Annotated in this window: 108 protein-coding genes and 10 pseudogenes (2 of these 118 running past the window's edge); 99 read left to right on the forward strand and 19 right to left on the reverse strand. The window is 38.5% G+C overall.

Annotated features, from left to right (window positions below):
• On the forward strand, nucleotides 1-527 hold the final stretch of the coding sequence (locus tag LRP84_RS06110) for a sensor histidine kinase (protein WP_230574264.1). It extends 601 nt beyond the left edge of the window; only the last 527 of its 1128 coding nucleotides appear in the window; its start codon lies off the left edge, out of view; the stop codon is at nucleotides 525-527.
• Complete coding sequence (locus LRP84_RS06115; protein WP_230574265.1) at nucleotides 524-1126, forward strand: response regulator transcription factor; 603 nt, start codon at nucleotides 524-526, stop codon at nucleotides 1124-1126. Before LRP84_RS06110 ends, LRP84_RS06115 begins: the two co-directional genes overlap by 4 nt.
• Before the next feature lie 400 nt (nucleotides 1127-1526).
• On the opposite strand, the pseudogene uvsE reads toward LRP84_RS06115, so the two are convergent.
• Together uvsE and cls are read right to left on the reverse strand one after the other, a co-directional pair.
• Nucleotides 1527-1661: pseudogene (uvsE, locus tag LRP84_RS06120) on the reverse strand (UV DNA damage repair endonuclease UvsE); the annotation flags it as partial.
• 22 nt (nucleotides 1662-1683) lie between these two features.
• Complete coding sequence (gene cls, locus LRP84_RS06125; protein WP_230574266.1) at nucleotides 1684-2877, reverse strand: cardiolipin synthase; 1194 nt, start codon at nucleotides 2875-2877, stop codon at nucleotides 1684-1686.
• A gap of 352 nt (nucleotides 2878-3229) precedes the next feature.
• Between cls and LRP84_RS06130 the strand changes: the two genes are divergently transcribed.
• The 8 genes from LRP84_RS06130 to pyrG all read left to right on the forward strand — a co-directional run bounded on the left by LRP84_RS06130 (nucleotide 3230) and on the right by pyrG (nucleotide 13138).
• The gene (locus LRP84_RS06130; protein WP_230574267.1) at nucleotides 3230-5338 is read left to right on the forward strand and encodes a (Fe-S)-binding protein; all 2109 of its coding nucleotides are present in this window, start codon (nucleotides 3230-3232) and stop codon (nucleotides 5336-5338) included.
• A 108-nt stretch (nucleotides 5339-5446) separates the two neighbouring features.
• Entirely contained in the window at nucleotides 5447-6643 is a 1197-nt protein-coding gene (locus LRP84_RS06135; RefSeq protein ID WP_230574268.1) for an acetyl-CoA C-acetyltransferase, read from the forward strand.
• A 17-nt stretch (nucleotides 6644-6660) separates the two neighbouring features.
• A complete protein-coding gene (locus tag LRP84_RS06140; RefSeq protein ID WP_230574269.1) occupies nucleotides 6661-7512 on the forward strand; it encodes a 3-hydroxybutyryl-CoA dehydrogenase in 852 nt (283 codons plus the stop codon).
• 90 nt (nucleotides 7513-7602) lie between these two features.
• Nucleotides 7603-8733: an acyl-CoA dehydrogenase gene (locus tag LRP84_RS06145; RefSeq protein ID WP_230574270.1), complete on the forward strand. Its 1131-nt coding sequence runs from the start codon at nucleotides 7603-7605 to the stop codon at nucleotides 8731-8733.
• Between the two features lie 13 nt (nucleotides 8734-8746).
• Nucleotides 8747-9886, forward strand: coding sequence for an acyl-CoA dehydrogenase AcdA (gene acdA, locus LRP84_RS06150; protein ID WP_230574271.1), 1140 nt, complete (start codon nucleotides 8747-8749; stop codon nucleotides 9884-9886).
• Nucleotides 9887-9955: 69 nt separating this feature from the next.
• On the forward strand, nucleotides 9956-10585 hold the full coding sequence (locus LRP84_RS06155) for a TetR/AcrR family transcriptional regulator (RefSeq protein ID WP_230574272.1): 630 nt from the start codon (nucleotides 9956-9958) through the stop codon (nucleotides 10583-10585).
• 161 nt (nucleotides 10586-10746) lie between these two features.
• Entirely contained in the window at nucleotides 10747-11274 is a 528-nt protein-coding gene (gene rpoE / locus LRP84_RS06160) for a DNA-directed RNA polymerase subunit delta (RefSeq protein WP_230574273.1), read from the forward strand.
• A gap of 256 nt (nucleotides 11275-11530) precedes the next feature.
• On the forward strand, nucleotides 11531-13138 hold the full coding sequence (pyrG, locus tag LRP84_RS06165) for a CTP synthase (protein WP_230574274.1): 1608 nt from the start codon (nucleotides 11531-11533) through the stop codon (nucleotides 13136-13138).
• 38 nt (nucleotides 13139-13176) lie between these two features.
• Here pyrG and LRP84_RS06170 read toward each other — a convergent pair whose 3' ends face one another.
• Nucleotides 13177-13704, reverse strand: a complete 528-nt coding sequence (locus LRP84_RS06170; protein WP_230574275.1) for a DUF2529 domain-containing protein — start codon at nucleotides 13702-13704, stop codon at nucleotides 13177-13179.
• A gap of 190 nt (nucleotides 13705-13894) precedes the next feature.
• On the opposite strand from LRP84_RS06170, the gene LRP84_RS06175 reads away from it, so the two are divergent.
• The 13 genes from LRP84_RS06175 (at nucleotide 13895) to LRP84_RS06235 (ending at nucleotide 26480) form a co-directional block, all read left to right on the forward strand.
• Nucleotides 13895-14263 carry a response regulator gene (locus LRP84_RS06175; protein WP_098310044.1) on the forward strand — a complete coding sequence of 123 codons (369 nt, stop codon included), beginning with the start codon at nucleotides 13895-13897 and terminating at the stop codon, nucleotides 14261-14263.
• Nucleotides 14264-14473: 210 nt separating this feature from the next.
• A complete protein-coding gene (locus LRP84_RS06180) occupies nucleotides 14474-15331 on the forward strand; it encodes a class II fructose-bisphosphate aldolase (protein ID WP_230574276.1) in 858 nt (285 codons plus the stop codon).
• A gap of 261 nt (nucleotides 15332-15592) precedes the next feature.
• The gene (gene murA, locus LRP84_RS06185; RefSeq protein ID WP_230574277.1) at nucleotides 15593-16882 is read left to right on the forward strand and encodes a UDP-N-acetylglucosamine 1-carboxyvinyltransferase; all 1290 of its coding nucleotides are present in this window, start codon (nucleotides 15593-15595) and stop codon (nucleotides 16880-16882) included.
• A gap of 271 nt (nucleotides 16883-17153) precedes the next feature.
• Complete coding sequence (gene glpX, locus LRP84_RS06190) at nucleotides 17154-18119, forward strand: class II fructose-bisphosphatase (RefSeq protein ID WP_230574278.1); 966 nt, start codon at nucleotides 17154-17156, stop codon at nucleotides 18117-18119.
• Between the two features lie 279 nt (nucleotides 18120-18398).
• Nucleotides 18399-19670: a transcription termination factor Rho gene (gene rho / locus LRP84_RS06195; protein ID WP_230574279.1), complete on the forward strand. Its 1272-nt coding sequence runs from the start codon at nucleotides 18399-18401 to the stop codon at nucleotides 19668-19670.
• A 140-nt stretch (nucleotides 19671-19810) separates the two neighbouring features.
• Nucleotides 19811-20056, forward strand: coding sequence for a type B 50S ribosomal protein L31 (locus LRP84_RS06200; protein ID WP_020059787.1), 246 nt, complete (start codon nucleotides 19811-19813; stop codon nucleotides 20054-20056).
• Between the two features lie 111 nt (nucleotides 20057-20167).
• A complete protein-coding gene (locus tag LRP84_RS06205; protein ID WP_230574280.1) occupies nucleotides 20168-20752 on the forward strand; it encodes a thymidine kinase in 585 nt (194 codons plus the stop codon).
• Nucleotides 20753-20894: 142 nt separating this feature from the next.
• The gene (gene prfA, locus LRP84_RS06210) at nucleotides 20895-21962 is read left to right on the forward strand and encodes a peptide chain release factor 1 (protein WP_230574402.1); all 1068 of its coding nucleotides are present in this window, start codon (nucleotides 20895-20897) and stop codon (nucleotides 21960-21962) included.
• Nucleotides 21962-22810, forward strand: coding sequence for a peptide chain release factor N(5)-glutamine methyltransferase (gene prmC / locus LRP84_RS06215; RefSeq protein ID WP_230574281.1), 849 nt, complete (start codon nucleotides 21962-21964; stop codon nucleotides 22808-22810). Before prfA ends, prmC begins: the two co-directional genes overlap by 1 nt.
• Before the next feature lie 556 nt (nucleotides 22811-23366).
• Nucleotides 23367-24200, forward strand: a complete 834-nt coding sequence (spoIIR, locus tag LRP84_RS06220) for a stage II sporulation protein R (RefSeq protein ID WP_230574282.1) — start codon at nucleotides 23367-23369, stop codon at nucleotides 24198-24200.
• A 52-nt stretch (nucleotides 24201-24252) separates the two neighbouring features.
• The gene (locus LRP84_RS06225) at nucleotides 24253-24711 is read left to right on the forward strand and encodes a GNAT family N-acetyltransferase (protein ID WP_230574283.1); all 459 of its coding nucleotides are present in this window, start codon (nucleotides 24253-24255) and stop codon (nucleotides 24709-24711) included.
• Between the two features lie 107 nt (nucleotides 24712-24818).
• Nucleotides 24819-25862: an L-threonylcarbamoyladenylate synthase gene (locus tag LRP84_RS06230; RefSeq protein WP_230574284.1), complete on the forward strand. Its 1044-nt coding sequence runs from the start codon at nucleotides 24819-24821 to the stop codon at nucleotides 25860-25862.
• 57 nt (nucleotides 25863-25919) lie between these two features.
• Nucleotides 25920-26480, forward strand: coding sequence for a manganese efflux pump MntP (locus LRP84_RS06235; protein WP_230574285.1), 561 nt, complete (start codon nucleotides 25920-25922; stop codon nucleotides 26478-26480).
• 182 nt (nucleotides 26481-26662) lie between these two features.
• Here LRP84_RS06235 and LRP84_RS06240 read toward each other — a convergent pair whose 3' ends face one another.
• From LRP84_RS06240 to LRP84_RS06250, 3 genes and pseudogenes are all read right to left on the reverse strand, one after another.
• Nucleotides 26663-27271 (reverse strand): flavin reductase family protein, encoded by a 609-nt coding sequence (locus tag LRP84_RS06240; protein ID WP_230574286.1) that lies wholly within the window; start codon nucleotides 27269-27271, stop codon nucleotides 26663-26665.
• Between the two features lie 314 nt (nucleotides 27272-27585).
• Nucleotides 27586-28311, reverse strand: a pseudogene (locus LRP84_RS06245) (N-acetylmuramoyl-L-alanine amidase); the annotation flags it as partial.
• 210 nt (nucleotides 28312-28521) lie between these two features.
• Nucleotides 28522-31344 (reverse strand): annotated as a pseudogene (locus LRP84_RS06250) (PA14 domain-containing protein); the annotation flags it as partial.
• Nucleotides 31345-31831: 487 nt separating this feature from the next.
• Between LRP84_RS06250 and LRP84_RS06255 the strand changes: the two are divergent.
• Nucleotides 31832-32005, forward strand: a complete 174-nt coding sequence (locus LRP84_RS06255) for a hypothetical protein (RefSeq protein ID WP_230574287.1) — start codon at nucleotides 31832-31834, stop codon at nucleotides 32003-32005.
• A gap of 89 nt (nucleotides 32006-32094) precedes the next feature.
• On the opposite strand, the gene LRP84_RS06260 is transcribed toward LRP84_RS06255, so the two are convergent.
• Nucleotides 32095-32481: a DoxX family protein gene (locus LRP84_RS06260; RefSeq protein ID WP_230574288.1), complete on the reverse strand. Its 387-nt coding sequence runs from the start codon at nucleotides 32479-32481 to the stop codon at nucleotides 32095-32097.
• Nucleotides 32482-32852: 371 nt separating this feature from the next.
• On the opposite strand from LRP84_RS06260, the gene LRP84_RS06265 reads away from it, so the two are divergent.
• From LRP84_RS06265 to LRP84_RS06340, 17 genes and pseudogenes are all read left to right on the forward strand, one after another.
• Nucleotides 32853-33350 (forward strand): PTS sugar transporter subunit IIA, encoded by a 498-nt coding sequence (locus tag LRP84_RS06265; RefSeq protein WP_230574289.1) that lies wholly within the window; start codon nucleotides 32853-32855, stop codon nucleotides 33348-33350.
• A 250-nt stretch (nucleotides 33351-33600) separates the two neighbouring features.
• Nucleotides 33601-34041 carry a low molecular weight protein arginine phosphatase gene (locus LRP84_RS06270; protein ID WP_230574290.1) on the forward strand — a complete coding sequence of 147 codons (441 nt, stop codon included), beginning with the start codon at nucleotides 33601-33603 and terminating at the stop codon, nucleotides 34039-34041.
• 206 nt (nucleotides 34042-34247) lie between these two features.
• Nucleotides 34248-34691, forward strand: coding sequence for a ribose 5-phosphate isomerase B (gene rpiB / locus LRP84_RS06275; RefSeq protein WP_230574291.1), 444 nt, complete (start codon nucleotides 34248-34250; stop codon nucleotides 34689-34691).
• 66 nt (nucleotides 34692-34757) lie between these two features.
• Nucleotides 34758-35330, forward strand: a complete 573-nt coding sequence (locus LRP84_RS06280) for a TIGR01440 family protein (protein WP_230574292.1) — start codon at nucleotides 34758-34760, stop codon at nucleotides 35328-35330.
• 190 nt (nucleotides 35331-35520) lie between these two features.
• Nucleotides 35521-36762 carry a serine hydroxymethyltransferase gene (gene glyA / locus LRP84_RS06285; protein WP_230574293.1) on the forward strand — a complete coding sequence of 414 codons (1242 nt, stop codon included), beginning with the start codon at nucleotides 35521-35523 and terminating at the stop codon, nucleotides 36760-36762.
• 362 nt (nucleotides 36763-37124) lie between these two features.
• Nucleotides 37125-37754 carry a uracil phosphoribosyltransferase gene (gene upp / locus LRP84_RS06290; protein ID WP_230574294.1) on the forward strand — a complete coding sequence of 210 codons (630 nt, stop codon included), beginning with the start codon at nucleotides 37125-37127 and terminating at the stop codon, nucleotides 37752-37754.
• 330 nt (nucleotides 37755-38084) lie between these two features.
• A pseudogene (locus LRP84_RS22535) lies at nucleotides 38085-38198 on the forward strand (DUF4024 domain-containing protein).
• A 26-nt stretch (nucleotides 38199-38224) separates the two neighbouring features.
• A complete protein-coding gene (locus LRP84_RS06295; protein ID WP_230574295.1) occupies nucleotides 38225-38449 on the forward strand; it encodes an AtpZ/AtpI family protein in 225 nt (74 codons plus the stop codon).
• Complete coding sequence (locus LRP84_RS06300; RefSeq protein WP_098307121.1) at nucleotides 38449-38841, forward strand: ATP synthase subunit I; 393 nt, start codon at nucleotides 38449-38451, stop codon at nucleotides 38839-38841. The genes LRP84_RS06295 and LRP84_RS06300 overlap by 1 nt, the downstream gene beginning before the upstream one ends.
• Nucleotides 38842-38848: 7 nt before the next feature.
• Nucleotides 38849-39568: a F0F1 ATP synthase subunit A gene (atpB, locus tag LRP84_RS06305; RefSeq protein WP_230574296.1), complete on the forward strand. Its 720-nt coding sequence runs from the start codon at nucleotides 38849-38851 to the stop codon at nucleotides 39566-39568.
• 57 nt (nucleotides 39569-39625) lie between these two features.
• Entirely contained in the window at nucleotides 39626-39844 is a 219-nt protein-coding gene (gene atpE, locus LRP84_RS06310) for a F0F1 ATP synthase subunit C (RefSeq protein ID WP_098307126.1), read from the forward strand.
• Between the two features lie 126 nt (nucleotides 39845-39970).
• Nucleotides 39971-40480 (forward strand): F0F1 ATP synthase subunit B, encoded by a 510-nt coding sequence (atpF, locus tag LRP84_RS06315; RefSeq protein WP_230574297.1) that lies wholly within the window; start codon nucleotides 39971-39973, stop codon nucleotides 40478-40480.
• Nucleotides 40477-41019 carry a F0F1 ATP synthase subunit delta gene (locus tag LRP84_RS06320; protein ID WP_098307130.1) on the forward strand — a complete coding sequence of 181 codons (543 nt, stop codon included), beginning with the start codon at nucleotides 40477-40479 and terminating at the stop codon, nucleotides 41017-41019. The genes atpF and LRP84_RS06320 overlap by 4 nt, the downstream gene beginning before the upstream one ends.
• Nucleotides 41020-41030: 11 nt before the next feature.
• Complete coding sequence (gene atpA, locus LRP84_RS06325; protein ID WP_230574298.1) at nucleotides 41031-42539, forward strand: F0F1 ATP synthase subunit alpha; 1509 nt, start codon at nucleotides 41031-41033, stop codon at nucleotides 42537-42539.
• Between the two features lie 221 nt (nucleotides 42540-42760).
• Nucleotides 42761-43618: an ATP synthase F1 subunit gamma gene (gene atpG, locus LRP84_RS06330; protein ID WP_230574299.1), complete on the forward strand. Its 858-nt coding sequence runs from the start codon at nucleotides 42761-42763 to the stop codon at nucleotides 43616-43618.
• Nucleotides 43619-43725: 107 nt separating this feature from the next.
• Nucleotides 43726-45120: a F0F1 ATP synthase subunit beta gene (atpD, locus tag LRP84_RS06335; protein ID WP_230574300.1), complete on the forward strand. Its 1395-nt coding sequence runs from the start codon at nucleotides 43726-43728 to the stop codon at nucleotides 45118-45120.
• Nucleotides 45121-45140: 20 nt separating this feature from the next.
• Nucleotides 45141-45542 carry a F0F1 ATP synthase subunit epsilon gene (locus LRP84_RS06340; protein ID WP_230574301.1) on the forward strand — a complete coding sequence of 134 codons (402 nt, stop codon included), beginning with the start codon at nucleotides 45141-45143 and terminating at the stop codon, nucleotides 45540-45542.
• Between the two features lie 116 nt (nucleotides 45543-45658).
• Here the strand turns inward: LRP84_RS06340 and LRP84_RS06345 are convergent.
• Nucleotides 45659-45988: pseudogene (locus LRP84_RS06345) on the reverse strand (EAL domain-containing protein); the annotation flags it as partial.
• Between the two features lie 156 nt (nucleotides 45989-46144).
• On the opposite strand from LRP84_RS06345, the gene LRP84_RS06350 reads away from it, so the two are divergent.
• The 53 genes and pseudogenes from LRP84_RS06350 (at nucleotide 46145) to LRP84_RS06600 (ending at nucleotide 98986) form a co-directional block, all read left to right on the forward strand.
• A complete protein-coding gene (locus LRP84_RS06350; RefSeq protein ID WP_230574302.1) occupies nucleotides 46145-46513 on the forward strand; it encodes an NADH-quinone oxidoreductase subunit A in 369 nt (122 codons plus the stop codon).
• A complete protein-coding gene (nuoB, locus tag LRP84_RS06355) occupies nucleotides 46504-47022 on the forward strand; it encodes an NADH-quinone oxidoreductase subunit NuoB (protein ID WP_020061447.1) in 519 nt (172 codons plus the stop codon). The genes LRP84_RS06350 and nuoB overlap by 10 nt, the downstream gene beginning before the upstream one ends.
• On the forward strand, nucleotides 47019-48251 hold the full coding sequence (locus tag LRP84_RS06360) for an NADH-quinone oxidoreductase subunit C (RefSeq protein ID WP_230574303.1): 1233 nt from the start codon (nucleotides 47019-47021) through the stop codon (nucleotides 48249-48251). The genes nuoB and LRP84_RS06360 overlap by 4 nt, the downstream gene beginning before the upstream one ends.
• A 5-nt stretch (nucleotides 48252-48256) precedes the next feature.
• On the forward strand, nucleotides 48257-49357 hold the full coding sequence (gene nuoD, locus LRP84_RS06365; RefSeq protein WP_230574304.1) for an NADH-quinone oxidoreductase subunit NuoD: 1101 nt from the start codon (nucleotides 48257-48259) through the stop codon (nucleotides 49355-49357).
• The gene (nuoH, locus tag LRP84_RS06370; protein ID WP_230574403.1) at nucleotides 49357-50358 is read left to right on the forward strand and encodes an NADH-quinone oxidoreductase subunit NuoH; all 1002 of its coding nucleotides are present in this window, start codon (nucleotides 49357-49359) and stop codon (nucleotides 50356-50358) included. The genes nuoD and nuoH overlap by 1 nt, the downstream gene beginning before the upstream one ends.
• Nucleotides 50359-50381: 23 nt before the next feature.
• Nucleotides 50382-50801 (forward strand): NADH-quinone oxidoreductase subunit NuoI, encoded by a 420-nt coding sequence (gene nuoI / locus LRP84_RS06375; RefSeq protein ID WP_230574305.1) that lies wholly within the window; start codon nucleotides 50382-50384, stop codon nucleotides 50799-50801.
• Complete coding sequence (locus LRP84_RS06380; RefSeq protein ID WP_230574306.1) at nucleotides 50798-51322, forward strand: NADH-quinone oxidoreductase subunit J; 525 nt, start codon at nucleotides 50798-50800, stop codon at nucleotides 51320-51322. Before nuoI ends, LRP84_RS06380 begins: the two co-directional genes overlap by 4 nt.
• On the forward strand, nucleotides 51315-51629 hold the full coding sequence (gene nuoK, locus LRP84_RS06385; protein ID WP_098307154.1) for an NADH-quinone oxidoreductase subunit NuoK: 315 nt from the start codon (nucleotides 51315-51317) through the stop codon (nucleotides 51627-51629). Before LRP84_RS06380 ends, nuoK begins: the two co-directional genes overlap by 8 nt.
• A 29-nt stretch (nucleotides 51630-51658) precedes the next feature.
• On the forward strand, nucleotides 51659-53524 hold the full coding sequence (gene nuoL, locus LRP84_RS06390; protein ID WP_230574307.1) for an NADH-quinone oxidoreductase subunit L: 1866 nt from the start codon (nucleotides 51659-51661) through the stop codon (nucleotides 53522-53524).
• Complete coding sequence (locus LRP84_RS06395; protein WP_230574308.1) at nucleotides 53521-55023, forward strand: NADH-quinone oxidoreductase subunit M; 1503 nt, start codon at nucleotides 53521-53523, stop codon at nucleotides 55021-55023. Before nuoL ends, LRP84_RS06395 begins: the two co-directional genes overlap by 4 nt.
• 9 nt (nucleotides 55024-55032) lie before the next feature.
• Complete coding sequence (gene nuoN / locus LRP84_RS06400; RefSeq protein WP_302850579.1) at nucleotides 55033-56553, forward strand: NADH-quinone oxidoreductase subunit NuoN; 1521 nt, start codon at nucleotides 55033-55035, stop codon at nucleotides 56551-56553.
• Nucleotides 56554-56839: 286 nt separating this feature from the next.
• Nucleotides 56840-57076 (forward strand): DUF1146 family protein, encoded by a 237-nt coding sequence (locus LRP84_RS06405; protein ID WP_098307162.1) that lies wholly within the window; start codon nucleotides 56840-56842, stop codon nucleotides 57074-57076.
• Nucleotides 57077-57146: 70 nt separating this feature from the next.
• Nucleotides 57147-57845, forward strand: coding sequence for a YwmB family TATA-box binding protein (locus LRP84_RS06410; protein ID WP_335379653.1), 699 nt, complete (start codon nucleotides 57147-57149; stop codon nucleotides 57843-57845).
• A gap of 34 nt (nucleotides 57846-57879) precedes the next feature.
• Nucleotides 57880-59184 carry a UDP-N-acetylglucosamine 1-carboxyvinyltransferase gene (gene murA / locus LRP84_RS06415; RefSeq protein WP_230574311.1) on the forward strand — a complete coding sequence of 435 codons (1305 nt, stop codon included), beginning with the start codon at nucleotides 57880-57882 and terminating at the stop codon, nucleotides 59182-59184.
• 209 nt (nucleotides 59185-59393) lie between these two features.
• Nucleotides 59394-60416, forward strand: coding sequence for a stage II sporulation protein D (spoIID, locus tag LRP84_RS06420; RefSeq protein ID WP_230574312.1), 1023 nt, complete (start codon nucleotides 59394-59396; stop codon nucleotides 60414-60416).
• A 252-nt stretch (nucleotides 60417-60668) separates the two neighbouring features.
• The gene (locus tag LRP84_RS06425; protein ID WP_230574313.1) at nucleotides 60669-62279 is read left to right on the forward strand and encodes a long-chain fatty acid--CoA ligase; all 1611 of its coding nucleotides are present in this window, start codon (nucleotides 60669-60671) and stop codon (nucleotides 62277-62279) included.
• A gap of 364 nt (nucleotides 62280-62643) precedes the next feature.
• A pseudogene (gene tnpA / locus LRP84_RS06430) lies at nucleotides 62644-63029 on the forward strand (IS200/IS605 family transposase); the annotation flags it as partial.
• Between the two features lie 15 nt (nucleotides 63030-63044).
• Nucleotides 63045-64169, forward strand: a complete 1125-nt coding sequence (locus tag LRP84_RS06435) for an RNA-guided endonuclease InsQ/TnpB family protein (RefSeq protein WP_230574404.1) — start codon at nucleotides 63045-63047, stop codon at nucleotides 64167-64169.
• A 143-nt stretch (nucleotides 64170-64312) separates the two neighbouring features.
• Nucleotides 64313-64393, forward strand: a pseudogene (locus tag LRP84_RS22655) (ABC transporter ATP-binding protein); the annotation flags it as partial.
• 333 nt (nucleotides 64394-64726) lie between these two features.
• Nucleotides 64727-65656, forward strand: coding sequence for a stage II sporulation protein SpoIIQ (gene spoIIQ / locus LRP84_RS06440; protein ID WP_230574314.1), 930 nt, complete (start codon nucleotides 64727-64729; stop codon nucleotides 65654-65656).
• A gap of 141 nt (nucleotides 65657-65797) precedes the next feature.
• Entirely contained in the window at nucleotides 65798-65932 is a 135-nt protein-coding gene (locus LRP84_RS06445; protein WP_230574315.1) for an ABC transporter ATP-binding protein, read from the forward strand.
• Between the two features lie 328 nt (nucleotides 65933-66260).
• On the forward strand, nucleotides 66261-66533 hold the full coding sequence (gene spoIIID, locus LRP84_RS06450) for a sporulation transcriptional regulator SpoIIID (RefSeq protein ID WP_020061467.1): 273 nt from the start codon (nucleotides 66261-66263) through the stop codon (nucleotides 66531-66533).
• Nucleotides 66534-66693: 160 nt separating this feature from the next.
• Nucleotides 66694-67695, forward strand: coding sequence for a rod shape-determining protein (locus LRP84_RS06455; RefSeq protein WP_230574316.1), 1002 nt, complete (start codon nucleotides 66694-66696; stop codon nucleotides 67693-67695).
• 444 nt (nucleotides 67696-68139) lie between these two features.
• Entirely contained in the window at nucleotides 68140-68574 is a 435-nt protein-coding gene (fabZ, locus tag LRP84_RS06460; protein ID WP_035430592.1) for a 3-hydroxyacyl-ACP dehydratase FabZ, read from the forward strand.
• Nucleotides 68575-69135: 561 nt separating this feature from the next.
• On the forward strand, nucleotides 69136-69879 hold the full coding sequence (locus tag LRP84_RS06465) for a YveK family protein (RefSeq protein WP_230574317.1): 744 nt from the start codon (nucleotides 69136-69138) through the stop codon (nucleotides 69877-69879).
• Complete coding sequence (locus LRP84_RS06470) at nucleotides 69869-70570, forward strand: CpsD/CapB family tyrosine-protein kinase (RefSeq protein ID WP_230574318.1); 702 nt, start codon at nucleotides 69869-69871, stop codon at nucleotides 70568-70570. The genes LRP84_RS06465 and LRP84_RS06470 overlap by 11 nt, the downstream gene beginning before the upstream one ends.
• 74 nt (nucleotides 70571-70644) lie before the next feature.
• Nucleotides 70645-71412, forward strand: a complete 768-nt coding sequence (locus LRP84_RS06475) for a tyrosine-protein phosphatase (RefSeq protein ID WP_230574319.1) — start codon at nucleotides 70645-70647, stop codon at nucleotides 71410-71412.
• Between the two features lie 256 nt (nucleotides 71413-71668).
• Nucleotides 71669-72550, forward strand: coding sequence for a UTP--glucose-1-phosphate uridylyltransferase GalU (galU, locus tag LRP84_RS06480; RefSeq protein ID WP_230574320.1), 882 nt, complete (start codon nucleotides 71669-71671; stop codon nucleotides 72548-72550).
• A 130-nt stretch (nucleotides 72551-72680) separates the two neighbouring features.
• The gene (locus LRP84_RS06485) at nucleotides 72681-74510 is read left to right on the forward strand and encodes a polysaccharide biosynthesis protein (protein ID WP_230574321.1); all 1830 of its coding nucleotides are present in this window, start codon (nucleotides 72681-72683) and stop codon (nucleotides 74508-74510) included.
• A gap of 97 nt (nucleotides 74511-74607) precedes the next feature.
• Nucleotides 74608-75723, forward strand: a complete 1116-nt coding sequence (locus LRP84_RS06490) for a DegT/DnrJ/EryC1/StrS family aminotransferase (RefSeq protein WP_230574405.1) — start codon at nucleotides 74608-74610, stop codon at nucleotides 75721-75723.
• Complete coding sequence (locus LRP84_RS06495) at nucleotides 75723-76367, forward strand: sugar transferase (protein ID WP_302850576.1); 645 nt, start codon at nucleotides 75723-75725, stop codon at nucleotides 76365-76367. The genes LRP84_RS06490 and LRP84_RS06495 overlap by 1 nt, the downstream gene beginning before the upstream one ends.
• Complete coding sequence (locus LRP84_RS06500; RefSeq protein ID WP_230574322.1) at nucleotides 76364-76984, forward strand: acetyltransferase; 621 nt, start codon at nucleotides 76364-76366, stop codon at nucleotides 76982-76984. Before LRP84_RS06495 ends, LRP84_RS06500 begins: the two co-directional genes overlap by 4 nt.
• Before the next feature lie 27 nt (nucleotides 76985-77011).
• Nucleotides 77012-78178, forward strand: a complete 1167-nt coding sequence (locus LRP84_RS06505) for a glycosyltransferase family 2 protein (RefSeq protein ID WP_230574323.1) — start codon at nucleotides 77012-77014, stop codon at nucleotides 78176-78178.
• 329 nt (nucleotides 78179-78507) lie between these two features.
• Entirely contained in the window at nucleotides 78508-79290 is a 783-nt protein-coding gene (locus LRP84_RS06510) for a glycosyltransferase (RefSeq protein WP_230574324.1), read from the forward strand.
• Nucleotides 79291-79295: 5 nt separating this feature from the next.
• On the forward strand, nucleotides 79296-80261 hold the full coding sequence (locus tag LRP84_RS06515) for a glycosyltransferase (protein ID WP_230574325.1): 966 nt from the start codon (nucleotides 79296-79298) through the stop codon (nucleotides 80259-80261).
• Between the two features lie 94 nt (nucleotides 80262-80355).
• The gene (locus tag LRP84_RS06520) at nucleotides 80356-81429 is read left to right on the forward strand and encodes an EpsG family protein (protein ID WP_230574326.1); all 1074 of its coding nucleotides are present in this window, start codon (nucleotides 80356-80358) and stop codon (nucleotides 81427-81429) included.
• A 220-nt stretch (nucleotides 81430-81649) separates the two neighbouring features.
• Nucleotides 81650-83185: a lipopolysaccharide biosynthesis protein gene (locus tag LRP84_RS06525; protein WP_230574327.1), complete on the forward strand. Its 1536-nt coding sequence runs from the start codon at nucleotides 81650-81652 to the stop codon at nucleotides 83183-83185.
• Between the two features lie 41 nt (nucleotides 83186-83226).
• Nucleotides 83227-84348 carry a glycosyltransferase family 2 protein gene (locus LRP84_RS06530; protein WP_230574328.1) on the forward strand — a complete coding sequence of 374 codons (1122 nt, stop codon included), beginning with the start codon at nucleotides 83227-83229 and terminating at the stop codon, nucleotides 84346-84348.
• A gap of 189 nt (nucleotides 84349-84537) precedes the next feature.
• A complete protein-coding gene (locus LRP84_RS06535; RefSeq protein ID WP_230574329.1) occupies nucleotides 84538-85911 on the forward strand; it encodes a UDP-glucose dehydrogenase family protein in 1374 nt (457 codons plus the stop codon).
• Nucleotides 85889-86914 (forward strand): SDR family NAD(P)-dependent oxidoreductase, encoded by a 1026-nt coding sequence (locus LRP84_RS06540; RefSeq protein ID WP_230574330.1) that lies wholly within the window; start codon nucleotides 85889-85891, stop codon nucleotides 86912-86914. The genes LRP84_RS06535 and LRP84_RS06540 overlap by 23 nt, the downstream gene beginning before the upstream one ends.
• 327 nt (nucleotides 86915-87241) lie before the next feature.
• Nucleotides 87242-88198 (forward strand): NAD-dependent epimerase/dehydratase family protein, encoded by a 957-nt coding sequence (locus LRP84_RS06545; protein WP_230574331.1) that lies wholly within the window; start codon nucleotides 87242-87244, stop codon nucleotides 88196-88198.
• A 16-nt stretch (nucleotides 88199-88214) separates the two neighbouring features.
• Nucleotides 88215-89132 carry a polyisoprenyl-teichoic acid--peptidoglycan teichoic acid transferase TagU gene (tagU, locus tag LRP84_RS06550; RefSeq protein WP_230574332.1) on the forward strand — a complete coding sequence of 306 codons (918 nt, stop codon included), beginning with the start codon at nucleotides 88215-88217 and terminating at the stop codon, nucleotides 89130-89132.
• A gap of 96 nt (nucleotides 89133-89228) precedes the next feature.
• Nucleotides 89229-90026, forward strand: a complete 798-nt coding sequence (locus LRP84_RS06555) for an SGNH/GDSL hydrolase family protein (RefSeq protein ID WP_230574333.1) — start codon at nucleotides 89229-89231, stop codon at nucleotides 90024-90026.
• A gap of 386 nt (nucleotides 90027-90412) precedes the next feature.
• The gene (locus LRP84_RS06560) at nucleotides 90413-91600 is read left to right on the forward strand and encodes an efflux RND transporter periplasmic adaptor subunit (protein ID WP_230574334.1); all 1188 of its coding nucleotides are present in this window, start codon (nucleotides 90413-90415) and stop codon (nucleotides 91598-91600) included.
• Nucleotides 91597-92277, forward strand: a complete 681-nt coding sequence (locus tag LRP84_RS06565; protein ID WP_230574335.1) for an ABC transporter ATP-binding protein — start codon at nucleotides 91597-91599, stop codon at nucleotides 92275-92277. Before LRP84_RS06560 ends, LRP84_RS06565 begins: the two co-directional genes overlap by 4 nt.
• A complete protein-coding gene (locus tag LRP84_RS06570) occupies nucleotides 92274-93473 on the forward strand; it encodes an ABC transporter permease (protein WP_230574336.1) in 1200 nt (399 codons plus the stop codon). The genes LRP84_RS06565 and LRP84_RS06570 overlap by 4 nt, the downstream gene beginning before the upstream one ends.
• A gap of 120 nt (nucleotides 93474-93593) precedes the next feature.
• Complete coding sequence (yknW, locus tag LRP84_RS06575) at nucleotides 93594-94268, forward strand: YknW family membrane protein (RefSeq protein WP_230574337.1); 675 nt, start codon at nucleotides 93594-93596, stop codon at nucleotides 94266-94268.
• A gap of 312 nt (nucleotides 94269-94580) precedes the next feature.
• The gene (locus tag LRP84_RS06580) at nucleotides 94581-95603 is read left to right on the forward strand and encodes a pyocin knob domain-containing protein (protein ID WP_230574338.1); all 1023 of its coding nucleotides are present in this window, start codon (nucleotides 94581-94583) and stop codon (nucleotides 95601-95603) included.
• 70 nt (nucleotides 95604-95673) lie between these two features.
• On the forward strand, nucleotides 95674-96177 hold the full coding sequence (locus LRP84_RS06585; protein WP_230574339.1) for an acyltransferase: 504 nt from the start codon (nucleotides 95674-95676) through the stop codon (nucleotides 96175-96177).
• Nucleotides 96178-96544: 367 nt separating this feature from the next.
• Nucleotides 96545-96679 (forward strand): hypothetical protein, encoded by a 135-nt coding sequence (locus LRP84_RS22430; RefSeq protein ID WP_302850577.1) that lies wholly within the window; start codon nucleotides 96545-96547, stop codon nucleotides 96677-96679.
• 350 nt (nucleotides 96680-97029) lie between these two features.
• On the forward strand, nucleotides 97030-97203 hold the full coding sequence (locus LRP84_RS06590) for a hypothetical protein (RefSeq protein ID WP_230574340.1): 174 nt from the start codon (nucleotides 97030-97032) through the stop codon (nucleotides 97201-97203).
• 16 nt (nucleotides 97204-97219) lie between these two features.
• Nucleotides 97220-97528 (forward strand): hypothetical protein, encoded by a 309-nt coding sequence (locus LRP84_RS06595; RefSeq protein ID WP_230574341.1) that lies wholly within the window; start codon nucleotides 97220-97222, stop codon nucleotides 97526-97528.
• A 981-nt stretch (nucleotides 97529-98509) separates the two neighbouring features.
• Complete coding sequence (locus LRP84_RS06600; RefSeq protein WP_230574342.1) at nucleotides 98510-98986, forward strand: sigma-70 family RNA polymerase sigma factor; 477 nt, start codon at nucleotides 98510-98512, stop codon at nucleotides 98984-98986.
• Between the two features lie 199 nt (nucleotides 98987-99185).
• Here the strand turns inward: LRP84_RS06600 and LRP84_RS06605 are convergent, their stop codons facing one another.
• Entirely contained in the window at nucleotides 99186-99668 is a 483-nt protein-coding gene (locus tag LRP84_RS06605) for a competence protein ComK (RefSeq protein WP_230574343.1), read from the reverse strand.
• A 192-nt stretch (nucleotides 99669-99860) separates the two neighbouring features.
• Between LRP84_RS06605 and LRP84_RS06610 the strand changes: the two genes are divergently transcribed.
• Nucleotides 99861-100250, forward strand: coding sequence for a DUF4359 domain-containing protein (locus LRP84_RS06610; protein WP_230574344.1), 390 nt, complete (start codon nucleotides 99861-99863; stop codon nucleotides 100248-100250).
• Between the two features lie 22 nt (nucleotides 100251-100272).
• Here the strand turns inward: LRP84_RS06610 and LRP84_RS06615 are convergent, their stop codons facing one another.
• Nucleotides 100273-100488: a DUF2922 domain-containing protein gene (locus LRP84_RS06615; RefSeq protein ID WP_230574345.1), complete on the reverse strand. Its 216-nt coding sequence runs from the start codon at nucleotides 100486-100488 to the stop codon at nucleotides 100273-100275.
• Between the two features lie 19 nt (nucleotides 100489-100507).
• On the reverse strand, nucleotides 100508-100732 hold the full coding sequence (locus LRP84_RS06620) for a DUF1659 domain-containing protein (RefSeq protein WP_098310955.1): 225 nt from the start codon (nucleotides 100730-100732) through the stop codon (nucleotides 100508-100510).
• Between the two features lie 111 nt (nucleotides 100733-100843).
• Between LRP84_RS06620 and LRP84_RS06625 the strand changes: the two genes are divergently transcribed.
• From LRP84_RS06625 to LRP84_RS06635, 3 genes and pseudogenes are all read left to right on the forward strand, one after another.
• Nucleotides 100844-101329: a VanZ family protein gene (locus tag LRP84_RS06625; protein ID WP_230574346.1), complete on the forward strand. Its 486-nt coding sequence runs from the start codon at nucleotides 100844-100846 to the stop codon at nucleotides 101327-101329.
• A gap of 527 nt (nucleotides 101330-101856) precedes the next feature.
• Nucleotides 101857-103245, forward strand: a complete 1389-nt coding sequence (gabP, locus tag LRP84_RS06630; protein WP_230574347.1) for a GABA permease — start codon at nucleotides 101857-101859, stop codon at nucleotides 103243-103245.
• 52 nt (nucleotides 103246-103297) lie between these two features.
• Nucleotides 103298-103613, forward strand: a pseudogene (locus LRP84_RS06635) (hypothetical protein); the annotation flags it as partial.
• On the opposite strand, the pseudogene LRP84_RS06640 reads toward LRP84_RS06635, so the two are convergent.
• The 6 genes and pseudogenes from LRP84_RS06640 to LRP84_RS06665 form a co-directional block, all read right to left on the reverse strand.
• Nucleotides 103593-104912: pseudogene (locus tag LRP84_RS06640) on the reverse strand (DEAD/DEAH box helicase); the annotation flags it as partial. The pseudogenes LRP84_RS06635 and LRP84_RS06640 overlap by 21 nt on opposite strands.
• A 140-nt stretch (nucleotides 104913-105052) precedes the next feature.
• Complete coding sequence (ltrA, locus tag LRP84_RS06645; protein WP_230574348.1) at nucleotides 105053-106975, reverse strand: group II intron reverse transcriptase/maturase; 1923 nt, start codon at nucleotides 106973-106975, stop codon at nucleotides 105053-105055.
• Between the two features lie 776 nt (nucleotides 106976-107751).
• Nucleotides 107752-109200, reverse strand: a pseudogene (locus LRP84_RS06650) (SNF2 helicase-associated domain-containing protein); the annotation flags it as partial.
• Complete coding sequence (locus LRP84_RS06655) at nucleotides 109184-110803, reverse strand: SWIM zinc finger family protein (protein ID WP_230574349.1); 1620 nt, start codon at nucleotides 110801-110803, stop codon at nucleotides 109184-109186. The gene LRP84_RS06655 and the pseudogene LRP84_RS06650, both read right to left, overlap by 17 nt.
• Before the next feature lie 208 nt (nucleotides 110804-111011).
• The gene (locus LRP84_RS06660; protein ID WP_230574350.1) at nucleotides 111012-111323 is read right to left on the reverse strand and encodes a DUF3910 family protein; all 312 of its coding nucleotides are present in this window, start codon (nucleotides 111321-111323) and stop codon (nucleotides 111012-111014) included.
• Between the two features lie 243 nt (nucleotides 111324-111566).
• Nucleotides 111567-112421, reverse strand: coding sequence for a 3D domain-containing protein (locus LRP84_RS06665; protein ID WP_230574351.1), 855 nt, complete (start codon nucleotides 112419-112421; stop codon nucleotides 111567-111569).
• A 632-nt stretch (nucleotides 112422-113053) separates the two neighbouring features.
• On the opposite strand from LRP84_RS06665, the gene LRP84_RS22435 reads away from it, so the two are divergent.
• A complete protein-coding gene (locus LRP84_RS22435) occupies nucleotides 113054-113188 on the forward strand; it encodes a hypothetical protein (RefSeq protein ID WP_098310962.1) in 135 nt (44 codons plus the stop codon).
• Nucleotides 113189-113455: 267 nt separating this feature from the next.
• Here LRP84_RS22435 and LRP84_RS06670 read toward each other — a convergent pair whose 3' ends face one another.
• Both LRP84_RS06670 and LRP84_RS06675 read right to left on the reverse strand, forming a co-directional pair.
• Nucleotides 113456-114664 (reverse strand): NupC/NupG family nucleoside CNT transporter, encoded by a 1209-nt coding sequence (locus LRP84_RS06670; protein ID WP_230574352.1) that lies wholly within the window; start codon nucleotides 114662-114664, stop codon nucleotides 113456-113458.
• 388 nt (nucleotides 114665-115052) lie between these two features.
• A protein-coding gene (locus tag LRP84_RS06675; protein WP_230574353.1) for a C40 family peptidase crosses the window boundary here: on the reverse strand, nucleotides 115053-115343 show its final stretch. The gene runs 1218 nt beyond the window's last position; 291 of the gene's 1509 nt are visible here — the last part of the coding sequence; its start codon lies off the right edge, out of view — the gene reads right to left on this strand; its stop codon occupies nucleotides 115053-115055.

Here is a 115343-nt window from a genome sequence, read left to right on the forward strand (position 1 = left end):
GTCAGCTTGTTGAGAAGCTTATTGTGAAAAATCCAGAACGTGCTGGTCTAGAGGCAAAGGAAATCACGCAAACATCAAGAAATGCGTTAAAACAATTACGGGAATTAATTTCTGATATGCGTATGATTACGGTGGAAGAAGAGCTAGAGCAAGTGAAGGTAATTCTCCAAGCGGCCAATATATCATTAGAAGTGAAGCAGGAGACAAGTACGAATGTATTATCACCGCTAGAACAAAACATTTTAGGAATGTGTTTACGTGAAGCGGTGACAAACGTTGTAAAACATAGCAAGGCAACAACGTGCGTGGTTGCTTTACTTGAAACACAAGGGAAATTGATTTTACAAGTAAAGGACAATGGAATCGGGCTACAAAAAAATCATGATGGGAATGGCATTCTTGGAATGAGAGAACGATTGGCTCTTATTGATGGAGTACTTGAGCTAGACGCTATTCATGATGGAACGATGTTAACAATGCATGTACCAATTGTTATAAGAACAGGGAAAGATGGGGTGAGAGCATGATTCGAATCATCATTGCAGAAGATCAGCGTATGCTTCGCGGAGCGTTAGGAGCTTTGCTTGATTTAGAAGATGATATTGAGGTTGTTGGACAGGCAGAAAACGGAGAAGAAGCTTTGCAGCTAATTGAAAAACTACAGCCGGATGTTAGTATTATGGACATTGAAATGCCAATTCAAAGCGGATTGGACGTGGCAGAAATATTATGGAAACAACAATCACAGTGTAGAGTTATGATTTTAACAACATTTGCCCGTCCTGGTTATTTCGAGCGAGCGATGAAAGCAAACGTGCATGGGTATTTATTAAAAGATAGTCCAAGTGAAGATCTTGCAGCGGCAATTCGGAATGTAATGAATGGAAAACGAGAAATTTCTCCTGAGCTCATGTTTGGGCTTTGGCAAGAACAAAATCCGTTAACAGATAGAGAAAGAGAGGTTCTCTTGTTAGCGAAAGAAGGAAAAACGGCAAACGAAATTGCAAAAACACTATACTTGTCATCTGGAACAGTTCGAAACTATATTTCCGATGTGTTAACGAAATTAAATGCAAAAAATCGGATTGAGGCAATTACAATTGCTGAAGAAAAAGGGTGGATATGAAAAAAGAAACAACTGCCTTTTCTAATAATGGGTTCGATTTAGAGGGAGAAAGCAGTAAATAACATACATTTTGGAGATGAAATTCGTATATGAATTAGCATCTCTTTTTTTATCCCGCTATTCGCGGGCGGTAATACTCCCATCTCAAAATTCGGTGAAAGCAAAGAAGTTAGGTGGGAGATGAAAAACTCCCCCACTTATGGAAGGCTCACTTTATTGACTGGATAAATAGAGATAATAAACGTATCATTCAACAACTGGAAATTGAATACTTAGTAGGTGAAAAATAACCTTGGCTAAATTTAAAAAATTATCTACTAATTTAATTATTAGAGATGAATATATATATAATCGTTAGTTTAGACTTGATAGGAAGTTTTGAATATTTGTATGCAAAATGTTTTGTCACGTCATATAACTTTTCATCGCGTTCTTGCTTGTTCAATTGTTTCCATCTTGTAAATGTCATCATTTTTGCAGGAGAACAGTCCCACAATGCAAGTGCATGTGAGACATAATCAAATCTTATTTTCATACGTACATCGCCTTTCATGTGTTTATAGAAAAAAGGAAAGGACTGTTCCAATCCATTCTTTTCCTTTGCCTAAAAGAGAGTGAGGAGAAACATCTTGAAGTGAAAGTGAAACGGAAGCTTTCAAGTCTTGTTTGATTTCTTCCTTCACTTGTTCTAAAAATGATGAACCATATAATATACAATTGATTTCATGGTTCAGATATAAGCTTCTCATATCAAAATTAGCAGTTCCAATATCACAAATACAGCCATCTATCATTACAATTTTGGCATGAAAAAATCCATCTTGAAATTCGTAAATATGACAGCCTGCTTCAATAAGCTTCCGGCAATATGGGAGTTTCGCTTCACGAACAAATGGATGATCCGCTTTTTTAGGTACGAGAATGGTAATACGAACGCCTCGTTTTTTTGCGCGTAGCAATGCACTCATTAGCTTTTTCCCAGGGATAAAATAGGGCGTACCGATATATAGTTCTTTCGTTGCCTTTTCAATTAAATCGAGAAAAGTTTGTTGTAAATAAGCGCCGTCAGTTGGTACGAACTGATGGGAAGTTTCCCCCTTTTCCAGTATTGGAAAGTAATAATTTTCATGCAATAAGTCTTCATTTGTATCATCGCGCCAATCGTGTAGAAACTGCGTTTGTAAGTCTTGTACGCCTTCTCCGGTAAGGCGTAGATGGTAATCACGCCACGGACCGAGCGCAGCATTATGCCCTAGGTATTCTTCACCGATATTAAAGCCTCCGATATAGCCGATTTTTCCGTCAATAATCGTAATTTTTCTATGGTTCCGTTGATTAGCGGAAAAAAAGAGAAATGGGAGACGGATTTTATGACAAAATGAAAAATGTATGCCCTGTTGTTTTAAGTTACGAATCGTTTCCTTTGATAAATGATGGCTGCCAATCCGATCAAGGAGAAGGCGTACTTCAATACCTTGTTGTGCTTTTTCCATTAGAAGCTGTAAAAATGTATGGCTAATCTCATCGTTTTTTACGATAAAAAATAAAATATGTACGTGATGCTTAGCCTGTTGTATATCAGTAAATAGCTCCTTATATAATGTTTGGCCATATGTATAGAGTTTAAAGTTACTATGGCGCAAAGGAAATGAACGAGGTTTAAGTTGTTTTAAATGAAGTTTTCTTCCATATATGAAGTCGAAATTTATCCACAGTAAGAAAAAGACAAGGAAGAGAAATAAAAAGCTCATGTATCCATTCCCTCCTCTATATTCATTTTTATCCCGCTATTCGCGAGCAGTAAGACCCCTACCTCAAGATTCAGAGAGAAGCGAGGAAGATAGGTGGGGGATAACTGTCCGTAAAAGTCCAATTGGTTAACCATCAGTGGGGAATAAAAAAATCCCTTGCTGATGGAAGTTTCACCTTATAGTTTCACCGAAATAAAAAGCTTTATGAAAAAATATATTGTTGTATAACAAAAAACTGTTGACTGAACGCTCACTCATCATATAATGGAAATAGGGGCAATAAATTCAGAAAATTATTTATTTTCGAAGATTCGAAAAAGGGAATATTACACGGAGAGGGGTTGGCAGAAATATGAATAGCTTATTAATTGTAAATTGGTTGGCGACAATCGCCATCATAGCGTATGCAGCATATTTATTTGTATATCTCATACGAACGCGGATTACCTACATACAATTAGGAAAGAAAGTCGAATTTGATCGACGCTTCAAAGAAAGATGGGATCTTATTAAGGGGAATGTCTTCGGACAAAAGAAGCTTCTTAAAGATAAAAAGAGCGGTATCATGCATGTTATGTTTTTTTACGGATTTATTCTTGTCCAATTTGGAGCACTTGACTTCATATGGAAAGGTTTAGCACCAGGATCACATCTTCCACTTGGACCACTATACCCTGCATTTACATTCTTCCAGGAAATCGTCACACTCATCATTTTAATCGCAGTCTTTTGGGCTTTTTATAGAAGGTATATTGAAAAACTTGTGCGCTTAAAACGCAATTTTAAAGCGGGACTTGTTTTAATTTTTATCGGCGGCTTAATGCTATCTGTTCTTCTTGGTAACGGAATGGGCATCATTTGGCATGGCGAGGAATTATCATGGAGTGAACCAATTGCTTCTGCAATCGCTTACTTATTTTCTGGAATTGGTGAAACAGCTGCGATTGTTGTGTTCTATTTTGCTTGGTGGCTGCATCTACTTATTTTGTTAACGTTTTTAGTTTACGTGCCACAATCGAAGCACGCACATTTAATTGCAGGACCAGCAAATGTATATTTTAGCCGTTTAACAAATCCAGGGAAATTAGAAAAAATCGATTTTGAAGATGAAACACAAGAAACATTTGGCGTTGGGAAAATTGAAGATTTCAAACAAACGCAGCTTATTGACTTATACGCATGTGTAGAGTGCGGCCGCTGTACGAATATGTGCCCGGCAACAGGAACTGGTAAGATGCTATCACCGATGGATTTAATTTTAAAACTGCGTGACCATTTAACGGATAAAGGCGCAGCGGTGACATCGCGCGCACCATGGGTTCCAACGGTTGCATTTAATAATACACAAGGTAATCAGTTAGCCATGATGGCATCTGGAGATGGACAACATGAATCTGCAGCAACACTAGCATACAATCCAAGCTTAATTGGCGATGTCATTACAGAAACAGAAATTTGGGCTTGTACAACGTGTCGTAACTGCGAAGACCAATGTCCAGTTATGAATGAACATGTTGATAAAATTATTGATTTGCGCCGTTATCTTGTTTTAACAGAAGGAAAAATGGACCCAGAAGCGCAGCGTGCCCTGACAAATATCGAGCGTCAAGGAAACCCTTGGGGGCTGAATCGTAAAGAGCGTGAAACGTGGCGTACGATGGAAGAAGAAGTTTCTATTCCGACTGTGAAAGAGAAAACGAAAGCAGGCGAAGAGTTTGAGTACTTATTCTGGGTAGGCTCTATGGGATCATATGATAACCGCAGCCAAAAAATTGCGTTATCGTTTGCGAAGCTGATGAACGAAGCTGGTATTTCCTTTGCTATCCTCGGAAATAAAGAGAAAAACTCAGGTGATACACCGCGTCGTCTTGGAAATGAATTTGTCTTCCAAGAGATGGCGAACAAGAATATTGAAGAGTTTGAAAAAGCGGGCGTCAAGAAAATCGTGACAATTGACCCGCACGCGTATAACACGTTTAAAAATGAGTATCCGGACTTTGGCTTACAAGCAGAAGTCTATCATCATACAGAATTGTTAGCACAGTGGGTGAAAGAAGGACGATTAAAACCAGTTCACCGCGTAGAAGAAACGATTACGTATCACGATTCTTGTTACTTAGGACGCTACAACGAAGTGTACGAAGCGCCGCGCAATATTTTAAAAGCGATTCCAGGCGTGAATCTCATTGAAATGGAGCGTAACCGTGAAACAGGAATGTGCTGCGGGGCGGGCGGCGGTCTGATGTGGATGGAAGAGACTGCTGGTTCTCGTATTAACGTTGCACGTACAGAGCAAGCACTTGCTACATCACCGACGATTATCGGTACGGGCTGTCCATATTGCTTAACGATGATTAGTGATGGTACGAAGGCAAAAGAAGTAGAAGAACGCGTACAAACCCTCGATATAACAGAGATTTTAGAGCGCTCTGTTATCGGGTCAAAGAAAGAAGCAATGTAACATGTAAGAATCCGTACAACTTTAGATAAAAGGGGGTGCAAAGGTTGCACCTCTTTCTCACAACAGCTGCGCTGAACGAGCGTTCAATCAACGCCGTAAAATGAAGAAATGGGGGAATATGTTTTGACAAGAACAGTAATTTTAAGTGCTGCAAGAACACCTGTTGGAAAGTTTGGGGGAGCTTTAAAGGATGTAAAGGCAACGGAGCTTGGAGGAATTGCAATTGGAGCGGCATTAGAGCGCGCGAATGTTGCAGCAAGTGATATTGAAGAAGTTATATTTGGAGCGGTTATTCAAGGTGGTCAGGGACAAATTCCATCACGCCAGGCGGCAAGAGAAGCAGGGATCCCATGGGAGACGCGCACAGAAACAGTCAATAAAGTATGTGCGTCCGGGCTTCGTGCAGTAACATTAGCGGATCAAATTATTCGTACCGGCGATCAATCGTTACTTGTAGCAGGCGGCATGGAATCGATGAGTAATAGTCCATATATTTTACGCGGTGCACGTTGGGGATATCGCATGGGGCATAACGAGGTTGTCGACTTAAACGTGGCAGATGGCTTAACGTGCTCATTTTCTGGCGTGCATATGGGTGTGTACGGCGGAGATGTAGCGAAAGAAGATGGTATTTCCCGCGAAATGCAAGACGAATGGGCATGCCGCAGTCATATGCGCGCCGTTGCATCACGCAAGGAAGGTCGATTTGAAGAAGAAATTGTACCTGTATCTGTGCCACAACGAAAAGGTGAGCCGGTAGTTGTTGCTCACGACGAAGCGCCGCGCGAAGATACAACAGTTGAAAAACTAGCAAAATTAAAACCTGTATTTGATAAGGATGCAGCGGTTACGGCAGGGAATGCACCAGGTTTAAATGACGGCGCGGCAGCGCTCGTATTAATGAGTGAAGAGCGTGCGAAGCAAGAGGGGAGAAAGCCGCTTGCGACAATTTTAGGTCATACAGCGATTGCGGTTGAAGCGAAAGATTTCCCGAGAACACCAGGTTATGCCATTAACGAGCTATTAAAGAAAACAGGTAAGAAAGTAGAAGAGATTGATCTATTTGAGATTAATGAAGCATTTGCGGCTGTAGCTATTGCAAGTGCAAATATTGCAGGTATTGATCCAGAAAAGATTAACGTAAACGGCGGAGCAGTTGCGATGGGACATCCAATCGGAGCAAGCGGTGCGCGCATTATCGTTACTCTTATTCATGCGTTAAAGCAGCGCGGCGGCGGAATCGGGATTGCATCTATTTGCAGCGGTGGCGGTCAAGGCGACGCAATTATGATAGAGGTTCAGTAAAAAAGGGGGCTATAAACATGACGGTACAAAACATTGTTGTAATTGGTTCAGGACAAATGGGATCTGGAATTGCACAGGTATGTGCGATGGCAGGTTATGACGTATATATGCAAGATTTAAAACAAGAGCAGTTAGACCGCGGTATGGGGATTATTACGAAAAATTTATCTAGGCAAGTCGAGAAAGGCCGCATGAGTGAAGAGAATAAGCAAGCAACATTAAATCATCTTACAGCAACGCTTACCCTCGATTGTGTGAAAGAAGCGGATCTAGTCATTGAAGCAGCTGTAGAGAGAATGGATATTAAAAAACAAATTTTTGCGAACTTAGATACGTTAGCACCGGAGCATACGATCTTGGCAACAAATACATCATCGCTGCCAATTACAGAGATCGCAGCTGTTACGAATCGTCCGGAAAAAGTCATCGGTATGCACTTTATGAATCCGGTTCCTGTTATGAAGCTTGTTGAAATTATTCGCGGCTTAGCAACAGAGGACGTTGTATATGAAACGATTGAAGATATTACAAAAAAAATCGGCAAAATTCCAGTTGAAGTAAATGACTTCCCAGGATTTGTTTCGAACCGTATTTTATTGCCAATGATTAACGAAGCAATTTATACGCTATATGAAGGCGTGGCGACGAAAGAAGCGATTGATGAAGTTATGAAGCTCGGCATGAATCATCCGATGGGACCGTTGACACTCGCTGATTTTATTGGATTAGATACATGTTTATACATTATGGAAGTACTGCATGAAGGGTTAGGAGATAGCAAATATCGCCCATGTCCGTTACTTCGTAAATACGTGAACGCAGGCTGGTTAGGGCGCAAGACAGGACGCGGTTTTTACATTTACGAATAATAACATACTCCGGTAGGGCACCTCTTGGCATGTACTAGTGGTCTTACCAAATAGTTGAATTACTATATAAAACAATTTGAGGTGGAGCATATGAACTTTCAATTTACAGAAGAGCAGCAAATGATGCGAAAAATGGTTCGGGACTTCGCTCAAAAGGAAATTGCTCCCTTTGTTCCTACTATGGAACAAGGGGTGTTTCCTAGAGAAGTCTTAAAGAAAATGGGTGAGCTTGGACTGATGGGGATTCCAATTCCAGCAAAATACGGCGGAGCGGAAATGGATTTTATTTCATATATCTTAGCAATTAATGAACTTTCAAAAGTAAGCGCCACGATAGGTGTGATTCTAGCAGTACATACCTCTGTTGGAACGAATCCTATTTTATATTTTGGAACAGAAGAGCAAAAGCAAAAGTATATTCCAAAGTTAGCAGCTGGTGAATATTTAGGAGCATTTGCATTAACAGAACCAGGCGCCGGATCAGATGCAGGGAGTTTAAAATCAAGGGCAGTTAGATGTGGTGATGAGTACGTAATTAACGGTTCAAAAGTATTTATCACAAACGGCGGCGAGGCAGATACATATATTGTCTTTGCTTCTACGAATCCGGATGCGGGTACACGCGGGATATCGGCATTTATTGTTGAGAAAGATACACCGGGTTTAATTGTTGGAAAAGATGAGCACAAAATGGGGCTATTAGGTTCTCGTACAGTGCAATTAACGTTTGAAGATATGAAAGTTCCTGCTGAGAATTTGCTTGGCGAAGAAGGTCAAGGTTTTAAAGTGGCAATGGCAAACTTAGATGTTGGTCGCATTGGTATCGGGGCGCAGTCACTTGGCATCGCTGAAGCAGCGCTGTCGTGTGCTACTGATTATGCGAAAGAGCGTCACCAATTTGGCAAGCCGATTGCCGCGCAGCAAGGACTAGGCTTTAAGCTAGCGGATATGGCAACGGCTGTTGAAGCAGCGCGTTTACTCGTATACCGTGCAGCATCACTAAGGGCACAAGGCTTACCGTGCGGGAAGGAAGCATCAATTGCAAAACTATTTGCTTCGAAAACGGCGGTAGAAGTTGCGATTGAAGCTGTGCAGGTGCTTGGCGGTTACGGTTATACAAAAGAGTATCCTGCGGAGCGATTCTTCCGCGATGCAAAAATATGTGAGATTTATGAAGGAACAAGTGAGATTCAGCGCTTAGTTATTAGTAGAGCGCTTTAAGGGGGAAATAGAGATGCACTTTAAATTATCAGAAGAACATGAAATGATTCGGAAAATGGTTCGTGATTTTTCGAGAAATGAAGTGGCACCAACGGCAGCAGAGCGCGACGAGGAAGAACGGTTTGACCGCGCCTTGTTTGATCAAATGGCGGAGCTAGGCTTAACTGGTATTCCATGGCCTGAAGAGTACGGCGGAATTGGAAGCGATTACTTAGCTTATGTGATTGCGGTAGAAGAGCTGTCGCGCGTTTGCGCATCTACAGCTGTAACATTATCGGCGCATACATCGCTTGCAGGATGGCCAATTTTTAAATTTGGTACAGAGGAGCAAAAACAGAAATATTTACGTCCGATGGCAGAAGGAAAGAAAATTGGCGCTTATGGCTTAACGGAGCCGGGTTCAGGCTCAGATGCTGGCGGAATGAAAACAACAGCAAAGCGTGACGGCGATCACTATATTTTAAACGGTTCGAAAATCTTTATTACAAACGGTGGAATCGCGGATATTTATGTTGTATTTGCGCTGACAGATCCAGAATCAAAGCAGCGCGGTACAAGTGCATTTATTGTGGAAAGTGATGCACCTGGATTTTCTGTTGGAAAGAAAGAGAGTAAGCTCGGTATTCGTTCTTCACCAACGACGGAAATTATATTTGAAGACTGCCGCATCCCTGCCGAGAACTTACTTGGTGAGGAAGGGCAAGGATTTAAAATTGCGATGCAAACATTAGATGGCGGCCGTAATGGTATTGCTGCACAAGCGGTCGGCATCGCACAAGGCGCACTTGATGCCGCTGCTGATTATGCGAAGGAACGTCATCAATTTGGGAAACCAATTGCCGCGCAGCAGGGGATTGGCTTTAAACTAGCAGATATGGCGACGGGTGTAGAGGCGGCACGTTTGTTAACATATCAAGCTGCTTGGCTCGAATCAGAAGGGCTGCCGTATGGCAAAGAATCGGCAATGTCGAAATTGTTTGCGGGAGATACAGCGATGAAAGTGACAACCGAGGCTGTGCAAGTATTCGGAGGATATGGTTATACGAAAGATTATCCAGTTGAACGTTTTATGCGTGATGCGAAGATTACGCAAATTTACGAAGGAACGCAAGAAATTCAGCGCCTTGTTATTTCACGTATGTTAACTAAGTAGAAGCTAGAAGAAGCGTAGGGAAGCTCCTACGCTTCTTCCTGCAAAATGACAGAAAAAGGGGTGAAGGAGATGGTTAAGCACAATGTACAAGCATCTGTGAAAGATGAAAGGCTTATTGCACTTCGGCGTGAGCAAATGATTAAAGGTGCTGTGCAGCTCTTTAAGCAAAAAGGATTTCCGCGCACAACAACGAGAGAAATCGCGAAAGCAGCAGGCTTTAGCATTGGTACACTCTATGAATATATTCGAACGAAAGATGATGTGCTTTATTTAGTGTGCGATAGCATTTATGAACATGTAAAAGAGCGTTTAGAGCAAGTGCTGTGCAGAGAAAAAGGCAGCGTTGATAGTTTAAAAGCCGCGATTACAAATTATTTTAAAGTTATGGATGAGTTGCAAGAAGAGGTTCTTATTATGTATCAAGAAGTTCGTTTTTTGCCAAAAGAGTCGCTGCCTTACGTATTAGAGAAAGAATTTCAAATGGTAGGGATGTTCGAAAATATTTTGCAGCAATGTGTTCAAAATAAGGTATTTATTTTAACAAAAAAAGAGATTCAACTGCTTGCTCATAATATTTTTATTCAAGGACAAATGTGGGGATTTCGGCGCTGGGCGCTGCAGAAACTTTATACATTGGAAGAATATACAGAGATGCAAATTCGTTATGTATTAAATGGTGCTCATATGATTCAAAACTAAAAAGGACGATAACGTTGCAATATGTAGGGGAATCACTTTACGATTCCCCATTTTTTTGTGGCATATTTGGTGAAGTTTTGTTTATAATGAATAGTATGGATTTTTTTTGAACAGGCCTTTATATAATTAGGATATATTTTAAGAAAGGAAGTGCCGCATAAGTGAGTTTAAAGCAATATTCACCAGAAGAGCTAAAAGAATTGTCCATGATCGAAGCTGTACATAGCTTGTTAGGGGAAAAACAACAAGCAACATCTTTTCACGATCTAGTTCAAGAAATTGCTCAATTACTGGGACTATCTGAAGAGCAAGTTGCTGCGAGAATCGCACAATTTTATACAGATTTAAATATCGATGGGCGCTTTATCAATCTCGGAGAAAATCGTTGGGGACTACGCGGATGGTATCCATACGAGCAAATCGATGAGGAAATCTTACCTCAACCGAAGCCTAAGAAGAAACGTAAGGTAGAAGAGGACGAGCTAGATGACTACAGCGATGATGACGAGGACAGCTTCGAAGAGTTAGACGAAGATGAAGACGAAGATGTAGAAGATCTTGATGAAATTCTTGAAGATGAAGATGAAGATGAAGATGAAGATCTTGAGGATCTAGAAGACGACGATGATTTTGCCGATGAAGATGAGTTAGAATACGACGAATCAGAAGAAGAAGAGGAAGAACAGTAGTCCTTGACTTTTTATTATCGTCCATGTAGAATCATTTTTGGGCTCTTTAAAAAAGACGATAATAACTTTTACGTGTAAATATAAAAGAAAATTGCTCCCTATTTATTACTTTTAGTGATAAAGGGAGCAATTTTCTTTTTTGTTTTTTGTTTAGAAAAACGAAAGAGTCTAACAATAAGATAAGGTAAGTGTTATCTACATACGTTGCGATTTGCAGCGATGATTATATAACAGCAAACTAGAAGGGAGTACTTTCATGACTAAGTATATTTTTGTCACAGGCGGTGTAGTATCTTCTTTAGGAAAAGGTATTACAGCAGCATCTTTAGGAAGACTTTTAAAAAACAGAGGACTAAACGTAACAATCCAAAAGTTTGATCCGTACATTAACGTAGACCCAGGGACAATGAGCCCATACCAACACGGTGAGGTTTTCGTAACAGATGATGGTGCAGAAACAGACTTAGACCTTGGTCACTATGAGCGTTTCATCGATATTAACTTAAATAAATACAGCAACGTAACAACGGGTAAAATTTACTCTTCTGTTCTTCAAAAAGAGCGTCGCGGTGAATATTTAGGGGGAACAGTTCAAGTTATTCCTCACATTACGAACGAAATTAAAGAACGCGTATTCCGTGCGGGTCGTGAAACAAATGCAGACGTTATCATTACAGAAATCGGCGGAACTGTTGGTGACATCGAGTCTCTACCATTCTTAGAAGCAATTCGCCAAATTAAGAGCGATATTGGCCGTGACAATGTAATGTACATTCACTGTACGTTAATTCCGTACTTAAAAGCAGCGGGTGAAATGAAAACAAAACCAACGCAGCACAGCGTTAAAGAACTTCGCAGCTTAGGTATTCAGCCAAATATTATCGTTGTTCGTACAGAACTTCCTGTTTCTCAAGATATGAAAGATAAGCTTGCATTATTCTGCGATATCGATCCAAAAGCAGTAATTGAAGCGCGCGATGCAGATACATTATATGCAGTTCCATTATCCCTTCAAGAGCAAAATATGGACCAAATCGTTTGCGATCACTTAAAGCTAGAAAATCCAGCTGCAGACATGACAGAGTGGAATGCATTAGTAGAAAAAGTACGCAACCTGTCTAAGAAAACAAAAATCGCTCTTGTTGGTAAATATGTAGAGCTTCAAGATGCATACATTTCTGTTGTAGAAGCACTTCGTCATGCAGGTTACAAATTTGATACAGATGTAGAAGTGAAATGGGTAAATGCTGAGCACGTAACAGCAGAAAACGTGAAAGAATTAGTTGGCGATACAGATGGTATCCTTGTACCAGGTGGTTTCGGTGACCGCGGCGTTGAAGGTAAAATCGCTGCAATTCAATATGCACGTGAAAACAAAGTTCCATTCTTAGGAATTTGCTTAGGTATGCAGCTTGCATCAATCGAATTTGCACGTAACGTATTAGGATTAGAAGGAGCTAACTCTTCTGAAATCAATCCTGACACGCCTTACGCAATTATCGATTTATTACCAGAACAAAAAGATGTAGAAGATCTAGGTGGTACACTTCGTCTTGGTCTATACCCATGTAAGCTTGCTCCAGAAACAAATGCTTACAATGCGTATAACGAGCCAGTTGTTTATGAACGTCACCGTCATCGCTATGAGTTCAATAATCAATTCCGTCAAGACATGGAAAACGCTGGATTCATCTTCTCTGGTACAAGCCCAGACGGCCGTTTAGTAGAAATTATCGAATTAAAAGAACATCCTTGGTTCGTGGCAGCACAGTTCCACCCAGAACTTGTATCTCGTCCAAATCGTCCGCAGCCATTGTTCCGTGACTTCGTACAAGCTTCTATTATTAATAAAGAAGGTAAGTAATAAGAAAAAAGGCGTCCTATATAGGGCGCCTTTTTACGTTACTCATATTCATTCATAATGTCATCGATTGTAAATTTTAATCCATGATATGCAAATAAAGCCGTTATTAAACTTGGAAAGCCATAGCGAGAGCCATCGTCATCTGGAATTAATGCCTTTACAAGTTTTGTATCGATATGTGCATCGGTGAATTGTTCTAGCGACAATTCGCCTTCTTGTTTTGCAGAAATACCAACAATAAAATGACCGTTTTCTTGCAACTGCTTTGCTAATGAAATGATATCTTCATCTGTGGAAAAGCGGCTGATAAGTAGTATACGGTCGGCGACGGTTACGCCTGCTTGTTTACCGTCTTCAAATAGCCGTTTTGCATTTTGCATAGGCTCGGATCCATACAAAGCTTCACAAATTACACCTTCCATCTCTTTCGTACCGTGCAAATAAATGTGGCCATCTCCAACCAATGCTTGTGCAAGTAAACGAGCGCTATCTTCTATATTCATCTCTTCTTTCTGAGCAATTCTTGTGAAATAGCCACCCAGCTGAGTGGAAAAAATTTTAAACATGAGGATTCTCCTTTCTAACGTGTTAGACGGCTTTCATTATAGCTCATTTTTTCATAAAGGCGCTAGCGCTAGTAAATAGTAGGCGGTAAAATAAGAAAGAGTAGGAAGGAATTTGATAAAAAGTAGCGAAAATAATCGAAAGAGATATGAGAAATATAAATTTTGTATTTATATAGAAAGGTTGGATAACATGGAAGGGAAAATCCTAATCGTTGATGATCAATACGGCATTCGTGTTTTATTACACGAGGTGTTTCAAAAGGAAGGTTATCAAACATTCCAAGCAGCAAACGGTTTTCAAGCCCTTGATATTGTGAAAAAAGACTGTCCTGATTTAGTTATTTTAGATATGAAAATTCCAGGTATGGATGGAATTGAAATTTTAAAACATGTGAAAGAAATTAATCGAGAAATTAAAGTGATTTTAATGACGGCTTATGGTGAATTAGATATGATCCAAGAAGCGAAAGACCTTGGTGCATTAATGCACTTTGCAAAGCCGTTCGATATTGATGAAATTCGTAGTGCTGTGCGAAAAGAAATTACAGTACAAGCATAATCGTGAATTTTTTATTAAAAAATACAGAAAAAAGCGTTTTCATGGACTGGTGAGCAGGTGAATGCAGTTGAGTTTTTGAGTACAAGTTGGTATCCTATGGAGTGTAGAAAAAAGTCCGGTATGTGATTATACATATTTTTCCTGGTCGTGGTCATACTACCATCGATAAGAACTTATCGGATACAAAAAACGTTTTTAGGAGGATTCACCATGCCTTTAGTTTCCATGAAAGAAATGCTAAACAAAGCGCTAGAAGGAAAATACGCAGTTGGTCAATTCAACATGAACAACCTAGAATGGACACAAGCTATCTTAGCTGCTGCGGAAGAAGAAAAATCTCCTGTAATTTTAGGTGTATCTGAGGGTGCAGCTCGTCATATGACTGGTTTCAAAACAGTTGTAGCTATGGTTAAAGCTTTAATCGAAGAAATGAACATCACTGTTCCTGTAGCGATTCACCTTGACCATGGTTCAAGCTTCGAAAAATGTAAAGAAGCAATTGATGCAGGTTTCACATCTGTAATGATCGACGCTTCTCATCACGCATTTGAAGAAAATATCGAAACTACTAAAAAAGTAGTAGAATATGCACATGCTCGTAACGTATCTGTAGAAGCTGAGCTTGGTACAGTTGGCGGACAAGAAGACGACGTAGTAGCTGAAGGTGTTATCTACGCTGATCCTCAAGAATGTAAAGAACTAGTAGCTGCAACAGGTATTGATTGCCTAGCTCCAGCATTAGGTTCTGTACATGGTCCTTACAAAGGTGAGCCTAACTTAGGATTCAAAGAAATGGAAGAAGTACGTGACTTAACTGGTGTACCTTTAGTACTTCATGGTGGTACTGGTATCCCAACAGCTGACATCACAAAAGCTATCTCTTTAGGTACTTCTAAAATCAACGTAAACACTGAAAACCAAATTGAGTTTACAAAAGCGGTTCGTGAAGTATTAAATAAAGACCAAGAAGTTTATGATCCTCGTAAATTTATCGGACCTGGTCGTGAAGCAATTAAAGCGACTGTAATCGGTAAAATTCGTGAATTTGGTTCTAACGGTCAAGCATAATTCTAAAAATGTTTTTAGAAACCGTCTAGCCTTTTAGACGGTTTCGTTTCGTTGTATAATGAAAGCGTGAACAATTAATGGGATAGACAAATTTCTACTTGTTAAGGCGTTTGGAAGGAAAAATTTTTATAATTGTGTAAAAATAGAGGAAACAAATAGCATGGATATACTCATACGTGTAAAAACGTATCCGAAGCGGTGGAATCACCCGTTATAGTGGGGGCTGGAACGGTAGATGAATTCACAAGAAGGGGGCTCAAAATGGACAAGTTGCTGATTGAAGGCGGTGTGCCTTTACAAGGTTCGATTCGTGTAAGCGGTGCAAAAAATAGTGCTGTTGCGCTTATTCCCGCAACCATTTTAGCAGAAACACCAGTTACAATCGGTGGTGTACCTAATATTTCTGATGTGAAAATACTAGGTGACTTATTAGAAGAAATTGGTGGTTCTGTTACGTATCATCAAGACGAAGAAATGACAATTGATCCTTCCAAAATGGTAGCCATGCCTCTTCCAAATGGAAAGGTAAAAAAATTGCGTGCTTCCTATTATTTAATGGGAGCGATGCTAGGCCGTTTCAAAAAAGCAGTAATTGGGCTTCCTGGTGGATGTCATCTGGGACCAAGGCCAATTGATCAGCATATTAAGGGGTTTGAAGCGCTTGGAGCACATGTAACAAATGAGCAAGGTGCAATATATTTACGTGCAGATGAACTGCGGGGAGCACGTATTTATTTAGATGTTGTCAGCGTAGGTGCGACAATTAATATTATGCTTGCTGCAGTGCGTGCAACAGGTAGAACAGTAATTGAAAATGCAGCGAAAGAACCAGAAATTATTGATGTAGCGACGCTTCTTACAAGCATGGGTGCTCGTATTAAAGGAGCAGGAACAGATGTAATTCGTATTGATGGTGTTGAATCGCTTCATGGTTGTTACCATTCTATTATTCCTGATCGCATTGAAGCTGGAACATATATGATTTTGGGCGCAGCTTCTGGCGGTGAAGTTACAGTTGATAATGTGATTCCACAGCATTTAGAATCCATAACGGCTAAGCTTCGAGAAATGGGTGTAAAAGTAGATACACATGATGATCAAATTGTGGTGAATGGGAATCGCCAGCTAAAAATGGTAGATGTGAAAACACTCGTATATCCAGGGTTTCCAACTGATTTACAGCAACCATTTACAGCGTTATTAACGAAGGCGAATGGAACGGCAGTTGTAACGGATACCATTTATGGAGCGCGTTTTAAACATATAGATGAATTAAGAAGAATGAATGCGCAAATTAAAGTGGAAGGTCGTTCCGCTATCGTAACAGGCCCTGCTTCGCTGCAAGGAGCCAAAGTGAAAGCGAGTGACTTACGCGCCGGGGCTGCTCTTGTAATCGCAGGTTTAATGGCAGAAGGAATCACAGAAGTTACAGGATTAGAGCATATTGATCGTGGATATGAAAATTTAGAAGATAAGCTTCGAGGTCTTGGAGCGAAAATCTGGCGTGAAAAAATGACAAGTCAAGAGATTGAACAGATGAAAAATGCATAAAGAACTTTACATGGGTAAAGTGATATATGTGTATGAAGTGTAATTAAAGACGGCATAAGGTGAAAATTCTATTAAACGTTAAATGTGAGATAAAGTGAAACTTCCATCAGTGGGGGGAGCTTCATCCCCCCACTGATGGTTAGTTGAACCAATCGGGCACTAACGGGCAGTTATCTCTCACCTATCTTCTTTGTTTTCTCAGAATCTTGAGGTGGGAGTCTTACTGCCCAAAAGTAGCATAAATATTACGGCTTAAAGGAGAGGGATTATAGTGGAAAGAAGTTTATCCATGGAATTAGTACGTGTAACAGAGGCTGCAGCGTTATCATCTGCGCGTTGGATGGGACTCGGTAAGAAAGATGAAGCAGATGGTGCAGCAACGTCAGCAATGCGCGACGTATTTGATACAGTACCAATGAAAGGAACAGTGGTAATTGGCGAAGGGGAAATGGATGAAGCGCCGATGCTATATATTGGTGAAAAATTAGGAACTGGATATGGTCCGCGTGTTGATGTGGCGGTTGATCCGTTAGAAGGAACAAATATTGTTGCAGCAGGAGGATGGAATGCGTTAGCTGTTATTGCGGTAGCAGACCATGGAAATTTACTGCATGCACCTGATATGTATATGGAAAAAATTGCAGTTGGCCCAGAAGCGGTTGGTGCTGTCGATATTAATGCGCCGGTTATTGATAATTTACGCGCTGTTGCAAAAGCAAAAAACAAGGATATTGAAGATGTTGTAGCAACGATTTTAAACAGACCACGTCACCAAGCAATTATTGAGGAAATCCGTAAAGCGGGAGCTCGCATTAAATTAATTAACGATGGTGATGTAGCTGGTGCAATCAACACAGCATTTGATCGCACAGGCGTTGATATTTTATTCGGATCTGGCGGTGCACCTGAAGGGGTACTAGCGGCCGTTGCATTGAAATGTTTAGGCGGAGAAATTCAAGGAAAGCTTCTTCCGCAAAATGATGCAGAATTACAGCGCTGCAAAAAGATGGGCATCGATGATATTAACCGCATTCTTCGTATGGAAGATTTAGTGAGAGGTGACGATGCAATCTTTGCGGCAACAGGTGTTACGGACGGAGAATTACTGCGCGGCGTTCAATTTAAAGGAAGTACTGGTACAACACACTCCCTTGTTATGCGTGCGAAATCTGGGACAGTTCGCTTTGTTGACGGGCGTCACAGCTTAAGCAAGAAACCAAACTTAGTTATAAAGTAAAACTTCCATTAGTGGGGAGGCTTTATCCTCTGCTGATGGAAAGCTCCCATCAATCGTGATAAAATAAAAAGCGTGCAAAAGATGGGTAGAGCGAAGACAAATTTTCTTGTCTTCGCTTCTTGTATTTGTCTCGCAACGTATTGATTAAAACGAGGTAAAAGGGTTACAATAGTGAATATTACCCTACTTGTACTTATTGCCTTTCATTATTACGTATTTGCCTTCCGTAATTTCCCTTACCCATCTGAAAAGAGAATAATATCAAAGTGTGGTGTCTGAATGAATTTAACAATTTCAGCTTTAGAGAACATGAAATTAAAAGAGTTATATGAGCTTGCGAAAGAATTTAAGATTTCCTATTACAGCAAATTAACAAAGAAAGAGTTAATTTTTGCGATTTTAAAAGCACGAGCAGAAAAAGAAGGTTTCTTTTTCATGGAAGGTGTACTTGAAATTATTCAATCAGAAGGATTTGGATTCTTACGTCCAATCAACTATTCTCCGAGTTCTGAAGATATTTATATTTCAGCTTCGCAAATTCGTCGTTTTGATTTGCGTAATGGAGACAAGGTTTCTGGTAAAGTGCGACCTCCGAAAGAGAATGAACGTTATTTTGGATTGTTGCAAGTTGAAGCAGTCAATGGAGATGATCCAGAATCAGCAAAAGAACGTGTGCATTTCCCTGCGTTAACACCGTTATATCCAAATCGTCAAATGAAGTTGGAGACGGAAACGAAGAAACTATCAACACGCATCATGGATTTAATTGCACCAGTTGGGTTTGGTCAACGTGGTCTAATTGTTGCTCCTCCAAAGGCTGGTAAAACGATACTGTTAAAAGAGATTGCTCACAGCGTTACAACGAATCATCCGGAAGCAGAACTGATTGTACTTTTAATTGATGAACGTCCAGAGGAAGTAACAGATATTGAACGTTCTGTAAAAGGTGATGTTGTAAGTTCTACTTTTGATGAAGTTCCAGAAAATCATATTAAAGTGGCTGAGCTTGTGCTAGAGCGTGCAATGCGTCTTGTTGAGCATAAAAAAGACGTTATCATTTTAATGGATAGTATTACCCGTTTAGCGCGTGCTTACAACCTTGTGATTCCACCAAGTGGACGTACGTTGTCAGGTGGTATTGACCCAGCGGCATTCCATCGACCAAAGCGCTTTTTCGGAGCAGCTCGTAATATTGAAGAGGGCGGTAGCTTAACAATTTTGGCAACAGCTCTTGTTGACACAGGATCTCGTATGGATGATGTCATTTATGAAGAGTTTAAGGGAACAGGAAACATGGAGCTTCACTTAGATCGTTCTTTAGCAGAACGTCGTATTTTCCCAGCCATTGATATTCGTCGTTCTGGTACACGTAAAGAAGATCTATTAATTCCAAAAGAGCATTTAGACAAGCTATGGGGTATTCGTAAAACAATGAGAGATACACCAGACTTCATAGAAAGCTTCTTACGCAAGTTGCGTCAAACGAAGACAAATGAAGAATTTCTACAAAATATCCCTGCAGATTCAAAGAGATATGTCGCGATGAAGTAATGCTAAAAACAGGTAGTTGCAAAATGCAGATAGCCTTGTTATAATTTCATCATATGTGTTTCATCATTATAGTTGTGATTGCAGCTAACGATGAAAAACTCTGTTTCGAAAATGATTCAGGGCGGAAGGAGATGAAAAGAATGAAAGCAGGAATCCATCCAGATTACAAAAAAGTTGTATTTATGGATACTAACACAGGCTTCAAATTCTTAAGCGGATCTACAAAAGGTTCTAACGAAACTACTGAGTGGGAAGATGGTAATACTTATCCATTATTAAAAGTCGAGATCAGTTCTGATTCTCACCCATTCTACACAGGACGTCAGAAGTTTGCTACTGCAGACGGACGTGTTGACCGCTTCAACAAGAAATACGGCCTTAAGTAATAACAAACATAAAGCAGGCAAGTGTATATATCCGCTTGTCTGTTTTTTTTGCGAAAATATAAACCTTTATCTACTTACAGTAAGAATAAGTAGACGAAAGGAGGAGCTCTTATGTACTTAATAAATCAAGACGGTTGGATTGAAGTGGTTTGCGGAAGCATGTTTTCAGGTAAATCAGAAGAGCTCATCCGCCGTGTACGCCGGACGCAATTTGCAAAGCAAAATGCAATCGTATTTAAACCGTGCATTGATAATCGTTATAGTGAAGAAGATGTTGTGTCGCATAATGGATTGAAAGTAAGAGCAGTTCCTGTTGCGGCTTCAAAAGAGATGTTTGAGCATGTAACAGAAGATATAGATGTTATAGCAATTGATGAAGTGCAATTTTTTGATGGGGACATTGTGGAAGTGGTGCAAGAATTGGCAAACCGCGGCTATCGTGTGATTGTTGCTGGTTTAGACCAAGATTTCCGTGGTCTACCATTTGGACAAGTTCCTCAGCTTATGGCAATTGCGGAGCATGTGACGAAGCTGCAAGCAGTATGTGCTAAGTGCGGATCACCGGCAAGTCGTACGCAACGTTTAATTGACGGGGAACCAGCGTCTTTTGATGATCCCATTATTTTAGTTGCTGCATCAGAATCATATGAACCACGTTGTCGTCATTGTCATGTTGTGCCAACTAAACAGATATAAAAACTCGCTACATAAGGCGGGTTTTTTTAGAAAATGCGTAGGGGCTGAATGAGCCGTTTGCGCTTTTAAATATAATTTGCGTTTTTTTTGCTATGTACCATATACTATTTGTATTAGAGACTAGGATGTTGAGGTGAATGGTGTGTTAGATCGTTTGCAAGCTGTAGAAGACCGTTATGAGAAGTTAAACGAGCTTTTAAGTGATCCAGAGATTATAAGTGATTCAAACAAACTTCGTGAGTATTCAAAAGAACAATCTGATATACAAGAGACGGTAGAGGTGTACCGTGAGTATAAAGATGCTCGTGAACAATTAAGAGATGCAAAAGCGATGTTAGAAGAGAAGTTAGATGCTGACATGCGTGAAATGGTAAAAGAAGAAGTGTCTGAGCTAGAGGGACAAGAGAAGGAATTATCAGAGCGTCTGAAAATTTTACTTGTTCCAAAGGACCCGAATGATGATAAGAACGTTATCGTAGAGGTTCGTGGTGCTGCTGGTGGTGATGAAGCGGCATTATTTGCTGGTGATTTATACCGTATGTATAGCCGTTATGCTGAGGTGCAAGGTTGGAAAACTGAAATTATCGAAGCGAGCTATACAGAACTAGGTGGATATAAAGAGATTATCTTTATGATCAACGGTAAAGGCGCTTTTGCAAAGTTGAAATTTGAAAATGGTGCGCACCGTGTGCAACGTGTTCCGGAAACAGAATCTGGAGGACGTATCCATACTTCTACAGCAACTGTAGCTGTATTACCGGAAGCAGAAGAAGTAGAAGTCGATATTCATGAAAAAGATGTTCGTGTGGATACGTTTGCTTCTAGTGGTCCTGGTGGACAAAGTGTTAATACAACGATGTCAGCGGTACGTTTAACGCATTTACCGACTGGTGTAGTTGTTTCTTGTCAGGATGAAAAGTCACAAATTAAGAATAAAGAAAAAGCAATGAAAGTATTACGTGCACGTGTTTATGATAAGTTTAGACAAGAAGCGCAAGCTGAGTACGATCAAAACCGTAAACAAGCTGTTGGTACGGGAGACCGTTCTGAGCGTATTCGTACGTACAACTTCCCGCAAAATCGTGTTACAGACCATCGAATCGGTTTAACGATTCAGAAGCTGGATCAAATCTTACAAGGTAAGTTAGATGATTTCATCAATGCCTTAGTGATGGAAGATCAGGCGCAAAAGATGGAGGCAGCTGAGTAATGCGTGTCTATGAAGCCCTGAAATGGGCTTCTTCTTTTTTACAAGAAAATGGGCGAGATGAAAATGCGGGAGAAATTGTCCTTTGTCATGTATTAAAGACGAATCGAACAGGTTTAATGATGAACATGCGTGAAGAATTAACGGCAGAACAAGAGCGCATTTTTGCAGACTTTATCCACAAGCATGTAGCAGGCATACCTGTTCAGTACTTAATTGGATATGAAATGTTTTATGGGCGTTCATTTTTCGTCAATGAAGAAGTGCTTATTCCAAGACCGGAAACAGAGGAGCTTGTGCTCGGAATATTAACACGTATTCGCCGTAAATTTGGAGATAAGGACGTGCATGTGGCTGATATTGGTACTGGTAGCGGGGCAATTTCGATTACACTTTCTTTAGAAAATCCCCGTTTACATGTATATACAGTCGATATTGCTCCGGAATCGATTGAAGTGGCACAGAAAAATGCAGCAGAACTAGAGGCGAATGTAACGTTCTACCACGGTGATTTATTATCGCCGTTTCAGGAAACGAAGCAAAAGCTAGATGTTGTTGTATCGAATCCTCCTTATATTCCAGAAGAAGATTGGAGAGGGCTTTCTTCTGTTGTGAAGGAGCATGAGCCAAAGCGTGCGCTTGTTGGCGGTGAAGATGGACTCGATTTCTATAGACGCTTTATGGAAGAGCTGCCAAAGGTTCTGCAAGAAGAAGCAATTGTTGCCTTTGAAGTAGGTGTAGGGCAAGGAGAAGATGTGCGTGCCCTGCTGCAAGAAACATTCCCGCATGCACATGTCGAGATTGTCTTTGATATTAATGGAAAAGATCGTATGGTCTTTGCGGAAATGTAATTTTAACAGGGGGCTGGGCTTTTGTCAGCTCCCTCTAGTGCATCTAGCATGTCGAACATCGTCGAAGGGTCTTTATCCCGCATTAACGGGCAGTAAAGGATGGAGAAGAGCGGGGAAGAAAACTGCCCGTAAAAGCCCGATTGGTTCAACTAACCATCAGTGAGAAAAGTGTCACTGATGGAAGTTTCACTTTATATTGTGTCGAAGCGCCGATATATTCTAAAAAATGGTCGATATATTGTGAAAAGCACCGATATATTCTAAAAAGCGGTCGATATATTGTGAAAAGCGCCGATATATCGAAAATAACGACCGATATATCAGTAGACATGTGAGAAGGAATTGACCTCCCAAATTTGAGTCAGCTCCCTTTGGCTCGTGGCAGAAAAGCTACTATGCATGGCCAAACGCTCTTGCCTATCTAAAAAAAAAAGCGTTTGTATGTTGTTTTTTCAATTTGTATAATCACCTAAAAAACGAATAGATTTTGAATTTAGTAGTTTAGAAAGAAAGAAACTTGTCTACACTGTTTTACTGAAGGGGCGGTGGAGATAGGATGAAAAAACAAGCGATTGCTTATCTGCTTTTATTATTAATCGGTGCACAAATGATTGCGCACTTTGGATATATGAAAGTTGATGCAAAGGAGCCTGTCGTAATTCCAAAAGAAGCAATTCGATTACGTATTTTGGCTAACAGTGATTCGAAGGAAGATCAAGAGTTAAAACGTAAAGTGCGCGATGAAGTGAAAGCACAAATCGATGGCTGGGTGGCAGATTTAAAATCGTTTGAAGACGCACGTCGTATCATCCGAAGCCGTATTCCGGAACTTGAACAAACAGTGGCGAACACGTTGAAACGAGAAGGTAGTAAGGAAACTTTTACAGTTGAGTTTAATAAACATATAAAATTTCCAACAAAATTGTATGGGAATTTTATTTATCCGGCTGGAGAGTATGAAGCGGTACTTGTGACAATTGGTAAAGGTGAAGGTGCAAATTGGTGGTGCGTGTTATTTCCTCCAATGTGTTTCTTAGACTTCTCTAGTGGTACAGCTGTGGAGAAAGAAGAGCATGTTGTAAAGGCGGAAACAATTGACGAGGACGATATAGAAGAAAATTATTTGCAAAAGGAAGTTGTAAAAGAGGGAGTAAAGCAATCTCTTAAAGCTAAGCAAGAGACAAACATCGCACCTAAACAAAAGGTGAAAGCAAAGTCTGTGCGAGAAAACAGAGCTGAGAAAGAATTACAGGAACAAGAAGAAGTAAAGCAAGAGGAACCACGTGCTATTGAAAAAGAAGAGCACGTAAAGGTAGTAGAAGAAACGGAAGAAGAACCAAAGGTAAAATTGTTTATCGTTGAAGCATTTGCATCTTTATTTTCCAAATAAGTTCTAAAAGATAATCCCTCCTCATATATAAAAGTATGGGGAGGGATTATGTGTGAAGCAAATACGTTTTGCTACAAAAACAGATGTAGAAAGACTGCAGGCCTTTTTTGGACAAGCTAATATGAAGGAAGAACGACTAGATCAATTATATGGGAATTTTATGATATTAGAAGAAGAGGGACAAATCCAAGCAGCCGTTGGATTTGAGCAAGCTGGAACCGATGCGCTTCTTCGCTCATGTTTGTTCACACCTGCTGTGGATAAAGTTACATTTTTACATTTTTTTGAAACGTTTTTGCAGTATATTAAAGAGAAAAGTATTGAGCAATTATATTTACTTACAAAGAGCCCACAGTCGGTTACAATATTTCAGTTTTTTCAATTTGAAATTGTGGAAAAGGACGCTGTTTCAGACGGAATTCAAGCATTAGAACATTTTTGTAAAAATATAAAACAACCAAATGTAATTATACTAAATTGTCAGCTATTCACAAAGTTATCCACCGATTAAATTGATTTATCCACATTTTGTGGATAAATCTTATTTGTCTTTTGGATAAATCTCATAGTAAACTACAAATAACAAGTATTTCATGGTAGAAAAGGACGTGGGAAGAAATGAATACAAAAATGTGGGTTGTGGATAATGCTGTGGAAATAAAAAAAGATTATCCACAGTTGCAAGAAGCAGCACATTTATTACGAGAAAATGAAGCAGTAGCGTTCCCAACTGAAACAGTATACGGACTTGGCGCGAATGCATTAAACGACGAAGCTGTTGCGAAAATTTTTGAAGCAAAAGGAAGACCAAGCGATAATCCGCTTATTGTACATATTGGTACGGAAGAACAATTAGATGGCATTGTGGCTCAGATTCCGCCGATCGCAAATGTATTAATGAAGCACTTCTGGCCAGGACCACTAACACTTATTTTCCCGAAAAAAGAAGGGATCTCTGAAAAGGTAACAGCTGGATTACATACAGTGGCAGTTCGAATGCCAGATCATCCGGTAGCATTGGCGCTTATTGAAGCGGCAAATGTACCAGTAGCAGCTCCAAGTGCGAATCGTTCTGGTCGTCCTAGCCCAACGCTCGCTTCTCATGTATATGAAGATTTAAACGGAAAAATTGCGGGTATTGTTGATGGCGGGGCAACTGGTGTTGGTGTTGAATCTACTGTAGTAGATTGTACGAGTGAAATACCGACGATATTGCGCCCAGGCGGTATTACGAAAGAGCAGTTAGAAGAAGTGATTGGACCTGTTTTGTTAGATCCGGCATTAAAGGATGAAACGGAAAAACCAAAATCACCAGGAATGAAATATACACATTATGCACCGAAAGCACCGCTTAGCATTGTTGAAGGTTCGCGTGCCTTTATTCAACAACTTGTGGATAAAAAAGAGCAAGAGGGTTATAAAGTAGGTGTATTAACAACGGTGGAATATCAACATGTGTATAAAGCAGAAGTTGTTCTTTCTTGTGGAATGCGCAGTGATTTAGCGACAGTTGCGACAAAGCTTTATGACGTATTGCGTACATTTGATGCAAGCGGTGTTGATATCATTTTTAGTGAGTCATTCCCAAGCGATGGAATTGGTAGTGCAATCATGAACCGTTTAACGAAAGCTGCAGGTCATCAAATCATCTTCGAAAAATAAATTCTATCTCTCCTCGGACGTGCATATTGTGAAGTAGCGAGTCCGAGGAGGGACATTATGAAGATTGAACATATTATAAGCGAATTGTTGCCGCTGTTTATTATGGCATTTGCGCTAGGGCTTGATGCATTTTCTGTTAGCCTCGGTATGGGGATGATTACGCTTAAGCAGCGCCAAATCTTTTATATCGGCATTATAATTGGTATATTTCATATAATCATGCCTTTTATCGGCATAATGCTCGGCCGCTTTTTATCAGAGCAATTTGGTTCTATTACTACAATTGTAGGTAGTATTCTATTAATGGGATTAGGATTTCACATTGTGTATAGCTCACTTTCTCATGATGATGAGTATAGGAGCGTTCCTGCCGGCGGAAGTTTACTGTTGTTTGCTTTTAGTGTGAGTATGGATAGTTTTTCTGTCGGTTTAAGCCTTGGTATTTACGGAGCACGTACATTTGTAACCATTCTTATATTTGGCGTTGTGAGTATGATGCTCACTTGGATCGGATTATTAATTGGCCGCAGAGCACAAAGCATTCTTGGAACGTATGGAGAAGTGCTTGGCGGGATTATACTTGTTGGATTTGGGATTAAATTATTATTTTCGGTATGAAGTGAAACAAATAATGTAAGAAAGCCCAGCCATTTATTGTGGCTGGGCTTTCATTTTTAGTTCTATCTAGCTCCAGCGGCTAGAACAGTCGGTGGCTTCGCGTCTTCCGCCGAGGCAAAGAGAGCCTCTATGTCAGAAGCTCCATCCCCCTCCTGTTCTGAGCAAGCCGCTTCCGCTTTTAATTAGGGCCTTACAAGTTCAAATTGCTCCCCGAGTTTTGCGTAATTATGTCCAGCCAGTCGGCTTATTGGTTTTAACCCTTCAGCATGAACGCGTCCATTTTCATATAAGTGCTCAGCGATATGGAAACGTACAATGCGTCCAATTAAGAGGTCGCATGCAGGGGAATCTTCTGTTCCACCTAGCTGAATAGCGCGCTCTAGTACACATTCCATACGGATACTCGCTTCTTTTACCCCCGGTACAGAAATGACATCGCTGTCAATTGGTGTTAGTTTTGCAAGTTCAATCTCACTTTCATTAGGAGGAAGGTTAGCTGCTGTTTCGTTGATCGCCTCCGCGTACGATTCGTCAGAAATATGAACGACAAATTCTTCTTTTTCCATGGCATTTCTTGCTGTATCTTTTGGTTCTCCACCTTTTCGTTGTACAGAAATTGAGATAAGAGGCGGATTGGCAGCAACGATATTAAAGTAGCTAAATGGTGCTCCGTTTAGTACTCCATCATTTGTAACGGTTGTGACGAAGGCAACTGGGCGCGGAATAATGCTTCCTGTTAGTAATTTGTAATTGTCTTTTTCAGTTTGTTCATTTGGATTAATAGACAGCATGTATGTAATCTCCCTTCTAATATCTGTAACACTTCTTTGTTTGTTTACAAGATAGAGGGGGGAAACTCCTGCTGAAAAAATATTTTTTTGCCGATTTTTGTAAAGGGTATGAAACAAATTCTCACAAGGAATACGGAAACGATTTGAGGGCAGTAAGACCCCAACTTCAAGATTCAGAGAGAAGCGAAGAAGATAGGAGGGGGATGAAGAAAACCTCCACTGATGGAAGTTTCACTTTATTTCTTACTATTTTCACTCTATTTTTTACGTTCTAAGTTTTTCATTGTTGCATCGAACAAATACAATCTGCTTCATTATAGACGATAGGATGAAACGTTGATGCCTTTCCATTCATAGTAATCTAAAATACCAGAGTAAATTGCTTCTGCAGCACGTTGTCTCCAATATTCAGATCCTAATTTTTCATTTTCTTGCGGATTGTCAATGAAAGCGAGCTCTGTAAGAATGGCAGGCATTGTATTTTCACGGACAACATATAAATCGCCATCTTTTACGCCGCGGTTTGTCGTTTCCATAGCATTTACAAGACGACTTTGTACTTTTTCAGCTAATACACGGCTTTCCTCTGTATTAGGGTTTCCTGCAGTTCTTGATTGCCAGTAGTACGTTTCTGTTCCGTGTGCAGTACCATCGAAGCCATTTGCGTGAATGCTGACAAAAATATCTCCGTTATTTTGTTGCGCAAATTCTACTCGTTTTTGTAATGATTCGCTAGCTGTATTACCAGGCCGCGAATCTGTTTCACGAGTTAACAGCACCTTAAACGGTGATTTGCGATTAAATAGATCGCGAACACGTAAGGAAACATCTAATACAACTGCGTCCTCTGTTAAGCCGTTGTTCGTACCGGAATGACCATCATCGATACCACCATGACCTGGATCAATGATGATCGCTTTTCCGTTTAATGGATCTACTTGTAGATCGGCTGCTTGAACCCATCCTGTTTGATCACCAATGCGAACTTCAATCCAGTTATTTGGATCTTTACGCAGTACATCGACGGTTGTTCCTTGCTGCAGTGTCCCTTTTTTATTATTGCCATATGGATACGGTTCTGTACGGAACTCGTCTGTTGTTCTTGTAATTTGTCCTTTTGTGTTTGCTGCGTAGTTCGTAAATGGAATATCTTTTGGCAATTGATGTGAATCCATAACCAGTTCATTATTTTTAGGTACAATATTCACACCGTCATATTCAGAACGATTATATGGATGTATTTCTTCCATAAGGTTTGCAATCTTAGTTGCCCACGCAGTATCTGTTGAATAGTTAGTATTAATATCTTTTACTGTGACTCCTTTATAGCGCCAATCTCCAGGTTCTAAATAATACGCTCTTACGTAAGAGGCATTATAATTAATACTGTCATTAAACGTATTGAAGTAGCTGGCTAAGCCAAATGGGTCAGAATCTTCAGCACGAAGTCCAAATAGATTATGTTTTCGATAGGCAATTAATGATTTGCCGTACCCCGACTCTAAAATAGCATGAGATGCTAAGAATAGAGCGTTCACACCATATTTGTTTTGTGCGTCAATAAACGCCTGTCCATATCCGATAAGCGGGCTTGTCCCGTTTGTTCTTCGGCTCATATAATTATCAATTTCCCCAGCGGTTACTTTTGAAGGTTTGCGCAAATCTAGCGTTTCATAAGGCTGGCCAATATAGTAATCTAGTGAAAGATTCGCTAAGCCGCTTCCTTCAAAATACTCCACGCGCAGCTTATGATTTCCTTTTGTTAAAGAAATTTTTCCTGTACGTGTACCGTTGTTACTTGCTTCCCAAGAGTTAATAACGGGCTGATCATCTACATAGACGCGAACACCATCGTCTGCTTTCGCCGAGAATGTATAATCGCCACCTTCAAAGTATTCCGTTTTTGTAAAGCGAGCAGAGAAGTTATCATTTGAAATAAATGGGCTTGGAGAACCATTTTGCCAATTGAAATCAATCTTCTCAATTTTTTGTAAGGCGTTATTGCCACCAAGAATAATAGGATCACCTTGAAGATTCGTATTGTTATAGATCTCACCGAGCCAAGTAGACGAATTTTGTACAGTACTGTAAGGTTCAATGCTAAATTCTACGCGACTTTGGCCTGTTTGTTCTAAATATTGTACTTCAACTAAATGCGTATCTGGTTGATTGGCTTTACCAAATGCCCAGGCAGCAGTTCCATCAGAAATATGAATTTTCTTCGCGTATTCCGTAAATCCTGATGGTCCCCAACGATCAAGGACAGGTTTCCCATCAATAAAGACACGAATCCCATCATCAGCGCGCCCGCGAATGACGTAATCTCCAGCAGATAAACGTTTTACCGTTGTATAACGAGTGGAGAAGTTGTCGGCCGGTACTTTAGAAGTTGGAGCGCCGATACCATTATTTTCAGCGAGTTGCTTCGTATCCCCTTGTGGCGTTAGTACTTTTGCATCGACAGGATAGCCGCTTAAATTAGTATTTGGGTAATAATAAGCTAGCCAAGAATCGAATGGTACAATATCAGAAAAGATAGCTGCTTGACCGCTATTTTCATAGAAGTCAGTTCGAATTTTATGATCACCTTGCGGCACATTTGTCACGATAGTACGATCGATTTGTCCAGGAACATCATACCAGCGGTCAATTACTTGTTTCCCGTCAAAAGAAACTTTGACGCGATCATCAGCTAACGTATGTATAAAGTAATCGCCGGCAGCCAGCTGCCTAGATTGATCAAAAGTTGCTGTGAAATCATCTTCCGTTTGATCGGGTGTAGGACTTCCATATCCCCAATTATAATGAACATCCCCGCCTGTTTGAGAAAAAGGTCCAGGAGATTTTTTATAATCGAATTGAAGATTGGCTTTTCTGCTTTGTTCCATATATTCAACAGTAATCTTATGCTCTCCAGTTGACAATGGCACTTTTACTTTGCGAATTTCACCGTTACTAGCATTCCAAGAATCGATTACAACTTTGTTATCAACGTAAACACGCACACCATCGTCTGCTTTTGCCGTGAATAAATATTCACCTTGCTCAAACTTATCTACCTTAGTAAAGCGGGCAGAAAAATTATCGTTTGAGATAGCTTTATGCGGAGAGTTGTCTTCCCAATTAAAGTTGATTGTGTTTAACTTTTCTGAAGAATTTTCTCCGCCGATAACAACAGCGTCACCTTTTAACTCTTTGTTATTATAGAATTCACCAAGCCAACTAGTTGATTTTGTTGCTTCGCTGTAAGGTTCAATTTGAAAATCTACTTGGCTGTTTCCGCCTTCTTCTAAGTATTGCACTTCAACTAGATGGGTATCATTTTGATTGGTTTTACCAAATGCCCATGCTGCAGTTCCATCATTAATATGGATTTTTCGAGCATCTTCCTGTGACCAACCAGATCCCCAGCGGTCAAGAACAAGTTGTCCATCAATAAAGACACGAATACCATCGTCTACTTTTCCGCGAATGATATAATCTCCAGCAGGTAATCGCTTTACTGTCGTATAGCGAGCAGAGAAATTATCTGCGGGCACTTTTGGCGTTGGTGAACCAATTCCATTGTTTTGGAACAGCTTCTTTTCTGTTCCTGTTGGAGGAATCACTTTTGCGTCTACTGGATAACCTTCTAAATTTTTGTTCGGATAATAGTAGGCTAACCAGTGATCAAATGGAACAATGTCAGAGAAAACCGCTGCTTGACCAGTATTTTCATAGAAATTTGTTTGTAACTTATAAGTTCCCGCTTTTACATTTGTTATAAGTGCACGATCAATTTGTCCACCAGCATCATACCAACGATCAATTACAGGTGTCCCATTAAAGGAAACTTTAACACGATCATCAGCCAACGTATGTACGAAGTAGTCTCCAGCTGATAACTGTTTTGATTGATTAAAGATGCCGGTAAAATGGTCCGCTGAAATGTCGGATCTTGGACTTTGATATCCCCAGTTGTAATGTACATCTCCGTCACTTTGGGTAAATGTATCATTGCTCGCAGCGTGTGCAATAAATGGGGTTAGAAAAAAACCGACTGCTATGATTGGAGCATACCATTTTTTATTCACTTTTTTTCTTATCTCCTTTCCCTAAAATAAACTCGAACTTTATCAATCTACCATAATTTTTCATGGAAAGGTATACAAATAATAGTTTTGTAACAAAATATATTGAATGTTTAAAAAATAGATGTTTTACATATATTTGGCTTAAAGATTCAGCATTTATCTTAACTTGATCCAAGCATATGCAGTCTGTCTTGGGGAACCTGGGAAATTTTTGCAAGAAAATAATTGTAAAGCTTCTTTGATGAATGTTCGGGCAGGATAAAATTTTTAGCGATGACACTCTTTTTTAGAGATAAAGTGAAAAGTCCATCAGTGGGGACGTGGATTTTAAAGTAGATGTTCGCGCATTCAAACATTGAGCTGAAATTACTGGGCATGATGAAAAATTACATTATCCAGTTCATTGATTAGTGATTTGGGTTTGGATTCAATGTTGATAATGGGCTTCCACAAGTTATTGATAATTGATTTTCCGGATATTAATGAAATGGATTTAGAAGAAAATTTCCAAAGGGAAGACACTACAATAGAGGATGTAATATTAGTATTAAAAAACATGTTAGGGATTGAGGAGAATATGGATCCTTCCTCTAGCACGGATCATTTTCCTGAAGTGACAAGCTTCAATATAATGGAAGAAAAAAATCCCTCACAATTGTGAGGGACTGAGTTGGTAAAGTGAAACTTCCATCAGTGGGGGTCTTACTGCCCGTTAATGCGGGATAAATATCTCGAATTCAAGATAATAAGTTAAATTAAAGTGTAAGCGCCAGGTCCAATAAGAGCAACGCCAACTGCAACTGCGATTAAGATAAGGTTATATTCAAAACCGTTTTGTGTAACCCAGTAACCATTTTTACCATGAACTGTGAAGATAGCTATTAACATTGTACCGACAATAAATAGAGCCCCTACCCAAGTGAAAATACCAGCAGCAAATAAGAAACCACCTAGTAATTCAGTTGCCCCAGCCATAAACGCCATAAATACTCCTGGTCGTAAGCCGATTGATTCCATCCAGCCGCCAGTACCTTTTAAACCATAGCCGCCAAACCAGCCGAATAATTTTTGAGCACCATGTCCCATGAATGTAACCCCAATAATAAGACGAATAATAAGAAGACCAATGTTCATCATTTTATAATACCTCCTAAAAAAGTTATTTACTTATCTTATGTAAGTAATAATAAAATAGTTACTTATTTTAGTCAAGTAACTTTTTAAAAAAACAACAAAAAATTTTACAAATGGTGAACAAAAAATAATTATGTTGTTAAGACTTCTAGACAACTGAAAGAAAAAAAGCTTAAATAGAAATGAAGAAGTTCACTTCTTTCCATTTGAATTCAGACTGTCTGAATTGACTGGAATTTTGCAAGGCGATACAATAAGGGTCTAATTGACAACTCTCTTTTTCATATCGAAAACGTTTTATGCTAGTAAAGCGAAGGGTTGTAATTATTGAGCTCAAGTGTATTGTAGGTAAGGAATATAAGGAGGATTATCCTATGTTTAAAAAATTATTTGGTCTTGGTTCTAAAACAAATGCAGAAACAATCGTAGCTCCATTAACTGGAGAAGTGAAAAATATTGAAGAAGTGCCAGATCCAGTATTCGCTGGCCGTATGATGGGAAATGGTGTTGCAATCGATCCAACTGAAGGTGTAGTAGTATCTCCAGTAGACGGTGAAATCGTGCAATTATTCCACACAAAACATGCTGTAGGTATTAAATCGAAAAACGGTGCAGAGATCTTAATCCACGTTGGATTGGAAACTGTAACAATGGCAGGCGAAGGTTTCGAAGCACATGTAGCTGAAGGACAAACTGTTAAAGTTGGCGATAAATTAATCTCTTTCGACTTAGAATTAATTCGTGAAAAAGCAAAAAGCACAATTACACCAATCGTTATTACAAACACAGATGCAACAGCATCTATTGAAACAACTATAGGCGTAACAGCTACAAAAGGTTCAACAGAAGTAATGAAAGTAACAATGAAATAATTGTTTTGATTCATAAGGAATCCATTTCATATTTGAAGTGGATTTCTTTTTTGTGGATGAAAGAATAACAGTAGATTTTTCCCTGCCATGTATTACCATATTGCAGTTACTTGGAAAAAGGGTTTCACAGATGTAATGAGAGCGCATTTCTTCTAGAAGAAATGCGTTTTTCTATATATACATTTCTTTTTTTCATTATCATTGTGCGTTATGATGAAAATACATATTCATCATAAGGAGTTGGTGTTTGGTGAAGCGAGTATTATTCGTTTGTACAGGCAATACATGCCGCAGTCCGATGGCAGAAGCGTTATTACGGCATCATGGAGAAAGGCATTTTGAAGTGCAATCTGCGGGCGTATTTGCCGCAGTGGGCAGTGATGCATCTGCGCATGCAAAAAGTGCGTTAGAAGAAAAAGGAATTTCAATTGCCCATGCTTCTCAGCAAGTGACGGAAGAGTTGCTAGAGTGGTCTGATGTTGTATTAACAATGACAACGGGACATAAGCAGCTTTTGCTGGCACATCATCCAGAAGTAAACGGAAAAGTGCATACATTATATGAATTTGTAGAAGGTACAAATAAGGACATTTCTGATCCTTTTGGCGGCTCGCTTGCTATTTATAAAGCAACGCTGGAAGAAATGGAACAACTTGTGCAAACTTTGCTGAAAAATCATTCAGAAAGCTAATGTTTCGTGTATAATACGATATTGGAGATTATATCGATTTAACGGGTAATATATCTCAAAGGTTTGAGATGGGGGTCAACTGTTCAGTTCATTGTTAGTGGGGGAGAAGAGAAACCCGCTGGCATGTGCCCGATTGGTTCAACTAACCATTCGGAGAAAAAACATCTCCGAACGGAAGTTTCACTTTATATTTGGAGGGGTCCAGAATGAAAGTAGTAGTAGCATCTGATCATGGCGGAGTGAATATTCGCAAAGAAATCGTAAGTCTATTAGAAGAGTTAAATATTGAATATATTGATTTAGGGTGTGAGTGCGAAGCGGGTTCTGTAGATTACCCTGATTTTGCATTCCCAGCGGCAGAAATGGTTGCAAGTGGTGAGGTAGACCGCGGTATTTTAATTTGCGGAACAGGCATCGGTATGTCAATTGCAGCAAACAAAGTACATGGCATTCGCTGCGCATTAGTACATGATACATTTAGTGCAAAAGCAACGAGAGAACATAACGATACGAACATGTTAGCAATGGGGGAGCGTGTAATCGGAGCTGGATTAGCACGTGATATCGCGAAAATTTGGTTAACAACGGAGTATGAAGGCGGCCGTCACGAGAATCGTGTAGGGAAAATTAAAACATACGAAGCGAAGTAATCGTATTCTAACTTCTAGTAAGAGTTAATATAATTTGTTGAACCTACCTGCGAAAGGAAGAGCGTAATGAATGAAATATTACAATTGAAAGAGCAGCTGCAAACAGCGCTTTCTGAGTTTCAAGAACAAGCTTCGCTGCGAAATGGGAACATTTTTGTTGTGGGCTGCAGTACGAGTGAAGTGCTAGGTGAAAGAATTGGAACATCGGGAACGATGGAAGTAGCGGAAGCGATTTTTTCTGCGTTAAAACAATTTCAAGAGCAGTGTAGTATTGCGTTAGCGTTTCAATGCTGTGAACATTTAAACCGTGCTTTAGTCATAGAAAGAGAAGTCGCAGAGAAGCACCAGTTCGAAATTGTAAATGTTACGCCTGTCCGATCAGCAGGTGGGGCTCTTGGAACATATGCATATCATAATATGAAAGATCCTGTTATCGTAGAGTTCGTAAAAGCAGATGCGGGTATTGATATTGGAGATACGTTCATTGGTATGCATTTAAAACATGTAGCTGTGCCTGTACGCACACGTGTAAAAGAAATTGGGCATGCGCATGTAACGATGGCAAAGACGCGTCCGAAGTTAATTGGCGGGGCGCGTGCAGTATATGCAGTAAAAGAGGAAACGTTTACTTGTAGTTAAGTCATAAATTTACAATAAAAAAAGACCGGATTCGGTCTTTTTTTTCTTTTATCATGTGTAGAGTCGTGTTAGAATGTAGTTGAAAACATGAAGGTTTAGAAGAATTACAACTGGAATTTTCGTTTTTTCTTGAAAAATGAAGAGGAAATGTCGGAAATAGATGTAATTCGTTCAGAAAAGGGGGATTTTGATGGAGCATTTAAAACGTCAAGATGAAAAGGTGTTTGCTGCAATTGAATTAGAATTAGGAAGACAGCGTTCAAAAATCGAGCTTATTGCATCTGAAAACTTCGTAAGCCAAGCCGTAATGGAAGCACAAGGTTCTGTATTAACGAACAAGTATGCAGAAGGATATCCAGGGAAACGTTATTACGGTGGTTGTGAGCATGTGGATATCGTAGAAGATATCGCACGTGACCGCGCAAAAGAAATTTTTGGCGCAGAGCACGTAAACGTTCAACCGCATTCTGGTGCACAAGCAAATATGGCTGTATACTTCACAATTCTAGAGCAAGGTGACACAGTGCTTGGTATGAACTTATCTCACGGCGGTCACTTAACACACGGAAGCCCTGTTAACTTTAGTGGTGTACAATACAACTTTATCGAATACGGTGTAGATCCTGATACACATCACATCAATTATGAAGATGTATTAGAAAAAGCGAAAGAGCATAAGCCGAAATTAATCGTTGCGGGTGCTAGTGCGTATCCTCGTGTAATTGATTTCAAAAAATTCCGTGAAATCGCTGATGAAGTTGGCGCATATTTAATGGTAGATATGGCACATATCGCGGGGCTTGTAGCAGCTGGCTTACACCCAAATCCAGTACCATACGCTGATTTTGTAACAACAACAACTCATAAAACATTACGCGGACCACGCGGTGGTATGATTTTATGTAAAGAACAATTTGCAAAACAAATTGATAAATCCATCTTCCCTGGTATTCAAGGCGGACCGCTTATGCACGTAATCGCTGCAAAGGCAGTTGCATTTGGAGAAGCATTGCAGGATGACTTCAAAACATATGCGCAAAACATTATTAACAACGCAAGTCGCTTAGCAGAAGGTCTGCAAAAAGAAGGTATTACACTTGTTTCTGGTGGAACGGACAACCACTTAATCTTAATTGATGTTCGCAATTTAAACATTACTGGAAAAGTTGCAGAGCATGTATTAGATGAAGTTGGTATTACAACAAACAAAAATACAATTCCATTTGACCCAGCTAGCCCATTTGTAACAAGCGGAGTTCGCATTGGAACTGCAGCTGTAACATCAAGAGGCTTTGGGCTTGCTGAAATGGATGAAATTGCATCCATTATCGCTTACACATTAAAAAATCATGATAATGAAGCAGCACTAGAGGCAGCACGCGTGCGTGTAAATGCTTTAACAGATAAATTCCCAATGTATAAAGAGCTATAATAGAAAAAAGCTGTTGAAACGTATTGTTTCAGCAGCTTTTTTTCATATATCATGTTTTTTATTGAAATAACGATTACTTTAGTTGAATAAGAATTTAAAAGAGCATTCTATAAAAGTATTACATATGAGAAAAAAGAACATACAAATCGTTCTATGTATGTATACAAATCATGAATATATTTTTAAAATATAATGAAGGATGTCGTTCCCATAATTGGTAAAGGTACTCTTGTAAAAGAAAGAAACGTTTAAAATTTCACCAAATTCACCCTTGAATATTAGTGGCGTTTTCTTTACAATCGTACATAGTGTAAAAAACGGCGTGTCCTCACGCATCAATATCATCTGAAGGAGAGATTCACATGGGAAAACTGTATGTTTTTGATCACCCTTTAATTCAGCATAAGATTACATATATTCGCGATAAGAATACAGGTACGAAAGAATTTCGTGAACTAGTAGATGAAGTAGCAAGTTTGATGGCGTTTGAAATTACACGCGATCTTCCGCTTGAAGAAATTGAAATTGAAACACCTGTAAGTAAAGCGAAAACAAAAGTGATTGCAGGTAAGAAGCTTGGTTTAATTCCTATTTTACGTGCGGGCTTAGGAATGGTAGACGGGATTTTAAAATTAATTCCAGCGGCGAAAGTAGGTCATATCGGTTTATATCGCGATCCAGAAACATTACAACCTGTAGAATACTATGTGAAACTTCCAACTGATGTAGAAGAACGTGATTTTATCGTACTTGATCCAATGTTAGCGACAGGCGGATCTGCCTCAGAAGCAATTACTTCTTTAAAGAAGCGCGGTGCGAAACATATTAAATTAATGTGTATCGTTGGTGCGCCAGAAGGGGTAAAAGTTGTACAAGAGGACCATCCTGATGTGGATATTTACGTTGCTGCATTAGATGAAAAATTAAACGATCATGGATATGTTGTACCAGGTCTTGGAGATGCTGGTGACCGTTTATTCGGAACGAAGTAAGACAACAGACGAGAAGGATGCCCTCTCGTCTGTTTTTTTATGCAACATAACATACAGTCCAATTGCATATAATATAGAAACTTCTACTTGAGAAAGTTATATTACAGAAGGAAAACGTTATATTAGGAAAAAATAATAGTGACAAAAATGTGAACTTTTTTCTTCCATTATAAAGAGAAAAGGCCTGGAGATTAGACGTTTATTAACAGTATTTTGAAGGGGAACGTTTTCATTTCTGTCAATAAATGACTAATACTCAAATTTTTTGATTTTTTTCGATTTGACGTTGACACTGTTTAATACCCTATTGTATGCTAACAACGGGGATAGATGGTAGGGTTTTCATTGACAATTTTTCATCTATTCAGTGACGAAAAAGTTAACTTTTTTATTTGAATAGGATTTATACAAAAAAATGAGTTATTATTAACGCATAGTGAATGAGGCTTTACATATGGAGGGATGAATCCTTGGAGGAAAACAAGCGTAGTCCATTTAAGGCATATGCTTTAATGACTGGAATTCTTTCTCAGCTCGTTGGTGCTATTTTAATTGGGATTTTTGGCGGGCAATGGATTGATAGTAAGCTTGGAACGTTTCCTTTATTCCTAGTAATCGGTTTATTACTAGGTCTTGGAACAGGGGTTTATGCTATGATTCGACTCATTCGACACTTTTATTCAGGGGAGCAATGATGATAGAAGTACATGAACTTGTCCAAAGACAGAAGAAATATATGTACAACCTTCTCGCACTCTTTGTATTAGGATGGGGCTTTACCTCATACAAAGATGTCTTTCTGGGGCTGATTATCGGAACGATTTTCGGTTTTCTTAGTTTGCGCATCGTTGCACACAAGACGGACAGGCTGTTAGATCGCGTTACACAAGGAGAGAATGTAAAGTATAAAGCGACCGCAGTGAGTACATATTCGAGATTAGCCACGATAGGGTTATTAATTATATTTGCAGCGAAATATCAATATTTAATAGCGATGTGGAGCTTAGGAGTAGGATTGCTGACAGGATATCTTGTCATGATCATAGATTTTCTTTATCTACAATATAAGAGCAGGGAAGAGAGGTGAATTACTAGTGGAACACGGTAAATTAGTTGAATTTCTAGGTTTAACATTCGACTTGTCCGCTGTTATGATGACGACTGTTGCGGCAGTAATCGTATTTATCATCGCTATGATTTGTACACGTCGCTTAGCCTTGCGTCCAACAGGAATGCAAAACTTCCTTGAATGGATTATGGACTTCGTGAAGGGTATGATCAATAGTACGATGGATTGGCAAACAGGCGGACGATTTTTAACGCTTGGAGTTACACTCATTATGTACATATTTGTAGCAAACATGCTCGGTTTGCCGCTCATGCTTACGGTAACTGAGGGTGGTGAGCACCTTGCAGGTTGGAGATCTCCAACGTCTGACCCAGCAGTTACTCTAACATTAGCCGTGATGGTAGTTACCCTCACCCATTATTATGGAATTAAGATGAAGGGTACGAAAGAATATTTAAGAGGCTATATTCAACCAATGAAATTCTTACTCCCATTAAAGGTGATTGAGGAATTTGCTAATACATTGACGTTAGGTCTTCGTTTATTTGGTAACATCTATGCTGGTGAGATTTTATTAACATTACTTGCTCAGTTAGGTGCAAGCGGTGCGTTTGGCGCATTAGGTGCTGTTCTGCCGATGTTAGCATGGATGGGCTTCAGTATTTTCGTAGGTGCTATCCAAGCATATATCTTTACAATGTTAACGATGGTGTACATGGCTCATAAAATAAGCCACGACCATTAATATATTTAAAGTAAGTACAAAATTTATTTTTTAATGATAAAAAGGAGGACTTTTAAAATGAGTTTAGGTGTAATCGCAGCTGCAATCGCAATTGGTTTATCTGCATTAGGTGCTGGTATTGGTAACGGTCTTATCGTATCTCGTACAGTTGAGGGTGTTGCTCGTCAACCAGAATTACGTGGTCAACTTCAAACAATCATGTTCATCGGGGTAGCGTTAGTTGAGGCGCTTCCAATCATCGGTGTAGTAATCGCGTTTATCGTATTAAACAAATAAGGGATAGCTCCCCTTACAATAAGTGGCGAAGATCGTTTTGGGACCTTCTTCGCCATTGCTTTATGAATGAAACATTACTTGTCTTTTCATTTATTTAATTTAGATTTTTGAAGGGAGTGAATCCTTGTGCCAACTCTATTATTAGGAGCTGCTGCTGTTCCATACGGAACGGTACTTTATACATTAGTCGTTTTCCTAATTCTATTAGCATTGCTTCGTAAATATGCATTTGGACCTTTAATGGGAATTATGAAGGAACGTGAAAATCATATTTCTAGCGAAATCGACGCTGCAGAAAAGAACAATGCAGAGACGAAAAAGTTAGTAGAAGAACAACGTGAAATGTTAAAACAATCACGTGTTGAAGCGCAAGAATTGATTGAGAGAGCGAAAAAGCAAGCAGAGGATCAAAAAGAAGGTATTATTGCTGCTGCAAAAGAAGAAGCAGTATCTATTAAAGAATCTGCTGTACAAGAAATTCAACGCGAAAAAGAGCACGCGATTGCTGCTCTGCAAGAACAGGTTGCTTCTTTATCTGTACAAATTGCTTCTAAAGTAATGCAAAAAGAATTGAAAGAAGAAGACCAAGTTCAATTAATTCGCGATTATATTAAAGAGGTAGGAGAAGCGCGATGAGCAATGAGATTGTAGCTAAACGTTATGCTGTCGCTCTTTTTCAAATCGCAAAAGATAAACACGCACTAGAAATGTTTGAGGAAGAACTGCGCCTTGTACAAAGTATTTTTGTAAGTAGTAAAGAACTACATACTTTTTTAGGACAACCAAGCATTTCAAAAGAAGAGAAAAAACAATTCCTTTCTAACGTGTTTTCTACTGTTTCTCAACCAATTTTAAACACGTTATATATTTTAATCGATAATCATCGCGAAACATTAGTGCCTGAAATTGTAGATACGTATGTTGCACTTGCAAACGAAGAGCGTAACGTAGCTGATGCAATTGTTTACTCTACTCGTTCTTTATCAGAAGATGAGAAGCTTAGCATTGCAGAAGTATTTGCAAAGAAAACAGGAAAAGATGCAATTCGCGTTCAAAATGTTGTAGATGAAAATTTACTAGGCGGTATTAAAGTACGCATTGGAAACCGCATTTACGACGGCAGTTTACAAAGAAAGTTAGCACGTATCCAGCGTGAACTTATGAAGAATAGATAGGGGTGAAGCGCATGAGCATCAGAGCTGAAGAAATTAGCGCACTGATAAAGCAACAAATTGAAAACTATCAATCTGAGATCGAAGTTAGCGATGTTGGTACAGTTATTCAAGTTGGTGACGGTATTGCACGTGCTCATGGTCTTGATAACGTTATGGCTGGTGAACTTGTTGAGTTCGCTAACGGCGTTATGGGACTAGCACAAAACTTAGAGGAAAATAACGTAGGTATCATTATTTTAGGACCTTATACTGAAATTCGTGAAGGTGACGAAGTACGTCGTACAGGTCGCATCATGCAAGTACCAGTAGGGGAAGAATTAATCGGCCGTGTTGTAAACCCATTAGGTCAACCAGTAGACGGTTTAGGCCCAATTAATACAACAAAAACTCGTCCAATCGAAAGCCCAGCACCAGGTGTAATGGACCGTAAATCTGTTCATGAGCCACTTCAAACTGGTATTAAAGCGATTGACGCTCTTGTACCAATTGGTCGTGGACAACGTGAGTTAATCATCGGTGACCGCCAAACTGGTAAAACAGCTGTTGCACTTGATACAATCTTGAACCAAAAAGATCAAGATATGGTTTGTATCTATGTAGCGATCGGACAAAAAGAATCTACAGTTCGTAACGTAGTTGAAACATTACGTAAGCACGGTGCATTAGAGTACACAATCGTTGTAACTGCATCTGCTTCTCAACCTGCTCCATTATTATACTTAGCTGCATATGCTGGTGTAACAATGGGTGAAGAATTCATGTACAACGGCAAACATGTATTAGTTGTATATGATGACTTATCTAAACAAGCAGCTGCATACCGTGAGCTGTCATTACTATTACGTCGTCCTCCAGGTCGTGAAGCATATCCAGGGGATGTATTCTACTTACACTCCCGCTTACTAGAGCGTGCGGCAAAATTAAGTGATGCAAAAGGCGCTGGTTCTTTAACAGCATTACCTTTCATCGAAACACAAGCAGGGGACGTATCAGCTTACATCCCAACAAACGTAATCTCTATCACAGATGGACAGATTTTCTTACAATCTGATCTATTCTTCTCTGGTGTACGTCCAGCGATCGACGCAGGTACTTCTGTATCTCGTGTTGGTGGTGCGGCTCAGATTAAAGCGATGAGCAAAGTATCTGGTACACTTCGTCTTGACCTTGCATCTTATCGTGAATTAGAAGCGTTCGCTCAGTTCGGTTCTGACCTTGATAAAGCAACACAAGCGAAATTAAACCGTGGTGCACGTACAGTAGAAGTATTAAAACAAGGCTTACATAAGCCATTAAAAGTAGAAAAACAAGTTATGATTCTTTACGCATTAACACGCGGATTCTTAGATGATATCCCAGTAGCGGACATCACTCGTTTCGAAGAGGAGTTCCATGCTTGGTTAGATACAAATGCTACTGAATTATTAACTGAAATTCGTACAACAACAAAACTTGCTGAAGACGAAAAAATGGCAGCAGCTATTAACGGCTTCAAAAAAGTTTTCGTAGCATCTGAATAATAACAAAAAGCAGAGCCGGCTCTTGTAGCCGCTCTACTTAAATATAGAAACAGGCAACTCTTACATAGAGTGCTAACGGATATGTAGAGGAAAAGAGTAGGTGCACCTATTCTTTTCCTTCAATCATGAACAAGTATAACTTGTTAATTAGATTGGGAAGATGAACAAACGGAGAGTCTTTCTAATCATGCCAACTTCCGGAAAAAAGGTGGTGAAAACCTGTGGCATCTTTACGCGATATAAAAGCAAAAATTAACTCGACAAAGAAAACGAGTCAAATTACGAAAGCGATGGAGATGGTATCTGCATCAAAATTAAACCGTGCAGAGCAAAATGCTAAATCTTTCGTTCCGTATATGAATAAGATTCAAGAAGTAGTAGCGGATATAGCGCAAGGTAGCGGAGTAAATCACCCAATGCTAACAGCGCGTCCTGTGAAGCGAACAGGATATATTGTTATTACATCGGATCGCGGACTAGCAGGTGGATATAACAGTAACGTTTTACGTGCAGTAAGCAACGTAGTGAAAGAGCGTCACAACATGGATGCAAACCAGTACGCGATTATTGTACTAGGACGTCTAGGCCGTGATTATTTAAAACGTCGTGGTTTTAATATCATTGATGAAGTAATTGGATTATCTGATCAACCGTCATTTGCTGATATTAAAGACATTGCTTCAAGAGCAATTTCTATGTATACAGATGGTGCTTATGATGAATTGTATATTTATTACAATCATTATGTAAGTAAGATTTCACAAGAAGTAACGGAGAAGAAAATTTTACCGCTTACTGATGTGGCATCTGAAAAAGCAAAAACTTCATATGAGTTTGAACCATCTGAAGAAGATATTTTAAAAGTATTATTGCCTCAATACGCAGAAAGCTTAGTGTACGGTGCATTGCTAGACGGTAAAGCAAGCGAGCACGCAGCGCGTATGACAGCAATGAAAAGTGCTACAGACAACGCAATGGAAGTTATCGGTTCACTTACACTTTCTTTCAACCGTGCTCGTCAAGCAGCGATTACACAAGAAATTACGGAAATCGTCGGCGGTGCAGCTGCATTAGAATAGTATTAAAAAGCAGAAGCGATATTTCAAAGCGAAATAAAATAAAAAAATTCAAAGCCGACTGTTCGTAGAAAAGCTGGCTAATTTAAAGAAAGCTAGGAGGGAACCCGATGAATAAAGGGCGCGTTACGCAAATCATGGGTCCGGTTGTAGACGTTAAGTTTGACGGCGGAAAGCTACCTGAAATCTACAATGCCCTTAAAATTAAACAAGATGCAATTAACTTAACTTTAGAAGTTGCGATTCATCTTGGTGATAATACAGTTCGTACAGTAGCAATGTCTTCTACAGACGGACTTGTTCGTGGTGTTGAAGTGGAAGATACTGGTAAGGCAATCGCTGTTCCAGTTGGTGATGCAACACTTGGCCGTGTATTTAACGTATTAGGTGATGCAATTGACTTAGGTGAAGCAGTAGCAGCGGATGTACGCCGTGATCCAATTCACCGTCAAGCACCTGCATTTGAAGAGTTATCTACAAAAGTAGAAATTCTTGAAACTGGTATTAAAGTAGTAGACTTATTAGCTCCTTATATTAAAGGTGGTAAAATCGGTCTATTCGGTGGTGCCGGTGTAGGTAAAACAGTATTAATCCAAGAATTAATTAACAACATCGCACAAGAGCATGGCGGTATCTCTGTATTCGCTGGTGTAGGTGAGCGTACTCGTGAAGGTAACGACTTATACCATGAAATGAGTGATTCTGGCGTAATCAAGAAAACAGCGATGGTATTCGGACAAATGAACGAGCCACCTGGAGCACGTCAACGTGTTGCATTAACAGGTTTAACAATGGCTGAACATTTCCGTGATGAGCAAGGGCAAGACGTACTTCTGTTCATCGATAATATCTTCCGTTTCACGCAAGCTGGTTCTGAAGTATCTGCCCTTCTTGGTCGTATGCCATCTGCGGTAGGTTACCAACCGACACTTGCAACAGAAATGGGTCAATTACAAGAGCGTATTACATCAACAAATAAAGGGTCTATCACGTCTATCCAAGCGGTATATGTACCAGCCGATGACTACACTGACCCAGCACCAGCAACAACATTCGCTCACTTAGATGCAACAACAAACTTAGAGCGTCGTTTAACACAAATGGGTATTTACCCAGCGGTAGACCCATTAGCGTCTACATCTCGTGCACTTTCTCCAGAAATCGTTGGAGAAGAGCATTATGCAATTGCTCGTCAAATCCAACAAACGCTGCAACGTTATAAAGAGCTTCAAGATATCATCGCTATCTTAGGTATGGACGAGTTATCTGAAGAAGATAAATTAGTTGTACATCGTGCTCGTCGCGTTCAGTTCTTCTTATCACAGAACTTCCACGTAGCAGAGCAATTTACAGGTCAAAAAGGGTCTTATGTACCTGTAAAAGAAACAGTTCGTGGATTCAAAGAAATTCTAGAAGGAAAACATGATGACCTTCCAGAGGACGCATTCCGTCTTGTTGGTGGTATTGAAGAAGTTGTTGAAAACGCGAAGAAAATGATGGCGTAAGGCCTTAGGAGGGACGAATTATGAAGACATTTCCAGTCAGTATTGTAACTCCTGATGGACCGGTTTACGAAAATGAAGTTGAAATGGTAAGCGTAAAAGCAGAGAGCGGGGAAATGGGGATCTTGCCAGGTCACATTCCAACTGTTGCACCACTTAAGGTTAGTGCAATTCGCTTGAAAAATGGTGGACATACAGATTACGTAGCAGTTAGCGGTGGATTTATTGAAGTTCGCCCTGAGAAAGTAACAGTATTAGCACCATCTGCTGAAACAGCAAATCATATCGACGTTCATCGTGCAAATGAAGCGAAGCGCCGTGCTGAGCAACGTCTGCAAGATAAACAAGCACATGTTGACTTCAAACGTGCAGAAATGGCACTACAACGTGCAGTGAATCGTTTGAACGTTTCAAATATGAAGTAAAGAAAAAAGCCGTAAAGGGATAAACCTTTGCGGCTTTTTTGTAGTTATTAGCAGTAAGAGCCTTATTGGTGAAAGCTTCCCTCACTCATGGAAGTTTCACTTTATATTTGTATACGTTACGATTCATGCCGATCTCTTAGGAAATGAAGAAATTCTTTACCGCTTAACGGTTTACTAAAGTAATAACCTTGCATATACTCACAGCCGTGCTTTTGTAAAAACTGCAGTTGTTCTAGTGTTTCAATTCCTTCAGCAACAACAGATAGACGCAATGTATTCGCAAGGGAAACAATTGCTTTTTCTTCTTCTCGATACTCGGCCATTTGTGTAAATTCCCGCGGGATTTTTAACGTATCGATTGGGAAAAGAGATAAATATGCAAACGATGAGTAGCCTGTACCAAAGTCATCAATAGAAGTATGTATACAGCGTTCTTCTAAGTTTTGTTCCTTTTTCCCAATATATCGACATAGGAATTTAAAATTTGATATAATAACTATAATTGCATTATTTAGAAAAATTAAAAAAATAATAAATGGTGCAAATCAATCATAACGTTTACTGAGTGAACTTGTATTTGTGAGGGGGGAGAGAGTTTCACAATGGAAAATGTATATGAAAATAGTTATATGATTGTCGTCATTTTTTTGCTATTGGGTATATTACTGCCGATTGTAGCACTCACATTGGGAAAGTTGCTGCGTCCACATAAACCGAGTACAGCGAAGAAAACAACATATGAAAGTGGAATTGAGCCGTTTCATGATGCAAACGTCCGCTTCCATGCCCGTTATTATATTTTTGCATTGCTTTTTGTCATTTTTGATGTAGAAACTGTATTTTTATATCCTTGGGCGGTAGCGTATGACACGCTGGGTCTATTTGCATTAGTGGAGATGCTCATTTTTGTTATTATGTTACTCATTGGTCTTGCATATGCTTGGAAAAAGAAGGTGTTACAATGGCTATAAATTTTGAAGATATTCATCCACAAGAACGCGCTGAATTAGAAAGAAATATATTTTTTACGACGCTTGAGCAAGTAAAGGGCTGGGCTCGCAGTAATTCGCTATGGCCGATGACATTTGGACTGGCATGCTGTGCGATTGAGATGATGGGAGTCGGCTCTTCGCACTATGATTTAGATCGATTTGGCTCTTTCTTCCGTACATCACCACGTCAATCAGATGTCATGATTGTATCCGGAACAGTAACGAAGAAAATGGCACCAATCGTTCGTCGTTTATATGATCAAATGCCAGAACCGAAGTGGGTCATTGCGATGGGATCTTGTGCAACGGCAGGAGGACCATATGTGAATTCGTATGCTGTTGTAAAAGGGGTGGATCAAATTGTACCAGTGGATGTATACATTCCGGGCTGTCCACCAAATCCAGCAGCTTTAATTTACGGTATTAATAAATTAAAAGAGAAAATTCGTTACGAAGCAAAGACAGGGAAGCAGGTGACGAATAAATGAGCGACCAAGATAAAAATATAGATGATGCGAAAAAAGAAGCGGCAAGACGTGCAAAGGAAGAAGCGCAAAAGCGACTGGCGGCACGTCAGGAAAATGAGATTCAAATTGTAGAAGAAAAAGAGAAAGCGCTATCAAATGAGAATGAAATAGATGTAGCAGAAGCGAAGCGCCGCGCAGCAGAGGAAGCGAAAGTAAAGGCGAAGGAACTAGCGGCGCAAAAGGCATCGGAAAGACAAACATCTGGTGATGATGAAAAAGTAAAAGCAAAAGCGGCAGCGCTAGCGAAGCAGAAAGAAAAGGAAGAAGAATCGTCAGAGGGTGACGAGAAAGCGAAAGCAATTGCGGCAGCGAAGGCCAAAGCAGCAGCCGCAGCAAAAGCAAAAGCGGCGGCGTTAGCGAAGCAGAAAGAAAAGGAAGAAGAATCTTCAAAGGGTGACGAGAAAGCAAAAGCAATTGCAGCAGCGAAAGCGAAGGCAGCGGCAGCAGCAAAAGCAAAAGCGGCGGCACTAGCGAAGCAGAAAGCAAAGGAAGAAGAATCGTCAGAGGGTGACGAGAAAGCAAAGGTAATTGCAGCGGCCAAAGCCAAGGCAGCGGCAGCAGTGAAAGCGAAGGCGGCGGCAATAGCGAAGCAAATGGGAATAGAAGAAGCTCCGGAAGAAGATGAGAAGGCAAAAGCAATTGCGGCCGCGGCAAAGGCCCGGGCGGCTGGAGGAAAGAAAGAGGAAGAAGAACAGAAAGTAGAAGAGCCGTCACGAAATCAGCCATATTTAGATGCATACGTTCAGGGAGTTGCAGCAAAATTTGGTGAAGATGTGTTAGAAGATTTCTATATTAATACATTGTCCAAGGATGTGCCAACGCTTATTGTGAAGCCGAAGCATTACTATGAAGTGATGGAACTTTTAAAGGTGGGTCCCGAATTTGCATTCGATTATATGTCAGAATTGCATGCGACCGATTTTGTAACGCATATGGAAGTTTACGTGCATTTATTTTCTTATGGCAAGAGGCAATCTGTAGCGGTAAAAGTAAAGCTTGACCGGGACGAGCCGAAAGTGTCTTCTATTGCACCGTTATGGAGCGGGGCAGATTGGCCGGAGCGCGAGGCGTATGATTTACTTGGCGTTGTGTTTGAAGGCCATTCAAATTTAAAGCGTATTTTGATGCCGGACGATTGGATTGGCTATCCGCTGCGAAAAGATTACGAGCCTTTTGATGTGGAGGTGTAGCAAATATGATTCGTACAGAAGAAATGCTTTTAAATGTAGGGCCGCAGCATCCGAGTACGCACGGTGTATTTCGGCTCGTTATTAAAATTGACGGAGAAATAATTAAAGAAGCTACGCCTGTCATTGGATACTTGCACCGCGGTACAGAGAAAATTGCGGAAAGCTTGCAGTATACGCAAATTATTCCTTACACGGACCGAATGGATTATTTATCAGCGATGACAAATAACTATGTCATTTGTCACGCGGTTGAGACGATGATGGGGCTGGAAATACCAGAGCGTGCTGAATATTTACGCGTACTTGCAATGGAACTTGGGCGCGTGGCGAGTCACCTCGTTTGGTGGGGTACAAATTTGCTTGATATCGGAGCAGTGAGTCCGTTCTTATATGCATTTCGTGAACGCGAGATGATTATTAACCTACTGAACGAATTATGCGGAGCGCGTTTAACATTTAACTATATGCGTGTTGGCGGGGTGAAGTGGGATGCGCCGGACGGCTGGATTGAAAAAGTGCGTGAGTTTGTTCCGTATATGAGGGAGCAGCTAAAGGGATATCACCACCTTGTGAGCGGCAATGAAATTTTCTTAAACCGTGTAAAGGGAGTCGGTATTTATTCGGCAGAGGATGGGCTGCAATATTCATTAAGCGGAGCGAACCTGCGCTGCACAGGTGTGAAATGGGATCTTCGCAAAGACGAACCGTACTCGATTTATGACCGTTTTGACTTTGATGTTCCGGTCGGTAAAGTAGGCGACGCTTGGGACCGTTACGTTTGCAGGATGGAGGAAATTGAAGAATCGCTGAAAATCATTGAGCAGGCGGTAGAGCAGTTCCCAAAAGAAGGAGTTATTTTAGCGAAGGTACCGAAGATTATTAAAGCACCAAAAGGTGAGGCGTTCGTTCGAATTGAATCACCGCGCGGAGAGATTGGCTGTTACATTGCGAGCGATGGAAAGAAAGAGCCGTACCGCTTAAAGTTCCGCCGTCCATCTTTTTATAATCTACAAATCTTACCAAAGATTTTGAAAGGTGAGAATATCGCAAACCTAATTACAATCTTAGGCGGCGTTGATATTGTACTTGGGGAGGTTGATGGATGATGATACAAAACCTCTTAGAGTCACCCGCAAGCTGGACGAATTTTCTTATCTTTTTCGGATTAGCAACGTTGTTATTGTTTGTTGTTCTTGGTTTTGTTACATATGGAATTTTAGCAGAGCGAAAAGTAATGGGATTTATGCAAGGGCGTATAGGACCAAACCAAGTGGGAGGTCGTTTTGGACTCCTGCAAACAGTAGCGGACGTGTTAAAGCTTCTGTTAAAAGAAGATACGATTCCGAAAGCTGCCGATAAACCCCTCTTCATATTAGCACCTGTCATTGCGTTTGCGCCGGCATTTATGGTATTAGCAGTGATTCCGTTTACAGATAAATTGCAGTTTGCTGATATTGGCGTTGGCCTACTGTACTACATTGCAATCTCTGGTATTACAACAATTGGCGTTGTAACTGGGGGCTGGGCGTCTAACAATAAATACTCCTTACTCGGAGGAATGCGCGCCGCAGCGCAAATGATTTCCTATGAAATTCCACTTGTTATGAGCGTGATTGGAATAATTCTTCTAACGGGCAGCTTGAATTTAAATGAAATTGTCGAGGCGCAAAAAGGGGTTTGGTACATTTTCGTGCAGCCAGTTGGTTTTGTCGTATTCTTAATCGCAGCTGTTGCCGAATTGAACCGGACGCCGTTTGATTTACCAGAAGCTGAATCGGAGCTTGTTTCTGGATACCATACAGAATACTCGGGATTCCGCTGGGCATTCTTCATGCTTTCTGAGTACGTGTATTTCTTTGGAATGGCATCGCTTATGACGGTACTATTCTTAGGGGGATGGCAGCCAATTCCGTTTTTATCGTTTATTCCAGGTGCCGTTTGGTTTGCGCTGAAATTTAGTGCTGTTGTGTTTCTATTAATTTGGTTCCGCGTGACGTTTCCGCGTATACGAGGCGATCAATTAATGGAGTTTGGCTGGAAAGTACTATTGCCAGTAGCGCTTGCGAATATTTTCTTAACTGCATTCATAAAAGAATTGTTCTTCTAATCTAAAAAGGGGGTAGGAGTACAATGAAAGGATTATTTAAAGGTTTAAAGTATACACTTAGTAACTTAAGTAAGAAGAAAGTAACATATGACTATCCAAATCAGCCGCTACCACTTCCAGATCGCTTTCGCGGTATTCAAAAGTTTTATCCAGAAAAATGTATTGTTTGCAATCAATGCGCAAATATTTGTCCGACAGACTGTATTCAACTAACAGGGAAAAAGCATCCGGATCCAGAGAAGAAAGGGAAGATCATTGATACGTATGATATTAACTTTGAAATTTGTATTCTTTGCGATCTTTGTACAGAAGTTTGCCCGACAGAAGCAATTGTGATGACAAATAACTTTGAGCTAGCGGAATATTCACGTGATAATTTATTTAAAAATTTACAGTGGCTGGATGAAAATGATCAAAATGTGAGAAGGGAGAATAAAGCATGAATGGCGAGTTAGTAGCATTTTTAGCATTAGGCCTGCTTGCGATGATGGGCGGTGTACTTATGCTGAACTTAACGAAAGTGATGCATATGATGCTCGCTCTAGTGTTTACGTTCCTTAGTATTGCTGGGCTCTATTTTATGCTATCAGCAGAGTTTGTCGGGGTTGTCCAAATTTTGATTTACTCCGGTGCGATTACGATTATTATGATTTTTGGCATTATGTTAACGAAGCATAATGATGAGGAAGAAACGCATTTTGGTTGGCGGAAATTGTTTGTCTTTCTTGCAGTTACAGTATTCGGTGCGGTGATGTATTTTGCGGTGAATAACGTAGGTTTTGAGAATCGAAGCGTTCAAGATGGGGTACTGCTTCATGAGCAAAATACACTTCAGATTGGAGAATTGTTGTATTCGAAATATATAATACCGTTCGAGTTAACGTCTGTTTTGTTACTTGTTGCTCTTGTTGGCGCAATTGTACTTGCGAAGAAGGATGAGAAAGAGGGGGATTCGCATGAGTAGCATTCCAGCTTCTGCGTACCTGACGCTTGCGATTATACTGTTTTGCATCGGTTTATTTGGAGCATTAACGAAGCGTAATACAGTAATTGTATTGGTTTGTATTGAACTGATGCTGAACGCGGCGAATTTAAATTTAGTTGCCTTTAGCAAATTAGGGATGTTTCCAAATTTAAAGGGACAAATTTTTGCACTGTTTACAATGTCCGTCGCTGCAGCAGAAGCTGCGGTTGGCTTGGCAATTTTAATCGCTTTATACAGAAACCGTGCAACGGTTAATACGGATGAAATGGATTCGTTAAAGCATTAATGTTGTGACCGAAAAGGGGGGAGAAACTCATGATGGACTATGCGTGGCTAATACCGCTTTTCCCGCTTGTATCTTTCGTTTTACTCGTGATGTTTGGCAAGAAGCTGAAAGAAAGAAGTAGTTGGCTTGGCACCTTTCTAGCTTTTCTTTCATTTGCGGGTGCGGTACTTGTATTAATAGAACGGCTATCGGCAGAAACGGTAAAACAGCAATGGACATGGCTGCAAATCGGAGATGTGAATATTTCCTTCGGCTTTGAAGTAAATGCGTTAAACGCATTGATGCTCTTTATTGTCACACTTGTGAGCTTGCTCGTTCATATGTATTCGAAAGGGTATATGCACGGCGATGAAAGGTTCCATATTTTTTATGCATACTTAGGGTTATTTACGTTTGCGATGCTTGGGCTTGTAATTTCAACTAACTTATTGCAGCTTTATATATTCTGGGAGTTAGTCGGACTCGGTTCCTTCTTGCTAATTGGTTTCTATTTCTTTAAAGAAGAAGCAAAGGCAGCTGCAAAAAAGGCGTTTATTATGACGCGTATTGGGGATGTCGGCTTGTTTATCGGGATGATTCTATTATTCTGGCAAGTTGGCAGCTTTGACTACGATGCAATCTTCCAAGCCGTACAAGCTGGAGAGATTTCAGGGACGATGATTACACTAACGGCGATTTTGATCTTTGTCGGTGCAATTGGGAAGTCCGGTCAGTTTCCGCTGCATACGTGGCTTCCGGATGCGATGGAGGGCCCAACGCCAGTATCAGCGCTTATCCACGCAGCAACGATGGTTGCTGCTGGGGTATATTTAGTTGCTACCATGTTCCCGCTTTTCTTAGCGAGCGAAGCAGCGATGCAAACTGTTGCCGTCGTTGGCGGCGTTACGGCAATTTTTGCGGCATCCATTGGTTTAGTACAAACAGACATTAAGCGTGTGTTAGCGTACTCCACAGTAAGTCAACTTGGTTATATGATGCTTGCACTTGGTTCAGCAGGGTACGTGGCTGGTGTTTTCCATTTAACGACGCACGCGTTCTTTAAGGCATTATTATTCTTAGCAGCCGGAAGTGTCATTCATGCCGTACATACGCAAAACATCGAAGAAATGGGCGGCTTGTTTAAGAAGATGAAAATAACCGGCTCGTTGTTTTTAATTGGTACGCTTGCAATTAGTGGTGTTCCGCTATTTTCTGGATTCTTTAGTAAGGATGAAATTTTAGCGGCGACGTGGGAACGCGGCAATTACGGTTTATTCGTCCTTGCGGTGATTGCAGCTTTCTTCACGGCCTTCTATATGTTCCGCCTTTACTTCCTTGTCTTTACGGGAGAAGCGCGCGGGGAACAGAAGAATGTGCATGAATCTCCGGGCGTGATGACAGTACCGATGATGGTTCTTGGCGCCTTAGCCGTTGTAGCGGGGTATGTGAATACGCCTTGGTTCGGAACATTTCTTGGCGATTGGCTTACAAAAGACGTAGCGTTTCAGGTGAAGCAAGTCCATGGCCCGGCCTGGATCATGATTGTGGCCACGCTCGTTTCATTAGCCGGTATTGTCTTAGCGTATTTGATATATGGAAAACGCACAATTTCCCGTGATTGGATTGGCGGCGAGAAGACCGCAATGTACAGCTTGCTGAAGGAGAAATATTATATTGACGAATTGTATAGCGTAACAGTGCTTCCGCTTGTGAAAGGAACTGCATATGTGTTGCACTTTTTTGAAACGTATGTTGTCGAAGGAATTGCGAAGCTAGTCGCTGGCATTGTAAGAGGTGTGAGCGCAGCCTTCTCGAAATTGCAAAACGGGCAAGTGCAAATGTACGGCACAGTTACAGCTATTTGTTTAGCTGTATTAGTAGTGATTCTGCTATTGACAGGGGGGTATGGACAATGAGTTCCTTTCTATTATCTTTCTTCATTTTCTCCCCGCTGTTAGGTATCATACTGTTGGCATTTGTACCGAAGACAGAAGAGAGAGCGGCGAGGATTGTTGGTCTGCTTGGCACATTACTTCCCCTCGGGTCCGCGCTCTTTATCGCGATTACATATGCATCGGGAACAAGCTTAACGATGTTTGCAGAAAAGGTAAAGTGGATTCAATTTGGAAACTTTCCAGGTATGGAGAAAGAATTGTTTACGATTTATTATGAAGTTGGCATTGATGGTTTCTCGCTCGTTATGATGCTTCTGACAGCATTGTTAGCAACGTTAGCAGCTATTACGGCGTTTTCCATTACAAAGCATGTAAAAGGTTTCTATATGTTACTGCTTATGCTTGAAATCGGAATGCTTGGTGTCTTCGCTGCTGAAAACTTGCTGCTGTTCTTCGTTTTCTTTGAAATTACATTGCCAGCTATGTTTCTACTCGTTGGGAAATGGGGGAAATTTAGCAGTGAAAAAGCAGCGTACAGCTATTTAATTTATAACGGCATTGGTTCTGCGATTTTACTCATTGCCTTTTCAATTTTATTTGCGAGAGCGGGTACAACGAATATAGCCGAGCTACAAGCCGTTTTAGCAGGAAGAGAAATGACAACAGTTGGTGAACTGTCTGATTCTTTGCAGCTTGGTTTATTTCTAGCGATTATGGTTGCGTTTATGATTAAGCTCCCGGTCTTTCCGCTTCACCGCTGGATGGTGAACGTCCATGTGCAAGCGCACCCGGCAATTGTTATGCTGCACGCCGGTGTTCTCTTAAAGATTGGGGCGTATGGGATTGTCCGCTTTGGAATAGGACTCTTCCCATCGCAATTTGAAAAGTTTGCGTTTGTCTTAGGGATTTTAGGGGTTATCAACTTACTGTACGGTGCATTGTTAGCGTTTGTTCAAACAGATTTTCGAAAAGTGCTCGCATATTCAAGTATTTCGCATATGGGAATTGTGCTGATCGGTTTAGCTGCGTTGAACGAGGCAGGGATGAAGGGAGCGTTGTTCCAAGTTGTTTCGCACGGTTTAATCGCGGCGCTTCTATTTTTCTTGCTTGGCATTATTGAGCAGCGCTTTGGTACTTCTCAGATTACAGAGCTTGGCGGCTTAGCGAAGCAAGTACCAATCCTTAGCGGTTTCTTATTAGCAGGAAGTATGGCTTCGCTCGGACTTCCTGGAATGTCTGGTTTTGTGAGTGAATTTCTCGCATTTCTTGGCTTGTTTCAAGCGCACCCAATCTTAGCGGCGGCCTCGGCAATCGGTATTATTTTAACAGCGGTGTACGTACTCCGGGCAGTTATGCAGGTTACATTCGGACAAAGGGAATGCGAAGCGAAAAGCGATATGCGCGGATTGGATTATATTCCCGTTTTGATTTTGCTGGCGTGTATTCTCATCATCGGTATCGTGCCAGATGTACTTGGTGAACCGCTTCGTGACACACTACAATCTTTAGGGGGGAGATAGAAGATGGATATGAAAACATTACTAGGCTTATCATGGTATTTAATGACGCCGGAGTTCATCCTTATTGGCGGCGCTATTCTTCTATCTCTTCTTGATTTATTCGCGAAACAAACGTTTCATCGCCGGAATTTAGCATACGGGGCAATTGGAACGGTCATACTTGCACTTGTTGCGCTCGTTACATTGTACGGCGCACCGGCCGGGGAGATTTTGGATGGGTCATTTATATTAGACGGATTTTCAAAAGCATTTAAAACGCTCTTATTGCTTGGCGGTATTCTTGTATTATTCATTGCGATGAGCGACGATGCCAAGCAGCCGATTGAAGATCGAGGAGAATATTACTACTTATTTTTAACGGCGCTTCTTGGTGCGATGTTTATGGCGTCTAGCAGCGATCTCATTACATTGTTCATCGGTCTTGAATTATTATCATTGTCCTCGTACATTTTAGTCGGCATTCGTAAGAACAATAAAGCTTCGAATGAGGCGGCAATGAAGTACGTGATTAACGGTGGTATTTCCACAGCAATCACACTGTTTGGAATGAGTTATTTGTACGGACTGACAGGTTCAACAAATATTTTGGATATGCAGCGTTTATTCATGCAAGGGGTGAGCGGTGATATACAACTTTTGTTGGCACTTGCGTTTATCCTGCTCTTTGTCGGTTTGTCTTTTAAAATTGCGACTGTCCCATTTCATATGTGGGCACCTGACGTGTATGAAGGAGCAGCAACGCCTGTTACAGCGCTGTTAGGAACGGTATCGAAAATTGCTGGATTTGTGATGATTATTCGCATTTTCTTAGTCATTTTCGCAGCAGTTCCTGTTCAAAATGAAACGACATCACTATTAAGTAATATGAGCATCTATATTGCAGTTCTTGCTGGTATAACAATGATTGTTGGAAATAGTGTCGCCTTAAAGCAATACAGCATAAAACGAATGCTTGCGTACTCAGGGGTGGCGCATGCTGGTTATTTACTTGTACCGTTCGTAGCGTTGTCACCATTTCTTATGGATAGCATGTGGTTTTACATGCTTGCTTATGTACTGATGAATATCGGAGCATTTGCGATTATCCACGGCGTAATCTTACAAACGGGACAAGAAAATATATCTGCTTTTGCGGGTTTATATAAACGATCACCATTTGCAGCGGTCATGATGACAATTTTTATGTTGTCACTTGCTGGTATCCCGGGGACAGCAGGATTTATCGGAAAGATTAACATCTTTTTAGGAGCCTTTATCGTCCAGCCAGCTCATTACGTGCTAGCATCGATTATGATGGGGACAACGGTAATCTCGTTCGTCTATTATTTCCGCATCTTGCAGCAAATATTTTTCCGCCGTGCAGAAAGTGAAGAGCGTATCGTTCTTCCGGTCAATTTGAAAATAGTTGTGAGCCTGTGCGCAATTGCAACAGTCGTGCTCGGTATATTACCGGCAATCGGTTACAATTTCTTTTATGATTATTTTCCGCTGATGAAGGATTTCTTCTTTGTTGGGAACGTGGTACAATAGTAAAAACAAAAAGTGTAGAGCATGTACTCTACACTTTTTGTTTTGGTTATTTTTTGTTTACTACACAAGTGGTAAGTGGATTGAACCAATCGGGTTCATACGGGCAGTTGTGCACCAAGATATACGAAAGTTACTGCCTGTTAGAGCGGGATAAAGTGAAACTACCTTTTGGGAACGATTTTTTCCGAAAAGGTTAGTTGAACCAATCGGGCTCATACGGGCAGTTGTGCACCAAGATATACGAGAGTTACTGCCCGTTAGAGCGGGATAAAGGGGTCGATTTTTTATGGCACAAATTTTAGGGCAACAAGCACTCATTGCGATTGTGTCGCATTTACTGTTTATTACTATCACGTGGTGGACGCTGCAGGGTCTTCACGTAGAACGCCTGATGAAACCAGGGAAAGTATTGCAGACGAGAGTGTTCATGATTCTTGTAACGATTGCCATCGGCGCATCGGTAAGTAACTTTTTCCTTGATTATTTAGGGTATTCAAAGAGCTTAACATACCTTGTGAAGTAAAAAAGTACAACGTATAGAACCATCCTTCTCCGTCAACAATGGGGACTAGGAGGGGATGAACGTGAAAAAGATGCAAGCCATGCTATTGATTGTTGTCAGTGCTGTTATATTTTTAGTCGGATATAGAGAAATGAAACCTGTGAGCGATCAGGAAAAAATGGAAAGTATGATTGCTGCTTTAGAGAAACATGGTGCAGATGTTCAGCATTGGTCTTGGTTAGCGCGGGAAACAAAGACAATTTCAAATATACATACGTTTGAAAAGTTACTTGGTCAAATTAAGCAACGTGCAAATGTAGAAGAATGGGAAATTGAGAAGTCTAGGGACGGTTATAAAGCAACAGCACAAAAAAGTTTTTCTTCTTATGAAGAAAGGCTAGTAGTTACGTGGACAATGGAAAATACTAAAGAAAACACTTTCATTATATATGAAGTGAGCGGAGTAAAATGGGATCCTAAATATACGGATAAAACGAATAAAATTTTTAGTACAAAACCAAAAATTTATACTTGTGTTCAAGGTACGCTCAGTGATAAGATTGAAGGTGTTTTGCAAGATAAAGCCAATGAAGTTTTGAAAGATTTTTCAGCAAGAGCGATTGAAAAAGTAGAAGAAAGAGCATTTGTGTCAGTCTCCGCATATAATAAAAAATGGAATGACGCTCTTTCAACAAATAAAGAGAAAATCAATGTGCAAATAGCAATACGTTCTACAAACAACAAGAATACAATTGTGGTTGGCACACCGATCATAACTTCTGAGTATTGAATATATGTGAAAAAAGGACACGGAGGGGAATAACTTGGAAAAGATCATCGTCCGTGGCGGAAAGCGGTTGAACGGCACAGTGCGCGTAGAGGGCGCAAAAAACGCTGTATTACCTATAATCGCTGCAGCCCTATTAGCGAGTGATGGAAAGAATGTACTATCTGAAGTACCAGAACTTTCAGATGTATACACAATTAATGAAGTATTACGTCATTTGAATGCAGAGGTATCTTTTGCAAACAATGAGGTAACAATTGATGCATCCAAAGAACTAAAAATCGAGGCACCATTTGAATATGTACGTAAAATGCGAGCGTCCGTTCTTGTAATGGGGCCGCTTTTAGCACGTAATGGTCGTGCACGCATTGCGCTTCCTGGTGGTTGTGCAATCGGTTCACGTCCAATTGACCAACATTTAAAAGGCTTTGAAGCAATGGGAGCAAAAGTAAAAGTTGGTAACGGATTTGTTGAAGCGTATGTAGACGGTAGACTAACAGGTGCGAAAATTTACTTAGATTTCCCGAGCGTAGGGGCAACAGAAAACATTATGTCTGCTGCTGTATTAGCAGAGGGGACGACAGTGCTTGAAAACGCAGCAAAAGAACCAGAAATCGTAGACTTAGCGAACTTCTTAAACGCAATGGGCGCAAAAGTACGCGGTGCTGGAACTGGCACAATTCGTATTGAAGGTGTCGCTAAATTATATGGTGCAAACCATTCAATTATTCCTGACCGCGTTGAAGCAGGGACATTTATGGTTGCAGCAGCAATTACAGGCGGAAACGTGTTAATTGAAAATGCTGTACCAGAACACTTGCGCTCTATTACAGCGAAAATGGAAGAAATGGGCATTACAATTATTGAGGAAAACGAAGGTGTACGCGTTATTGGCCCAGAGGAGTTAAAAGCGGCTGATATTAAAACGATGCCACACCCAGGATTCCCGACAGATATGCAGTCACAAATGATGGCATTATTATTAAAAGCAAACGGCACAAGCATGATTACAGAAACAGTATTTGAGAACCGTTTCATGCATGTGGAAGAATTCCGCCGTATGAATGCAGATATTAAAATCGAAGGCCGTTCTGTAATTATGAATGGACCAGGTAACCTGCAAGGCGCTGAAGTAGCGGCAACAGATTTACGTGCTGCAGCGGCATTAATCTTAGCTGGTTTAGTATCTGAAGGTCATACGCGCGTAACAGAATTAAAACATCTTGACCGCGGATATGTAAACTTCCACGGCAAGTTAGCTGCATTAGGTGCAGATATTGAACGTGTAACTGAAAGAGTGGAAGAAGTAGCAGAACAACAAGTATCTGATCTTCACGCTTAATAGGGATAGCTTCTATGCTTTGGCATGGAAGCTATTTTTTATGTACTCTTATTGTTATAGTCAGGAAACATAATCTTTATGCCTGTTTCATCACAAATATTCTAAAAATTTAATTTTGTGTCAGTTAGAAAGAAGAAAAGAACTTGTTCTAAATGCTTGTCTTACTCCATAAGAATGAAATGAGTCTAATTTCATAGTGGAGGAAAGCAATGAAAACTACGAAGCCAATTATGGTCATCGTAACGCTATTAGTAGCGTTAGTGATTATCGTACCAAGCATGCTTGTTTTTCCGTTTACAAAAGCGAAAGAGGAAAAGCATCATACGCCTTCTGCTCCTCCAGCAGCGCAAAGTGCGCCAGCTCCTTCTCCTACGAAAACCAATGTGCAAGTATCTGTGTATCGCAGCGGACAAAAGAAGATCGAAACTATTTCAATTGAAGATTATGTTGCTGGGGTTGTCGCTGCAGAGATGCCAGCAAATTTTGAAATGGAAGCATTAAAAGCACAGGCATTGACAGCGCGTACATTCGTTGTGAAGCGCATGTTAAGCGGGCAAAAGCTTCAGAATAAAGCAGACGTGACAGATACAGTGGAAAATCAAGTGTACAAAAGTAAAGAAGAGCTAAAGGGACAATGGGGAAAAGAGTATGAAGGCCGAATGAAGCGTATTGAAGAAGCGGTATCGAAAACAGCCGGGCAAGTTTTAACGTATGAGGGAAGTCCAATTACAGCATCATTTTTCTCGACAAGTAATGGCTATACAGAAAATGCCGCAGATTATTGGGGCAGCGACTATCCATACTTAAAAAGTGTAAATAGTCCGTGGGATCAGCAGTCACCGACATTTACGAGCGAACAAACCTTTACTGTTGCTGATTTTCAAAAGCGTCTTGGCGTGAAAGTGTTAGCAAACGGTAATGTTGGCAAGATTAAAGAACGAACAGAAGGAAAGCGCGTGAAGGAAGTTGAATTTCAAGGGAAAACATTAACGGGAAAAGACGTACGGGACAAGTTAGGTTTACGTTCGTCTGATTTTACGTGGAAGCAGCAAGGCGATCAAATTGTTGTGACAACGAAAGGCTATGGTCACGGCGTTGGGATGAGCCAATACGGCGCTAATGGAATGGCGAAGGAAGGTAAGGTGTATACAGATATTGTCGCACATTATTATAAAGGTGTAGCAATTTCAGCACTGAATCAGTATGAGGGAAAATTGACGGCGAAGAAGTGAAGGCATAGCGCAGCGGCGCTATGCTTTTTTATATGGGTTAGTCGAGGGTGTCTGATTTGTCGAACGGTCTTTAAATTGTGTCGAAGCACCGATAAATGGAAAAAAGCGCCGATAAACAGCGGCCCCCGATGTATAAGTTCTGTGTCAGCTTTTGTAGAAAAGGAAAGAAATGTTGCTAGTTTTTGCCAGGGTTTGTCGTGTTATAATACAGTTGTATCTTTAGATATACAATGATAACAGGGGGAATGTAAGATGATGATGGATGTACCACTTCTTATTCCAGCCATGATGGAACGGGCAGAGAAGTACTTTTCAAAAAAGGAAGTTGTTTCGCGTACTGCATCGCGTATTCAAGTATTAACATACGGAGAGATTGCGAGACGGACAAGACGACTTGCGAGTGTATTAAGTAAAATGGGGGTTGAGACAGGAGATAAAGTGGGAACAATCGCTTGGAATCATCACCGCCATTTAGAAGCATATTTTGCGATTCCAGGAATCGGAGCTGTATTACATACGATTAACTTACGACTTTCAGAAGACCACATTTCCTACATTATTAACCATGCCGAAGATAAAATTATTCTTGTGGATGAAGATATGGTTCCTGTATTAGAAAGTATTCAACACGAAATTCCTCATGTGAAAGCATTTATCATTATGACAGATGACGATACACTACCTCATACAACACTATCACCAGCATACCACTATGATAAACTTCTCGAAGAAGGCGATGAAACATTTCCATTTGTAACAGATCTTGATGAGAAAGCACCTGCGGGCATGTGCTATACTTCCGCAACGACAGGAAAACCAAAGGGTGTCGTATATACGCATCGTAGTATTGTACTTCACAGTTACACGCTTGGACTTGCAGACGGCGGTAGTATATCAGAAGGAGATACATGTATGCCAGTCGTTCCAATGTTTCATGTGAATGCGTGGGGGCTTCCCTTTGCATGCACATGGTTCGGTACAAAGCTTGTCTTACCAGGTCCGCACTTTACTCCGAAAATTTTAGCGCAGTTAATTGAACGAGAGAAAGTAACGATTACTGCTGGCGTCCCGACAATTTGGATTGGGTTACTACAAGAGATGGAAAAATATCCATATGACATTAGTAGTGTCCGCAGCATATGGTCAGGCGGATCGGCAGCGCCAAAAGGTATGATTCGCACATATGAAGAAAAATATGAGATTTCTTTCAAACAAATCTACGGAATGACAGAAACGAGTCCAGCAGTTTTGATAAACCGTCCGAAGTCGTATCAACGTGATTTACCGAAAGAAGAGTATTATGAGTTACGCTCCCGCCAAGGTTGTTTACTCCCAGGTCTTGAAATGAAGGTCATCGGTCAAGATGGTGAAATAAAATGGGACGGTGAAGAAATGGGAGAGCTTTGCCTCCGAGGACCATGGATTGCTGGCAGTTATTATAATGATGAACGCACTGAAGAATCGATGAAAGATGGCTGGCTGCACACAGGGGATATCGTAACAGTAGATTCAGAAGGGTTTGTTAAAATTGCCGATCGTACAAAAGATTTAATTAAAAGCGGCGGTGAATGGATTTCTTCCGTTGATTTAGAAAACGCATTAATGACACATGAAAAAGTATTAGAGGCATCTGTCGTTGCTGTTCCGCATGAAAAATGGCAAGAGCGTCCGGTTGCATGTGTCGTTTTAAAAGAAGGAGAAGTGGTCAGCCAAGAAGAGCTGTACGAGCTATTAGAAAATCAATTTCCAAAATGGTGGATGCCAGATGATATTTTATTTGTAGAAGAAATTCCAAAAACATCCGTCGGAAAGTTTTTGAAGCGAGCGCTTCGTGATCAGTTGAAGAGTTATATGGTGAAGTAAAAAGAGTGGAGTGGGCTATCTTTATGTAGGGTAGCCTATTTTTATTATAGGAATAGAGTAGGCTATTGTACAAATTTCTTTCCAATCTTTCATGCGCTATTTGAAAATAGAAAAGTCCGGTTGAGGGGCTTCACATTAGTCGGGATGAAGGAAACCTCCACTGATGGAAGTTTCACCTTACTTTCTTTTCTCGCATTTTATATGAATTTTAACGGATTTCCAAAAGAGTTCCCCGTCCTCAAGAAATGAGAAGGGTGAAACCTAATGAGTAGGGAGGGGATGAATTGTGGTTGGTGTAATTCAAAGGTTTTCTCTTTCTATTTCTTACTGTTCAGTTGTGTAATGAAATAAAGAGGTGACAACAGTGAAATTAGACACAAATAATCATTCAGTATTCGAATACCGCCTTATTATGGTTGTGAAGTATCGAAGAAAAGGAATTGGTGATACAATCTCGACTAGATTGAAAACTATATTTGAAAATATTGGGGCGAACTATCACATTTCTGTAAAAAATGAAATCATGATATGGATCATGTTCATGTTCTCATGACAACGAAACCGAATACAGAATAATCGAAGTTCATCAACGCTTATAAGAGTGCTAGTTCACGAAAAATGAAAAAGGAATTCCCTCAAATCAGATAGAAATGATAGAAAGAATACTTTTGGTCTCAAAGTTATTGTTTGTTTACTATAGGCGGAGCGCCATTAGAAATTCTAAAACAATACATCGAAACACAAGGACAAAACGAATGGGAGGTGATGATAATGTTGTGGAATCAAAAATATGAAATCTTTCCAACAGAAGCACAACAAGAAGTGTTAGACCGTTGGTTACAATATTGTCGTCAAACCTACAATTCTGCCTTGCTAGACAAAGAACGGAAATATAAACAAAACAAAGAAAATTACGATCGTTATGATATGCAAAGACAACTTACATTGGACAAGAATACGTATCCTTTTCTAAAAGAAATGCCTTCTCAGCCGCTACAAGAAGTTTTTGCACGTCTGAAAAAAGCGTTTGATAATTTCTTTCGTAAAGATGCAAAGTATCCAAAACAGAAAAAGTATAAAGACTACACGAGTATGACATTTCCACAGTTTGGGTTCAAACGAAACGGAAAGCATCGCTATGCCATGTCTTTTTCTGATAATAGTAAATTATACAATACAAAGCTGGGAGAAATAGATATCCTACTTCACAGACCACTCGAAGGGACAATCAAGCAACTGATTCTCAAGCGTAAAGGGAAAAGATGGTACGCTATTTTCTGTGTCGAAAGACAAGTGGTACCATCTGATATCGATACCAATCGTGCGATAGGAATTGACGTGGGATTAAATAAGTATGCTGTTCTTTCTAATGGTTCAGAGTTTGAAAACCCTAGATTTCTCTGTGAAAAAGAAAAACAACTAAAGAAAGCACAACGAAAACTTTCTAAGAAGAAAAAAGGTTCTGTCAACTTCATAAAACAAGTCGAGCGTGTTCGTAAGCTACATGAAAAAGTAGCGAACCAGCGCAGAGATTTTCTTCATAAACTCAGTTACAATCTAGCGAAAGATTATTCCGTTATCGTTGTAGAGAATTTGAACATTCGTAACATGGTTAGAAACAGAAAATTATCGAAGTCTATTTCTGATGCAGGATGGGGAATGTTTCGAAACATGCTTGCTTACAAATGCGAAAATCATGGCGGTGTACTAATCAAAGTAGAACCAAAGTATACTTCACAAGACTGTTCTTTTTGTGGGAATCGTGTGAAGAAGTCTCTCTCTATTCGTACTCACATTTGTACAAAGTGTGGAACGGTACTGGATAGAGACTATAACGCGAGCTTGAACATCTTACAAAAGGGATTAGAAAAATTGCTTGTCACAAACTAAAGTCTACAAACTGTAGGGCAAGGTTATGTCCGAACAGTATAATCTACGCCTGTGGAGACTATGTAAGACGTAGTGGGAAACCCTATTATGCAACGGTCTATGAAACAGGAAGCCTCTTCTTCAATCAGACCCTAAGGTGGATAAGGAGGGGTTATTCACCAGATAACAGCGGTTTATATGAAAGACTTAGCATTTATGATAATTTACTATTATTTTGTGACTTATAAGATTGTAAAAAAGCGGTAAGGCTTCTTCCAACAAATCATATTATAGAGGGCCTTAATGAGGAAATTCATGGAAAAGGTTTCTCTGCCATTCAAGAGCATCTGATTAATAATGCGATTTGGGCTGCATTTCTGATTGTGATTTGTTTCTTTGTCTATAAAAAGAAACAATTAGACTAAAAAACTGGGCTTTTTGCTCAGTTTTTTTATCATTTCCTCGGAAATTTTGTAATTCCTATGCATATTTTTACAAATTTTGTCGAAAAGTAATTAGTTATAGATTGTATAGGATGAATGAATCTTGTTCAAAATGATTGCTGAGGTGATGATAGAATGAGAGAGAGGGAAAACAAGAGGTCTTCTCGAAAAGTAGTGCATTTATTTCAAAAGCGTTGGGTATTCCCGACACTATACATTGTGTGTGCAGCGGTGATTTTAACAGTTGCATTATGGTATCAGGCAGCGAATACGAAAAAGACGCCTGAGAAAAATGAAGCAACGCCGCAAAGCGTAAGTGAAATTCCTACAATGCCAGTCACAAAATCTTCAGAAGTCGTGAAGATGCCAACTGCAAATGCAGCAGAAGTTGTTGTAAAGAAGAAGTTTTACGAAGATAAAGCAGCAGCCGAGGAGCAAGAACAAGCACTTGTCTTTTATAACAACACATACTCTGCGAATACAGGAATTGATATCTCGGCAAAAAATGGAAAAGAGTTTGATGTCACAGCGGCATTAAGCGGTACGGTTACAAAAGCGGAAAAAGATCCACTTCTTGGCTATGTTGTAACAGTTGACAATGGCAATGGTGTTACAACGTTTTATCAAAGCTTAGGCAGTGCAAAAGTGGAAAAAGGTGCGAAAATTAATCAAGGTGAAATGTTAGGGAAAGCAGGACTAAGTGAAATGAACAAAGAAGCAGGTTATCACGTTCATTTCGAAGTTCGTAAAGATAACGCTGCAGTAAACCCAGAGCTTTACTTCGACAAGTCTGTTGCAGATATTAAAGTTGAAAAGCAAGAAAAGCAAAAAGAGGAAAAATCAACAAACGGCGCAGCTGACGAGAAACAAAAAGAAGAAAAATCAACAAACAGCCCAGCTGATGAAAAGAAAAAAGAAGAGAAATCAACAAGTGGCACAAATGATGAGAAGCAAAAAGAAGAAAAATCAACAAACAGCTCAACTGATGACAAGAAAAAAGAAGAGAAATCTACAAATAGCTCAGCAGGTCAAGATGATAGCTCTTCTGCTGAACAAACAGAGTAATATACGAAACCATCAGCCCTCTATACGAGGATTGATGGTTTTATTTTCATATAAAAATAATTAATATGTCTAAAAAACCTGTAACCGCAAGGAAATTGGACAGAATTCTCGAATATATATTACTAAAAGGAGGGGATTACTGTGTCATTGCTATTCGTTGTTTCAATTGCACTTATTTTAGTGTTTGTTTTATTTTCATTATATTATTTGATTACAAGCAAAAAGGAATTCCCCCGTCAAACCCTTTGGGAAGAAAAAATAGATCGAGAAGAATGACGCTTTCATAAGGCGTCATTTTTTTTGCCTCTTAAAGGGCGTATATAAGAAGGGAAACTTTCATTTTTCACGGATTTCTCATGAAAAAATGTAATTTTTGTCACTGTAGTCCGCAAAAATACAGAACTTGTAGCATATAAATACAATGCGGGCAATAGAATGGTATAAACCAAAGCAAAGAGAGTGTTTGAGGTGAGAAATCGTGGATCATTTTATTATAAATCCCAGGAAGTATAACGCTTACAAACAGCATTCGAACGTACAGCCTAGTCATATGCAGCGAGTCTCATTTCACCCTTCTCACATCCAATTTAGGGAGGCGAGTGGTGTGCACGATTACATCAAAGAGAGAACAATCAAGATTGGCAAGTATATCGTGGAGACAAGAAAAACAGTTCGTGTGATTGCAAAGGAATTTGGTGTATCAAAAAGTACTGTGCATAAGGACTTAACAGAACGCTTACCAGAAATTAATCCAGAGCTCGCAAATGAAGTGAAGGAAATTCTTGATTATCATAAGTCAATTCGTCACCTCCGCGGCGGCGAAGCAACGAAACAAAAGTACCAAAAAGAGGATACAGAAAAAATCGTGCGTCAATAATCTGAAATCGGGCAAACATTCCTAATAAAAGGTAAAATTTTTTCAGTAGAATTCATTTCTTCAATATTACGTTTCTACAAAGAGTATGCTAAAATTAGAAATTAGGTGTAAAAGAATTCGGTTTTAACCTGATTGATACATTGAGGAGGAAAACACAGGAATGTTTGCGAGAGATATCGGAATTGACCTTGGCACAGCCAACGTATTGATTCATGTAAAAGGTAAAGGAATTGTATTAAATGAACCGTCTGTTGTGGCAATTGACCGCAATACGGGAAAAGTATTAGCGGTAGGTGAAGAAGCAAGACGCATGGTAGGGCGTACACCTGGAAACATTGTAGCGATTCGTCCGCTAAAAGATGGTGTAATTGCTGATTTCGAAATTACAGAAGCGATGTTAAAACATTTCATCAACAAACTAGACGTAAAAGGCTTCTTATCAAAACCTCGCATTTTAATTTGCTGTCCAACAAACATCACATCTGTAGAACAAAAAGCGATTCGTGAAGCTGCTGAGAGATCTGGCGGTAAGAAAGTATACTTAGAAGAAGAACCAAAAGTAGCTGCTGTTGGTGCTGGTATGGAAATCTTCCAACCAAGCGGAAATATGGTTGTAGATATTGGCGGAGGTACAACGGATATTGCGGTACTTTCTATGGGCGATATCGTTACCTCCTCTTCCATTAAAATGGCGGGCGATAAATTTGATATGGAGATCTTAAACCATATTAAACGTAAGTATAAGCTATTAATTGGAGAACGTACATCAGAAGATATTAAAATTAAAGTAGGTACAGTGTTCCCAGGTGCACGCAGTGAAGAACTTGAAATTCGCGGCCGTGACATGGTAACAGGTCTACCTCGCACAATTACAGTATGCTCTGAAGAAATCACAGAGGCATTGAAAGAAAACGCAGCTGTTATTGTACAAGCTGCAAAAGGTGTATTAGAACGTACACCGCCTGAATTATCTGCTGATATCATCGACCGCGGCGTTATTTTAACGGGCGGCGGAGCACTACTGCACGGCATTGACATGCTTCTTGCAGAAGAATTAAAAGTACCTGTATTGATCGCGGAAAATCCAATGCACTGTGTAGCAGTTGGAACAGGTATCATGCTTGAGAACATCGACAAATTACCACGCCGCGCTTTACTATAAGTAAGAAAGAACGTTAGGTATATTGCCTAACGTTCTTTCTTAATATTTATTTTTAAAAATATATAGTTTTTGCGAAAAATGTAGAAATATAAAGGAAAATGGAGAAAAATAAACCTTTACTTATATATTTTAGCAAATTTGCCATTTTTCATATTAGAAATGGTTATAATATAATGAAGCCGAATACGACACATGAGGCAATATGCCTCCCGGCATATTGCCTTCCCCTAACTTGGGCATGCACTCTTTTCCACCTCCGTGTCAACTGTATTTATTGCTGTTATACCACAACTTGTAGGGAAGAAAGAGTGCATGCATTTTTTTAAAGCGATACGAAGCAGGAAAGACTGCTTCGTTTTTTAATAATGACAAATAATGAATGAAGTGAGATAATAATATATGACCAAGTACTAAGACTAATTTCTAAAAAAGGAGCGATATATAATGTTGAACATAGAGCAAATTAAAGAAATTATCCCGCATCGCTATCCATTTCTACTTGTTGATCAAGTTCTTGAAGTAGAAGAAGGAAAACGTGCGGTTGGTATTAAAAACGTATCGGCAAATGAAGAATACTTTAACGGCCATTTCCCTGACTACGCGGTAATGCCTGGAGTATTAATCGTTGAGGCACTTGCACAAGTCGGAGCAATTGCCGTTTTAAAGAAAGAAGAAAACCGCGGTCGCCTTGCTTTCTTTGCGGGCATTGACAACTGCCGTTTCAAAAGACAAGTACGTCCGGGCGATCAACTTCGTTTAGAAGTAGAAATGACGCGCGTACGTGGTCCGATTGGTAAAGGAAAAGCAGTCGCAACAGTAAACGGTGAAGTTGCTTGTGAAGCGGAAATTACATTTGCGCTTGGAGATAAAAAGGAATAATTTAAAAAGGACACTCGGCAGAGTGTTCTTTTTTATGAAGAAATTTCACTATATGTATATTTTTGAGTAAGGATAGTGTATGTAATAAAACCCGCTACGCATAACATATTAATCCGCTTTCTTAACAACACAAAGAATAGATTGAAAATACAGAATAAACATATTGTCAAATAAATGTGTTTTATGTATGATTTGTATATCTTATTTATCGTAAAGAACGATATCCCTATATAAAAGGAAGAATAAGTTTATTTTGTTGGAAATAAGTAATAAGACAACGCTTCTGGTAAATTGTTAGGAGTTGTTTTGAATGACAAAAAGTAATAAACGGATAAATAGTTTTTTATGAAAAAAAAGGGTTTTGTGGAAATTTCATGGCGAATGTTGTAAAATCTTATAATTTTATGTAAGATTATATGTGCTGGTCCTATTACAATGACACAAAAAATTAACATTTCTATATCGAAATGATACAAAAAATTAACATTTTTGTATTAAAATGGGTGTATTATTATGCTATAATTTATTTTTCATGTAAAAAAATGAAAGTTGGAGGAAGTTATGGAGGAAACGATTAGTTTAAAAGAGTTATTTCACATGTTACGAAAACGTCTAGCAATGATCCTTTCAATTACATTGGGCGCCGCTATTATTAGTGCAGTTGTAAGTTTTTTCTTTATGACGCCAATCTATCAAACTTCTACGCAAATTCTTGTTAACCAAAAGAAACAAGAAGGAGCAACAGTTCAATATAATGAAGTTCAAACCAATATTCAATTAACAAATACATATAAAGTAATTATTAAAAGCCCAGTTGTTTTGGATCAAGTAAAAGAAAAACTAAATTTAGACATGACAACACAAGCTTTAACGCAGAAGATCGATGTTATGAATGAGAAGGATTCTCAAGTTATCTCGGTAACTGTCAAAGATAAAGATCCAAAGTTAGCGCGTGATATTGCAAACACAACAGCAGAAATGTTTAAAGATGAAGTTGCGAAGATTATGAACGTAGATAACGTAACCGTTCTTTCAAAAGCAGAATTAGCCGAACATCAATCACCAATTAAACCGCGTCCGTCGTTAAACATTGCAATTGCATTTGTTGTTGGACTCATGGCTTCTATCGGTCTTGCATTCTTACTAGAATACTTAGACAACACAGTGAAAAAAGAAGAAGATATCGAAGCGTTACTTGGCTTACCTGTATTAGGGGTTGTAGCGCGTATGGATGAAGAAGAAAAAGGGTCCAAAACACATGCATCATCAGCAAAGAGAGTAGGGGGGCATACAATTGGCTCTTAAAGGTCTATTCAAGAAAAATAACAATCATCGTCAACGTCGTCAATTAATCGCACATAACCAGCCGAAGTCTCCGGTAGCAGAACAATTTCGTAACATTCGTACAAATATTGAATTTGCGGCGATAGATACGAATATTCATTCTTTAATAGTAACATCTCCAAACCAAAGCGAAGGAAAAACAACAACAATAGGGAACCTCGCTGTTGTATATGCCCAGCAAGGAAAGAGAGTACTACTTGTTGATGCGGACTTACGGAAACCAGCTCTGCACCAAATGTTCCAAGTCGATAATATTTTTGGTTTAACAAACATTTTGACACATGGTGAAAGATTTGAAAAATGTGTGCAAACAACGAATGCCAAAAATCTATATTTTCTTCCGTGCGGACCGATTCCGCCAAACCCAGCAGAGTTGCTTGGTTCTAAGGCCATGAAAGAATTTCTCGGACAAGCTTACAACATGTATGATTTAGTCATCTTTGACTTACCGCCGGTTTTGCCAGTATCAGATGCACAAATCATGGCAAATCAGTGTGACGCTTCTCTGCTTGTTGTACGCAGCGCGTACACGGAAAAAGAAGCAGCATTAAAAGCAAAAAGGTTACTAGAAGCAGCAAAAGGTAAATTATTAGGTGTTGTTCTGAACGACCGTGAACGTGAGCAAAGCTTATATTATTACGGCACAAATTAAAGAGAAGAGGTGTGCGGAATGCGCACACCTGGCTCTCTCTTATTAAACGTATATGTATAGAAAGGGTGGGAAATGTGATCGACCTGCATTGTCATATTTTACCTGGTATTGATGACGGGGCACAAACTATAACAGATAGCATAGCAATGGCTAAAGCAGCAGTAGCAGAAGGAATACATACAATTGTAGCAACTCCCCACCATCAAAATGGAAGATATGTCAATGAGCGCATGCATATTCTTCACCAGGTAAAACAATTAAATGATTCATTACAAGAAAACGATATAAATTTGACGGTTTTACCAGGTCAAGAAGTTCGTTTATATGGCGAAATGCTACAAGACTACGAAGATAATAAAATCGTCACATTAAACGAAACAAACACATACATACTCATAGAATTCTCGTCTAGTCATGTACCGCGCTATGCAGAACAAATGCTGTACGAATTGCGAGTAAAGGGAGTAATCCCAATTATCGTTCACCCAGAGCGCAACGCAGAGTTAATCGAGCACCCTGATAAGTTATACAACTTTGTTAGCAAAGGAGTACTTACCCAAGTAACAGCAGGCAGTTTACTTGGCGATTTCGGTAAAAAAATTAAAAAATTCTCATTGCAACTCATCGAACATAACTTAACGCATATGATTGCATCTGATGCGCATAACACAACAACGCGTGGATTTCACCTACAAGCTGGTTATGATGTCATTGAAAAGGAATTTGGTACTAGCATACTTATGGATTTTAAAGAAAATCCATATCTAATAATAAACGGAAAAAGCGTTTATAAAGAAGATCCCGAACAAATTAGCCGTAAGAAAATATTCGGTATCTTTTAATACGTATATGGTAATGTCTCCTAACCGTTATCAATGGAGGCACTCGGCCTTGCTGTGGGTAGAAATTTCATTTCAACCTACCTTAGACGCATGTCGTCAGGAGCATGGCGTGAGGATGGGTTAGATGCCCAATGTTATTTATAAAAACTCTAGCTATGGAGTTGTGCATAAGGACGTTATAGCTAGGGTTTTTATAATTTTTATATATTTATATAAGAATATACATATAGGAAAAATATAATTAGGGGGACTAACAATGAAACAAGTAAAAAAAGCAATTATTCCAGCAGCTGGTCTTGGAACAAGATTTTTACCAGCAACGAAAGCGATGCCAAAGGAAATGTTACCAATTGTCGACAAACCGACAATTCAGTACATTGTAGAAGAAGCAATCGAATCAGGAATTGAAGACATTATTATCGTAACAGGAAAAGGAAAACGTGCAATTGAAGATCACTTCGATCATTCCTTTGAACTCGAACAAAATTTGTTAGAAAAAGGGAAGTATGACATGCTTGAAAAAGTACAAGCATCTTCCAAAATTAACATTCACTACATAAGACAAAAAGAACCAAAAGGATTAGGACATGCAGTATGGTGCGCACGCAAGTTTATTGGAAACGAACCATTTGCCGTATTACTTGGTGATGATATTGTCCAAGCGGAAATACCATGTTTACGTCAATTAATGAATGAATACGAAACAACAAAAGCATCTGTAATCGGTGTGCAAACAGTACCAGAAAACGAAACACATCGCTACGGTATTATCGATCCAATCGAGCAAAATGGCCGCCGTTACCAAGTGTGTCAATTTGTCGAAAAACCAGCACAAGGAACAGCACCATCGAACTTAGCAATTATGGGCCGTTACGTTTTAACACCAGAAATCTTTATGTTCCTAGAAGATCAGCAAACAGGTGCGGGCGGAGAAATTCAATTAACGGATGCAATTCAACGTTTAAATGAAATTCAACGAGTGTTTGCGTATGATTTTGAAGGAACTCGTTATGATGTTGGAGAGAAGTTTGGGTTTATTAAGACAACAATTGAAATGGCACTTCAGCATGAGGAATTAAAAGAAGAGTTGATGAAGTATATGAATGGATTAGTGCAGAAAGAGACTGTAAATATATAGAAAGAAAAGCATTTTGTGCTGCCGGTATATGTGTATAACATAGGGAAAATAAATAATTTAGCTGTAGCCCCTTCAAAATGAAGAGGAAAAATTTTTATTTAAAAATAAGATAAAGAAGGGAACATGTATATTGAGTTATCCAAAACGGCTTTCATTATTAATTTTCTTAGATTCATTTATTGTGTTAACTGCCGTGTACTTAAGTTATTGGTTTATACACCCGAATGCATTAAACGGCGATGTTCCAATCACATTAATTATTAGTTCGATTACATTACTTTGCAGCCATCATATTTTTGCATCTATTTATAAGTTATATAGCAAAGCTTGGGAGTATGCGAGTATTGGAGAATTAAAAAACATATTTAAAGCGGTTACCTTTTCGATTATAGTAACAGCAATTGTACAAGAAATTATTAATCAAGATATTTATGTACGTATTTTGGCAATTGCATGGATGGTACATATATTGTTAATTGGTGGTTCCCGCTTTGTTTGGCGTATGTTCCGTGATACATATATGGCAAAGAATACAAAGAATATAAACAATATAAATAAAACACGAACACTTATTATCGGAGCAGGTGCAGCGGGAACAATGGTTGTAAGGCAGCTGCAACAAAATAAAGAAGCTGAGTTATATCCAGTTGCATTCGTAGATGATGATAGAAATAAACAGCGATTAGAGATTTATAATGTGCAAGTTGTAGGTTCAACAAAGAATATTGAAAGAGTTGTAGAGCAATATAAAATTGAACACATCATTATCGCGATTCCTTCTTTAAATAGAAAACAAGTGAATGAGATTTTTGAAACATGTACAAAAACAAAAGCAAAGACACAGATTGTGCCGATGTTAGAAGATCTTTTAGATGGTAAGGTTTCTGTAAATGAGTTTCGTGATGTACAAGTAGAAGACTTGTTAGGAAGAGAACCAGTTCAATTAGACGATGCTGGCATTGGAGAAAAAATTACAGGAAAAACCATTTTAGTAACAGGTGCAGGTGGATCTATTGGTTCTGAGATTTGTCGTCAAGTTATGAAGTATAAACCAGCAAAAATTGTTCTTTTAGGACATGGTGAAAATAGCATTTATCATATTGAAATGGAATTGCGCACAAATTATAAAGATGCAGCTGAAATTACGACAGAAATTGCTGATGTACAAGATCGGAATAAAATATTTGAAGTAATGAAAAAGCATCAGCCATTTATTGTATACCATGCAGCAGCTCATAAACATGTTCCTTTAATGGAGCGTAATCCAGAGGAAGCTGTGAAGAATAATATTATTGGTACGAAAAATGTAGCAGAAGCTGCTGATACGTTTAAAGTAAATACGTTTGTTATGGTTTCTACAGATAAAGCGGTAAATCCAACAAACGTAATGGGGGCGACAAAACGTGTGGCAGAAATGGTTGTCCAGCATATGGCTACGGTAAGTAAAACACGATTCGTGGCAGTTCGGTTCGGAAATGTACTCGGAAGCAGAGGAAGTGTAATCCCACTATTTAAAAGACAAATTCAAAAAGGCGGCCCTGTGACGGTTACACATCCGGAGATTACCCGCTACTTTATGACCATCCCAGAAGCGTCAAGACTTGTGATCCAAGCGGGTACGTTAGCTAAAGGCGGCGAGATTTTTGTATTAGATATGGGAGAACCAGTTAAGATTGTAGATCTAGCCCAAAATCTAATTCAACTGTCAGGTTATTCTGTTGAAGAAATCGGGATTGAGTTTAGCGGCTTGAGACCGGGCGAGAAGATGTATGAAGAGCTATTAAATGAGAATGAAGTGCATCCGGAGCAAGTGTTCCCGAAAATTCATATAGGAAAAGCTGTTTTGATGGAACTGGATATTATTCAGCAGTTTATAGATAATTTTGAGCAGATGGGTCAAGAGAGTATAAGAGAGACTTTATTAGGGTTTGCGAATAATAAAGTTGCGGTAAAAAGCTGAAGAATGGGAACTGTTATGATCACGACCTATTTTGATTATGTATTTGAATTGAAACAGAATTTATTTCAGAATTAATAAAGGAAGGAAGTCTTTGAAAATGGGAGAAAGAATATTCCTCTCATCGCCACATATGAGCGATGAGGGTTATGAAATGCAATATGTTAAGGAAGCCTTTGATACAAACTGGATTGCACCTCTTGGGGAGAATGTGAATGGATTTGAAAAAGAACTGGCTACGAAGGTTGGTTCTAAAGCTGCTGCGGCATTATCTTCTGGAACAGCTGCGCTTCATATGGCCCTTAGAGCGGCAGGGGTAGGAGAAGGGGATATTGTTTTTTGTCAAACCCTGACGTTCTCAGCTACAGCAAATCCTATCATCTATCAAAACGCTATTCCTGTTTTTATAGACAGTGATTATGAAACTTGGAATATGTGCCCTAAAGCATTGGAAGCAGCTTTTGAGAAATATCCCAATGTAAAGGCAGTAATAGTAGTTCACCTTTATGGCCTTTCTGCGGATATGGATAGAATAGTTGAACTTTGTAAGAAATATAATGTCGCTTTAATAGAAGACGCTGCCGAGTCTCTGGGAACTTACTACAAAGGTAAGCATACGGGGTCCTTTGGTGATTATGGCATCTTCTCTTTTAATGGAAATAAAATCATTACTACTTCTGGGGGCGGCATGCTTGTTTCTGATAATGAAGAGAGGATTGCGAAGGTAAGATTTTGGGCTACTCAAAGTAGAGATCAAGCAAGACACTATCAACATAGCGAATTAGGATTCAATTACCGTATGAGCAATGTGGTTGCTGGAATCGGTAGAGGGCAACTTAAGATATTAGATCAGAGAGTTCAGAAGAAAAGATACATCTTTGAGTTTTATAAGAGAGAACTAGGCCATCTTGAAGGTATTCAGTTTATGCCTAGTAACGAGTGGAATGAACCGAATTATTGGTTAAGCTCAATGACTTTAAACGGTAAGGTTCGACCAATTGATATTATGGTAGCTCTTGAAAAAGAAAATATTGAATCTAGACCAGTTTGGAAGCCAATGCATATGCAGCCATTCTTTGAAAAGTATGACTTTGTTGGTACGGATGTATCGGAAAGACTGTTTGAGAACGGTGTTTGTTTGCCAAGTGATACGAAGATGACGGATGAGGATTTGGAGAGGGTTGTAAAGATCATTAAAGGGTTGTGGTTAGCGTAATGAAAAATTCTAAAGGTGGCATCTATAGAAGGTTTGTAAAAAGAGCGATGGATTTTATACTATCTTTGATCGCTATTATGGTTCTTAGTCCAGTATTTTTGGTAGTTGCTATCCTTGTAAGAGTTAAGCTAGGCAGTCCAGTGCTTTTTAAACAGAAAAGACCTGGTCTTAATGGGAAGGTTTTTATGATGTATAAGTTTAGGACGATGACGGATGAAAGAGATGAGAATGGAGAACTACTTCCTGATAGTGTGAGGCTTACGAAATTCGGAAGGTTCTTACGTTCTACATCTCTTGATGAGCTTCCTGAACTTTTCAATATTCTTAAAGGCGATATGTCGATTATAGGGCCTAGACCTTTACTGGTTCAGTACCTATCATTATACAATGAGCATCAAAAACGTCGTCATGAAGTTAGACCCGGATTATCTGGTTTAGCGCAAGTAAGTGGTAGGAATGCTATTAGTTGGGAAGAGAAATTTAATCTTGATGTAGAGTATGTAGATAATGTAAGCTTCATCGGAGATTGGAAGATTATCCTTCTAACTATTAAAAAAGTTTTTGTTAGGGAAGGCATTAACTCAGAAACTGCTGCAACTATGGAACCATTTAGAGGAAACAAAAGAGGAAGAGTAGAGCTATGAAGAACAAACTTATCATAATAGGTGCTAGTGGTCACGGGAAAGTTGTTGCTGATATTGCCTTAAAAATGAATAAATGGCAGAGCATTGCTTTTTTAGATGATGATGAAAGCGTCAAGTCATCGATGGGAATAGAAGTAATCGGTAAATCAGCGGATGTCTTTAAGTATATAGAGGATTATGACTTTTTTGTAGGTATTGGTAATAATGCTATACGAGAAAAAATCCAGAAGAAGCTTGAAGCTGAAGGTGCAAGTATACCTACTTTAATTCACTCTACTGCTGTTATTGGAGAACAAGTTAAGTTGGCATCAGGTACCGTAGTTATGGCTGGAGTTGTGATTAACTGCTGCACTACAATTGGGAAAGGGTGCATTATTAACACTGGTTCTACAATAGACCATGACAATATAATTGAAGATTATGTTCATATATCACCAGGGGCACATTTAGCTGGTACGGTGAAAGTTGGACGAGGTATTTGGTTAGGTATTGGTAGTGTAGTAAGCAATAATGTTAACATCACTAGTGGCTGTAAAATCGGTGCTGGTGCTGTTGTGGTTAAAGATATAGCTGAACCTGGGATCTATGTAGGAGTTCCAGCGAAGAAGATAGATTGATAATAAATAATTTAAGGGAGAAAATACATGGAGTTATTATATAAAATTTTATTTTATATAAGTGGATTTATTATAGTGTGGGCAATGGTTGGTTATCCAATATCTTTAAAGTTAATTGGGCGCTTATATAAGAATCGGAAGCTTGAAAAAAATTATTCTCACCAGCCAACGGTAACGGTTATGGTAGTTGCTCATAATGAAGAAAAAGTAATATTGGACAAGCTTCATAATATCCTAGAGCTAGATTATCCTCAAGACAAAATAGAGTTCTTGATTGCTTCTGATAATAGCACAGACAAAACGAATGAGATTGTTAGAAAGTTTATAAAAGAACATCAGGATCGAAAGGTGCGACTTTATGAGGTACAGGCCCGTAAAGGAAAAACAAATGCTCAGAATGAGGCACAAAAAACGGTTACAACGGAATATTTAGTAATGACTGATGCAAATTCCATTATGGATAAAAAGTCTGTTAAGGAGCTTATGGCCACCTTTATTTCAGAAGATATTGCTTATGTTTCAGGCAGGCTGTCTATTATGAATCATGAATCCAGTGATGTAAGTAGTGCTGAAGCAAGTTACTGGGATAGCGATATGGCTGTTCGTGAAATTGAAGGGAGAATTCAAACTATAACAGCTGGTAACGGAGCATTATACGCATGTAGAACTAAGGATTATTATGACTTCGATCCAATTCAATGTCACGACAGTGCAATGCCGCCGTTGTATGCACTTCAAGGTAAAAAGGCAATCGCCAATCATGATGCAATAGCTTATGAGAAGGCCGGTGAAGTTATTGAAGATGAGTTTGGTCGTAAAGTAAGGATGAACAGGATTATTTTAAAATATATTTTACCTGACATAAGGATACTTAACATATTTAAGTATAAGTGGTTTTCATATTTTTATTTTGGGCACAGGACATGCAGGTATTTACTCTGGATTTCACATTTAATCGTATTAATTTCTAATGCTTTACTAATAACAGAATCTTGGTTTTATGCGATGATATTTGCTGGACAGATTCTGTTTTATCTTATGGCACTAGCTAAAGTAATAACTAAAACAAACAATAAATATTTGACATTAGTTTATTACTATTGTGTCACAATAATTGCACAATGGGTCGGTGTATATAACATATTGACTGGAAAGGCAAAACCATTTTGGGAAAAAGCAGAGAGTACAAGATAATAATTAATAAATAGGGAGCAATTAAAATGAGGATAGCTATAGCAGGAACAGACTATGTTGGCTTATCTAATGCACTATTGTTATCTCAACATAATGAAGTTATTGCGCTAGTTATTTTGTAAAATAGATAATAAAAAATTATCGAAAATTTCGGATTAGAGTTCAAGGATTAATGAAGATTAATTTAATAACCCATTAGTTGCTAAATATTTGAAAAGCTTAGAGGATATCAGCTGTTATCTTAAAATTAGGCTTTCAAATAATTTTAGAGATTTCTTATAGTTCAAGCGAAAATTACAGTGTCAAAAAAGAACCAAAGGAGTACGAGCATGGACTTACAAGTACTAGTATCAACGATGCATCAAGATAACCATAGTCTAATAGAAAGAATGAATATACAATCTGATGTAATTGTAGTTAATCAATGCGATCGAAATGAATTTGAGGAATTTATGTATAAGGGTTACAATGTACAATTTTTGTCATTTCCCGAACGTGGGGTTGGATTGAGCAGAAATAATGCTTTTATGCGTGCGACTGCAGATATTTGTATATTTGCAGATGATGATTTGACATACTGTGATAATTACAAAGAGATGATCCTAACGTCTTTCAAAAATAATCCAGATGCAGATATTATTGTATTTAATGTACCAAGTACCAATCCTGATAGACCATCCTATCAAATTAAAAAGAGTGGAAGAGTGAGATTGTTTAATTGTTTAAAATATGGAGCAGTAAGATTCGCAGTTAGGACAGATAAGGTGCGAAAGGCCAATATACATTTTTCATTATTATTTGGTGGTGGAGCAAAGTATGGGTCAGGAGAAGATAGTTTATTCATATTTGAATGTATTAAAAAAGGATTAAAAGTCTATGCCGAACCCAAAGTAATTGGATACGTCAGTCAGGAAGACTCTTCATGGTTTACTGGTTATACAGATAAGTATTTTATTGATAAAGGTGCCCTTTATGCTTCTCTTTCTAAGAGATGGGCAAAATTGTTAATTTTTCAGTTTGCTTTAAGACATAGAAATATGTATAAAAACTATAAAACCTGGACCTCAGCACTTAAACTAATGCTTAAAGGTATAAGAGAAATTAAAGGGTGAAAATGATGAAACCTAAAATATCAATTATTGTACCTATATATATGGTAGAAAGATATATAGAAAAATGTGTTGATAGTTTAATCAACCAGACTTATAAGAATATTGAAATAATTCTTGTGGATGATGGGAGTCCTGATAATTGTCCTGATATTTGTGATAGTTATATAAAAAAAGATCCGCGTATCAGGACCATACATAAAGAAAATGGTGGTTTATCTGATGCTAGAAATGCTGGTTTGAGAGAAGCAATAGGTGAATATATCCTATTCGTTGATTCTGATGACTACATTGATAAGGACACATGCGAACGCTTTATGTCGGTTATAGGTATGAATAAGGCTGATATAGTCGTCGGAAATGCAAAAAGAATAGAAGGCCGCAATGTATCGTTAATGAAGCATAGCAATTTTAAAGAAGGTCAAGTTGTAACTGGTGAGCAATATTTAATGGAAGAGTTAAGATCGGGCACTATGTATATGGCTGCTTGGTTAAATTTATATAATAGAACTTTTTTATTAAAAAATAATCTGGAATTTAAGGTTGGGCTATTGCATGAGGATGAGCAATTTACACCAAGAGTGTTTTTAAAGGCAAAAAGAGTAATTAGTACAAATATTTTATTTTATAATTACTTAATTAGGGAAGGCTCAATTACGACAACAAAAAACAAACTTAAAAATGCTGAGCATATAATGAAAATATGTAAAGAACTAGAACAAATCTATAGTGAAATTCAAAATAATGATTTAAGAAAATTATTGAACGATAATTTAGTAAATAAATATCTTAACATATTTCAAGTTGCAGGCTTATATAAGGCCGAATACTCTTATTTAGTAGATAAGAGCTTTTTGAAAAGTAAGGCTTATACCAGAAAAAATAAAGTAAGAGTTTTATTGTTTAGAATAAGTAAAAGGTTATATTTCCATTTGAATAGACTTATTAAAGAAATGAAGAGCTTATATTCATAATTAAAATTAATTAATAAATACTTCTCTTTAGGGTAATTTGTTTGGCAAACGTTCTGGATTTGGAGGAATATTGAAATATGAGAAGGATCTATCAATGATATTTTATTTCAGTTGGTTTATATTAGTTTTTTTATTGTTAGCATGTAAAAGGCAGAGAAATAAAATAAATGTGATTTTAGTATTTATTTTATTTACTTTAGTGTATGGAAGTAGAGATTATGGTGGTGTAGATGATTTAACATACATATCTGCATTTAATAATGCCATTAGTGGGAATATAGTTTATGGTATGGAAAATTCATATTTAGTAATTTCAAGGATTCTTGGGGGATTAGGATTTAATTACAAAGCAGTATTTTTAGTATATGCAACGATATCGTTTACTTTTATGTATTTTGCCTATAAAAAATTATGTAATGACAAGTATGATTGGATTGTTGCTATGTTGGGATTTTTAGTTTTTGCATTTTTCCCAACTATAACGGTGATGCGTCAATTTGCAGCTGCAGCGATCTTAACTTATGCTTTTACGCTTAAACTCAAAGGAAGAAATAAACTATCATTAGTTTTTATTGGACTAGCATCTTTAGTTCATGTGGGATCAGTAATCGGGTTTTTACTATTTCCTTTGTTTTCAATTAAATTCAAGCCATGGTCAAAAGTTATTATACCAATAATATGCTTTGGTATTGGTTATTTTGGGCTTTCTAACCATTTTTTAAATTGGTTTCAGAAAATAATCCCAGGTAAATATTTGGGTTATCTGGGTAATGATGCCACGAGCCCTCATGTAGGTATACTACATATCATTTTGTTTACAATCTATCTTTTTCAGTTTGTTTTAGGAAGCCTAAATAAGAATAATAGACTTTCAGATAGAACTATAGATTTTCTAGAACGTGCACAGATGATATATTTTTCAATATTTTTTATTACTTTGTCCAGTGGTTGGGCAAGCCGTTTAAGTATTTACTTTATACTATTTGTCCCTTTTATTTTCACTACATTTATTTCAAGGTTCTCAATAGAAAGAGACAAGAAACTGTTATATCAAGTATGTTACGGAGCTTACGTACTCTTATTTATTTATCAAGTATTAAATTTGCCAAGCTCTACAAATATGAGCGATCTTATACCTTACAACTGGTCATTTAACTTTCATAAATGAGTAATAATTAATTGAAATTTCTCAAAAAGTAAAGAGTTTATGGAGAAACTTAGTGCCCATTTTGGACTATCATTATCTAAAATGGGCACCTATATTACTCTTTAACCCAATACTATTTAGTGGAGATGCAAAAAAAAAAATGTAAAAAATAGGTATATTAAGGGTAGATGTATTAATACAATAAATTTTTAAATTTCTAAAAAAGGATTCGGAGATTAAAGTGGGAAAAAACAAACAAATTGTAATTAATATGATAACTCAAATGATTAGTTTTATAATTAACATCGCAATTAGCTTTTTCTTAACATCGTTTATTGTGGAGAAAATAGGAAAAGAGGTTTTCGGTTTTTGGGGATTGGCCAATAATTTTATTAGTTATATAACTGTATTTACGGTTGCTTTAAATAGTATGCTTAGTCGCTTTGTAACAATCAAGTTACATCAAAACGACCTTGAATCTGCAAACAAGTATTTTTCTTCCGTAGCAATTGCAAATATTGCATTATCATTAATTCTTTCCGTTCCAACAGCAATATTAATATTGTTTTTAGAAAAAGTTATTAATATACCAGGGGATTTTATTTTTGATGTTAAACTACTTTGGCTATTTTTATTCTTTAGTTTTTTTCTTAGTTTATCAACGAGTGTATTTGATGTAGCAACATTTGCAAAGAACAGATTAGACCTTGCCGCTTCAATTAACATAAAATCAAATATACTAAGAGCATCATTATTAATCGTCCTATACATCTATATGTCACCACATTTATGGTACATTGGCTTTACATTTTTGATTTGTACATTATATGTGGTTTTTGCGAAATTTCACTTTAGGAAAAAGTTAACACCGGAGCTTATAATTAAAAGGAATTATTTTGACTGGAAATCAATGAAAGAATTATTAGCTGTTGGTTTTTGGAATTCGATTAATCAGCTAAATTCAATTTTTATGACAGGTCTGGATCTGCTAATTACAAATATTTTTATTGGTGCTACAGACATGAGTATGTTATCTGTTGCAAAAACCATTCCAATGCAACTTCAAACTTTTGTGCAAATGATTGCTAATACATTTACGCCACAACTTACTATTACTTATGCTAAAAAGAATTTAAGTGACTTTATTAAACAAGTTATTTTTTCAATGAAAATTACAGGCTTTTTAGGATCTGTACCTATTATTGGATTAGTAGTTTTTGGGCAAAATTTCTTCTCTTTATGGCTGAATTCACTGTCCCATAATGAAATTATAAAAGTACAGATACTATCAATATTAACTTTATTACCTATGTTGTGTAATACATTTGTTAACCCACTCTTTAATGTTAATACGATTACTGCAAAAGTTAAATTGCCTGTTATAACAAATCTTGTTATAGGTGTTTTAAATATATGTATTGTATATTTACTTATTAAATATACGGATTTGGGAGTTTTTGCAGTTGCAGGTGTAAGTGCCATTATGGTTCTAGTTCGTATGATTTTATTTGTACCGATATATGCTGCTTATATATTAAATGTAAAATGGTATACTTTTTATTGGGTATTGTTGCGAGGAACTTTTGCACTTGTAATTTTGACTATTACATTTATGACTATCAATCATTTAACTAATATAACATCGTGGTTTTCTTTTGTGATAATTTGTATTTTAACTGGCTTGTTTGGATACATTTTAAACTTTTTTATTATTTTTAATAACTATGAAAAGAGTATGATTATTAATATGCTAAAACGGAAGTTAACTAACGATTGATTTTTGTAGGCATACATTAATCAAAAGGAGACATTAATAATATGAACACACTAATGTTTATAAAGAAAAAAATATCACTATTTATTAGGAAACCTGTCCTTCCTGCTCAACGTTTTCGGTATAAGAAGATAGTTGATAATAAATTTCAAGCAGCAAAAAACCATAATTTAAAATATTTATATGATAAACAGGATGAGAGTCAATGGAAAAATGCATTTTACAAAATGATGTGCATAAATAAAAATACGTATGAAATACTTTGTGCATTTACTGAAAATCAAATAGATTTAGTTAATTCTACCTCTCAAAAAAAAGAAGGACCTATTTTGATTTCCATTGTGAAAAATGAAAAGAAACGAATTAAGACCTTTTTAAATCATTATAGAGATATGGGTTTTCAACACTTCGCTATTTTAGATAATAATTCAAATGATGGAACAAGGGAATGGCTATGCCAGCAGGAAGACTGTGATGTATTCTATACATCAGAACCATATTCTACGCAAAAAAGGGAAGCATGGATCAATCGTTTACTGAGCTATTATGGATATAATCAGTGGTATTTAGTAGTGGATTCAGACGAACATTTTGTGTATCCAGAGATGGAATCGAAAAACATCAATAATTTTATTTCAATTATTAGAGAACGTGGTTATGAACGAGTTCGTTCGGTAATGTTAGATATGTATCCAAAAGACAACATAAATCTTACGGCAAGTGAGCAGGATGAAGATTATACATCGAAATACTGTTATTTTGATAAAGATTCTTATAAAGTGACAAAGGAATATTTTGGTTTAATGGTAAGCGGGGGTCCAAGAAAACGTATTTTTAATTTGGATGTCTATTTGACGAAGCATCCTTTATTTTATTTTAGGCCTGGTGACATACAGGGACACTCTCATTATCAATACCCATATCAGAAGAATAAGAATTTGTCTTGTTTTACTGCCTTGTTACACTACAAATTTCTTAGTAGTGACATAAATAAATATGAACAACGTGTGAAAGAGGGCAATTTTTATAATGGTAGTGAAGAATATAAGCAATATTTGAAACTATTTAATAATCATAGTGACTTTACCTTCCTTTATGATGGATCAACTAAGTATCAAAATTCTAATTCGTTACTTGAAGTTGAGATTATTGAAAAGATTAACTAATTAATTAGTCAGTTTGTAATTCTCATTCTGTAGTGAGGATGTTCCAATATCAATATGATTTATCCTTTTTTGCCAACATTTATAGATTAGATTATATATTTTTACACATGTAAATTTTGTATCAGGCTCTAAAGGGAGTTTGATAAATTATACAATTCTGCAAAAAAGTAAAATACGGGGGAGATTTATATGTACAAAATTGCAGTCGCAGGAACAGGCTACGTAGGTTTAGTAGCAGGTGTATGTTTTGCTGAAGTTGGTCATCAAGTAACCTGTGTTGATATTGATGATAAAAAAGTAGATTTAATGAAGTCTGGAGTTTCTCCAATCTATGAAGCTGATTTGGAAGAATTGATGCAAAAGAATTATGCTGCTGGAAGACTTGATTATACCACAGATTATAAATCAGCCTATAAAAATGCAGATGCAATCTTTGTAGGTGTAGGTACTCCAGAACAGCCAGATGGTTCCGCAAATCTTTCATATATCGCAACCGTTGCAAGACAAATCGCTGAAACGATAGAAAAGGATTGTCTTGTCGTTGTAAAATCTACAGTTCCGGTTGGAACGAATGATAAAGTTGAACAGTTTATCCGTGACTTTTTAGTGAATGATGTAAAAGTAGAAGTAGCATCGAACCCAGAGTTCTTGGCACAAGGTTCTGCTGTCCATGATACGCTAAATGCAGAAAGGATTATTATTGGTACAGAAAGTAAATGGGCTGAAGAGATGCTGATGAAGATCTATGAGCCATTCCATTTACCTATTGTTTCAGTAAATAGACGATCTGCAGAGATGATCAAGTATGCATCTAATGACTTCCTTGCTCTTAAAATCTCCTACATGAATGATATTGCTAACCTTTGCGAACTTGTCGGTGCAGATGTTCAGGATGTTGCGAGAGGTATGAGTTTTGATGAACGTATTGGAAGTAAGTTTTTAAATGCCGGTATTGGTTTTGGTGGGTCATGCTTTCCTAAGGATACAAAAGCACTAGAGTATCTAGCAAGACAGAATGGTTATGAGCTTAAAACTGTTAAGGCTGCTATTGATGTGAACAAAGACCAAAAGACTTTGTTATATAAAAAAGCTAGCAAAAGACTCATAACTTTTAATGGTCTTAAGGTAGCTGTACTAGGATTGACCTTTAAGCCTGGAACGGATGATTTAAGAGAAGCAGCATCTCTTGAAAATGTACCTTTATTATTAGAGCAAGGCGCAGATATCTATGCGTATGATCCAGTAGGTGCAGAAAACTTTGCTAGAGTTCATCCAGAAGGTAAGAATGGCAAAGGTAGCATTACGTATGTTGCTAATATTGAGCAAGCTTTAGAAGGTGCAAATGTCTGCTTTATTTTTACTGAATGGGGAGAAGTAAAAGCAGTAACGCCTGAAATGTATAAGAAGTTAATGAGAACGCCTTTAGTATATGACGGAAGAAATATTTACCGTGTTGAAGAGATGCGAGAGGCAGGAGTGGAATATCACTCTGTTGGAAGAAAGCCTGCAATTAGAGAAGGATTAAAGGAGTCGAAGAACTTTGAATTACAAACCTCTAGATAATAGTAAAACATACCTTATTACTGGAGCAGCAGGTTTCATTGGATATTTCTTATCTAAGAAGTTACTGGAACAGGGATGCCGGATAATTGGTATTGATAATATAAATGATTATTATGATGAGAACCTTAAATATGCTCGTTTAGAGCAGCTTAAACCTTATGAGAAGTTTACTTTTATCAAGGGTGATATTTCTGATAAGGCAATGATTACAAACATATTTGAAGAGTACAAGCCTAATATTGTTGTAAATCTGGCTGCTCAAGCAGGAGTGCGGTATTCAATAGAAAATCCAGATGTATATATTCAAAGTAATATCATCGGTTTCTACAACATTCTTGAAGCATGCAGACACAATCCGGTGGAACATCTTGTATATGCGTCATCTAGTTCTGTTTATGGAGCAAATAAAAAGGTTCCTTTTGAAGAAACAGATTTCGTAGATCATCCAGTATCGCTTTATGCATCTACTAAGAAGTCGAATGAATTGATGGCTCATACGTATAGCCACTTGTATAAAATTCCAGCTACTGGACTTCGCTTCTTTACGGTATATGGTCCAATGGGTCGCCCGGATATGGCCTACTTTGGGTTTACTGATAAATATTTTTCTGGTGAATCGATTAAGATATTTAATAATGGTGATTTTGAAAATGATCTTTACCGAGACTTTACTTATATAGACGATATTGTTGAAGGGATTAAACGTCTTTTAAGTAATCCGCCTGTGGATGATGTAAAACATAAAGTATTCAACATCGGAAATAACAATCCAGAGAAGCTAATGGTATTTATAGAAACGCTGGAGAAAGCACTAAGTAAAGCATTAGGAAAAGAAGTAATATTTGAGAAGATTTTTGAGCCTATCAAGCCAGGAGATGTACCGGCTACTTATGCATCGACTGACTTGTTACAGGAAGCTGTGGGATTTAAACCGGAGACCTCAATAGATGAAGGTTTGCAGAATTTTGCTGAATGGTATGTGAAGTATTATAAGGTAAAGTAAAAATGTTTTATTCTTGAAATGTACCTCATTCCTCTCGCCTTACAACATTTTTATATTTAACTTTATTGGAGAGGGATACTTATAAAAAGAGGATTATCTGAATGCATTGAAAAATTATGAAAGAGCAGTAAATTTGCTTCTTTATACAAAAGTGAACGAGGAAAATCAAAATTGTATTATTGTGGCAGTTAAGGAGTTAGCTCAGAGTATTGAATATTAGAGGCGAATTAGTGTTTGAATTTTGCTTTATATGTTTTTGAATTATTAATTAAAATAGAGGATAAGCGAAGCCATTATTGACTTCGCTTATTTATTTAGGTGATAAACATGATACTAATAATAGGCGGTGCAGGTTACATAGGCAGTCATATTGTGAAAGAGCTTATTTCACAGCAACATCGTATCGTTGTATTAGACGATTTATCGACAGGCCATCGAGTAAGTGTAAACAAACGAGCTATTTTTGAAAAAGGTGATTTTCGAAATCCTGATGATTTAGATCGTGTGTTTTCACGTTATAGTATTGAAGCAGTTATGCATGTTGCGGCGTATGACGCAATTGGGATGCGGTTACTATTAAAAAAAATGTTGATGCACCAAGTGTACAATTTTATTTTTTCGTCTGAGTTACCTTTTTCAAGTATGTCTTATAAAGATCAAATAAAGGAAGTATACACGCCGTATCCTTTTATTTTTCAAGGGAATTCTAGCCTAGTGATAGAGCAAATGTTAGAAGATTTTTATAAGGCATATGATTTACATTACATATCGCTGCGTTATTATAATGCAGTGGGAGCTAATATAGAAGAAGGAATTGGTGAAGATCATCAGCAGGAGACACATCTTCTACCGAGAATTTTGTTGCATTTACGAGATCAAGAAAAACAGCCCTTTTTGGTGAATCGTAGTTATGCCACAGAAGACGGAACATTCGTAAGGGAGTATCTGCATGTTATGGATGTTGCGAGAGCGCATGTAGGAGCTTTACATAGCCTTCTTCAGCATGATAAGACAAATGAACGGTATAATATAAGTAATGAAATTGGATGTTCTGTCAGGGAATTGATAGAAAAATGCGAAATTATAACTGGTAAAAAGATGAATATATCGTATAATAGTTCTAGTTCAACTGATTTATCTATAGTAGTATCATCAGCAAATAAAATCTATCGAGAATTAGGATGGAAAGCGTTATGCTCTATTGACGAGGCAATTCATTCTGCTTGGCTGTGGCATAAACGGTTTCCAAGTGGGTATAAGCATAGAGAATTAGTTTATAAATAGAGAGAGGGTTAGAGAGATGAAAAAGAAAATTTTATTCTGGATTCTCGGTATCATAGGTGTTCTCGTGGTTGGAGGAGGAGCTTATGCGTATCATATTTACTCCAATGTATCGAGTACATTAGATGCAGTTCATAAACCATTAGACCGTGATAAGTCAGATAAGCGTGAAGAAAAAATAGATGTAGCAGATCAAAAACCCATTTCTATTTTACTAATGGGTAGTGACCAACGAAAAGATGAAGTTGGCCGTTCCGATACTTTAATGTTATTTACTTTAAATCCAAAGACAAAGTCGATGAAAATTGTAAGTATTCCACGTGATTCTTATACAGAAATCATTGGCAAAGGAAAGAAAGATAAGATTAACCATGCGTATGCATTTGGTGGCATTGATATGGCTGTGAAAACAGTTGAAAATTTCCTTGATGTTCCTGTGGATCATTATATTGAAGTAAATATGGCTGGATTTAAGGATATCGTGGATGCTGTTGGTGGTGTAGATGTAAATAATGATTTAGATTTTACACAAGATGGCCATCATTTTGCGAAAGGGAATATTCATTTAAATGGTGATGAAGCTTTAGCCTATACGCGTATGCGACATGAAGATCCTCGAGGTGATTTCGGGCGTCAAATGCGTCAGCGTCAAGTTATCCAAGCTGTAATTAAAAAAGGTGCAAATGTATCGTCTCTAGCAAATTATGGTGATGTGTTAGCGGCGATTCAAAAGAATGTGAAGACAAGCTTAACGCAGGAGCAAATGTTTGATATTCAAAAAAATTATAAAGACTGTATGCAAAACACTGAAGAAATCCAAATTCCTGGTGATGGTCATAAGGCTGAAGATGGTATTTGGTACTACTTTGTAACAGATCAAACACGTAAAGATATCTCTAACAAATTAAGGGAAAACCTTGAGTTACCGAAAAAATAATCTTTCAAACCCAACTATTTACCAATAGTTGGGTTTATTTTTGTATGCTTTTATATTAATATTATGTAATATGAGATTAATAATGAGGTGAAACGCATGAATAAGAAAGCATGGTTCGTGCTTTTGATTTTCGTATTGTTTGTTGCTTCTGTTGTGAGTGGTAAGATGTATTGGAATAAGAAGGTTGCGAAGGCAACGCAGCAAGCATATGAAACGAAGCAAGAGACGAGTGCGAAAGATGGAGAGAAGAAACCAGAGATGCAAGTATCTTTTAATGAAGCGTATGCGAAGAATTTACCGGATGCGGTGAAAGAGAAGCTAAAGAAAGCAGCTAGTGAGAAGAAGGCTGTGAATCTTGTGATTGTTGGTGATGAAGCATCGGCGGCGACTGGTGCTTGGCCGGAAAAGTTTAAAGCAAACTTAAATGCCGCTTATGGTGAAGGGCTTTGGAATGTAACAGTTCAAGAGTATAAAGGGGAAAGTACGGAAGAGTTGATTGCGAAGAATCGTGAGAAAGAGATCGCAAAGGCAAATCCGGATGTGATCCTATTTGAACCGCCATTTATTACAGATAATAAGGAAGTCGGGAATGGTAATTCGGTAGCGAATACGCAAAAGTTTGTAGCAGCACTGCAAGCAAGTGCGAAGGATGCTACGATTATGATTCAACCATCAAATCCAGTGTATAATGCGAAGAATTATCCGAAATCTATTGCTGCTTTGAAACAGTTTGCAGAGCAAAACGGTTATACATATATCAATCATTGGGAAGCATGGCCTAATCCAACGACAAAGGACATCTTACCATATTTACAAGATGAGTTTGGTTTCCCAAATGCGAAAGGTCAAGAACTTTGGGCGCAGTATGTTACGAATTATTTTGTAGCAAAATGATAGAAAGTGTGAAATCTCGGAGTTAGTTTGACGAAGCGGAAGAAGGGTGCACATGCAATCCTTCTTCCGCTTCGTCATGCCATTTAGTTAACTTTGTGGAATAAATATAGATTCCTTTATTCTTCCAGCGTATATTTGAAGAAGATTTAACTCCTTCTAACTCTTTATGAAAATAAGAGAGGAAGGGTGACTGATGGAAGTTTCGCTTTATATATGACTGTGATAGAATTAAAAAATTCAAAATATTATATTATTTGTTGTGATCAATAATATAAATGTCAAACTATGTAATATAAATGTGAGAAATATCAGATGTCTGTTGAGATTTTTTGGAAAAATTTATATAATTTTATTATACAAATAATTCTATTAGAAGGAGATAAAAAATGTTACCAGATACCGTTCATGCCCCGAATAAAAAGAAAAAGTGGATTGTGGTAGGAATTATTGCTCTTATTGTAATCGTTGCTGCTGTAAATATTTTTATTATGCAGAGCAAGAAAAAAGGCAGCACAGCAGATGTGAAGTTTACAAATGTAGCAGAACGCCAGCTGAATAATACAAAGTTAGTTTCTGGTCAAGTGAAACCAGGGAATATCGAAAGCTTCTATGCGGATATGACAAAAGGAAAAGTGAAAGATATTGCTGTAAAAGAAGGGCAAGAAGTGAAAAAAGGGGACAAGCTGTTCTCGTATGATAATGAAGAAATTAATCTGCAAATGCAGCAAGCAGAAATTGATCAAGAAATGGCTTCTATGCGCTATGATCAAGGACAGAAAAAGATAGATTCATTGAAACAAGATATTAAAAAAGCGAAGGATAGCGGAGCAGGGAAAGAGATGATTGAGCCGTTAGAATCGCAATTAAGTGACCTTGAAATGACGCAAAAAGCAGCAGGACTTGAAAAAGAAAAAGGAAATCTCCACATGGAAGAGCTGAAGAAAAAACAAGGTGAACTTACGATTTACAGTAATTTTGCCGGTGTTGTACAAAAGCTTGATAAAGATGCAGCGCAAGGTTCTACGCAAGCAATGGGTGGCCAAGGAAAGCCATTTTTACAAATCGCCTCTAAAGATCCGTTCCAAGTTCAAGGAACATTAACGGAGTTACAAAAATCACAAATTCAAAAAGATCAAACTGTTACAGTAACAGCAAAAGCAGCACCGAAGAAAAAATGGACTGGAAAAATTACAGAAGTAAGTGAATATCCAACAAGTGCGGACGTTAATACACAAGCTATGACAGGCGCAGAAGCAGGACAAAATATGTCTTATTATACATATAAAGCAACGCTCGACTCACAAGATGGATTATCACCGGGATATCATGTATCACTGCAAGTAAATTTAGAGAATAAGAAAATGATTGCAGTTCCTCGTAAAAGTATCGTAGAGGAAAAAGATGATGCATTTGTGTATGTAGAAGATAAAGGAAAGCTTCGCAAGCAAATGGTGAAGAAAGGTTCAAGTGACGGAGATTGGGTGGAAGTGCTTGAAGGCGTAACAGTAGGACAAAAGGTGGTTGAAAATCCTTCCGATAAAGTGTTTGACGGAATGGAAGTGAAGGGAAAATGATTACCTTAAACAATATTGATAAAACGTATTATCAAGGGAGCCTAGCTGTGCCCATTTTACATGATATTAGTTTGAAGATTGATAGTGGTGAGTTCGTTTCTATTATGGGACCGTCTGGATCAGGGAAATCGACGCTTATGAATATTATCGGTTGTCTCGATCGACCAACAGAAGGGGAATATATGCTGAATGACGTGAATATTTTAACAGCAGACGAGTCAAAGTTGGCACTCATTCGAAATGAATATATCGGCTTTGTGTTTCAGCATTTTAATTTATTGCCTCGTCTTTCGGCGGTGGAAAATGTGGAGTTACCGCTTATTTATGGCGGTATAAAGAAAGCAGAGCGCCGCGAGCGGGCATTAGAGGCACTAGGAAAGGTTGGATTAGCAGATCGCGTGAATCACTTGCCAAATGAATTATCAGGCGGACAAAAGCAGCGCGTGGCAATTGCGCGTGCAATTGCGAACAACCCAACGTTTATTATGGCTGATGAACCAACAGGTGCGCTCGACACGAAATCGGGTGAGCAAGTTATGAATATTTTCACTCAGCTTAATAAAGAAGGTACAACAATTGTCATGGTTACACATGAAGAGGAAGTTGCTGCGTATTCGTCTCGCCGCATTGTGCTTAGAGATGGAAGAATTACAGAAGATAGAAGGTGGGCCGTATGAGTTTACTAGATAGTATGAAAATTGCACTTTCTTCTATTCTAGCTCATAAATTACGCTCGGCATTAACGATGCTAGGTATTATTATCGGTGTTGGTTCTATTATTACTGTCGTTGCCATCGGACAAGGCGGGGAAGCGATGCTGAAGTCGCAATTTGCTGGTGCAGGTAATAATGTCATTCCAATTCAGTTTCAGTCGGATATCAATGATCCATTTGCAGCAGGAATGGGAGAACGTCCTGAATTAACAGATGAAGATATTCTTGAACTGAAACAAGTGCCAGAGATTGCTCATGTTGTTACGACAAATTCGGGTATGGAACCGCTTGATATTAATGATAAAAAGGATATGACAAATATTATCGGACTTGATAGTGAATATTTTGCGGTCAATAAAATCAAGTTGATCGAAGGCCGCTCTTTAAATGAAGGTGACGTTGAGCATGGTAATAACGTTGCGATGATTAGTACGAAAGCAAAGGATATGTTTTATCCGAAAGAAAATCCTGTTGGGAAAATTATCGAATTAAAGGGTCAGCCATTGCAAATTATCGGGGTGTATAAATCTGATAATGAGTTTATGGGCATGGGGATGTCGGAAATGTTAATTCCGATTTCACTTTGGCCAACCTTATATGGAAAAAGTGAAATTCAAAATATTGCGGTGCAAGCAAAAAATGTGGATCAGCTACAAGAAGCAGGGAAAAAAGCAATTGGCGTTTTAAACGACCGAAAATCAAATGATATTCCAGGTAAGTATGAAGTTGTCGATCTTGAGAAAATGAAAGAAAGCATCTCGAAAGTAACAAGTATTATGACGATGATTATCGGCGGTATTGCTGGTATTTCTTTAGTCGTTGGCGGTATTGGCGTTATGAATATTATGCTCGTATCTGTTACAGAGCGTACGCGTGAAATTGGTGTTCGTAAAGCACTCGGGGCAACGCGCGGGAAAATCTTGCTTCAATTCTTAATCGAGGCAGTGATGTTAACACTTCTTGGCGGTCTTATCGGAATCGGTCTTGGCTATGGAGGCGCTTATATTGTCTCTGCTTTTGCGAAATGGCCACCGCTCGTTTCGTGGCAAGTTGTACTTGGCGGCGTTTTATTCTCAATGACACTCGGTATTATTTTCGGATTAATTCCGGCAAACAAAGCAGCGAAGCTCGACCCAATCGAAGCGCTGCGCTATGAATAACAGAAGGTTTTTGTATATTTCTTTATAACACCCAGTTCTTGTGGGTGGGTAATCACTATTTGAAAAAGTAGGGATTACCCACCCGTTAGAACGGGTATGAAAATAAAGGAGGTTTTACATATGGAAACGAACGTAAACACGCAGAAGGTAAGTGGAGAGAAGCCCTCATTATTTGGAATGATTACCTCACCTAGTCTGCAGTTTGAGAGAATGAAAAGTAATGCACCGGTGTGGGGCGCGTTTTTCTTAATGGCTGTATTAGGTGGTCTTTTCGGGGCTGTGGCTACATATTTATATTCTATAGACCCTGCAGTTGTCGCAAAAAATAAAGAGCTTGGTTTTGAAATGCCTATAGCAATCACATTAGGCAGTGGATTTGTAATGGCATTAATTAGCGTTATGGTTACATTCTTTATTGGTGCAGCTCTGTATAAAGTACTTATGATGTTTATGAGCAATGATACGTCTTATAAGAAGTTATTAGCAATTACTGTTTATTCTAGTATTATTACAGTTATTGGTGGCATTATTAATTTGGGATTAGCATGGATTCTTGGCGGAAATGGTCAAGAAATGTATACAGGATTAGGGCCGGTATTTGCTTCTACTGGCGGCGTTGTACATGGCATTGCAAAATCATTTGAAGTTTTCGCGATTTGGGGATTGGTTGTAACAGGATTAGGACTGCACATTACAGCAGGCTTAAGCAAGAAACAAGCGACGATCCTTGTTGTTATTTTCTTTATTTTATCAATGGCATTTGGAGCAGTTGGTGGTTTATTCCCAAAAGCATAATATAAGATCATATTTATAGAAGCGGCTCATATAGAGCCGTTTTTTTTTGTGTGATCCAAGTCTTGAATTGTGAAGGAAGTTGGCGGTAGCTTTTTTCATGTCGAATGATATATTGATGGTTAAGATGAAATTGCTATCTAAGCGTCAAATATTCCCCACCTACCATTTGTAAATAACCCATGAGATAATCTTCTTACATACTACATGTGGAGGTTTTTTTATGAAAAAAACACTTATTAAAGAAAGAATGGGAAGCTTATATTCAAGACTATAAAAACAGATGATACATCCCATAAAATTAATTATCCGCCAATGAAAACTTATGCTCTGAATAGGGTGTATATTGATTATGGTGTGGAATTAGCAAAGCAGAAAATTGACGAAGCAATTGCTAATAACGGATGGGTTATATTCGGTATGCACTGTCATTATCCAGATTTTCACTCTAATGTTGTCAAACAAATTGTGGAGTACGCAAGATTAAATGGTGTTGAAATTGTTAGTGTTACTGAAGGCTTAAACAGCATGGGGAATATTGTTGAAATAGGAGACAGTTATTCTTTAGTAAAAAATAACACCTATATTGTTGATTGTGACGGTGTTTCTCATGGTGTTGATAGTCCGCATATGGTGTATCGAAGTGGCATTACTAATAATAGTATCCCATCAGACTTTCCTATCGGAAAGCCTACGATGACAATGATAGGGACAACGAACACTGCTGGATTTCCTAAAGGTACAGGTGGAGTAGTTTTAGCACATGTTTACGGTGCCGATGTAAGCTTTCCTTGGATATACCAAGAATGGTATTCAATCGCAACAGATTTTAAGTATATTCGTTATTGGGATAGAACAACAACAGCTTGGACCTCGTGGAAAATAGTACAGGCTAATTATCTTCTTGGAACTAATGAGATGACTCCATCGACCCCTTTGACAGATCTTGACATTGGGACAAATATTACTTCTTTTAATAATTCTAATGCTGTGGGTTTGCCTAGTTCAATTGGAGGAGTACTACAGACATTCAATGCTGGTGTTAATGGTTGGGGTTACCAATTATTTAAGCAATACAACACATCAAAGTTATTCTTAAGACAGTCAAATACAGATGGTAGTTGGGAAGCATGGATAGAAATAGCAACGGATAATCCTTGTAAAATAGGTTCGACAAACCAATATACAAATAATTCTTTAATTGCGGATTTTCCAGCTAATTCTATAACAACAATATTAATAAATACATCCGGAGCCACAGGATTCCCAAACAATACAGCAGGAACGCTAACAACTTATCGTCTTAATGATGCTCGGGGAAAAATTAGTGTTGTTTAATTTATTAAAGAATTTACCCTTTGAATATAGTAAAATAATGATATCTGATAATAAAAAGGGGAAATGAAGAGTGTCATTTTTTAAAAAAGTAGTGCGGTTTATTAGTTTTAAAACAAAGATGAAGTATAACGATCTTAAGACTAGGAAATATAAAAAAACACTAAACGCTAACGATAAAAACCTTCACATATATGGGTTACCATTAGTTATCAAAAACTCCGAAAATATAAAGGTAGGAAAGAATTGCAGATTTAACGAACATGTTTTTCTTCATGGTGGCGGGGGTATCACGATAGAAGATAATGTTACTCTTTCAGCATACTCTAAGGTTATTTCTTGGACTTATGATACGAGTGATTGGACTAGCAACTATATAAAAAAGGACCATGTTGGCTCTCCTATTCATATAGGTATGGGAACTTGGGTTGGTGCAGGTGCAACTATTCTTCCGGGAGTACAAATTACAGGTAAAGGAGTAATTGTTGCTGCTGGTTCTGTTGTTACAAAAGATGTAAATGATGATTTCGTTTTGGTAGGTGGAAGTCCAGCTAGAGTTTTAAAAAAGTATAAATAACTATTTAAAATACACTGACTAACAACTTAGCGCTTGGAAGATAATGCGACATTAGTTAATTGAACAAAATACGGATTTTTGAACAAAAAGAGTAGTTTAATCTACTCTTTTTTATTTTTGAACAAATTTACATTAGGTATTCTTTAAAAGTTCACAGTTAATACACAATATTAAAATATTATATGCTACGTTACTTATAAAAATAAGAGGATAGATAGTATGAAGACAGATGGTAATTTCTTTGTAGGTTTATTATGGGGAAGTTTATTTTCTATTATTCTGTGGATGTCGCTTATCGGTTGGATAAAGATTTTGTAAATACGTTTATGAGTATCATGAAACAACGATTCCAAGCTTAAATGGAGAAGTGATTGAGACTCAAAAATATTTAGTAAATGGTGCTACCAAAGCTTCAAATGTTGAAGCAACAAATAATGAATTAGTCACTTCTTTTGAAACCAACATAAGAGAAATTGGTGACCAAACTATTTCCTTTTCATAAACAGGGAACTCCGAAGCTGAACAAGAACAAGTTGTAAATTTATCTAAGATTAAAGGATCTGGTTATAATCCAGAACAGCCACCTGATGTTTCTCCAATCCAAGAACCGAACGTGAATTCACAAAATATGAATCCTATTCAATCCCTAGCAAGTGGAAGTGTAACAAAAGGGGGATCTTATATAGCTGGAATTTGGTATGAAATATATAGTTGGAGCAATAACGCACAGGCTATTATGTATCCAAACTCGAATTTGTATATAAATACAATTGGAGATTTGTTGATTTTAGAAATAAAGCGGACAATATTAGGTCTGCGGAGTGGAGTGCAGTTCTAGCTGGAATTCCTGGTTTGTTAAATGAAATTAGTATAGCAGCTAAAATGGGGAAATGGATTACGGTTGCTTTTGTTAAAAATATTCTTAAAAGATTAGGAAGAGCAATTCCTGGGGTTGGAACGTTAATTAGTTTAGTTGTTTGGGGAAATGCTATACATGAAGCAAGAAACGCTTATCGTTCTATTTAATTAAAGGAGATAAATTATGGGAATGGGAATCTCATTTATCAGTATAGCTTTGCCTATCCTTTTTTGTATTCTTAATATACAATTTCTCGGATATAAATTAGAGAAATATATAAGTAGAAAAAGTACATTTGTTGAATATATTTACGGTGCAAGTTTTTTAGTCTGCTTTATTCTCACGCTTCCTATATTACTAATTGTTTCAAACTCATCAGTAGCATATCCAATTATTTTGGCTGGAGTGTTAGTTGGGGGATGCGGTACAATTTTTTATGCCATCTTAGAAAATCAAATCGTAAAGTGTATGATAAGATTGCTAGATGGCTAGACTCTGAATAATAAACAACAGTGTCACGATGTTTTAATGTCGTGGCACATTTTTGGGGGATGCAGTAGTCACACTAGCACAACTCCAAATCGAACAAGCTAACGAATAGAAGGCTTATCCCATGAGTGGTGGTTTATTTTCTTTTTTTGTTGTAAATAAAATGAAATGAGCGGATTTTTTTGGTTTTTGTATACGGATGTTAGGATATTGTTTCGAAATTTGATAATGATTTTTGAAATAAGTAAGGGGATAGATACTGCATGTTCTATCCTTTTTTGTACTACAAATAACTCATTTACTACATACAATATTAGTTTGGTACTTTTCAGATAAAGCACCTGTTACTCTCATATTCAAGTTTGGTTTTGTTTTTCTTTTTTAAAAAAGAAGCCTGTCTCTAGCATAACTCAAGACCGAAGAGATGGACAAACAGAAGGCTTATCCTATGGGATTTCTAGCTTCTTGTCCTTTTCTTACAAACAAAAGAAATCCAGCGAAATAAGTTTTCGGTTTTGAGAAGTGGTCAAGTCAGAACAAGCGATAACATTTTCGATTTTGGGTGTACGGATATTAAGATGTAGTTTCAAAGTTTGATAGATGTTTTTGAAATAAGTAAGGGGAGTATGTTGTAGAAACGGGAAGCAAGTGGAAAAATTTTTGGAATGTTTTAAGTTTGTATTCCTTTGCCACATTCTTATGATAAAAGTAAAATGTAACCGTTATTATATGATGGGTTAAATAAAACTCTTAATATTATATATGTAACAAAACAACCAGTCATATGAGTAATTGGTTATTTTGTTTATTACATTGTTATCGAATTTTACATAAGGCTAGTAAAACTTCAAATGCTGCACAGGTAAATTTGAAATTCTATTATTCTATCATGAAATGCAGTGCGGTGAAGGCTGTACCGTTTTTTTATAAGGTAAAGGTACCGCGGAATAACAAAGAGGCATGCCTTTTAGAAATGGGCCGAACATGAAGCCAGTTACCTTTGCAGAAACAGCAGCACTGTATGAGGGGATGATTAGAAATCAAATGAGGAAGCTTTGTATTTACCGGGATTATGAAGAGTATTATCAATGCGGACTCATTGCGCTTTGGCGGGCGTATGACAGATATGATGAGGAGAAGGGAAGTTTTCCGGCATATGCGCTTATAACGGTGCGCGGTTATTTGTTAGAGCAGTTAAGGAAGGAGCGCCGTTTTCAAGACCGGGAAACCTGCACGGAGCAAAGTATATTAGAAAATATAGGCGGTGAAGAGAAGCAGACGGAAGTGTTTGAATATATGAGTATGCTAGGGGCGAAAGAAAGGCTTATTTTGCTAGAGCATTTCTACGTGGGAAAGAAAATGCATGAGATTGCAAACGAGTTAGGCATAACTTATCATCAAGTGCGCTGGATATATCGACAAGCACTGAAAAAAATACGGGCGTACGCGGCAAAAAAATGAAATAAAGTGAAACTTCCAGCAGTGGGGATTTTTTTCATCCCCCACTGCTGGTTAGTTGAACCAATCGGGCGCATGCCAGCAGTTATCTCCCAACCATCTTCCTCGTTTTTTTTGAATCTTGAGGTGGGGGTCTTACTGCCCACGAATAGCGGGTTAAAAAGGAGGCAACATATGAGATTGTCTCCTTTTGCTATATGTATTAACTTTTGTCATGGTATCGATCTAGAAGATTGAGCTTCGCTAAAATATGGCCAGCTCTTATCCACTGATGTTCCATTTGGTAGAAACTGATCGGGAAAATTTGTGTCTTGCCGTTACGGAAATATATTTTTGTGTGTCGGGCATCATGACGTTCAATGTTTTCTATATAAGCGTAGAATATCCAGGAGCAGGGCCAGGATGAAGGTGATCTTGTAGGGATGGCGCAAATATAGTGCTGATGATCGATAGGGATTGGAATGTTTTGTTTAAAATGACAGCATTTTTGAATGGCTAATCGTTTTCCCTCATAGGTAGAGTAGTTTCTCAGAAGACAACTTTCCTGAATGAGCTGTAATGGTGTTTTTGCTGAGAAGAAGGTTCCTCGTGTGTCCAAAATTTTTGTCTGGTAAAATGAATGAGCGTACGGTTCCAGTGACATTGTATGAGCTGAAATTTCATACCGATCAGCTAATTCAGTCAATGTAAAAACCTCCTTATATATTGTTATTATGAATTATATTTCCAATTATAAAACCGAAATATAAAGATAATTTAAAATATTTGTAAATTTATGTTAAATATTGTATTTGTAAGATATTTCTAGCATTCAGGTTGTCTAATTTGCAATGAAATTTCATATAGATGAAAATAGAATAGATAGGCGGTGAAAAATATGAAATGGAAATATGTGCTCCTCGCTTTGTCTCTAGTGCTTCTCGTGTATTTAGCTAATAGTAATCCGAGCAAAGGAGAGTATACAGACTGGGCGGCAAAGCAGTTGATGACGCGCAATGATATTCATAAGAAATTAACGGAAGTAGAGAAAGAAGACCAAGAAGGACTTTTTGGTGAGTTAGCTACAATGGGGAAGAAACTAGCGAAGAAATATGTAGAGCCGCAAGTGGGCGTACTGATTGATTACTATACGAAGCGTAATGATTATATTTTTTTCTCGACATATACAACAGAGTTTACGATAGGAAAAGAAAACTATAAATATGTTTCAGTTGGTATTTCAAATATTTTTATACCAATTGAAATGCCAAAAAAGAAAGAGGAGTAGCCGCACTCCTCTTTCTTTTTTGCTATGCGTTGATGCTTACTTCAGAAATGGTCTTTTCGACAAGCCTTGCTCCTTTTTTACGCGCATTTTGCCCAAGTGTGAGAAAAATATCAGAGGATACAATTGTATCCATGACACTAGTTACGGTTTGTTCGTTTACAGGTGTAATCGGATTCTCGATAGAAAAAGTTGTCGTTTTACCGTCTTCTTTTAAGAAAACGAGTTCTAGTACTTCCATCTGTTATAACCTCCTTTTGTTATTGATTAGATACGTCAGTTGTGCTTACAAGTTGAACTGCATCAAGCTTATGCTGCTGTAAAGATGCAATTGCAGTTGCGACTTCGTGCACTTTGTTTAAGTCTGCATTTGTTTTTACATTTTTAAATTGTTTGTTTTTCATGATGGCTTTACCATTTTTGTCTGTGCCGCCGTTTAGGACAAGACGTAAGCTCATATCAGATACAATCGTTTGAATTGCCATGTTTTTCACCTCCTTTTCGTCATATATATAGGAGGTAAGGTCATACTTTTGGCGTGAATTTTTTTCTTTTTTTTGGTACGCTTGAAAGAAATAGGACAAGGAGTTTCAAATATGAATCGTAAGTGGTTATTCTGGATTCCCGTTTTATTATGGATAGGAGTCATTTTTTATTCTTCATCTCAGCCGTATACGAAGCAAGATATGCGTTCGGATATCACAAAATATGTGAATGAAGAGTTTGTGAAAGAACATTTCTCATGGGTATCCATTGATTATGGAGGCGGTACACCTGTTAGCATTGCCAACAAAGGGGTAGGCGGTTTTATCGAATTTTTTGTTCGTAAAGGTGCTCATTTTACTGTGTTTGGTATTCTTGGTGCACTGTTGTACATCGCGTTATTTCAATATGGCTTTAGGAGAAAGGAAGCTTTCCAGCTGGCGCTGCTTCTCGTCGCTGCCTATGCGGGAATAGATGAAATTCATCAATCCTTTACGGGTGACCGTACACCGATGTGGCAGGATTCTGTATTAGATACGTGCGGTGGTTTCACGGGGATCTTAATAAGCAGTTTCTATTGGAAAGGAAAAAGGAGCTAAATCCTTCCCTTTTAGGTAGACAGTAAAAAAGAGTCCATCTGGTATGATGGGCTCTTTTCTATTGTTTATCCCGCATTAACGGGCAGTAAGCCCCCCCTCAAGATTGAGAGAGAATCGAAGAAGATAGGTGGGGGATAACTGCCCGTAAAAGCCCGATTGGTTCAACTAACCATCAGTGGGGGATGAAGAAAACCCCCACTGATGGAAGTTTCACTTTATCTAGGGGGATTTTTTATTTCCAATTACTGACCCGTTGGACTTTTTATAGGGGCCTTTCAAGCTAATATTTTGGCCAGCTGACGATAGTAATCTGTCCAAATAGGATTAAGGTCCGGTACCCAAAAGAATATAAGTCATAATCGACTTGGTTAATGCTAATATGACTTAATTTTACACTTCGAAAATACGAAAAATGTCGAAACGATAATGATAGGATGCAGTAGTTGTAAGGTATTCTAAATTTACTGAAAATTGGCATAAAAATTGCATGAAGTAGGTTGAATAAGTATTTGGGGGCGATAAAAATAATGGAGCAACAGCAGAACAAACTACAGAAGCAGCTAAAATCAAGGCATGTAACAATGATTTCTCTTGGCGGAATTATCGGGGCAGGTTTATTTGTAGGTAGTGGGGCGGTTATACACGAAACGGGCCCTGGTGCTATTCTCTCTTATGCAATAGCAGGTTTGCTTATCGTTTTACTCATGCGTATGCTTGGGGAGATGGCAGTCGTGAATCCAGACAGTGGTTCTTTTTCCACCTACGCACGACAAGCGATTGGACCATGGGCAGGTTATACCATTGGATGGTTATATTGGTTTTTCTGGGTGATTGTTATTGCTATCGAGGCAACAGCAGGAGGAGCGATTGTTCATGGTTGGATTCCTTCTATGCCGATTTGGTTAGTAAGTTTAATTTTAACCCTTTTGCTAACGCTTACAAACATTTACTCCGTTAAATCGTTTGGTGAATTTGAATATTGGTTTTCGATGATTAAAATTGTGGCAATAATTGCATTCATATGTATAGGGGTAGCGATTATCTTTGGCTTTATCCCAGGAGTTGAATCACCAGGGCTGTCTAATCTTACAGAACACGGAGGATTTATGCCGAAGGGATTTGGTTCCGTTTTTGTTGGTATTATTACTGTTATTTTCTCATTTTTTGGTGCGGAGATCGCAGCAATTGCAGCCGGAGAATCATCTGATCCGGAAAAATCAGTAGTTGTAGCAATCAATAGTGTTGTTTGGCGTATTCTACTCTTTTTTATTGGTTCAGTGAGTGTACTGGTTATTCTTCTCCCTTGGAATTCCGCTGAGTCGCTTGAAAGTCCGTATGTAACAATGCTTAATATGATTGGTATTCCAGCTGCCGCTCAAATTATGAATGTCGTCGTTCTAGTCGCAGTTCTTTCTTGTTTAAATTCAGCTTTATATACGAACTCTCGTATGCTGTTTTCTCTTGCTCAAAATGGGAATGCGCCACGTGCACTTTTAAAGGTAAGTAAGAATGGTGTACCCGTAAGAGCTGTTTTAGCAAGTACATTTTTTGCCTACATCTGTTCTATTTTTAATTTTGTGTCTCCGGATAAATTATTTCTCTTTTTAGTGAATGCGTCTGGAGCTATTGCGCTACTTGTTTATCTTGCTATTGCTGTTTCGCATTTACGTATGCGAAGAAAGTTGGAAAAAGAAAATCCAGAAGCAATGAAGCTAAAAATGTGGCTATTTCCTTACTTAACATACGTAACGATTATTGCTATGGTCGTTATTCTGATTGCCATGGCATTCATTGATTCTATGCGTTCACAGTTTTTCTTAACCATGATGATTACTATTCTGGTTATTCTTTCTTATTTTGTATCTAAGCGTAAAACTGCTCATAGTTCTATAGATGAAGAGAAAAATGTTATCTAACGTTCAAAATCAAGGGTTGAATGAAATAGGGAGCATGCCAAATAAGTTATAAAATGATTTAAATCTTGTGCTTTCCATATTAGAACAATTAAGGGGAATGAAACGACCATCGCAAACCCGTTTACATTCTGAACAAGGGTTCCAATAGATATCTAAAAGTTATGTGAAACAACTAGAACAATTAGATATAAAAAGGATTCATTCTAGGCGAGGAAACTGTTTTGACAACGTATGTATTACGCTATATTACATTGTATAATCAGGAGCGATTCCAAGAAAAACTTCACGGCCTCTCCCAGGTAGAATATTGGGAGAGGCCGTGGCATACATACTTTTTTTATCATTGTCTAATTGACGGATACACCTAGTAATTCTTTCAACTCATTTGTTGATAGCTCTGTGATCCAATTTTCACTTGTAATAATCGCATTATTGAGCGATTGTTTCCGCTCTAGCATTTCATCAATTTTTTCCTCAAGTGTTCCTGTTGTAATAAGTTTATGCACGTGAACAAACCGCTTTTGACCGATTCGATAAGCACGGTCTGTTGCTTGGTTTTCAACGGCAGGATTCCACCAGCGGTCGTAATGAATAACATGGTTGGCTGCAGTTAAGTTCAGGCCCGTTCCTCCTGCTTTTAAAGAGAGAAGGAAAATACCGTGTTGTCCGCTTTGGAACTGCTCAATCATTTTATCGCGTTCTTTCTTCGGTACACTGCCGTTTAAGAAGATGACGCGCTCTCCAAAATGTTCTTCTAACAATGTTTGCAGCATATTTCCCATTCGAATATATTGCGTGAAAATTAAACAGCTTTCCTGCTGATCACGTATGTTTTCCACGAGTTCTAATAATGTTTCTGTTTTCATAGAACGCTCAATTAAGTTTGCTGGTGTGTCTTCTTTTAAATAGAGAGCAGGATGATTACAAATTTGTTTTAGTTTATTTAACATGAGCAAAATAAATCCGCGGCGCTCAATCCCCGTTAATCCTTCTACATTCTTTAATGTATCTTGGACGAGTTGTTCATAGAGCGATGCTTGCTCTGCCGTTAATGGGCAGTATGCTTTTTGCTCTTGTTTATCTGGTAAGTTCAGGGCAACCGTCTTATCTTGCTTCGTACGGCGCAGTAAGAATGGTGCGATTAAACGCTGCACTTGCTGAATCTTTGTCTCATCGCGATCTTTTTCAATTGGTGAAACGAAGCGGCGCTGAAACTGCGGCAAACTGCCAAGATAGCCGTGATTCAGAAAATCAAAAATAGACCATAGTTCTGATAGACGATTTTCCATCGGTGTTCCTGTTAAAGCGATTTTATGATTCGCTCGTAAATTCCGAGCCGCACGCGATTGTTTTGTATGCGGGTTTTTTATATTTTGCGCTTCGTCAAGAATAATCGCATCCCACAGCTGTGTGTTTAGCTCTTCTTCATCAAGCTGTGCAAGCGCATAGGATGTAAGAATCACATCGGCATCTTGCAGGAAGACAGGCAAGTCATCTCCCTTTGCCCGGCTGCCACCGTAATGGAGCTTTACTTGTAAGCTCGGTGCAAAACGCTCAAATTCTTTTTGCCAGTTACCGAGGACTGATGTAGGCGCTACAATAAGCGCTGGTCCTGTTTTTAGGCTGTGTTCTTTTGTGTATAGTAAGTAAGTAATGGTTTGGATGCTTTATGACGATAGGTAAGTATTTGATACAATCTCCAACTTTTCCCCCGTCCCACACCGTGCATGCACCTTTCAATGCACACGGCGTTCCATCGATAGTGTTCTACTCACAGGTAGTTTTCTCTACATGTTTTCGTTGCTGGCTATGAACTCACATTCATAGCTGCATTATAATCAGCAGTTTCTTTTGTTAATTGATATTGGAATTTCTCAATCTTCTTAACGGTTTTAGGTGAACCTTCTACATTTTTCTTTTCATGAATCATAAGGTGACAAGACTGACATACAGTAGCTAAATTTGGAACTTTATTTACTTCGTATAATGGTAACCACGGTTTTATATGATGACAGTGTATATTCCATGGATAAAGGAATGAGTCACAACATCTGCATTTTCCTTTATCCCGATTGTAGGCGTATTCTCTGTTCATGATGTATTCAAAGTTGTATCTTGGGTGCAGTCTTTTATGTTTCAGTTCGTATATCCGGCTCCATAAGGTTTCTTGAGAGTAGATAACATCTCGTTCTAGGAGAAATTTCTTTTGTCTTTTTGTTTCTAAGAACTTTCTTCCTTCTTCGGTGTAGCAGGATATACCTGTTTTCCATCGGTAAGGGATGCGAGCCTCGGTAAAAGAGAATTTTGTTAGTCCAATTTTGACTTCATCGGCTTCTAAGTAGAAAATTCTATCGTTCCTCCGTTGATGTCTGTTTGGGCGATTATTTGTTTCCTTAGCTGGAATCACATAGTTTTCCCAGCGTCTCTTTTGTCCTCCGCTTTGCAACTTACACCATTTTTTATACGCCACTTGATACAACTTCTGATCTTGTCGTTTCATAATATGAGCTGCTGAACTTGTTTTATAGAAATCAGCAATTCCTACAATCATGGAATTTACTTTTTCAAGTATTGCTATGTTTTCGCGTGGTTGTCGTAAGTTATGAATTTTACGTATTTCTTTAGCTACTTGTCTTACTTTATTTTTCAGTCTTTTAATATCGGGAATGCTGTGACAACTTAATGATTTTGTTTTCTTACTATGGTTCTTCTCAACAAAGAATTCAAATCCTAGAAACTTTACTCGTTTTTTCCTTAAGTCTGTAATAATTGTTTTTTCGTTTGAAAGCTCAAGATTTAGTACATGTTTTAAATATTTTCTGCTTGTCCTTAGGAGGGACTCGGCTTGGTCCATATCTTCACATAGAATAATCCAATCGTCTGCGTATCTAACGATTTGACATTTCTTATGTTTTTTATGAACACGTCTTAGTCCATCACTGTACGGATTAGAAACATCGTATCTAGCAGAATGATCTTGGAACTTTCTTGCTATCATCCAGTCGAAATTATTTAAGTATATATTCGCTAATAGAGGTGAAATAATTCCACCTTGCGGGGTTCCTAAGTGATTGTCTATTTGCATGTTATTTTCCATAACTCCTGCTTTTAGCATTTTCTTGATAAGCATTAAAAAACGTTTATCTCTAATGCCAAGACTCCACATGATTTTTAGAAGTTTATTATGATCGATGTTATCGAAGTAGCCACGTATATCTCCTTCTATAGCGATATACATTTTGCTTCTTTGTACTCTATCTAGAACCTCACGTTGAGCATGTTCAATACTTCGATTTGGTCTAAATCCAAAACTGTATTCGTAAAACTTTCCCTCTGCTATTGGCTCTAGAACGATTCTGGCTAGTTCTTGAATAATTCTATCTAGAATTGTAGGTATTCCGAGAGGGCGTTTCTTTCCATCAGTTTTTGGTATATATACTCTTCGAACTGGATTTGGATAATAGTTATCGATACAGCTTCTTATTAAATTGAGTAAAGTTTGCTCTGGTAGTTGCAAATAATTGTATATATCTTTGTTGTCTATTCCTTTTGTTTTACTACCTTTATTCGATTTTATGTTGTGAATCGCCGTAATAATAGTTTCCCGATTTTTCATTAGTTCAATCAAATTGTAGAAAGGTTCATTACCATCTTTAGATTTAGCATACATTTCATCCAATGTTCTATTTAACATGAATTCTGATTTGATTCTACGAGCATCTACCTTCACGTTGTTTAATAACCTCCTTGTTTGAGGAATAGCTGGTTATGCGTGAATTAACTATTTTACTTCCACATTCTTTTAAAGAAAGGGTCGTCTTACCGTAGAATCTGCTGATTAACATACACTACCGACTGGTGCCCTTCGCTAAGATGTTTTTCTGCTCCGTGACACTTCCGCAGAATTTCGTCTGCTTTATAGTCACATCAACGCCCATCTATTATTGCTACTATGACACCGCTGACTTTCAACTCGTTTCACCGTACCTTTATACTCCACGAATTGAATCTCAAACGTTCCATATCGTTTATCCCTTCTTTTGCATTCCTTAGGTGCCCTCTATACACCGGAGTTACTTCGCTCAAGTTAGATTGACCTTAACTTCTTGAGCCAACTTCGTCATTTAGGCAAAGTAACGAAGTAGCATTTGTATCTTAGGAAAATATACAAATATTTCACTCAGACCATCCTTTGACCTACGTATGATGGCTATGGGTAACGGTGCGTGCATGACGAGGGTTCGTCTTCGCTCACCATAGAATGCTTTTAAGGACTACCGCCTCATATCAGGGAGTGTAGGCTCCCGTCAGTAGACGACTTCACCTGGCTCTCATACGACAAGTTATAAAGGTAATTTGTCGCATGCAGGAGTATTATAGATAGAACAGAAAGGTCATTTGTTCTAATTAGGAGTTTCACCTAATATTTCAACGATACAGTTAGAATAAGGCAAAACCTTATTCCCGTAATTTCGTGTTTTAAGCAACACTTATATACGAACGTTTCGCACTGCCGAGTCCCATATCATCGGCTAGCAACGCGCCAAATCCTAACTCTCGTAAGTAGAGGAGCCACTCGACACCTTGCTGTTGGTATGGCCTTAATGTTGCTTGTAAGGAAGCCGGCACCTTGGCAGGTGGAATTTCCCCAATGTGCAGCAATCTTTCAAACAGTTTATCGTAATAATCATCGAATTCAAATTCCATATCTGCAAAAGGATTTTCTTCTTCGACTACTTCTGTTTCTGCACTTCGAAGCAACCGCTGCTGCACGACATCTTTCATCTCAAGGCCGTATCTGTCTGCTTTCTTCATCAGCTTCTTCACTTCTTCGATAAACGCTGGATCAAGTCTCATCCATTGTCCATTTATGTGAATAAGACGTCTGTTTTGTTCAATGAGCGCAAGAAATTCAGCCTCTGATAAATCGATGCCGTTTGTAGAAATGCGCCAGTCAAAATCTACGAGCGTATTCATTCCAAAGAATGCCTGTCCTGTTTTCGCATTATGTTTCACTTGGACGCGCAGCTTTGGTTTATTTGCTTTTAAGTTTTGCCACCATGACGGCAGTAAAATATCAACACCGGCCGCTAGAAATTCATTGCTGGCTTCTGTTAAAAAGCGCCATGCTTCCGTTTCGTATAGCTCGCTCCGAAATACGTCTTCTTCTATTAACCAAGGTACGAGTTTGCCGAAACCTTCTTGCGTTTCGATAATACGTTCTTCATGATTTATCCACCTTTTAGGCAGTGAATCGGGGCCTGTATATACGGATATTCGCTGATTGCCGCGTTTTGGTGTTAGTATGGTTTCCAGCTTCCACGTTTCAAAATCATTCTCTGGTTCTTGTAATCGAAGCCCAATTGCAAATGGTAGATCATCCTCGATATAGCCAATTTTACGGAGCCAATCGTTTTCATGAATAGCCGTTTCAAGTTGTCGTTTCGTAAAGTCATAATGCTCATATAAGCGCTTTGCATCCTCCCATGCATCGTCAGAGCGAGTATGATGCCGAAGTGTTTCATTAATCGCCTCTGAAAACAGCTTTTGCACCGTTTCATCCATTTCTTCTTCATGAGCGGTTTTCCAGGATGGATACTGGCCCCAGTGTTTGATGTCTGGAAGAAAGTTTCCTATTGTGTAAGCCTCCCAAGCCTGCTGAGCGACTGGCTTGAGTTCAGTAATGTTTGCGCTTGTTTGCAGCTTTGTAAATGAATTTACTGGCTTTTTGGCGATATATTCAAATGCTTGAGTAGCGCTCAAAATGATACCGCTTCGCTGTTCATATGTTCCTTCTTGCAAAAATGTTCCGTAGAAAGAAGTGGAGTGCCATGTGAACGCATGTTGTTTCCAACTGCTTAGAGGCAAGCTGCTTCCAGTTTCATCCTCTGCCCAAAGAAACCAGTTTTCTTTCATTCGTTCGAGCCGAATGGTAATGTCAATTTGTGTTGTCATGGATCAACTTTCCTTTCCGCAGTTCTTCTTGCAATGCTCGCAGCCGTGAGTGAGAGGAGGCAATCATTATAATGAAGTAATCCCATTCGTCTGTCCGTTTGAGCCTTTTGTAAAGTGTTCTCAGTTTTTTTAAGTAGCGAATTGCTCTGCGATATGATTTTCGATTCTTTTCTTCAATGGCTTGCATTGCGGCATAATGATAGAGCGGAAGAGCAGCTTCTGGCGCTTCTTTTTCAATTTCTTTTAACGGCTCTTTTAACAATTCAATTGCTTCAAATCCATATAGTAAATGAAGCTCCGTCCATGTGTGATATTGCTTTTTGGCAAGAACATATTGCTCGTAGCTTACGAAACTATATGGCAATAATTCTTGAAGAATCATTTCATAGCCAGCTTGTTCATTCGTATGAGTGGCATATGTTTCATACATCATCATAAATAAACGGACAACATCTTTCACAAAGTATGGATCGTGCTCGGCAGTTATCGTTTCTTTCACTCGCTTGTAAGTGAATGATAGCCATTGTTCTGCCCGCTCCCACTGCATGGAACTTAATAAATCTTCCAACCAGTCAAAGTAAAGTCCAACAACTTGTGGTGGCTGCGCTCTTAGTACATCCATTGCTTCTGCATCTTTTTTCTGTAGAAAGAGAAGGTGAGCGGATGCAAGTGCTTTTGATAAGGGATGAATCTTTGTTTCAATCCGCAGTTCTTCTTCTTGTATCCAAGTTTGCTCTGTGAAAAGCTCTCCCCATATGTGGCGATAAATAAAAAATCGCTCTTGTGTATAGGAAGAGGACGAGAAGAAGATTGTATGTAGCACTTCGGCAGTGTGCTGCAAAAATGGCGTAAGTACATCTGGGAGCGGCTCAGCTTTAAAATCCCTTACAATGCTTTCTATTTTATCAACAAAGAGCCGTACAATATTGATTGGTTTATGATAAGAATAGAGTTCATCTTCTTCAAATATTTGTATTTCCTCAAGCAGCTTTTGAAAAGAAAAGAGAGCTGCACTAAGTTTAAACAGTTCGTGAACAGCAACAATGCGCGGTGCTTTTCGTTCAATTTTCACATAAAAATCCATGAAAATGTTCATCAGAAAATACATTTGTTTGTATGATAGGCGCTTTTGTTCTTTTGCGAATGTATCGTACTCAGTTTCAAAATAGGCAATCCAGCTTTTGTAATCTGTATCTTTAAAAGATGTTGTTTGCAACATTTGCCGTGCTGTGCGAATAGGAGGGAGAGTAGGTTTACCTTTCTTTTTAAATAAAGTTAGAATGTCTCCCACTTGCCCAAAGCTTGCAGCTGCATAGAGTAAGACTGCGAGCATGTGTTTACATTGCGTCGGTGAAAAGCAGTCACAATAACTTTCCGACACGTTTCGAATAGGGATGTTTACACTAAAAATATCTCCATCGTTTTCAACTGTCCCCGATAATGTGTATCCATCAAAATCAACGTTATACACGAGGCCGCTACGGTAGAGCTGAAGTGCATCTGAAACTTGTTCTTTGTCAGATGCTTGCTGTGGATCCAGTCCTTTCAAAAATTCATTGGCGATTTCCATAATCTCATCTTTCGTAATTGAATGTTGCAGCATAACGTTCCTCCGCGCAAAAGATTTCCTTCTTCTACATTATAAACACAATGAGTATAAAAATAGAAAAAAACAAGTTTTATATCAAAAAATATTTGAAAATTATGGTAGAATATCACATTCGTTATGGTGGTGGATCTGTGATTTAGTAACGAGCATGTTGTTACAGTCACACCAGAAACACAGAATTAACGCAAAAAGACTATCTCTTTTAAGAGGTAGTCTTTTGTTGTAATACGCTTTGTACGTAAGGATCTTGCAAAATCCTTTCGATTAAAGGAATGGTTTTATTTTTGAAGTGGTGGCCAGTGTCAATCGGAAATGGCTTTTGTCCACCAGGTTTGACGCCATATTGTATAATTTTATACTGCAAGTCCTCCTCTTGTTGTAATACGATTAGTCTATATCGGTTATCGTCATGCTCTAATGAAAAATCAATTGCAGTCGCATCGTATGTGACATCGTCTTTATATATATACGGAGTAGGTGTGCCAATCCAGTCAACTTTTGCATTTATATTCATATAGATGCCTCCTTTTCTTCTTATCCCGCATTAACGGGCAGTAATCCCCCCACCTCAAGATTGAGAGAAGCGAAGAAGATAGGTGGGGGATAACTGCCCGTAAAAGCCCGATTGGTTCAACTAACCATCAGTGGGGGATGAAAAACCCCCCCCACTGATGGAAGTTTCACTTTATTATAAGCAAAATAAAAGCCAGCTCTCAACTGATGAGAGCTGGCTTTGTCTTTTTTATAACAATAGCATTTAGTCTAAAATTTTCACTTTTACATGTTTGCGTCCCCATTGGTTTGCAGCGGCATCAGAGCCGACTAGGACGTCGATACGATTTCCTTTAATTGCACCGCCAGTATCACCAGCAATTGCTTCTCCGTAGCCTTCTACCCAGATCTTTGATCCAAGTGGAATCACTTTCGGGTCAACAGCAACCATTTTCATGTTTGGATTTGCTGTTAGGTCATGCCCCATAGCAGTTAATACATGACCGCCATGTGTGCCTCCATTTTCGCTTGGGTCAGCTGTGTAAGCAGTTGCTTCAACTGTTAGTTCACGGCCGCTAGCTGGTGCAGCTGCAGCTTTTGTTTGTGTAGCAGTCTGCGTTGCTTGAGCTGGAGCTGGTTGTGCTTTTGCAGGAGCAGGTGCTTGTTCTTGTGCTGTCACAACAGGTGCAGTACCTGTTAAATAAGGAACATTTACATAAGCTGTCTTTCCGTTATATTCAAATTGTAACCAGTCGTTTTGAACTTGATGTGTCGTTTGAATGACATCATCTTTCTTTAATGTACCCAGAATTTCTGAGTTTGTGTTTGCATCAGCACGTACATTTAATACGTTTGCTGTTACATAATAGATGTTTTTCGTAAACTCGGAGCTTACGAATCCTTCTTTACCATTCAGGTTCACTTTTAGCCAACCGTTTTCTGTATTTTTAACATCTAATTTATAACCATCTAATACTTTACCTACAACTTTTGATTCAATATTTGGGTTTTCTCGTACGTTTAGAACGTCTGCGTTAACAACTGTTTCAGCTTGTGCAGAAGAAGTGAAAATCCCAAGACCAAAAACTGCTGCTGTTGCTATACCAAGTAACTTTTTCATGAATAGCCTCCAATGCTTTTGTTTTCGTGTCCTCATTATAGCAACAGATTTTCAGCGAAAATGGGAAATCACACAATTACAAACCATTCGTAACACTTCATTAATACTTTGTAATATGAAAAAATACATAAACAAACCGCTTTTTTATTGAGTTTTAAGGGACTTCATTACATGTTACAGGATTTAGGAGAGGGGAGGAAATATTTTAAGGGGGTTAATCGTGTTTCGGGAGTATTACGATAGTGTTATGAAATTATTACTTTCGTTGAGTGTTTTATTAATTTATTACCAAAATAGTTATTTAAATATAAGCAGTTTGTGTTATTTTTCACAAATTATAGCCCTGTTTTACGAAAAATCACCATATAATTGTTACAAAAAGAAGGGGTGTCATAGAACAAATTTGTTCCTTTTCATCTCTGTAACATATCACAATGAATGAAATACGTATTATTTATTCCAGCGAGAGGGGAAAAAAGAGACCATCTAGTTAGGATGTCTTTCATTTTGTATGATATTGACAAAAAAATGTCGAAAATGTGTTGTCACATCTTCCTAAATGTGCTATATTATTTCCTGTAAGCGATTTCAATTTAAGTTTTACGGCAACTAAGGGGAGGACATCCAGAGTAATGAAACGTTACGAACGAAAGTGGAAGCATATTTGTTTAAAGCGTGCTACGCACCGAGCAGTACATGAAAACGAAGAGCGAAAGATAGAAAAACCTACAAAGGAACCAGAAAAGCAATTGGTCTCACAAAAGTAGGATCCACTTTTGTCGTATATATAAGAAAGTGTTACGTTCGTTGGGGGATGGGCGTAAAGTAACTTTCAACTAAGGGGTATTAGTTCAATATATAAGTTTACGGTTAAAATAAGCGCAGAGCATACGGCAGCTCTGCGCTTATTTGTTTTCTCTATAATAGTAGAAACTCGTTTGTATCGTTATCGCAAGGCATGCCCCTGCGATTCTGTGCAAGCCGGAAAATAAAAATCCCTCTTAAGTTTTTAACTTAAGAGGGATTTTTGTATATTAAAACATCATGCCCGCTACGGCAGCGTTTAAGAAGTTAGCTAATGTACCAGCAATTACTGCTTTAATTCCCAATTGTGCAATTTGTTGACGGCGTGAAGGAGCAAGTGTACCTGTCACACCTAATTGAATTGCAATAGATGAGAAGTTTGCGAAGCCGCAAATTGCAAATGCTAAAATAATGTTTGTTTTTTCAGAAAGGTCTCCCATATGCTGAGCTAAATTTCCGTATGCAACGAATTCATTCACTGCAAGTTTCTGTCCGATGTAACCAGCTGCTTGAATTGCTTCATGCGGCGGAACCCCGATTAGTACAGCGAGTGGAGACAGGATGTAACCAAAAATTAGATCAAGGCTTAGTTTTATATCAAACCAAGAACCAATCCATCCTAGTAGACCGTTTAATACAGCGATTAACGCGATAAATGCCATAAGCATGGCTGCAACGTTAATAACAAGCTGCATCCCTTCAGATGCACCGCGTGCTGCTGCATCAATAACGTTTGCATCTGTACGCTCTGTAGAAAGCTTTACATCGTTATTTACTTTTTCCGTTTCCGGCATGATTAATTTTGCAATCAGTAAGCTTGAAGGTGCAGCCATAATAGCAGCTGCAAGTAAATGCTCAAGCGGAATTCCCATTGCTGCATAACCAACAAGAACAGAACCGGCAACAGACGTCATACCGCTAACCATAATAGCGAAGAATTCACTATTTGTTACGCGATCTAAGTAAGGTTTAATTAAAATCGGTGCTTCCGATTGTCCTAAGAAAACAGTTGTAACAGCATTTAAGCTTTCTGTTTTTGAAGTGCCAAGAAGTTTGCTTAACCCGCCGCCAATAATAGTAATAAACCATTGCATGATACCAAAATAATATAATATAGCTACGAGTGCACTAATAAATACAATTGGAAGTAATGCTTGAATAATAAAGACGAAGCCCCAAGGACCTTTAGCGTTTGCTAGATCGCCCACAACGAATTTAATTCCTTCGTATGAGAAATTAATAAGACTTTGTACACCACCAGCAGCATATTTTAAAACAGCTTTTCCAGCGTCCCATCTTAATACGATGAAGGAGAAAGTGATCTGAATAGCTAGCGCAATTAAAATTGTACGCCAATTAATAGCTTTGCGGTTGGAAGACAGTAAAACTGCAATTGCCATAATTCCAAGCACGCCGCCAATTCCCCATAAAACATTCATGCTTGTAAAATCTCCTCTCTAAATTGACGAAACATTGCGAATAGTAGAATTGCTACGTTTCTCTGAAAATATTATCTTATGTAACTTATCACACCAGACATCGGAGGTCAAACGTCTACGGAAAAGTCAGAATAGGAAAACAATAAGAGGGATAAACACATATAGGATGAAATTTGGTCATGATGTTTCAGAGGAAGAACGACCGAAAAACTATATAAATCCATTTTGACTTACTGCCCATAAAAGTCCGATTGGTTCAACTAACCTTCTGGGAAAAAAACGCTCCCAGAAGGAAGTTTCACTTTATGTCATTTTTTCAATTTGTATTTATATATATAATATAATGAAAAGAGCCTTCTAGTAATCTAGAAGGCTCTAAAACTATCAATTAATAAGGCTTAGAATATCCTAAGAAATGACTGCTCCAATATGAGTTGTTTAATGAAGCTACTTTAACGCCATTGTCACCGGCTTGAATAAATGTACCGCCGCCAAGGTAAATACCCATATGAGATGGACCAGATTTATATGTGTTTTGGAAGTAGATTAAGTCGCCTGGCTGTGGGTTAGATGTATGTTGGAAGCTACTCCAATATCCAGCTACACTTGTACGGCTGATTGAATAACCAAACTTCTTATATACGTGATAAATGAAACCACTGCAGTCAACGCCATTTGC

The sequence above is a fragment of the Bacillus rhizoplanae genome, from assembly GCF_917563915.1.
Taxonomy (GTDB): Bacteria; Bacillota; Bacilli; order Bacillales; family Bacillaceae_G; genus Bacillus_A; species Bacillus_A rhizoplanae.

Excerpts from the sequence above, each read along its gene's own strand:
- LRP84_RS06115 (WP_230574265.1), top strand. The coding sequence starts at position 524 with ATGATTCGAATCATCATTGCAGAAGATCAGCGTATGCTTCGCGGAGCG.
- cls (WP_230574266.1), bottom strand. The coding sequence starts at position 2,877 with ATGAGCTTTTTATTTCTCTTCCTTGTCTTTTTCTTACTGTGGATAAAT.
- LRP84_RS06130 (WP_230574267.1), top strand. The coding sequence starts at position 3,230 with ATGAATAGCTTATTAATTGTAAATTGGTTGGCGACAATCGCCATCATA.
- LRP84_RS06135 (WP_230574268.1), top strand. The coding sequence starts at position 5,447 with ATGGGGGAATATGTTTTGACAAGAACAGTAATTTTAAGTGCTGCAAGA.
- LRP84_RS06140 (WP_230574269.1), top strand. The coding sequence starts at position 6,661 with ATGACGGTACAAAACATTGTTGTAATTGGTTCAGGACAAATGGGATCT.
- LRP84_RS06145 (WP_230574270.1), top strand. The coding sequence starts at position 7,603 with ATGAACTTTCAATTTACAGAAGAGCAGCAAATGATGCGAAAAATGGTT.
- acdA (WP_230574271.1), top strand. The coding sequence starts at position 8,747 with ATGCACTTTAAATTATCAGAAGAACATGAAATGATTCGGAAAATGGTT.
- LRP84_RS06155 (WP_230574272.1), top strand. The coding sequence starts at position 9,956 with ATGGTTAAGCACAATGTACAAGCATCTGTGAAAGATGAAAGGCTTATT.
- pyrG (WP_230574274.1), top strand. The coding sequence starts at position 11,531 with ATGACTAAGTATATTTTTGTCACAGGCGGTGTAGTATCTTCTTTAGGA.
- LRP84_RS06170 (WP_230574275.1), bottom strand. The coding sequence starts at position 13,704 with ATGTTTAAAATTTTTTCCACTCAGCTGGGTGGCTATTTCACAAGAATT.
- LRP84_RS06175 (WP_098310044.1), top strand. The coding sequence starts at position 13,895 with ATGGAAGGGAAAATCCTAATCGTTGATGATCAATACGGCATTCGTGTT.
- LRP84_RS06180 (WP_230574276.1), top strand. The coding sequence starts at position 14,474 with ATGCCTTTAGTTTCCATGAAAGAAATGCTAAACAAAGCGCTAGAAGGA.
- murA (WP_230574277.1), top strand. The coding sequence starts at position 15,593 with ATGGACAAGTTGCTGATTGAAGGCGGTGTGCCTTTACAAGGTTCGATT.
- rho (WP_230574279.1), top strand. The coding sequence starts at position 18,399 with ATGAATTTAACAATTTCAGCTTTAGAGAACATGAAATTAAAAGAGTTA.
- LRP84_RS06200 (WP_020059787.1), top strand. The coding sequence starts at position 19,811 with ATGAAAGCAGGAATCCATCCAGATTACAAAAAAGTTGTATTTATGGAT.
- LRP84_RS06205 (WP_230574280.1), top strand. The coding sequence starts at position 20,168 with ATGTACTTAATAAATCAAGACGGTTGGATTGAAGTGGTTTGCGGAAGC.
- prmC (WP_230574281.1), top strand. The coding sequence starts at position 21,962 with ATGCGTGTCTATGAAGCCCTGAAATGGGCTTCTTCTTTTTTACAAGAA.
- spoIIR (WP_230574282.1), top strand. The coding sequence starts at position 23,367 with ATGAAAAAACAAGCGATTGCTTATCTGCTTTTATTATTAATCGGTGCA.
- LRP84_RS06230 (WP_230574284.1), top strand. The coding sequence starts at position 24,819 with ATGAATACAAAAATGTGGGTTGTGGATAATGCTGTGGAAATAAAAAAA.
- LRP84_RS06235 (WP_230574285.1), top strand. The coding sequence starts at position 25,920 with ATGAAGATTGAACATATTATAAGCGAATTGTTGCCGCTGTTTATTATG.
- LRP84_RS06240 (WP_230574286.1), bottom strand. The coding sequence starts at position 27,271 with ATGCTGTCTATTAATCCAAATGAACAAACTGAAAAAGACAATTACAAA.
- LRP84_RS06255 (WP_230574287.1), top strand. The coding sequence starts at position 31,832 with ATGGATTTAGAAGAAAATTTCCAAAGGGAAGACACTACAATAGAGGAT.
- LRP84_RS06260 (WP_230574288.1), bottom strand. The coding sequence starts at position 32,481 with ATGATGAACATTGGTCTTCTTATTATTCGTCTTATTATTGGGGTTACA.
- LRP84_RS06265 (WP_230574289.1), top strand. The coding sequence starts at position 32,853 with ATGTTTAAAAAATTATTTGGTCTTGGTTCTAAAACAAATGCAGAAACA.
- rpiB (WP_230574291.1), top strand. The coding sequence starts at position 34,248 with ATGAAAGTAGTAGTAGCATCTGATCATGGCGGAGTGAATATTCGCAAA.
- LRP84_RS06280 (WP_230574292.1), top strand. The coding sequence starts at position 34,758 with ATGAATGAAATATTACAATTGAAAGAGCAGCTGCAAACAGCGCTTTCT.
- glyA (WP_230574293.1), top strand. The coding sequence starts at position 35,521 with ATGGAGCATTTAAAACGTCAAGATGAAAAGGTGTTTGCTGCAATTGAA.
- upp (WP_230574294.1), top strand. The coding sequence starts at position 37,125 with ATGGGAAAACTGTATGTTTTTGATCACCCTTTAATTCAGCATAAGATT.
- LRP84_RS06300 (WP_098307121.1), top strand. The coding sequence starts at position 38,449 with ATGATAGAAGTACATGAACTTGTCCAAAGACAGAAGAAATATATGTAC.
- atpE (WP_098307126.1), top strand. The coding sequence starts at position 39,626 with ATGAGTTTAGGTGTAATCGCAGCTGCAATCGCAATTGGTTTATCTGCA.
- LRP84_RS06320 (WP_098307130.1), top strand. The coding sequence starts at position 40,477 with ATGAGCAATGAGATTGTAGCTAAACGTTATGCTGTCGCTCTTTTTCAA.
- atpA (WP_230574298.1), top strand. The coding sequence starts at position 41,031 with ATGAGCATCAGAGCTGAAGAAATTAGCGCACTGATAAAGCAACAAATT.
- atpD (WP_230574300.1), top strand. The coding sequence starts at position 43,726 with ATGAATAAAGGGCGCGTTACGCAAATCATGGGTCCGGTTGTAGACGTT.
- LRP84_RS06340 (WP_230574301.1), top strand. The coding sequence starts at position 45,141 with ATGAAGACATTTCCAGTCAGTATTGTAACTCCTGATGGACCGGTTTAC.
- LRP84_RS06350 (WP_230574302.1), top strand. The coding sequence starts at position 46,145 with ATGGAAAATGTATATGAAAATAGTTATATGATTGTCGTCATTTTTTTG.
- nuoB (WP_020061447.1), top strand. The coding sequence starts at position 46,504 with ATGGCTATAAATTTTGAAGATATTCATCCACAAGAACGCGCTGAATTA.
- LRP84_RS06360 (WP_230574303.1), top strand. The coding sequence starts at position 47,019 with ATGAGCGACCAAGATAAAAATATAGATGATGCGAAAAAAGAAGCGGCA.
- nuoD (WP_230574304.1), top strand. The coding sequence starts at position 48,257 with ATGATTCGTACAGAAGAAATGCTTTTAAATGTAGGGCCGCAGCATCCG.
- nuoH (WP_230574403.1), top strand. The coding sequence starts at position 49,357 with ATGATACAAAACCTCTTAGAGTCACCCGCAAGCTGGACGAATTTTCTT.
- nuoI (WP_230574305.1), top strand. The coding sequence starts at position 50,382 with ATGAAAGGATTATTTAAAGGTTTAAAGTATACACTTAGTAACTTAAGT.
- LRP84_RS06380 (WP_230574306.1), top strand. The coding sequence starts at position 50,798 with ATGAATGGCGAGTTAGTAGCATTTTTAGCATTAGGCCTGCTTGCGATG.
- nuoK (WP_098307154.1), top strand. The coding sequence starts at position 51,315 with ATGAGTAGCATTCCAGCTTCTGCGTACCTGACGCTTGCGATTATACTG.
- nuoL (WP_230574307.1), top strand. The coding sequence starts at position 51,659 with ATGATGGACTATGCGTGGCTAATACCGCTTTTCCCGCTTGTATCTTTC.
- LRP84_RS06395 (WP_230574308.1), top strand. The coding sequence starts at position 53,521 with ATGAGTTCCTTTCTATTATCTTTCTTCATTTTCTCCCCGCTGTTAGGT.
- nuoN (WP_302850579.1), top strand. The coding sequence starts at position 55,033 with ATGAAAACATTACTAGGCTTATCATGGTATTTAATGACGCCGGAGTTC.
- LRP84_RS06405 (WP_098307162.1), top strand. The coding sequence starts at position 56,840 with ATGGCACAAATTTTAGGGCAACAAGCACTCATTGCGATTGTGTCGCAT.
- LRP84_RS06410 (WP_335379653.1), top strand. The coding sequence starts at position 57,147 with ATGCAAGCCATGCTATTGATTGTTGTCAGTGCTGTTATATTTTTAGTC.
- spoIID (WP_230574312.1), top strand. The coding sequence starts at position 59,394 with ATGAAAACTACGAAGCCAATTATGGTCATCGTAACGCTATTAGTAGCG.
- LRP84_RS06425 (WP_230574313.1), top strand. The coding sequence starts at position 60,669 with ATGATGATGGATGTACCACTTCTTATTCCAGCCATGATGGAACGGGCA.
- LRP84_RS06435 (WP_230574404.1), top strand. The coding sequence starts at position 63,045 with ATGATAATGTTGTGGAATCAAAAATATGAAATCTTTCCAACAGAAGCA.
- spoIIQ (WP_230574314.1), top strand. The coding sequence starts at position 64,727 with ATGAGAGAGAGGGAAAACAAGAGGTCTTCTCGAAAAGTAGTGCATTTA.
- LRP84_RS06455 (WP_230574316.1), top strand. The coding sequence starts at position 66,694 with ATGTTTGCGAGAGATATCGGAATTGACCTTGGCACAGCCAACGTATTG.
- fabZ (WP_035430592.1), top strand. The coding sequence starts at position 68,140 with ATGTTGAACATAGAGCAAATTAAAGAAATTATCCCGCATCGCTATCCA.
- LRP84_RS06465 (WP_230574317.1), top strand. The coding sequence starts at position 69,136 with ATGGAGGAAACGATTAGTTTAAAAGAGTTATTTCACATGTTACGAAAA.
- galU (WP_230574320.1), top strand. The coding sequence starts at position 71,669 with ATGAAACAAGTAAAAAAAGCAATTATTCCAGCAGCTGGTCTTGGAACA.
- LRP84_RS06490 (WP_230574405.1), top strand. The coding sequence starts at position 74,608 with ATGGGAGAAAGAATATTCCTCTCATCGCCACATATGAGCGATGAGGGT.
- LRP84_RS06495 (WP_302850576.1), top strand. The coding sequence starts at position 75,723 with ATGAAAAATTCTAAAGGTGGCATCTATAGAAGGTTTGTAAAAAGAGCG.
- LRP84_RS06500 (WP_230574322.1), top strand. The coding sequence starts at position 76,364 with ATGAAGAACAAACTTATCATAATAGGTGCTAGTGGTCACGGGAAAGTT.
- LRP84_RS06505 (WP_230574323.1), top strand. The coding sequence starts at position 77,012 with ATGGAGTTATTATATAAAATTTTATTTTATATAAGTGGATTTATTATA.
- LRP84_RS06510 (WP_230574324.1), top strand. The coding sequence starts at position 78,508 with ATGGACTTACAAGTACTAGTATCAACGATGCATCAAGATAACCATAGT.
- LRP84_RS06515 (WP_230574325.1), top strand. The coding sequence starts at position 79,296 with ATGAAACCTAAAATATCAATTATTGTACCTATATATATGGTAGAAAGA.
- LRP84_RS06520 (WP_230574326.1), top strand. The coding sequence starts at position 80,356 with ATGATATTTTATTTCAGTTGGTTTATATTAGTTTTTTTATTGTTAGCA.
- LRP84_RS06530 (WP_230574328.1), top strand. The coding sequence starts at position 83,227 with ATGAACACACTAATGTTTATAAAGAAAAAAATATCACTATTTATTAGG.
- LRP84_RS06535 (WP_230574329.1), top strand. The coding sequence starts at position 84,538 with ATGTACAAAATTGCAGTCGCAGGAACAGGCTACGTAGGTTTAGTAGCA.
- LRP84_RS06545 (WP_230574331.1), top strand. The coding sequence starts at position 87,242 with ATGATACTAATAATAGGCGGTGCAGGTTACATAGGCAGTCATATTGTG.
- tagU (WP_230574332.1), top strand. The coding sequence starts at position 88,215 with ATGAAAAAGAAAATTTTATTCTGGATTCTCGGTATCATAGGTGTTCTC.
- LRP84_RS06555 (WP_230574333.1), top strand. The coding sequence starts at position 89,229 with ATGAATAAGAAAGCATGGTTCGTGCTTTTGATTTTCGTATTGTTTGTT.
- LRP84_RS06560 (WP_230574334.1), top strand. The coding sequence starts at position 90,413 with ATGTTACCAGATACCGTTCATGCCCCGAATAAAAAGAAAAAGTGGATT.
- LRP84_RS06565 (WP_230574335.1), top strand. The coding sequence starts at position 91,597 with ATGATTACCTTAAACAATATTGATAAAACGTATTATCAAGGGAGCCTA.
- LRP84_RS06570 (WP_230574336.1), top strand. The coding sequence starts at position 92,274 with ATGAGTTTACTAGATAGTATGAAAATTGCACTTTCTTCTATTCTAGCT.
- yknW (WP_230574337.1), top strand. The coding sequence starts at position 93,594 with ATGGAAACGAACGTAAACACGCAGAAGGTAAGTGGAGAGAAGCCCTCA.
- LRP84_RS06580 (WP_230574338.1), top strand. The coding sequence starts at position 94,581 with ATGAAAACTTATGCTCTGAATAGGGTGTATATTGATTATGGTGTGGAA.
- LRP84_RS06595 (WP_230574341.1), top strand. The coding sequence starts at position 97,220 with ATGGGAATGGGAATCTCATTTATCAGTATAGCTTTGCCTATCCTTTTT.
- LRP84_RS06600 (WP_230574342.1), top strand. The coding sequence starts at position 98,510 with ATGAAGCCAGTTACCTTTGCAGAAACAGCAGCACTGTATGAGGGGATG.
- LRP84_RS06610 (WP_230574344.1), top strand. The coding sequence starts at position 99,861 with ATGAAATGGAAATATGTGCTCCTCGCTTTGTCTCTAGTGCTTCTCGTG.
- LRP84_RS06615 (WP_230574345.1), bottom strand. The coding sequence starts at position 100,488 with ATGGAAGTACTAGAACTCGTTTTCTTAAAAGAAGACGGTAAAACGACA.
- LRP84_RS06620 (WP_098310955.1), bottom strand. The coding sequence starts at position 100,732 with ATGGCAATTCAAACGATTGTATCTGATATGAGCTTACGTCTTGTCCTA.
- LRP84_RS06625 (WP_230574346.1), top strand. The coding sequence starts at position 100,844 with ATGAATCGTAAGTGGTTATTCTGGATTCCCGTTTTATTATGGATAGGA.
- gabP (WP_230574347.1), top strand. The coding sequence starts at position 101,857 with ATGGAGCAACAGCAGAACAAACTACAGAAGCAGCTAAAATCAAGGCAT.
- LRP84_RS06655 (WP_230574349.1), bottom strand. The coding sequence starts at position 110,803 with ATGCTGCAACATTCAATTACGAAAGATGAGATTATGGAAATCGCCAAT.
- LRP84_RS06660 (WP_230574350.1), bottom strand. The coding sequence starts at position 111,323 with ATGAATATAAATGCAAAAGTTGACTGGATTGGCACACCTACTCCGTAT.
- LRP84_RS06665 (WP_230574351.1), bottom strand. The coding sequence starts at position 112,421 with ATGAAAAAGTTACTTGGTATAGCAACAGCAGCAGTTTTTGGTCTTGGG.
- LRP84_RS22435 (WP_098310962.1), top strand. The coding sequence starts at position 113,054 with ATGAAACGTTACGAACGAAAGTGGAAGCATATTTGTTTAAAGCGTGCT.
- LRP84_RS06670 (WP_230574352.1), bottom strand. The coding sequence starts at position 114,664 with ATGAATGTTTTATGGGGAATTGGCGGCGTGCTTGGAATTATGGCAATT.